This is a genomic window from Pantoea sp. GbtcB22 (assembly GCF_019091025.1).
GTDB lineage: Bacteria > Pseudomonadota > Gammaproteobacteria > Enterobacterales > Enterobacteriaceae > Pantoea > Pantoea leporis.
This window is the reverse complement of the sequence record NZ_JAGXKB010000001.1, coordinates 632567-746734: the sequence shown is the minus strand read 5'-3', so window position 1 is coordinate 746734 and position 114168 is coordinate 632567. Positions and strand designations below refer to the sequence as shown.

General features: G+C 56.9%; 112 protein-coding genes (2 of these 112 only partly in view). 59 read left to right on the top strand and 53 right to left on the bottom strand.

Features of this window, described 5'->3' with window-relative positions; genetic code table 11:
• On the bottom strand, position 1 holds a 1-nt sliver of the coding sequence (gene punC / locus KVT28_RS03470) for a purine nucleoside transporter PunC (RefSeq protein WP_217546798.1). It extends 1202 nt beyond the left edge of the window; only 1 of the gene's 1203 nt is visible here; its start codon straddles the left edge of the window (only 1 of its three bases is visible, at position 1); its stop codon lies beyond the left edge, outside the window.
• 110 nt (positions 2–111) lie between these two features.
• Here punC and punR point away from each other — a divergent pair, with 110 nt between their 5' ends.
• Complete coding sequence (punR, locus tag KVT28_RS03465) at positions 112–1023, top strand: DNA-binding transcriptional activator PunR (protein ID WP_101764625.1); 912 nt, start codon at positions 112–114, stop codon at positions 1021–1023.
• Here punR and purR read toward each other — a convergent pair.
• Entirely contained in the window at positions 1020–2045 is a 1026-nt protein-coding gene (gene purR / locus KVT28_RS03460) for an HTH-type transcriptional repressor PurR (RefSeq protein WP_101764549.1), read from the bottom strand. The genes punR and purR overlap by 4 nt on opposite strands.
• 274 nt (positions 2046–2319) lie before the next feature.
• On the opposite strand from purR, the gene KVT28_RS03455 reads away from it, so the two are divergent.
• Positions 2320–2409 (top strand): YnhF family membrane protein, encoded by a 90-nt coding sequence (locus KVT28_RS03455; protein ID WP_007892756.1) that lies wholly within the window; start codon positions 2320–2322, stop codon positions 2407–2409.
• Between the two features lie 56 nt (positions 2410–2465).
• On the opposite strand, the gene KVT28_RS03450 is transcribed toward KVT28_RS03455, so the two are convergent.
• The gene (locus KVT28_RS03450; protein WP_217546796.1) at positions 2466–3257 is read right to left on the bottom strand and encodes a C40 family peptidase; all 792 of its coding nucleotides are present in this window, start codon (positions 3255–3257) and stop codon (positions 2466–2468) included.
• 364 nt (positions 3258–3621) lie between these two features.
• Between KVT28_RS03450 and KVT28_RS03445 the strand changes: the two genes are divergently transcribed.
• Positions 3622–3957: a Grx4 family monothiol glutaredoxin gene (locus tag KVT28_RS03445; RefSeq protein ID WP_175501675.1), complete on the top strand. Its 336-nt coding sequence runs from the start codon at positions 3622–3624 to the stop codon at positions 3955–3957.
• A gap of 35 nt (positions 3958–3992) precedes the next feature.
• On the opposite strand, the gene rnt is transcribed toward KVT28_RS03445, so the two are convergent.
• From rnt to eptA, 5 genes are all read right to left on the bottom strand, one after another.
• Positions 3993–4661 carry a ribonuclease T gene (gene rnt / locus KVT28_RS03440; RefSeq protein WP_101764547.1) on the bottom strand — a complete coding sequence of 223 codons (669 nt, stop codon included), beginning with the start codon at positions 4659–4661 and terminating at the stop codon, positions 3993–3995.
• A gap of 107 nt (positions 4662–4768) precedes the next feature.
• A complete protein-coding gene (gene gloA / locus KVT28_RS03435) occupies positions 4769–5176 on the bottom strand; it encodes a lactoylglutathione lyase (protein ID WP_007892766.1) in 408 nt (135 codons plus the stop codon).
• Positions 5177–5277: 101 nt separating this feature from the next.
• Complete coding sequence (locus tag KVT28_RS03430; RefSeq protein WP_137385682.1) at positions 5278–6375, bottom strand: alkene reductase; 1098 nt, start codon at positions 6373–6375, stop codon at positions 5278–5280.
• Positions 6376–6424: 49 nt separating this feature from the next.
• Positions 6425–7021, bottom strand: coding sequence for a TetR/AcrR family transcriptional regulator (locus KVT28_RS03425; RefSeq protein WP_217546793.1), 597 nt, complete (start codon positions 7019–7021; stop codon positions 6425–6427).
• A 39-nt stretch (positions 7022–7060) separates the two neighbouring features.
• Complete coding sequence (gene eptA, locus KVT28_RS03420; protein WP_217546791.1) at positions 7061–8698, bottom strand: phosphoethanolamine transferase EptA; 1638 nt, start codon at positions 8696–8698, stop codon at positions 7061–7063.
• A 228-nt stretch (positions 8699–8926) separates the two neighbouring features.
• On the opposite strand from eptA, the gene KVT28_RS03415 reads away from it, so the two are divergent.
• From KVT28_RS03415 to KVT28_RS03400, 4 genes are all read left to right on the top strand, one after another.
• Complete coding sequence (locus tag KVT28_RS03415; protein WP_008110296.1) at positions 8927–9166, top strand: DUF1289 domain-containing protein; 240 nt, start codon at positions 8927–8929, stop codon at positions 9164–9166.
• Between the two features lie 71 nt (positions 9167–9237).
• Positions 9238–10134, top strand: a complete 897-nt coding sequence (locus KVT28_RS03410; RefSeq protein ID WP_137385685.1) for an aldo/keto reductase family oxidoreductase — start codon at positions 9238–9240, stop codon at positions 10132–10134.
• 80 nt (positions 10135–10214) lie between these two features.
• Complete coding sequence (sodC, locus tag KVT28_RS03405) at positions 10215–10733, top strand: superoxide dismutase family protein (RefSeq protein WP_217546788.1); 519 nt, start codon at positions 10215–10217, stop codon at positions 10731–10733.
• Between the two features lie 130 nt (positions 10734–10863).
• On the top strand, positions 10864–11331 hold the full coding sequence (locus KVT28_RS03400; RefSeq protein ID WP_101764541.1) for a hypothetical protein: 468 nt from the start codon (positions 10864–10866) through the stop codon (positions 11329–11331).
• On the opposite strand, the gene KVT28_RS03395 is transcribed toward KVT28_RS03400, so the two are convergent.
• From KVT28_RS03395 to KVT28_RS03385, 3 genes are read right to left on the bottom strand one after another with little or no spacing between them, the layout of a single operon-like run.
• Entirely contained in the window at positions 11332–13329 is a 1998-nt protein-coding gene (locus KVT28_RS03395; protein WP_217546785.1) for an FUSC family protein, read from the bottom strand.
• 7 nt (positions 13330–13336) lie between these two features.
• Entirely contained in the window at positions 13337–14194 is an 858-nt protein-coding gene (locus KVT28_RS03390) for an HlyD family secretion protein (RefSeq protein ID WP_101764539.1), read from the bottom strand.
• A gap of 6 nt (positions 14195–14200) precedes the next feature.
• Complete coding sequence (locus tag KVT28_RS03385) at positions 14201–14437, bottom strand: DUF1656 domain-containing protein (protein WP_008110284.1); 237 nt, start codon at positions 14435–14437, stop codon at positions 14201–14203.
• A gap of 151 nt (positions 14438–14588) precedes the next feature.
• Here KVT28_RS03385 and slyA point away from each other — a divergent pair, with 151 nt between their 5' ends.
• A complete protein-coding gene (slyA, locus tag KVT28_RS03380; RefSeq protein ID WP_007892783.1) occupies positions 14589–15026 on the top strand; it encodes a transcriptional regulator SlyA in 438 nt (145 codons plus the stop codon).
• A 40-nt stretch (positions 15027–15066) separates the two neighbouring features.
• On the opposite strand, the gene slyB is transcribed toward slyA, so the two are convergent.
• Positions 15067–15534, bottom strand: coding sequence for an outer membrane lipoprotein SlyB (gene slyB / locus KVT28_RS03375; protein WP_008110282.1), 468 nt, complete (start codon positions 15532–15534; stop codon positions 15067–15069).
• A gap of 275 nt (positions 15535–15809) precedes the next feature.
• Here slyB and anmK point away from each other — a divergent pair, with 275 nt between their 5' ends.
• The 5 genes from anmK (at position 15810) to pdxY (ending at position 20278) form a co-directional block, all read left to right on the top strand.
• Entirely contained in the window at positions 15810–16931 is a 1122-nt protein-coding gene (anmK, locus tag KVT28_RS03370; protein WP_217546782.1) for an anhydro-N-acetylmuramic acid kinase, read from the top strand.
• Between the two features lie 9 nt (positions 16932–16940).
• A complete protein-coding gene (locus tag KVT28_RS03365; RefSeq protein ID WP_110866045.1) occupies positions 16941–17270 on the top strand; it encodes an MliC family protein in 330 nt (109 codons plus the stop codon).
• Between the two features lie 20 nt (positions 17271–17290).
• Positions 17291–17947, top strand: coding sequence for a pyridoxamine 5'-phosphate oxidase (pdxH, locus tag KVT28_RS03360; protein WP_101764536.1), 657 nt, complete (start codon positions 17291–17293; stop codon positions 17945–17947).
• 139 nt (positions 17948–18086) lie between these two features.
• Positions 18087–19361: a tyrosine--tRNA ligase gene (gene tyrS, locus KVT28_RS03355; RefSeq protein WP_008110275.1), complete on the top strand. Its 1275-nt coding sequence runs from the start codon at positions 18087–18089 to the stop codon at positions 19359–19361.
• A 56-nt stretch (positions 19362–19417) separates the two neighbouring features.
• Positions 19418–20278 carry a pyridoxal kinase PdxY gene (gene pdxY / locus KVT28_RS03350; protein WP_101764534.1) on the top strand — a complete coding sequence of 287 codons (861 nt, stop codon included), beginning with the start codon at positions 19418–19420 and terminating at the stop codon, positions 20276–20278.
• Between the two features lie 113 nt (positions 20279–20391).
• On the opposite strand, the gene gstA is transcribed toward pdxY, so the two are convergent.
• The 3 genes from gstA to dtpA all read right to left on the bottom strand — a co-directional run bounded on the left by gstA (position 20392) and on the right by dtpA (position 23631).
• Positions 20392–20997 carry a glutathione transferase GstA gene (gstA, locus tag KVT28_RS03345; RefSeq protein WP_192234504.1) on the bottom strand — a complete coding sequence of 202 codons (606 nt, stop codon included), beginning with the start codon at positions 20995–20997 and terminating at the stop codon, positions 20392–20394.
• A 99-nt stretch (positions 20998–21096) separates the two neighbouring features.
• Positions 21097–21978, bottom strand: a complete 882-nt coding sequence (locus tag KVT28_RS03340) for a LysR family transcriptional regulator (RefSeq protein WP_110866047.1) — start codon at positions 21976–21978, stop codon at positions 21097–21099.
• Positions 21979–22125: 147 nt separating this feature from the next.
• The gene (gene dtpA / locus KVT28_RS03335; protein ID WP_101764531.1) at positions 22126–23631 is read right to left on the bottom strand and encodes a dipeptide/tripeptide permease DtpA; all 1506 of its coding nucleotides are present in this window, start codon (positions 23629–23631) and stop codon (positions 22126–22128) included.
• A gap of 654 nt (positions 23632–24285) precedes the next feature.
• On the opposite strand from dtpA, the gene KVT28_RS03330 reads away from it, so the two are divergent.
• On the top strand, positions 24286–24975 hold the full coding sequence (locus KVT28_RS03330; protein WP_217546780.1) for a CTP synthase: 690 nt from the start codon (positions 24286–24288) through the stop codon (positions 24973–24975).
• 142 nt (positions 24976–25117) lie between these two features.
• Here the strand turns inward: KVT28_RS03330 and nth are convergent, their stop codons facing one another.
• The 9 genes from nth to ydgT all read right to left on the bottom strand — a co-directional run bounded on the left by nth (position 25118) and on the right by ydgT (position 32384).
• Entirely contained in the window at positions 25118–25753 is a 636-nt protein-coding gene (nth, locus tag KVT28_RS03325; RefSeq protein WP_101764529.1) for an endonuclease III, read from the bottom strand.
• Positions 25750–26451, bottom strand: coding sequence for an electron transport complex subunit E (locus KVT28_RS03320; RefSeq protein ID WP_008110261.1), 702 nt, complete (start codon positions 26449–26451; stop codon positions 25750–25752). The genes nth and KVT28_RS03320 overlap by 4 nt, the downstream gene beginning before the upstream one ends.
• Positions 26444–27079, bottom strand: a complete 636-nt coding sequence (rsxG, locus tag KVT28_RS03315) for an electron transport complex subunit RsxG (RefSeq protein WP_101764528.1) — start codon at positions 27077–27079, stop codon at positions 26444–26446. Before rsxG ends, KVT28_RS03320 begins: the two co-directional genes overlap by 8 nt.
• A gap of 2 nt (positions 27080–27081) precedes the next feature.
• Positions 27082–28140, bottom strand: a complete 1059-nt coding sequence (rsxD, locus tag KVT28_RS03310; RefSeq protein ID WP_110866051.1) for an electron transport complex subunit RsxD — start codon at positions 28138–28140, stop codon at positions 27082–27084.
• Positions 28141–30339, bottom strand: a complete 2199-nt coding sequence (gene rsxC / locus KVT28_RS03305; RefSeq protein WP_217546777.1) for an electron transport complex subunit RsxC — start codon at positions 30337–30339, stop codon at positions 28141–28143.
• Positions 30332–30910: an electron transport complex subunit RsxB gene (gene rsxB, locus KVT28_RS03300; protein WP_110866053.1), complete on the bottom strand. Its 579-nt coding sequence runs from the start codon at positions 30908–30910 to the stop codon at positions 30332–30334. The genes rsxC and rsxB overlap by 8 nt, the downstream gene beginning before the upstream one ends.
• Positions 30910–31491 (bottom strand): electron transport complex subunit RsxA, encoded by a 582-nt coding sequence (gene rsxA, locus KVT28_RS03295; RefSeq protein WP_101764524.1) that lies wholly within the window; start codon positions 31489–31491, stop codon positions 30910–30912. Before rsxA ends, rsxB begins: the two co-directional genes overlap by 1 nt.
• 123 nt (positions 31492–31614) lie before the next feature.
• Positions 31615–32058 (bottom strand): DUF2569 domain-containing protein, encoded by a 444-nt coding sequence (locus tag KVT28_RS03290; RefSeq protein ID WP_101764523.1) that lies wholly within the window; start codon positions 32056–32058, stop codon positions 31615–31617.
• Positions 32059–32168: 110 nt separating this feature from the next.
• On the bottom strand, positions 32169–32384 hold the full coding sequence (gene ydgT, locus KVT28_RS03285; RefSeq protein ID WP_167391211.1) for a transcription modulator YdgT: 216 nt from the start codon (positions 32382–32384) through the stop codon (positions 32169–32171).
• A gap of 674 nt (positions 32385–33058) precedes the next feature.
• Between ydgT and ytfQ the strand changes: the two genes are divergently transcribed.
• Genes ytfQ through yjfF form a run of 4 tightly spaced genes read left to right on the top strand, consistent with a single transcriptional unit; the run spans position 33059 to position 37584 of the window.
• Complete coding sequence (gene ytfQ, locus KVT28_RS03280; protein ID WP_008110249.1) at positions 33059–34015, top strand: galactofuranose ABC transporter, galactofuranose-binding protein YtfQ; 957 nt, start codon at positions 33059–33061, stop codon at positions 34013–34015.
• A gap of 56 nt (positions 34016–34071) precedes the next feature.
• Positions 34072–35592, top strand: coding sequence for a sugar ABC transporter ATP-binding protein (locus tag KVT28_RS03275; RefSeq protein ID WP_217546775.1), 1521 nt, complete (start codon positions 34072–34074; stop codon positions 35590–35592).
• A complete protein-coding gene (ytfT, locus tag KVT28_RS03270) occupies positions 35585–36601 on the top strand; it encodes a galactofuranose ABC transporter, ATP-binding protein YtfT (RefSeq protein WP_101764519.1) in 1017 nt (338 codons plus the stop codon). The genes KVT28_RS03275 and ytfT overlap by 8 nt, the downstream gene beginning before the upstream one ends.
• Entirely contained in the window at positions 36598–37584 is a 987-nt protein-coding gene (gene yjfF / locus KVT28_RS03265) for a galactofuranose ABC transporter, permease protein YjfF (RefSeq protein WP_101764518.1), read from the top strand. The genes ytfT and yjfF overlap by 4 nt, the downstream gene beginning before the upstream one ends.
• A 303-nt stretch (positions 37585–37887) precedes the next feature.
• On the opposite strand, the gene araA is transcribed toward yjfF, so the two are convergent.
• Positions 37888–39390: an L-arabinose isomerase gene (gene araA, locus KVT28_RS03260; RefSeq protein WP_101764517.1), complete on the bottom strand. Its 1503-nt coding sequence runs from the start codon at positions 39388–39390 to the stop codon at positions 37888–37890.
• A gap of 12 nt (positions 39391–39402) precedes the next feature.
• On the bottom strand, positions 39403–41088 hold the full coding sequence (locus tag KVT28_RS03255) for a ribulokinase (RefSeq protein ID WP_110866057.1): 1686 nt from the start codon (positions 41086–41088) through the stop codon (positions 39403–39405).
• A 365-nt stretch (positions 41089–41453) separates the two neighbouring features.
• On the opposite strand from KVT28_RS03255, the gene KVT28_RS03250 reads away from it, so the two are divergent.
• The 5 genes from KVT28_RS03250 (at position 41454) to KVT28_RS03230 (ending at position 47239) form a co-directional block, all read left to right on the top strand.
• Positions 41454–42437 carry an arabinose ABC transporter substrate-binding protein gene (locus tag KVT28_RS03250; protein ID WP_101764515.1) on the top strand — a complete coding sequence of 328 codons (984 nt, stop codon included), beginning with the start codon at positions 41454–41456 and terminating at the stop codon, positions 42435–42437.
• Positions 42438–42611: 174 nt separating this feature from the next.
• Positions 42612–44132, top strand: coding sequence for an L-arabinose ABC transporter ATP-binding protein AraG (araG, locus tag KVT28_RS03245; RefSeq protein WP_101764514.1), 1521 nt, complete (start codon positions 42612–42614; stop codon positions 44130–44132).
• Positions 44133–44149: 17 nt separating this feature from the next.
• A complete protein-coding gene (gene araH / locus KVT28_RS03240) occupies positions 44150–45136 on the top strand; it encodes an L-arabinose ABC transporter permease AraH (protein WP_008110235.1) in 987 nt (328 codons plus the stop codon).
• Between the two features lie 67 nt (positions 45137–45203).
• A complete protein-coding gene (araC, locus tag KVT28_RS03235) occupies positions 45204–46121 on the top strand; it encodes an arabinose operon transcriptional regulator AraC (protein WP_101764513.1) in 918 nt (305 codons plus the stop codon).
• Between the two features lie 77 nt (positions 46122–46198).
• Positions 46199–47239: an oxidoreductase gene (locus tag KVT28_RS03230; protein WP_101764512.1), complete on the top strand. Its 1041-nt coding sequence runs from the start codon at positions 46199–46201 to the stop codon at positions 47237–47239.
• 66 nt (positions 47240–47305) lie between these two features.
• Here KVT28_RS03230 and add read toward each other — a convergent pair whose 3' ends face one another.
• The 3 genes from add to malX form a co-directional block, all read right to left on the bottom strand.
• Positions 47306–48304 carry an adenosine deaminase gene (gene add, locus KVT28_RS03225; protein ID WP_101764511.1) on the bottom strand — a complete coding sequence of 333 codons (999 nt, stop codon included), beginning with the start codon at positions 48302–48304 and terminating at the stop codon, positions 47306–47308.
• A 118-nt stretch (positions 48305–48422) separates the two neighbouring features.
• A complete protein-coding gene (locus KVT28_RS03220; RefSeq protein WP_217546772.1) occupies positions 48423–49601 on the bottom strand; it encodes a MalY/PatB family protein in 1179 nt (392 codons plus the stop codon).
• Entirely contained in the window at positions 49601–51187 is a 1587-nt protein-coding gene (malX, locus tag KVT28_RS03215; RefSeq protein ID WP_110866061.1) for a maltose/glucose-specific PTS transporter subunit IIBC, read from the bottom strand. The genes KVT28_RS03220 and malX overlap by 1 nt, the downstream gene beginning before the upstream one ends.
• Before the next feature lie 174 nt (positions 51188–51361).
• Here malX and malI point away from each other — a divergent pair, with 174 nt between their 5' ends.
• Positions 51362–52390 carry a Mal regulon transcriptional regulator MalI gene (gene malI, locus KVT28_RS03210; protein ID WP_217546770.1) on the top strand — a complete coding sequence of 343 codons (1029 nt, stop codon included), beginning with the start codon at positions 51362–51364 and terminating at the stop codon, positions 52388–52390.
• Between the two features lie 26 nt (positions 52391–52416).
• Here malI and KVT28_RS03205 read toward each other — a convergent pair whose 3' ends face one another.
• The gene (locus KVT28_RS03205; protein WP_110866063.1) at positions 52417–53916 is read right to left on the bottom strand and encodes a YdgA family protein; all 1500 of its coding nucleotides are present in this window, start codon (positions 53914–53916) and stop codon (positions 52417–52419) included.
• 132 nt (positions 53917–54048) lie between these two features.
• Positions 54049–55224, bottom strand: coding sequence for a mannose-6-phosphate isomerase (gene manA, locus KVT28_RS03200; protein WP_217546768.1), 1176 nt, complete (start codon positions 55222–55224; stop codon positions 54049–54051).
• Between the two features lie 197 nt (positions 55225–55421).
• On the opposite strand from manA, the gene fumC reads away from it, so the two are divergent.
• Positions 55422–56819 carry a class II fumarate hydratase gene (gene fumC, locus KVT28_RS03195; RefSeq protein WP_101764505.1) on the top strand — a complete coding sequence of 466 codons (1398 nt, stop codon included), beginning with the start codon at positions 55422–55424 and terminating at the stop codon, positions 56817–56819.
• Between the two features lie 89 nt (positions 56820–56908).
• Here the strand turns inward: fumC and KVT28_RS03190 are convergent, their stop codons facing one another.
• From KVT28_RS03190 to tus, 4 genes are all read right to left on the bottom strand, one after another.
• Positions 56909–57553, bottom strand: a complete 645-nt coding sequence (locus KVT28_RS03190) for an anti-sigma factor (protein WP_137385709.1) — start codon at positions 57551–57553, stop codon at positions 56909–56911.
• On the bottom strand, positions 57550–58104 hold the full coding sequence (locus tag KVT28_RS03185; protein WP_101764503.1) for a sigma-70 family RNA polymerase sigma factor: 555 nt from the start codon (positions 58102–58104) through the stop codon (positions 57550–57552). Before KVT28_RS03185 ends, KVT28_RS03190 begins: the two co-directional genes overlap by 4 nt.
• 43 nt (positions 58105–58147) lie before the next feature.
• The gene (locus KVT28_RS03180) at positions 58148–58711 is read right to left on the bottom strand and encodes a fasciclin domain-containing protein (RefSeq protein WP_101764502.1); all 564 of its coding nucleotides are present in this window, start codon (positions 58709–58711) and stop codon (positions 58148–58150) included.
• Positions 58712–58804: 93 nt separating this feature from the next.
• The gene (gene tus / locus KVT28_RS03175; RefSeq protein ID WP_192233699.1) at positions 58805–59734 is read right to left on the bottom strand and encodes a DNA replication terminus site-binding protein; all 930 of its coding nucleotides are present in this window, start codon (positions 59732–59734) and stop codon (positions 58805–58807) included.
• 155 nt (positions 59735–59889) lie between these two features.
• On the opposite strand from tus, the gene KVT28_RS03170 reads away from it, so the two are divergent.
• Together KVT28_RS03170 and KVT28_RS03165 are read left to right on the top strand one after the other, a co-directional pair.
• The gene (locus KVT28_RS03170) at positions 59890–61089 is read left to right on the top strand and encodes an MFS transporter (RefSeq protein ID WP_101764500.1); all 1200 of its coding nucleotides are present in this window, start codon (positions 59890–59892) and stop codon (positions 61087–61089) included.
• Positions 61090–61247: 158 nt separating this feature from the next.
• The gene (locus KVT28_RS03165) at positions 61248–61733 is read left to right on the top strand and encodes an Rrf2 family transcriptional regulator (protein ID WP_217546764.1); all 486 of its coding nucleotides are present in this window, start codon (positions 61248–61250) and stop codon (positions 61731–61733) included.
• Positions 61734–61845: 112 nt separating this feature from the next.
• On the opposite strand, the gene oqxB is transcribed toward KVT28_RS03165, so the two are convergent.
• Positions 61846–64998, bottom strand: coding sequence for a multidrug efflux RND transporter permease subunit OqxB (gene oqxB, locus KVT28_RS03160; RefSeq protein WP_110866070.1), 3153 nt, complete (start codon positions 64996–64998; stop codon positions 61846–61848).
• A gap of 18 nt (positions 64999–65016) precedes the next feature.
• On the bottom strand, positions 65017–66171 hold the full coding sequence (locus KVT28_RS03155) for an efflux RND transporter periplasmic adaptor subunit (protein ID WP_101764498.1): 1155 nt from the start codon (positions 66169–66171) through the stop codon (positions 65017–65019).
• Between the two features lie 293 nt (positions 66172–66464).
• On the opposite strand from KVT28_RS03155, the gene KVT28_RS03150 reads away from it, so the two are divergent.
• The 3 genes from KVT28_RS03150 (at position 66465) to KVT28_RS03140 (ending at position 67608) form a co-directional block, all read left to right on the top strand.
• Positions 66465–66812, top strand: coding sequence for a helix-turn-helix domain-containing protein (locus tag KVT28_RS03150; protein ID WP_008110158.1), 348 nt, complete (start codon positions 66465–66467; stop codon positions 66810–66812).
• An 86-nt stretch (positions 66813–66898) separates the two neighbouring features.
• The gene (locus KVT28_RS03145) at positions 66899–67333 is read left to right on the top strand and encodes a ribonuclease domain-containing protein (protein ID WP_137385713.1); all 435 of its coding nucleotides are present in this window, start codon (positions 66899–66901) and stop codon (positions 67331–67333) included.
• A 2-nt stretch (positions 67334–67335) separates the two neighbouring features.
• Positions 67336–67608, top strand: a complete 273-nt coding sequence (locus tag KVT28_RS03140) for a barstar family protein (protein ID WP_217546761.1) — start codon at positions 67336–67338, stop codon at positions 67606–67608.
• Between the two features lies 1 nt (position 67609).
• On the opposite strand, the gene KVT28_RS03135 is transcribed toward KVT28_RS03140, so the two are convergent.
• The 4 genes from KVT28_RS03135 to KVT28_RS03120 form a co-directional block, all read right to left on the bottom strand.
• Positions 67610–69982: a virulence factor SrfC family protein gene (locus tag KVT28_RS03135; RefSeq protein WP_217546759.1), complete on the bottom strand. Its 2373-nt coding sequence runs from the start codon at positions 69980–69982 to the stop codon at positions 67610–67612.
• Positions 69979–72951 carry a virulence factor SrfB gene (locus KVT28_RS03130; RefSeq protein ID WP_217546757.1) on the bottom strand — a complete coding sequence of 991 codons (2973 nt, stop codon included), beginning with the start codon at positions 72949–72951 and terminating at the stop codon, positions 69979–69981. The genes KVT28_RS03135 and KVT28_RS03130 overlap by 4 nt, the downstream gene beginning before the upstream one ends.
• Before the next feature lie 2 nt (positions 72952–72953).
• Positions 72954–74297 (bottom strand): SrfA family protein, encoded by a 1344-nt coding sequence (locus KVT28_RS03125; protein ID WP_217546754.1) that lies wholly within the window; start codon positions 74295–74297, stop codon positions 72954–72956.
• A 152-nt stretch (positions 74298–74449) separates the two neighbouring features.
• Positions 74450–75628: a benzoate/H(+) symporter BenE family transporter gene (locus KVT28_RS03120; RefSeq protein WP_217546752.1), complete on the bottom strand. Its 1179-nt coding sequence runs from the start codon at positions 75626–75628 to the stop codon at positions 74450–74452.
• A gap of 96 nt (positions 75629–75724) precedes the next feature.
• Between KVT28_RS03120 and KVT28_RS03115 the strand changes: the two genes are divergently transcribed.
• The 3 genes from KVT28_RS03115 (at position 75725) to KVT28_RS03105 (ending at position 77388) form a co-directional block, all read left to right on the top strand.
• Positions 75725–76270 (top strand): helix-turn-helix domain-containing protein, encoded by a 546-nt coding sequence (locus KVT28_RS03115; RefSeq protein ID WP_217546749.1) that lies wholly within the window; start codon positions 75725–75727, stop codon positions 76268–76270.
• Between the two features lie 120 nt (positions 76271–76390).
• Positions 76391–76816: a MarR family winged helix-turn-helix transcriptional regulator gene (locus KVT28_RS03110; protein ID WP_217546747.1), complete on the top strand. Its 426-nt coding sequence runs from the start codon at positions 76391–76393 to the stop codon at positions 76814–76816.
• A 17-nt stretch (positions 76817–76833) separates the two neighbouring features.
• Positions 76834–77388 (top strand): isochorismatase family protein, encoded by a 555-nt coding sequence (locus KVT28_RS03105; RefSeq protein ID WP_217546745.1) that lies wholly within the window; start codon positions 76834–76836, stop codon positions 77386–77388.
• Between the two features lie 61 nt (positions 77389–77449).
• On the opposite strand, the gene KVT28_RS03100 is transcribed toward KVT28_RS03105, so the two are convergent.
• The 3 genes from KVT28_RS03100 to pqqU form a co-directional block, all read right to left on the bottom strand.
• Positions 77450–77875, bottom strand: a complete 426-nt coding sequence (locus KVT28_RS03100) for a type II toxin-antitoxin system VapC family toxin (RefSeq protein ID WP_217546743.1) — start codon at positions 77873–77875, stop codon at positions 77450–77452.
• Positions 77875–78126, bottom strand: a complete 252-nt coding sequence (locus tag KVT28_RS03095; RefSeq protein ID WP_101764487.1) for a type II toxin-antitoxin system prevent-host-death family antitoxin — start codon at positions 78124–78126, stop codon at positions 77875–77877. Before KVT28_RS03095 ends, KVT28_RS03100 begins: the two co-directional genes overlap by 1 nt.
• A gap of 133 nt (positions 78127–78259) precedes the next feature.
• The gene (pqqU, locus tag KVT28_RS03090; protein ID WP_217546740.1) at positions 78260–80371 is read right to left on the bottom strand and encodes a TonB-dependent receptor PqqU; all 2112 of its coding nucleotides are present in this window, start codon (positions 80369–80371) and stop codon (positions 78260–78262) included.
• Between the two features lie 104 nt (positions 80372–80475).
• Here pqqU and KVT28_RS03085 point away from each other — a divergent pair, with 104 nt between their 5' ends.
• A complete protein-coding gene (locus KVT28_RS03085; protein ID WP_368734922.1) occupies positions 80476–81453 on the top strand; it encodes an NAD(P)-dependent oxidoreductase in 978 nt (325 codons plus the stop codon).
• Position 81454: 1 nt separating this feature from the next.
• The gene (locus KVT28_RS03080) at positions 81455–82237 is read left to right on the top strand and encodes a helix-turn-helix transcriptional regulator (RefSeq protein ID WP_101764486.1); all 783 of its coding nucleotides are present in this window, start codon (positions 81455–81457) and stop codon (positions 82235–82237) included.
• Here KVT28_RS03080 and leuA read toward each other — a convergent pair.
• Entirely contained in the window at positions 82188–83873 is a 1686-nt protein-coding gene (gene leuA, locus KVT28_RS03075) for a 2-isopropylmalate synthase (RefSeq protein ID WP_217546737.1), read from the bottom strand. The two genes, KVT28_RS03080 and leuA, sit on opposite strands and share 50 nt — an antisense overlap.
• 322 nt (positions 83874–84195) lie before the next feature.
• On the opposite strand from leuA, the gene KVT28_RS03070 reads away from it, so the two are divergent.
• The 8 genes from KVT28_RS03070 (at position 84196) to pqqF (ending at position 91913) form a co-directional block, all read left to right on the top strand.
• Entirely contained in the window at positions 84196–85128 is a 933-nt protein-coding gene (locus KVT28_RS03070) for an ABC transporter substrate-binding protein (RefSeq protein ID WP_217546735.1), read from the top strand.
• Positions 85129–85206: 78 nt separating this feature from the next.
• Positions 85207–86232: a dipeptidase gene (locus KVT28_RS03065; protein WP_217546733.1), complete on the top strand. Its 1026-nt coding sequence runs from the start codon at positions 85207–85209 to the stop codon at positions 86230–86232.
• Positions 86233–86380: 148 nt separating this feature from the next.
• Positions 86381–86452, top strand: coding sequence for a pyrroloquinoline quinone precursor peptide PqqA (gene pqqA / locus KVT28_RS03060; RefSeq protein ID WP_002905689.1), 72 nt, complete (start codon positions 86381–86383; stop codon positions 86450–86452).
• Positions 86453–86507: 55 nt separating this feature from the next.
• On the top strand, positions 86508–87434 hold the full coding sequence (pqqB, locus tag KVT28_RS03055) for a pyrroloquinoline quinone biosynthesis protein PqqB (RefSeq protein WP_061720123.1): 927 nt from the start codon (positions 86508–86510) through the stop codon (positions 87432–87434).
• On the top strand, positions 87431–88186 hold the full coding sequence (gene pqqC / locus KVT28_RS03050; RefSeq protein ID WP_101764483.1) for a pyrroloquinoline-quinone synthase PqqC: 756 nt from the start codon (positions 87431–87433) through the stop codon (positions 88184–88186). The genes pqqB and pqqC overlap by 4 nt, the downstream gene beginning before the upstream one ends.
• A gap of 4 nt (positions 88187–88190) precedes the next feature.
• On the top strand, positions 88191–88469 hold the full coding sequence (gene pqqD / locus KVT28_RS03045) for a pyrroloquinoline quinone biosynthesis peptide chaperone PqqD (RefSeq protein WP_061720121.1): 279 nt from the start codon (positions 88191–88193) through the stop codon (positions 88467–88469).
• A complete protein-coding gene (gene pqqE / locus KVT28_RS03040) occupies positions 88456–89595 on the top strand; it encodes a pyrroloquinoline quinone biosynthesis protein PqqE (RefSeq protein WP_217546731.1) in 1140 nt (379 codons plus the stop codon). The genes pqqD and pqqE overlap by 14 nt, the downstream gene beginning before the upstream one ends.
• On the top strand, positions 89595–91913 hold the full coding sequence (pqqF, locus tag KVT28_RS03035) for a pyrroloquinoline quinone biosynthesis protein PqqF (RefSeq protein ID WP_217546728.1): 2319 nt from the start codon (positions 89595–89597) through the stop codon (positions 91911–91913). The genes pqqE and pqqF overlap by 1 nt, the downstream gene beginning before the upstream one ends.
• 97 nt (positions 91914–92010) lie before the next feature.
• On the opposite strand, the gene dld is transcribed toward pqqF, so the two are convergent.
• Entirely contained in the window at positions 92011–93711 is a 1701-nt protein-coding gene (dld, locus tag KVT28_RS03030; RefSeq protein WP_217546726.1) for a D-lactate dehydrogenase, read from the bottom strand.
• A 434-nt stretch (positions 93712–94145) separates the two neighbouring features.
• Between dld and KVT28_RS03025 the strand changes: the two genes are divergently transcribed.
• The 12 genes from KVT28_RS03025 to KVT28_RS02970 all read left to right on the top strand — a co-directional run bounded on the left by KVT28_RS03025 (position 94146) and on the right by KVT28_RS02970 (position 103772).
• Positions 94146–95126, top strand: coding sequence for a 6-phosphofructokinase (locus KVT28_RS03025; protein WP_101764479.1), 981 nt, complete (start codon positions 94146–94148; stop codon positions 95124–95126).
• Between the two features lie 10 nt (positions 95127–95136).
• Complete coding sequence (locus tag KVT28_RS03020) at positions 95137–95451, top strand: PTS sugar transporter subunit IIB (protein WP_008110086.1); 315 nt, start codon at positions 95137–95139, stop codon at positions 95449–95451.
• A complete protein-coding gene (locus tag KVT28_RS03015; protein WP_008110085.1) occupies positions 95444–96817 on the top strand; it encodes a PTS sugar transporter subunit IIC in 1374 nt (457 codons plus the stop codon). The genes KVT28_RS03020 and KVT28_RS03015 overlap by 8 nt, the downstream gene beginning before the upstream one ends.
• The gene (locus KVT28_RS03010; protein WP_101764478.1) at positions 96804–97646 is read left to right on the top strand and encodes a class II fructose-bisphosphate aldolase; all 843 of its coding nucleotides are present in this window, start codon (positions 96804–96806) and stop codon (positions 97644–97646) included. The genes KVT28_RS03015 and KVT28_RS03010 overlap by 14 nt, the downstream gene beginning before the upstream one ends.
• Before the next feature lie 62 nt (positions 97647–97708).
• Entirely contained in the window at positions 97709–97978 is a 270-nt protein-coding gene (locus tag KVT28_RS03005; RefSeq protein ID WP_101764477.1) for a hypothetical protein, read from the top strand.
• Between the two features lie 9 nt (positions 97979–97987).
• Entirely contained in the window at positions 97988–98425 is a 438-nt protein-coding gene (locus tag KVT28_RS03000; RefSeq protein ID WP_101764476.1) for a PTS sugar transporter subunit IIA, read from the top strand.
• The gene (locus KVT28_RS02995) at positions 98422–99006 is read left to right on the top strand and encodes a glucokinase (protein WP_101764475.1); all 585 of its coding nucleotides are present in this window, start codon (positions 98422–98424) and stop codon (positions 99004–99006) included. The genes KVT28_RS03000 and KVT28_RS02995 overlap by 4 nt, the downstream gene beginning before the upstream one ends.
• A 124-nt stretch (positions 99007–99130) precedes the next feature.
• On the top strand, positions 99131–99925 hold the full coding sequence (locus KVT28_RS02990; protein ID WP_101764621.1) for an SDR family NAD(P)-dependent oxidoreductase: 795 nt from the start codon (positions 99131–99133) through the stop codon (positions 99923–99925).
• Positions 99926–100149: 224 nt separating this feature from the next.
• A complete protein-coding gene (locus KVT28_RS02985; RefSeq protein WP_101764474.1) occupies positions 100150–100506 on the top strand; it encodes a hypothetical protein in 357 nt (118 codons plus the stop codon).
• 49 nt (positions 100507–100555) lie between these two features.
• The gene (locus KVT28_RS02980) at positions 100556–102556 is read left to right on the top strand and encodes a protein-disulfide reductase DsbD (protein ID WP_217546723.1); all 2001 of its coding nucleotides are present in this window, start codon (positions 100556–100558) and stop codon (positions 102554–102556) included.
• Positions 102556–103278, top strand: a complete 723-nt coding sequence (locus tag KVT28_RS02975; RefSeq protein ID WP_110866094.1) for a DsbA family protein — start codon at positions 102556–102558, stop codon at positions 103276–103278. The genes KVT28_RS02980 and KVT28_RS02975 overlap by 1 nt, the downstream gene beginning before the upstream one ends.
• Positions 103275–103772: a protein disulfide oxidoreductase gene (locus KVT28_RS02970; protein ID WP_217546721.1), complete on the top strand. Its 498-nt coding sequence runs from the start codon at positions 103275–103277 to the stop codon at positions 103770–103772. The genes KVT28_RS02975 and KVT28_RS02970 overlap by 4 nt, the downstream gene beginning before the upstream one ends.
• Before the next feature lie 16 nt (positions 103773–103788).
• Here the strand turns inward: KVT28_RS02970 and KVT28_RS02965 are convergent, their stop codons facing one another.
• Positions 103789–104118 carry a cupin domain-containing protein gene (locus tag KVT28_RS02965; RefSeq protein WP_217546719.1) on the bottom strand — a complete coding sequence of 110 codons (330 nt, stop codon included), beginning with the start codon at positions 104116–104118 and terminating at the stop codon, positions 103789–103791.
• Positions 104119–104246: 128 nt separating this feature from the next.
• On the opposite strand from KVT28_RS02965, the gene KVT28_RS02960 reads away from it, so the two are divergent.
• Positions 104247–104885: an RpiB/LacA/LacB family sugar-phosphate isomerase gene (locus KVT28_RS02960; protein ID WP_008110061.1), complete on the top strand. Its 639-nt coding sequence runs from the start codon at positions 104247–104249 to the stop codon at positions 104883–104885.
• A 798-nt stretch (positions 104886–105683) separates the two neighbouring features.
• Here the strand turns inward: KVT28_RS02960 and KVT28_RS02955 are convergent.
• The 6 genes from KVT28_RS02955 to KVT28_RS02930 form a co-directional block, all read right to left on the bottom strand.
• Positions 105684–106439, bottom strand: a complete 756-nt coding sequence (locus KVT28_RS02955; protein WP_101764620.1) for an ABC transporter ATP-binding protein — start codon at positions 106437–106439, stop codon at positions 105684–105686.
• 18 nt (positions 106440–106457) lie between these two features.
• Positions 106458–107324 (bottom strand): ABC transporter ATP-binding protein, encoded by an 867-nt coding sequence (locus KVT28_RS02950; protein WP_101764468.1) that lies wholly within the window; start codon positions 107322–107324, stop codon positions 106458–106460.
• Positions 107296–108201 carry an ABC transporter permease gene (locus KVT28_RS02945; RefSeq protein ID WP_101764467.1) on the bottom strand — a complete coding sequence of 302 codons (906 nt, stop codon included), beginning with the start codon at positions 108199–108201 and terminating at the stop codon, positions 107296–107298. The genes KVT28_RS02950 and KVT28_RS02945 overlap by 29 nt, the downstream gene beginning before the upstream one ends.
• Positions 108198–109223, bottom strand: coding sequence for an ABC transporter permease (locus KVT28_RS02940; protein WP_101764466.1), 1026 nt, complete (start codon positions 109221–109223; stop codon positions 108198–108200). Before KVT28_RS02940 ends, KVT28_RS02945 begins: the two co-directional genes overlap by 4 nt.
• Positions 109220–110851, bottom strand: a complete 1632-nt coding sequence (locus KVT28_RS02935) for an ABC transporter substrate-binding protein (protein WP_217546717.1) — start codon at positions 110849–110851, stop codon at positions 109220–109222. The genes KVT28_RS02940 and KVT28_RS02935 overlap by 4 nt, the downstream gene beginning before the upstream one ends.
• A 61-nt stretch (positions 110852–110912) precedes the next feature.
• On the bottom strand, positions 110913–112067 hold the full coding sequence (locus KVT28_RS02930) for a mandelate racemase family protein (protein WP_137385741.1): 1155 nt from the start codon (positions 112065–112067) through the stop codon (positions 110913–110915).
• A 324-nt stretch (positions 112068–112391) separates the two neighbouring features.
• On the opposite strand from KVT28_RS02930, the gene KVT28_RS02925 reads away from it, so the two are divergent.
• From KVT28_RS02925 to KVT28_RS02915, 3 genes are all read left to right on the top strand, one after another.
• Complete coding sequence (locus KVT28_RS02925) at positions 112392–113507, top strand: ABC transporter substrate-binding protein (protein ID WP_217546714.1); 1116 nt, start codon at positions 112392–112394, stop codon at positions 113505–113507.
• A 130-nt stretch (positions 113508–113637) separates the two neighbouring features.
• On the top strand, positions 113638–114060 hold the full coding sequence (locus KVT28_RS02920; RefSeq protein ID WP_101764462.1) for a DUF2231 domain-containing protein: 423 nt from the start codon (positions 113638–113640) through the stop codon (positions 114058–114060).
• Positions 114057–114168: the start of a sorbosone dehydrogenase family protein gene (locus tag KVT28_RS02915; RefSeq protein ID WP_217546712.1), read on the top strand. 1181 nt of this gene lie beyond the right edge of the window; only the first 112 of its 1293 coding nucleotides appear in the window; its start codon is at positions 114057–114059; the stop codon falls past the right edge of the window. The genes KVT28_RS02920 and KVT28_RS02915 overlap by 4 nt, the downstream gene beginning before the upstream one ends.

The window sequence follows — 114168 nt, the reverse complement described above, 5'->3', positions numbered from 1 at the left end:
TGTTGATTCTCTTTTGGGCAGGGTGAACGCCGGGGAGTGTAAAAGGATGCGGCGCGCTTTGTGAAACGCTAATATTTGCATGGTGCTGTTAAAATTTTTGAAGGCAAATTTATGTGGTCAGAATATGCGCTTGAAGTGGTGGATGCAGTAGCGCGCACCGGCAGTTTTAGCGCGGCAGCGCAGGAACTGCATCGCGTGCCCTCTGCCGTCAGTTATACTGTGCGCCAGCTGGAAACCTGGCTGGCGGTGCCGCTGTTTGAGCGCCAGCATCGGGAAGTGGTGATGACAGCGGCGGGCGAGCATTTTGTGCGGGAAGGCCGATCTGTTATCAAAAAAATGCTGGCCACTCGCCGACAGTGTCAGCAACTGGCAAATGGCTGGCGCGGCGAGTTGAGCATCGCGGTTGACTGCATTGTAAAACCGCAGCGCACGCGACAGTTAGTGAAGGACTTCTATCGCCATTTTCCCGATATGGAGCTGATTATCAGCTACGAAGTGTTCAACGGCGTGTGGGATGCGTTGGCTGATGGTCGGGTGGATGTGGCGATTGGCGCAACCCAGGCCATTCCGGTGGGCGGACGTTTTGCCTTTCAGGATATGGGCGCGCTGAACTGGCGTTGTGTGGTGAGCCCTGATCATCCGCTGGTTAACAGCAAGGAGCTGGATGATGAAACCTTGCGGGCGTGGCCATCGCTGGTGCTGGAGGATACCTCGCGTGCGTTACCGCGCCGTATGACATGGACGCTGGATAATCAGCGGCGGTTGGTGGTGCCAGAGTGGGAAACCGGGATGGATTGTTTGCTGGCAGGATTGTGCGTCGGCATGGTGCCTGGCCATTTGGCGCGTCCACTGCTGGACAGCCAAAAACTGGTCGAGCTGGCGCTACCGCAGGCGTTTCCGGACAGTCCGTGCTGCGTTAGCTGGTCAGAACAGCGCGCGTCACCGGCGCTGGCGTGGTTACTGGCTTATCTCGGGGATGCGGAAACGCTGAACCACGAATGGCTCAGCGAAGTGTCGGCTTAGCGGCGGTAGTCGCGGAACGGACCGTACGCCACCGAACGGCGTTCAATCAGCGTTGGCTGGACTTCGATAGTTTGCGGATCTTCGCGCTTGCTGGTGATGCGATCCAGCAGCATTTCCAGCGCTTTTTCGCCCAGTTCAGCTTTCGGCTGGTGCACGGTGGTGAGCGCTGGTGTGAAATAGCGCGCGTTGCGCACGTTATCGTAGCCAATCACCGAGATATCCTGCGGTACGCGCAAACCCATCTCATCAGCAGCGCAAATCGCGCCCATCGCCATGATATCGCCACCGCAGAACACCGCGGTTGGACGCTGTTTCTGATTTAAGATCTGTTGCATCGCCAGATAGCCCGATTCAGGCTCAAAGTCGCCCTGAACCACCCACTCCGGACGCACTGTAATGCCCGCTTCGTTCATTGCCTGCAGGAAGCCAGCATGACGTCCACCGCCGGTGTTGCGCTCCATTTGGCCAGGAATGGCACCGATATCGCGATGGCCACGTTCAATCAGATAACGCCCGGCGAGATAGCCGCCCTGAAATGCATTGTCCTGCACAGTATCGGTGAAATCACCGCGTGACGCGCCCCAGTCCATTACCACCATGGGGATATTGCGGTTCTCTTCCAGCATCTGCAGCAAATCGTCTGGATATTCCGAACACATCACCAGCAAGCCATCGACGCGCTTTTGCGCCATCATTGACAGGTAAGCGCGCTGCTTTTGCAGATCGTTGTGCGCATTGCCGAGAATCAGCGTATAGCCGCGTTCGAAGCAGCGGTTCTCCACCGCTTCGATAATTTCAGCGAAGTAGGGCGCTTCGCTGGAGGTCGCCAGCAGACCCAAAGTTTTGGTGTGATTGACTTTAAGACTACGCGCCACGGCACTCGGCGAGTAGTGTAATTCTTTGATCGCTTCCCATACGGCGTTACGCGTCTCTTCCGCAACGAAACGCGTTTTGTTGATGACATGCGAAACCGTGGTGGTTGAGACACCCGCGCGTTTTGCGACATCTTTAATTGTTGCCATGAAAATGGTGCTCCTGGGCTTATCGCAACTTACTGATAAGTATATTGTTAAACGTTTGCGTCTGCTAATGCTTTTACAGCCTAAAAAAGCGGGCAAAACGGCATGTTCAAGCAGGTAAAATCACTTCATCACGCTGTAAATACAGCCTGCGCAAAATCTGTTGCGCAACGAAAGGCGGCGATTCTAGCAAGCTGGCGCGGATAACACGAGATTTTTGCCTATTGCTATGCGAAAATCGCCTTAACCCTAATAATTGTGTGACTAAGGAGTTGTGATGAATACCGACCTGAAGCTGGCGCTAATGACCACTGTTGGCGCACTGTTGATGATTATCGCCTTCAGCTTTACCGCGATCATGCATTAACAAAAAAGCCGGAGCTGAGAACAGCATCCGGCTTTTTTATGTCTGTTGCGCAACAACTAGCGAATGGTTTTTGGCGTCATCATACGACGCGCGCCCACATAGTGTTTCTGCCAGTAATCCTCACCCAATGCGCTAATCTGAATATCTTTGCCGGTACGCGGCGACTGAATGAATTTGCCATTGCCAAGATAAACGCCCACATGGTCGGCGGTACCGCGATTGTTGATGCGGAAGAACACCAGATCGCCTTTCTCCAGCATTTCACGCTTAATCGGTGCCGCATCACGCAGGTGATACATCTCATTGGCGGTGCGTGGCAGTTTGAATTTCACCAGATCTTTATAGGCGTACCATACCAGGCCGCTGCAATCGAAACCAGTGTGTGGCGAAGCGCCGCCCCACTGATAAGGTTTGCCGAGTTGACCCATTAATTTGGTCATCGCCGTTTCACGCGCTTTTTGATAACGCTGGCGGTGCGCTTTACTCATTTTGATGCCGGTCAGCGCTAACGCTTCATCATCGACGGCGATCTCGGGCGTTTTCTTCGCTAAACGTTGATGACCGTATTTCTTAGCAGAGAGTTTCAGTGGGGATTTTTTGCTGGTGGTTTTGTGCAGCGCGATGTCTGTTTTGCCCTGTTTTTTGAGTTTGAATTTTTGAACAGCGGTCAGACGCGATTTTTTGGTGGTGGTTTTTACCGGACGTCGTTTGCGGCGCTCGTCTTCACGTGCGCTCTTTTTCTCTGCTTTAAGCGAACTGGCGTTAACGGGCGCATGCGGAGATGCAGCGGCCACATTAAAGAACAGTTGGGCAAAAGCCAGTATGAAAAGCGTAATTAGTAGACGCATAATCCGGTTACAGGTTAAGCAGGCTGAATCAAAGCAGACTGCGTAAAAGTGAGAGAAATCTGATCAAGTGACCAGCGCCGAGGCAATTCTAATCCACTTTTTTTACAAAAGGTAAGGCCTTTTTCTATTAATCTGTTACCAGATTGATTCTGTAGCAAAAATGAGCGATTTCAGCTGGTTAACACAGCGAAATTATTGCTAATTATTAATTTATTAATGCCAATTAATGATATGAAAATGTTATTTGTCATGCGTTAACTTAACAAACATGGCGATTAGCCAGTGCAAACGCAAAATCCCGTTTTCAGTCCGGGAGCGAAATCGCTACAATAAACAAACACGAAGTAGAAGATTAAGGAAGGCAATAATGAGTACTGTTGAAAAAATTCAGCGTCAGATCGCAGAAAACCCGATTCTGCTGTACATGAAAGGTTCGCCAAAGCTGCCAAGCTGTGGTTTTTCGGCGCAAGCCGTGCAGGCGCTTTCTGCGTGTGGCGAGCGTTTCGCTTACGTGGACATTCTGCAGAACCCGGATATTCGCGCTGAAATGCCAAAATACGCTAACTGGCCAACATTCCCGCAGCTGTGGGTCGACGGTGAACTGGTCGGCGGCTGCGACATCATCGTTGAGATGTTCCAGCGCGGTGAACTTCAGCCACTGCTGAAAGAGACCGCTGAGAAGTATAAAGAAGCGGAATAATGCAGAAGGCCGACACATGTCGGCCTTTTCTTTGGTTACTCGGCAGACGCCTCGTCTGCGGATTCTTCACTAAAAGCCAGCGGCCAGCCGCCCAGGCGTTTCCAGCGGTTTACCAACTCACAGAACAGCGTCGCGGTTTGCTCGGTGTCATACAGTGCCGAATGCGCCTGCGTGCTATCAAACTCCATTCCCGCCGCTTTACAGGCTTTCGCCAACACGGTTTGCCCCAGCACTAAACCGCTCAGTGCCGCGGTATCAAAAGTGGCAAACGGGTGGAACGGATTGCGCTTCAGGCTGGCGCGCTCGGCGGCCGCCATCACGAAGTTGAGATCGAAAGTGGCATTGTGCGCCACGATAATGGCGCGATTGCAGCCGCTATCTTTGGTGCCTTTGCGCACCATTTTAAAAATCGCGTGCAGGGCTTCATATTCACTTACCGCACCGCGCAGCGGATTGGTGGGGTCGATGCCGGTAAACGCCAGCGCCGCAGGATTCAGAATGGCGCCTTCAAACGGTTCCACATGGAAGTGCAGCGTTTCATCGCGGTGCAACCAGCCGTCTTCATCCATTTTCAGCGTGGTGGCTGCAATTTCCAGCAGTGCATCGGTTTGTGCATTGAAACCCGCGGTTTCAACGTCGATCACAACAGGATAAAAACCGCGGAAGCGTTGGTGGAGAGCGTTTAAAGCGTTCGATTCAGACATCAGGATCTCATGGCAATAAATAGGGCAGCGCGCATTATGGCAAAAATCGCAGGAGGGTGCAGCAGGAGAGGGAAGTCAGCCTGCAAATAGCAGGCTGACGAGCAACCTTAGTTGCCTAAGCCGTGACCGGCATGTTTGTTTTCAATCAGCTCGATTTTGTAACCGTCTGGATCTTCAACAAACGCAATAATAGTCGAACCGCCTTTTACCGGGCCCGCTTCACGCGTCACGTTGCCGCCTGCGCTGCGAATGCGTTCGCAGGTATCAGCTACGTTGTCCACGCCCAGCGCGATATGGCCGTAAGCGTTGCCGAGATCGTATTTATCCACGCCCCAGTTGTAAGTCAGCTCAATCACCGCGCCCTCGCTCTCTTCGGTGTAGCCAACGAATGCCAGGGTGTACTTATACTCGGTGTTTTCGCTTTGACGCAGTACGCGCATGCCGAGCACGCGGGTGTAGAAATCGATAGAACGTTGCAAATCGCCAACGCGTAACATGGTGTGAAGTAAACGCATAACATCCTCTTTTTTTAAAACGTCATCAGTGCATGACAAGCAACTTAGTATACACACTGATGAAATAACGCTGCCGCCTATCCGCCGCGGCAGCCATTTTCTTACAGAGTTGGATAATCGGTATAACCTTCCGCGCCGCCACCGTAAAAACTCTCAGGACGCTGCGGATTGAGTGGCGCATCCTGCTGCAGACGGGCAACCAGATCCGGGTTGGCGATAAAGTCGCGACCAAAGGCCACGGCGTCAATCAGGCCACGCGCAATCAGATCGTCGGCTTTCTCAACGGTGTAAGCACCGGCACCGATGATTACGCCAGGGAACAGGGCGCGCACTTTTTCACGGAATGCATCGCTGTAAGGCTGTCCGCCCGCCCAGTCTGGCTCAGAAAGGTGCAGATAGGCGATGCTGCGTTTGCCCAGCTCGGCGATATACCACAGCGCCGCTTTTTCTTCTTCCGGGCCATTGTCCAGATTCTGGAAAGCACCGATTGGCGAAACGCGGATACCAATACGATCGGCAGACCAGTTGGCAATCGCCGCATCCACCACTTCCAGCGCGAAACGGCCACGCTTTTCAATCGAACCGCCGTACTCATCGGTACGCTGGTTTGAACCTGGTGCGAGGAACTGGTGCATCAGATAGCCGTGCGCGGAGTGCAGCTCCAGCAGGTCGAAATCGGCTTCGCGCGCATTGGCGGCGGCCTGACCAAAATCTTTTACGATTTGCTGAATTTCAGCCACTGACAACTCGCGTGGCACGGAGGTGTCTTCACGATAAACAGAACCATCCGCGGCGCGCAGGGACGTGCGCGTACCTGCCGCTAGTGGGGATGGGGCGACCGGCGCTTTGCCTTCGGGCTGCACGCTGTTATGAGATATGCGGCCGGTGTGCCACAGTTGTACAGCGCTGTGACCGTTGGCGGCATGAATGCCTTCGTTAATCACTTTCCACGCGGCAATTTGCTGCTGTGTGTGCAGACCCGGCGCACCGGCATAGCCTTTCGCCTGGAAAGAGATCTGGGTGGCTTCGGTGATGATCAAACCGGCACTGGCGCGCTGTTGATAATATTCTGCCATCAGCGGCGTAGGGATATCGCCCGGCTCAATGCTGCGCAGACGCGTCAACGGGGCCATGAAAATGCGGTTCGGTACGGTAATCGCGCCCACTTTAAGTGGGGAGAACAGCTGCTTACTCGCCATATTGATTGCTCCAGGAAGACCGGTCGTCTAGTAAATGGGGTTTTAAAAATCAGTGACTTATCAGCCACTGTTCGATGGTGTCGAGTGCCAGGCTAATCGGGCCCGGCTCTCGGGAAATCTTGCTCTGCAAACTGGCTCCGAGCCACAGCAAGTAGCAGCGCTGCGCCAGCTGCTGCGGCGTTTGCCCAAACGGCAGCGGCTGCTCAGCCGCCATCTCAGTCAAACAGCGCGTGTAGGCAGCGATAATGGCGTTGGCACCCTTTTGCAGTGCATCGCGCATCGGCTCGGAGAGATCGCACACTTCGGCTGACAATTTTACGCCAAGACAGCCAACAATATGACCTTGCTCGATAAACAGCCGTTCGCCATAGCGGAAATGCGCTAACAACCGCTCGGTCGGCGTTAAATCGGGCAGACTCAACTGCTGATCAATCTGCTGCTGGAAATGGCTGAAGTAGCGCTCAATCAGCGCCACGCCAAAGGCCTCTTTTGAACCGAAATAGTGGTAGAACGAGCCTTTCGTGACTTCTGCCAGCGCCAGCATCTCGATCAAACCCATGCCGGTAAAGCCGCGCTGTAAACAAACCTGCTCGCCAATAGCGAGCAGGTGTTCACGGGTATCGTTGCGTTGCAGAGTCTTATTCATGGGGGGCAGGTTATTAGACCAGTCAGTCTAACGCAACCCTCAGGCGGCAGTTTGGCACGATCTGATCATGTCCAGCTGCGGCTGATACTGCTGCGTCTGGATATTGAACATGCCTAAAACCGTATGGAAAAGATTATCTTGCGAAACCTTGGCGTCAGCCGCTTGCTGGCGTAAACAGGTATCATTGATGTGGTACGCCGCCGCGTATCCCGGTGACATCCACATCAGCAGAGGAATGTGTGTTTGCTGCGCAGGCGCAAACAGGTAAGGCGCGCCGTGCAGATACATCCCGCGCTCGCCAAGCGATTCGCCATGATCGGAGAGATAAACCAGCGCCACATTGAAGCGATCGCTTAGGCCTTTAAGCTTATCGATGGTGCGGCTCAGCATGTCGTCGCTATACAGCAGCGAATTATCGTAGGTGTTCACCAGCGCCTGATGATCGCAATCCTGAATCTGCTTGCTGTCGCAGGTGGGCGTGAAACGGCGGAACTCAGCCGGATAACGCTGATAATAGGCTGGGCCGTGGCTGCCCATCTGATGCAGCACGATAATGCCGTCGTTGTGCAGGCTGGCAACATAGTTATCAAGACGATGCAGCAACACCTCATCCTGGCAAAAACCATCGTGACAATATTGCGGCAGTTTCCACTGCGTCATATCGGTGTGCGGCACGCGGTCACAGGCGCCTTTACAGCCACCATCATTTTCTCGCCACAGTACGCTTACGCCCGCATGGGCGAGGATGTCGAGTACGCCTTCCTGGTGGTGCGCCAGATTGGCGTTGTAATGCATGCGAGGCATATTCGAGAACATACAGGGCACCGAGATGGCGGTTTCTGTGCCACAGGAACTGGCGTTGGGATAGTAAATTACCTGCTGTTTTTTCAATTCTGGATTGGTCTCTCGCGCGTAACCACCCAACGAAAAGTTCTCGGCGCGCGCCGTTTCACCCACCACTAACACCACCAGCGTTTTTTTAGTCGCTGTGGAGATTAACGGACCTTTGTGTGCATCTTCACCGATTTTCACCAGCGCCTGGCTACCTTGCAGATAGCGTTGATCGACATAGTGGCCGGTGCCGCTGACGATATTGGCCGGGGTAATCATCTTGATCAGGTTTTTATTATTGCGAATCAGCGAGGCGTAATCTTTGTAAAACAGCGCCGCCATCAGCAGTATCACCAATATTGCGCCCAGTGCGCCCGTCAGGCGTTGCAGCAGATTCCACCACCAGCGCGGTCCACGACGAATACGCACGCCACAAATCAGCGCCACCGGCACCATCCCCATCAATAACATCCAGAGTAGATAGCGGCTGCTGAACAACGCTGAGGCTTCCTGCGGGTCGGATTCAAAGACATTTTGCATCATATTGGTGTCGATCACCGTGCCAAAACTGTGCATGAAGTAATTGGCGGCGGCGCTGACGAACACCAGCACAATCAGCAACGGCTTGCGCAGATAAGGCCAGGCAGCAAGTGAGAAAATAAAATAGAAAGCCGAGGCCAGCACCAGCGGAATACTGGCGGCAAACAGATAATCGTGGGGATGATCGTAAGGAATCATTTCCCAGGCACGCAGCAAGAACAGGGCATTTAAAACTAGTGCGAAGAACAGCGCAGCAATAAGGTTAAATCCGCTGGTGCCGCACTGCAGGGTGGTCGGGAATCTCATGAAAACTCAACGGTAAGAAGTCGTGTGACAATCGTATGAAGACAAGCTGAGGAAAACCTTAACCAAGAGTAAACATAAACCATCCAAATCCGATAAATGCTGGCTATTTGGTAAACAGGCGTAACCAGACGCCGTAATGGCTTGATTATGCACAATGGGCGTCTACGCTTTGCACAATGTCATTAAGCTGTTATCAATATGATATGAGATGTTAATTGCGGAGTGGATGTGGCCGAGCAACTTGAGTTCTTCCCCGTTCCCAGCCCGTGTCGTGGTATTTGCCAGAGTGACGCGCGTGGTTATTGTCGTGGCTGTTTACGCAGCCGGGAAGAGCGCTTTAACTGGATGAAATTCAGCGATGCGCAAAAGCGCGATGTGCTGCGCTTGTGCCGGCAACGCTTTTTGCGCCTGCAGCGGCAGCAAAAAGTGGATGAAGATCATGATCCACAACAACCGGAACTGTTTTAAGAAAACGATGATTTGCCTTTCCGTTATACTCCCGCTTTCGTCATCTGGAACCGTGTTTAGGGAGTTTAACTATGTTACAAGCGCAGGCTATTGCACCGCAGGGACCCTCATTTTCACCGCTGATCGCCGGTTACTGGCGTTTAATGGAGTGGGGCATGACGCCGCAGCAAGTGGTGCAATTTATTGAGCACCATTTAGCGCTGGGCATCACCACCGTCGATCACGCCGACATCTACGGCGATTACCAATGTGAAGCCGCCTTTGGTGCCGCGCTGCGCCTCGCGCCGGGTTTGCGTGAGAAGCTGCAAATCGTCACCAAATGCGGCATTGCGACGCGCGCGAAGCCTGAACACCGTATTGGTCACTACATCACCGAAGCCAGCCACATTCTGCACAGCGCCGAAAACTCGCTGCGCCATTTCCATACCGATTACCTCGATTTGCTATTGATTCATCGCCCGGATCCGTTGATGGACGCGGATGAGATTGCCGAAGCCTTTACGGCGCTGCATCAGAGCGGCAAAGTACGCCATTTCGGCGTCTCCAACTTCACCGCCTCGCAGTTCACGCTGCTGCAATCGCGTTTGCCGTTCAGTCTGGTCACTAATCAACTGGAGATCTCTCCGCTGGAGCAAACGTCGCTGCTGGATGGCTCACTCGATCAGTGCCAGCAAAATCGCATTCGCCCAATGGCGTGGTCGTGCCTCGGCGGCGGTCGCCTGTTTAACGATCCGCACTATCAGCCGCTGCGCGATGAGCTGGAGCAGGTGAAGCAGGAGATCGGCGCCAGCAATATCGAGCAGGTGGTGTATGCATGGGTGATGAAGCTGCCAAGCCGTCCGCTGCCGATTATTGGATCAGGTAAAATCGAACGTGTAAAAGAGGCGGTTGGCGCGTGCCAATTGACGCTGGATCGCCAGCAATGGTTCCGCATCCGTAAAGCCGCCATCGGCTACGATGTGCCCTAAAGCGTAAAGCTGCGTCAAATTACGGCAGCCTGGATGAAAGCAGTCCAGGCTTAGAGGGAATCTAACCGTAAGGAGACGTTATGAAGAAAACCCTCATTGTTATGCTGGCTCTGGCCTGCGCCGCGGGTGCGCAGGCGGCGTCAGAAGAAGTCACGTTGCATGAAACCACGGCGCAAGGCATCGGGGCAGCGATTGGCACCGTCACGCTTAGCGAAACGCCATACGGTGTGCAATTTACCCCAGCGTTAAGCGGCCTGAAACCCGGCATTCATGGTTTCCACGTGCATGCTAAAGGCAGCTGTGAACCGGGCGAGTCGGACGGTAAAATGGTGGCGGCCGGTGCGGCGGGCGGACATCTCGATCCGCAAAAAACCGGCAAGCATCTTGGCCCGTATGCCGATGGTCACCTTGGTGACTTACCCGCGCTGTTTGTCACAGAAGATGGCAAGGCGACGTATCCGGTCGTTGCACCACGCATCAAATCCCTGAGTGAAATCAAAGGTAAAGCCTTGATGGTGCATGTGGGCGGCGATAATCATGCCGACCATCCGCAACCGCTTGGCGGCGGCGGGGCGCGTTTTGCCTGCGGCGTAATTTAATGCTTTGGGCGGCAGCAGCTTGTCGCCCCCCTTTCCTCACGCTGAAAAAAGTTGACCCATTTTCTTGCTACTCTCCGCGGTTTTTCCATCCTATGATATTGATTCAGGAATAAAACCTTCAGGGGCAGAAATGAAAGCGCGTGGGATGATGTTGTTATGTTTATTGCTGGTGGGATGCGATCAACCCAACGACACACAGCTGCGTTTAGATGCCAGTCGACAACTGCAACGCACCATTGATACCAATCCGCTGCGCGTCGGCTGTGAGAAAATTGCGCGTGGCCGTGAATGGCTGACCCAGCACACCCTTCATCGGCTCGAAGCCAATGGCTGCGAAAATGTCTTGCGCAGCGCCACCGAAACCAACTTCACCCACAGCGAAACTTATCGTCATGCGATGACAGTGGTGTGCGGCGGTATTCAGGGCAAAAGTTTCACCGGCACCACTTTGTATCGCCGCTTTATCTACTCTTCAGAAGAGAAGGCGCTGGTAATTGAACCGATGTCCGATCAGGATAAAACCCGCTTTGAAGGACAGAAATCGCTGCAGCAGTTGCAGGATGATTTTAATCGTCAGACCACGCAATATTGTCAGTAATCAATCCGGTACCGCCTGCGCTAACTGGGCCAGTGAGCAGCGCAGGCGCCACAAAATGCCCGCCAGCGTATTGGCTTCGCTCTCCTGTTGCTGCAGTTGCTCAATCAGGGTTTCCAGCTCATCCAGCGTGGCCTGCAGCGCGGTGTGATGCACGCCGCGCAGACTTATAATTCGTTGCAGATCCTGCAGGCTGCTATCACGCATTTGCCTAAGCGTAGCCGACGTCGGCTGCCATTGGCGCAGCTGCCAGACAATGTGGGAACAGTTCAGTAACACCACGCCCCAGCGCAGCAGCCAGACGCGCGCCTGCTCGTCACGACTGTTACTGAGCTGACTGATGTGATGATAAATCTGCGATTCAAAGTGGCTTTCACTCAGGCGCGGATGGCGGCGAAGCTGATCGAGAAACGCATGGCGCAGGGCACGAATATGCCGACGACTGCGACGCGCATCGGAACTGGGACGCAGCACCTGAAACGCCAGCCACGCTAGCATTACGCCGCATACCTTGGCGATATTATCATTGAGGAAGCTTTGATAATCCCAATCCGGCGGATTGGTGACGGCGATAAAGGATCCCATAAAAACAATGAATTGCCCCCACATCCCGGCGCGTTTCTTCTGCTGCAGTTTGAACAACTGCAAGGTGAGCAGCAGCGGGAATAGCACCAGTAAAAACTGCCACAGCGCGCTGATTTGCACCATCAAACCAAACTGCAGCACAAAGCTAAACAGCGACAGCCACAGCAAGGTTTTCAGCAACAGCGAGACGCTGCCACTGGGCGAGGGCGCGGAGGAGTATAGCACGCAGGCGATGGCGGTAAGCGTCAGGGCGGCGGCACCGGAATCCCATTGCGTGGTGATCCAAAAGGCGCTTCCCAGCATGATGACGCTGAAGGTTCGCAGCGCGCTCCAGCCGGCTTCAGCACTGTCGCTTTCGCGCGCCAGCGAGGGCGCATACGGCGGCTGAAAACGGGTATCGGCATCGGCGCGTTCAATCAGGCGAATCCAGCGATTCACATTGAGATACACCCAGCAGAAATAACGCAGTCGCTGGACGAAGGCGCGTTGACGGTAATCACCGGTTGCTGATGGCGTGATGCCACGCAGAATCAGCGCCAAACGGTATTTGTCGCACTGCGGCTGCGCCAGTTCCTGCAACAGTTTGGCCATGGCGTCGTAAAGTTCGGGTGGCGCATCGGGCCAGTTCAGCAACATGCGGCGCAGGCTGGAGAGTACACTGGTGAGACGCAGCTGCTGGTGCAGCACATAGTTCAGCACGTTATTCTGGCGGCGGAAGCGATAGTGGCTCCAGAACGCCTGAATGCGCAGCAGGTTCATGGTGAGAATCTGGCTAATGACATTCTCATGGGCGGTGCGCACGTTATCAGTGCTGCTTTGCTGCAGTAATAACACCGCATGATCCAGCAAACGCGCGTGCATCTGACGCAGTGAACTCATCAGTGCGTTGCCATCTGAGGTGCTGGGCAGAATCATCATCATCAATCCGGCACACAGGATGCCGGAGATCACTTCGCACACGCGCGCCTGGGCGATATCCCACAGCTGAGTGACATCGGTGATGTTGACGCTGCTAAAGGCGATGATGGCGGCGGTATAACCCGCCAGCGAAAACGCGTAGGCCACGTTATTTTGGTAGTGATTGGCGATCCAGGTACAGAACGCCAGCCACCCGGCCATGAAAAAGGCAAACAGCCAGGGTTCATTCAGCGTGTGTCCGGCGATCAGCAGCGCGGCGCTGGCACCGAGCAAACTGCCAACGATGCGCCCCAGACTTTTACTGATGGCGCCGCCGACGGTGGGAAAACTCACCACCGCCGCCGAGGTCATGGCCCAGTAAGGTTGATCGAGTTGCAGCGCATAGGCGATGGTCAAGGCGAGACACATCGCGATGCCATTACGCAGCGCGTAGCGCCACTCGCCCCCACTTGCTTTTATCCACGGCAGATTTTGCCACGCCAGCCACTGAAAATTCATCACAACCTCAGTGGGCGATGGAGATGGTGCAGGTGGTGCCCGCCACCAGCGGCACACCTTCCGGCAACGCGTCTAAGCGAATACGCACCGGCACGCGCTGCGCCAGGCGCACCCAAGGCACGTTAGGCTTGATATCGGGCACCAGCCCGCCATCGCTGGCGACGCTTTGGTCATAAATGGCGCGTCCGATACTTTCCACTGAACCCTGCAAGTGCGCGCCGTTGCTGTACAACACAATTTGCGCGGCTGCGCCGGGCTGAATATGGCGCAGCTTAGTCTCTTCGAAATAGCCCATCACGTAGTAAGAGTGGCTGTCGACCAGCGCAAACAGTGGCGTACCGGCGCTGGCATAGTTGCCGGTGCGCAGCGTCAGGTTGCTGATCCAGCCATCGGTGGGCGCGGTAATGGTGGTTTGCTCAAGATTCCAGCGTGCCTGATCGAGGCTAGCCTGCGCCGCTTTTGCCGTCGCTGCGGCAGCATTGGCGGTTAAGCGGGCGGCATCCATATCTTCCGCTGAAATGACGTTGCGCGGCAGGCTGGCGCGGCGATTGGCTTCATGCTGCGCTTTGGCCAGATCGGCCTGCGCTTTAGCCAGTTGGGCTTCGGCATTGGCCTGCGCAATTTGCCACGGCACCGGATCGAGCTTCAGCAGCACGTCGCCTTTATGCACAAACTGATTGTCGCGCACTTCCAGAGCGATGATGCGACCGGACACTTCCGGCGTGATATCCACCAGCTCGGCGCGCACTTTGCCGTCACGCGTCCATGGCGATTGCATGTAGTAATTCCACATCCACCATCCGGCAAGCAGGGCCAGCGCAAAAATCACCAGGGTTGAAAAATACTTAAAAGGGTTGAATTTCATAGTGATTTATCCGAGGCTCAGTAACCACAATGCGCCAGCGACGCACAGTACAAACAGGGAAAGGTCCATCAAGGTGGGATGCCAGACATCGCCGGAGTAGATCCAGCCGCGTATCAGCGGGTGAATCAACAACCAGAAAAAGAAACCGAGTAACACCGCTTTAAACAGCGGCGGAAAAAACAGCGACGCACCGAACACCAGGTCGGTAAGCGGCGCGCTGGGGGAAAAGGCGGTTAGGGACACGTGTCATCATCCTTTTTGACCGGGAATCATCTAAATAGCGCGTAGACGGCAAGCGTATATGCAGGCCTGGTATTTGTAATTTGCCAGGTAAACTCGCAGAATAGTGTAAAATCTGGCTTAATAGCTAGCAAGCTAATTATAAGGAGATGCAATGGATACGCCCTTGGGAACCGATCTGTCTCGTCTGGTGCGCATTTGGCGCGCGTTAATCGATCAGCGTTTAAAACCGCTTGAGTTGACACAAACACACTGGGTGACGCTACACAATATTCATCAACTCCCGCCAGAGCAGTCTCAAATTCAGCTGGCCAAAGCGATCGGCATTGAGCAGCCTTCATTGGTGCGCACGCTGGATCAGCTGGAAGAGAAAGGATTGATCACCCGCGCGACCTGCGCCAACGATCGTCGCGCCAAGCGCATCAAGTTGACCAAGCAGGCTGAGCCGATTATCGAGCAGGTTGAGAATGTAATTGATGCCACGCGCGATGACATTCTTTCCGGCATCAGCCTGGAGGAGATCAATCAGATGGTGACGCTGATTGCGCGGCTGGAAAAAAACATTCTTGAGTTTCATAACCGCGAGAAATAAAAAAACCGACGCCAGGCGTCGGTTTTTTTTATCTGTCCGCTTAACGAGGCGAAACGGTAACCTGGCTGCCGTTTGACGCCATCACGACGCGCTGGCCAACCGAGTAACGGGTGGCAGCTTGCTTCTGCACCACCATGATGGTGTTACCATCATCCTTGCGGATCTCCAGCTCGACACCGTCAGATTTGTTGACCGCACCCTGAACGCCCTGACCGGCTACGCCACCGAGTACCGCACCGCCGGCGGTTGCCAGACTGCGACCGCTGCCGCCGCCAATGGTGTTACCGAGGAAACCGCCCAGTACTGCACCACCAATTGCGCCAATCACGTTGTTTTCATCGCCGCCCTGGATTTTCACCGGACGAACAGAAACCAGCGTGCCATAGGAAACACTTTGTACTTGTTTAGCTTCGCTGGCGCTGTAAACGTCACCGGAGAGGGTGCTGTCGTTGGCACAACCTGCCAGAGTTAAGCCGGTCAATGCCACGGCTACAAAACGCTTAATCATCAGAACGCTCCTTAATGCAAAAAAACGCCATGTTTCTCATCCTGTACTGCACAGAGTATAAGACAGAAAACTGGCAAATGACGCTAAGTCCGTATAAAACGCGGCTGGGGCGAAGCATAGACCATCGTCCCTCAACAAAAATTCAATTACCCAACGAAAATATTTCTGAGCTGGAATGCACTGTGCAGTGACGCTGAAAAGCGGAATTTTATCATAGAATTAGACCCGGTAATTTGCCAGGCTTAAGCCAGACAATGTTAAGGGAGTGAACCGCTATGAAATCAGGACGCTATATTGGCGTGATGTCCGGCACCAGCCTTGATGGCGTGGACGTGGTACTGGCGGCCATTGATGGTCAAATGGTGGCGCAGCAGGCCAGCTATTGTCATCCCATCCCGCAGGAATTGCGCCAGCAGGTGCTGGCCATTTGTCAGGGGCAAACCTTGACGCTGTCGCAGCTCGGGCAGCTGGATACGCGGCTGGGCAAGCTGTTCGCCGAGGCGGTTTTAACACTGATGCACCAGCAATCGCTGGAGGCCAGCGACATCATGGCGATCGGCTGCCACGGACAAACGGTGTGGCATGAGCCGCAAAGTGATGCGCCGAATACGCTGCAAATTGGCGATAACAATCAGATCGCGGCGGCAACCGGCGTCACGGTGATTGGGGACTTTCGACGCCGCGACATGGCGCTCGGCGGGCAGGGCGCGCCGCTGGTGCCGGCTTTCCATCAGGCGCTGTTAATGGACAGCGTTGAGCGCCGCATGGTGCTGAACATCGGCGGCATCGCTAATCTGTCACTGCTGCTCCCCGGCCAGCCGGTACGCGGTTTTGATACCGGGCCGGGCAATATGCTGATCGATGCGTGGATTTGGCGCAATAAAGGTTTGTCGTACGACAAAGATGCCGCCTGGGCGCGCAGCGGACAGGTGGTTCCAGCGCTGCTGGAGTTGATGCTCAGCGATCCGTGGTTTGCACTGCCGCCGCCAAAAAGCACCGGGCGCGAATATTTCAATCTCAGCTGGATCGAGCAGCAGCTGCAACGTTTCCCGGCGCTGGCGCCACAGGATGTACAGGCTACGCTGACCGAGCTGACGGCGTTAACCATTGCGCAGCAGGTGCAGCTCAACGACGGTTGCGATCGTCTGTTGGTCTGCGGCGGAGGCAGCCGAAATCCACTGCTGATGGCGCGGCTGGCCACGCATCTGTCGGGAACGGAAGTCGGTACCACCGACGAAGCGGGCATCAGCGGTGATGATATGGAAGCGCTGGCCTTTGCGTGGCTGGCGTTTCGCACATTAAATGGGTTACCGGGCAACCTGCCGGCGGTAACGGGCGCGCGGGACATGAGCGTATTGGGCGCAATTTACCCCGCCAATCCCCGACTTGGTCGTTAAGAGGTAAAAATGAAAAACATAATGATGATACTGAGCAGCGTGGCGCTATTAAGTGGCTGCGGCATGATGCATAAGCAGGAAGAGGCACCGCAACAACTGCGCTATCAGTGCGGGACTTTGCCGCTGACGGTCACTCAGGATAACGCGAAGCAGCAGGTGAGCTTTATTCTGGATGGTAAGCCCCTGACGCTGGCACAAACGGTGTCGGCCTCTGGCGCGCGCTACAGCGACGGCACTTACGTCTTCTGGTCAAAAGGCAATGGCGCTTTTGTTGAACGTAATAACAAAATCGTGATTAATGATTGTGAATTGCAGAACGCGGATACCTCCGTTCAGTAAACGTGAGAAAGAGAAACAGCATGAGCGACAGTGACAGCTTGCAACATATTGCCCATCTGCGTCGTGAATACACCCGCGGCGGGCTGCGACGTAAAGATCTGCCCGATAACCCTTTGGCGCTGTTTGAGCAGTGGCTGCAGCAGGCCTGCACCGCGCAGTTGCCGGATCCGACCGCAATGACGGTCGCCACCGTTGACAGCAGCGGCCAACCTTATCAGCGCATCGTGCTGCTGAAGCATTACGATGAGCAAGGCATGGTGTTCTATACCAATCTCGGCAGCCGCAAGGCGCTGCAGCTGGCAGAGAATCCGCGTATTTCGCTGCACTTTCCATGGCACTTCCTTGAGCGTCAGGTGATGGTGCTGGGCGAAGTGGAAAAACTGTCGCCGCTGGAGGTGCTGAAGTACTTCAGCAGCCGCCCGCGTGATAGCCAGATTGGCGCATGGGTGTCGAAGCAATCAAGCCGCATCTCGGCGCGCGGCGTGCTGGAAGGCAAGTTCCTCGAACTCAAACAGAAATTCCAGCAGGGCGACGTGCCGCTGCCGAGTTTCTGGGGCGGCTACCGTGTCAGATTCCACACCGTGGAGTTCTGGCAGGGCGGCGAACATCGTCTGCACGATCGCTTCCTCTACCAGCGTAATGACAATGGCTGGTCGATTGACCGTTTAGCCCCGTAAAACTGCGTTTTATCCCCTTTCAACGCTGGCGCAGTTGGCGTCAGCGCTTTATGCTATAGCCCTCTTTTTTTTCGTCTCCGCACGTCAGCGGAAAGCTGTGTACCAGCCTAGGTGCAGTCTGATCAATTTGGAGTCAGTGATGACCAGCAGTAACCTGATACAACAATTGCAAGAAAGGGGCTTAGTCGCCCAGGTAACGGATGAAGAAGCGTTAGCAGAGCGACTGGCGCAAGGGCCAATTGCACTCTATTGCGGCTTCGATCCTACCGCTGATAGCTTGCATTTGGGCCATCTGGTGCCGCTGCTCTGCCTGAAACGTTTTCAGGATGCCGGACACAAGCCGGTCGCGCTGGTGGGTGGTGCCACCGGTCTGATTGGCGATCCCAGCTTTAAAGCAGCAGAACGTAAACTTAACACCGCTGAAACCGTTGGCGAGTGGGTGGATAAGATCCGCAACCAGGTCGCGCCTTTCCTCAGCTTCGATTGCGGCGACAACAGCGCGATTGCCGCGAACAACTACGACTGGTTTGGCGGCATGAACGTGCTGACCTTCCTGCGCGACATCGGTAAGCACTTCTCAGTGAATCAGATGATCAACCGCGAAGCGGTGAAACAGCGTCTGAACCGCGAAGATCAGGGCATCTCTTACACCGAGTTCTCCTACAACCTGCTGCAGGGTTATGACTTTGCGGAGCTGAACAAGCGTCACGATGTGGTGCTACAGATTGGCGGTTCCGATCAGTGGGGCAACATCACCTCCGGTATCGATCTGACGCGTCGTCTGCATCAGCAGCAGGCGTGGGGCTTGACCGTACCGCTGATCACCAAGTCTGACGGTACCAAGTTCGGTAAAACTGAAGGTGGCGCAGTGTGGCTGGATGCGAAGAAAACCAGTCCATACAAGTTCTACCAGTTCTGGATCAACACTGCGGATGCCGACGTATATCGTTTCCTGAAGTTTTTCACCTTCATGAGCATTGAAGAGATCAATGCGCTGGAAGAAGAAGACAAAAACAGCGGCACAGCGCCACGCGCGCAATACGTGCTGGCTGAGCAGGTGACGCGTCTGGTGCACGGCGAAAGCGGCTTAACTGCGGCAAAACGCATCACCGAGAGCCTGTTCTCCGGCAGCCTGAGCGCGATGACCGAAGCGGACTTCGAGCAACTGGCGCAGGACGGCATGCCAACCATCACGCTGACGGCAGAAGACGATTTGCAGCAGGCGCTGGTGGCGGCTGAGCTGGTGCCATCACGCGGCCAGGCGCGCACCATGATCGGTTCTAACGCGGTATCGCTGAATGGCGAAAAACAGTCAGATGCGGAGTACCGTTTCAGCGACAGCGATAAACTGTTTGGACGTTTCACGTTGTTGCGTCGCGGTAAAAAACATTACTGCCTGATTAACTGGCAGTAAGCGTTCAGGGCCGGCTTCCGGCCCTTTTTTATGGCAAGACAGCAGTACAGGGCAAAATGAAAAATATTCTCGCAATTCAATCTCACGTTGTTTACGGACACGCCGGTAACAGCGCTGCCGAATTCCCGATGCGCCGCATGGGCGCAAACGTTTGGCCGCTGAATACCGTGCAATTTTCTAATCACACCCAATATGGACACTGGACCGGCACCGTAATGCCCGCCACGCATTTGACCGACATCGTTAAAGGCATTGCGGCAGTTGACCGCCTGAAAACCTGTGATGCGGTGCTAAGTGGCTATTTGGGATCGGCGGAGCAGGGCGAACAGATTCTGGAGATCGTGCGTCTGGTGAAGGAAGCCAATCCGCATGCGTGGTTCTTCTGCGATCCGGTGATGGGCCATCCGGAGAAAGGCTGCATCGTGGCGCCGGGCGTGGCGGAGTTTCACTGTAAAATGGCGTTGCCCGCCAGTGACATCATCGCCCCAAACCTGCTGGAGCTGGAGATGCTCAGCGGCCATGAAGTGGCCAACGTCGAGCAAGCGGTGGTTGCGGCACGAGAACTGATTAGCAAAGGCCCGAAAGTGGTGCTGGTGAAACATCTGGCGCGTGCCGGACGTCGTAGCGATCGTTTTGAGATGCTGCTGGTGACCGCCGATGAGTGCTGGCACATCAGCCGTCCGCTGGTGGACTTTGGCGTGCGTCAGCCGGTTGGCGTGGGCGATCTCACCAGCGGTCTGCTGCTGGTCGATCTGCTGCACGGCAAGTCGCTGCAGGATGCGCTCGAGCACATCACCGCGGCGGTTTATGAAGTGATGCTGAAAACCCACGAAATGGGCGAGTACGAATTGCAGTTGGTGGCCGCGCAGGATGCGATTGCCAAGCCGACACAGCATTTCGCCGCTGAAAAGCTGTAAATTCCCCGTGAGGTGCGCAGTCCTGCGCACCTGCCATTCAGCTCACCATGAATGACGATCCAACGATCTGGGGCGTACGCACTGATAGCGACCCGACGAAGAATAGCGCCGGATTAAACCAAACCTTCCGCCTTCAATGCCGCCTGCACCGCTGGGCGCTCTGCAACCCGATTAAACCAGGCTTCCAGCGCATCCAGCCCCGCTAAATCCAGCTTGATGGCTTTAGCCCAGCGCGTCACCACGAACAGATACACATCGGCAACGGTAAAGCGTAATCCCAGCAGCCACTGTTTATCCTGCAACGCCTCATTCACCTGCTGATACTTTTTCTCCAGTTGCGCACGGGCAATGGTTTTGTACTCTTCCGGCGTATCCGGACGGAACAGCGGGCTAAAACTTTTGTGCAGTTCGCTGCTGACAAAACTCAACCACTCCAGCGTGTGATAGCGCGTCAGGCTGCCGGTCGGTGCCAGCAGATGGCGATCCGGCTTGAGATCCGCCAGATATTGCACAATCGCCACGCCTTCGGTCAGGATGCTGCCATCGTCAAACTGCAGCGCCGGCACTTGTCCTTTCGGGTTAATCTGCCAGTAATCTTCTCCCTGCTCGGTCACTTTCTTCTGCAGGTCCACGTTCACCTGGGTGAAGTCGAGTCCGCATTCCAGCGCGACAATATGCGGTGATAGCGAACAGGCACCGGGCTTACAATAGAGTTTCATCATGGCTTCTCCTTAAGTGTTGTGGTGATCAAAGCAGCATAAGTCTGCCAGGGATATTTACCCGTGACTGCGATCAGGAATTGCGGTCACCGTTCAGGTTTATTCAGCAAAGCATGGCAGTAACGGCAGCTTTTCGAGCGCAAAATCCCAAAATTGCCGCACTTTAGGCGTCATATTCTTCACACGCTGGGTCACTAACTGCACCGGCAGCGGCGCGGGTTCCCATTCTGGCAGTAAGCGCAGCAGTTTCCCGCTGTGGATATCGTCGAGAACCTGATACGACAGCAGCCGTCCGATGCCGTGTGCGCTGCGCAGCGCTTCCAGCTGGCTCTCCACATCATTAACCCGCAGACGCGGCGTGATGCGCACGCGCAGGTCGTGAGCGAAGCGCCACTCGCGCGTATGGCGCAAGCTCGTCACTAACGCATGTTGAGTCAGTTCAGTGGGATGAACAGGCGTGCCAGCCTGTTGCAGATAGTCGGGGCTGGCAACCAGCGTTGAACGCACAGTGCCAACCTGACGCGCCACCATCGAAGAGTCCTGCAGTGCACCAATGCGCAGCGCGATATCGAGGCCGTTTTCGATCAGGTCCTGATAGCTGTCGCTGAGCACCACTTCAATCTGCATCTCCGCATGCTGTTGCAGGAAGGCATTCACCAGGGGCATGACGTGGCGACGACCAAACTGCACCGGCGCGGTTAAACGCAGCAAGCCATGCAGGCCGCTGTGGTGAGCGCTGTCGATGGCGCGCTGATAATCGCTCAGCACGCGCTGTGCCTGCTCAAACAGCTGCCAGCCAGCTTCGGTGGGTGCCAGCTGGCGCGTGGTGCGTTCAATCAAAGTGGTGGCGAGGCGGGCTTCAAGGGTGTTGAGGGTGCGCGTGATCACCGGTGGCGATCGCTGTAACAAACGTGCGGCACCGGCCAAACTGCCTTGCTGGATAACCGCGACAAATACCTCAAGCTCATCAAACCTGTCCATGCTTATTCCACTCAGATTAACAGTGAGCCGACATCATGAAGTTAAGCGAGCAAAAAGCGAAGTGTGGGTAGCAGAAATCGTTAAAGGAAATGTGAATGGCGGCGAAATAGTCGGTAGAAAAAAGCCGGGACATGCCCGGCTTTCTGCTTACTGATTGGCGCTGGCGCGTTTCAGTTCAGTTTGACTATCATCCTGCGTCATGCGGTTCAGCAGTGGCGCGGTGATTAACATCAGCAGGGCGATCACGCCGGTGGCGATACCAATCTGCTGGAACACATGGCTGTAGACCGCCAGTGACGTGTGTGGATCGGTCACATCATTCGGCACCGCCATCAGGTTCGCGACTTTACCGGCAATCATTGCTGCACCCGCGGTGGTCAGGAACCACGAACCCATGATGAAGCCCATTAAACGCTGTGGTACCAGCTGTGCCACCATTGCCAGGCCCAGACCGGAAATCATCAGCTCACCAATGCTCTGCAGCGCATAGCTAAGGATCAGCCAGTTCACTGAGACGATACCGGCTTCGTTGGCAAATTTGGCACCAAACGGCAGCACCAGGAAGGCCGCTGAACACAGCACCATACCGAAGGCGAATTTGTGTGGCATCGGCATTTTATCGCCAAGCTTGTTGTACACCGCGGCCAGAATCGGGCTTGCCAGCATGATCCAGAACGGGTTCAACGCCTGGAACTGCTCCGGCTCAAAGGTGATGCCGAGAATCGCGTGCTCAACGTTGCGGATAGCGAAGAAGTTGAGTGAGGTCGGCATCTGCATGTAGAGCACGAAGAACACAATCGCTTCAACCATCAGCAGGAAGGCCACGATCATCTTACGACGTGCTGCCCCCTTCAGCGCGAAGGCTTCTTTAGCGAAGATCACCACGATACCTGCGGCGATGACGCCCAGCGTCATACGTGCGATGCTCTGGTGATGCAGCAGCCAGGCCGCCAGCGCAATCAGTGCTACCACGCCAATCAGCGTCATCAGCAGTTTACCCATCTGCAGCGGGGCAAAATCCGGCTTGGATCCGTAGTTTTTCACTACACGCTGGAAGAACAGAAAGTTCAGCAGCGTGATCACCAGACCGACAACCGACAGCGAGAACGCGGCGCCCCAGCCATATTTCGCGGCTAGCCACGGCGTCAGCATCATCGAGAACAGCGAACCGATGTTGATCGACATGTAGAACATAGTGAAGGCACCGTCGAGGCGCGCGTCATCTTTCTCGTAGCAGGTCGACAGCAGGGAAGACGGGTTAGCTTTAAACAAACCGCTACCTACCGCGATAGTCGCCATGCCGATATACACCATTGAGGTGTCATGGCCGGAGAAGGCAATCAGCGCATAACCCAGCGCCAGCACCATTACGCCGAGCACGATGACGCGTTTGGTACCCAGCACTTTATCGCCGAGCCAGCCGCCGATGGCGACTAAACCATACACCAGCGCGCTAAACGAGGTGAACAGCGTAATGGAGTCCGCTTCGGACATGCCCAGCTGTTTAACCAGGTAAACCGCCATGATGGCTTGCAGGCCGTAGTAACCAAAACGTTCCCACAGTTCGATGGAGAAGATCAGATAAAACGCTTTCGGTTGCTTAAAAGCGTTGAGGCTTGGCGCCCCGTCAGTGTGTTTGTTTGCAGTTGACACGTATACCTCAGTTTTAACATAGCCTGTTTTGCGACAGGAATTAAGTCTGCGTCAGGCTGGGTAATCCCGCGCAACATTGTTATTAGAAAGGAAAAACGGCGACTAATTTGGCTGAATCAGTCCAACAGGGCAAGCATTTTCTGCACGCTGAAATACTTGCAATAGGTAGGGTTAATGCCGTTATACAAAGTTGTAAATCAGTGTTAAATCTCGCTTGAGGGCATTATATCAGGATAAACAGGTGAAATGCAGATCGTGAAGATCATTTTCCTGATATAAACTGCTCATAGCGGATTTATCAGAACATAACGCTGAAGACCATAATTTATACAGAGATTATTATTGCCGTTGTGCACAATATAAGCACAACAGCTTGATTGGTGAGCGTAATAAGCAGTCAAAAGATTCCAGAACGCTAATTAGTTGATCCTGCGCACAAAACCACGAATTAATTATCAGGGTAAAAGAAGAAAACGTTTGCGTAGCTGACATCTGGCGAAGATTAGCGCGGTCTGACACCTTATTTGGCAGATAAACAGGCGTCTATAAGCGCAATGCGTGGAAACGAAAGCCGCACAAATCGGCGTTTAAAAGGCGTTTAGACAGCGGATTAACTTTGCTGTAACCTCCTTTTTTCCCTTAAAGGACGTAGTCATGATGAAGTCGATTCGTGTCGCCCTGATTGGCGATTACCGTGCTGATGCCGTTGCGCATCAGGCCATTCCTCCCGCTGTACAACTCGCTGCAAAAACCCTTTCACTCAACGTCAGCGCCGACTGGATCGCCACGCCGGAACTCAATCAGCACAACCTCAATGATTACCAGGCGATTTGGCTGGTTCCGGGCAGTCCTTATCTCAATGATGCGGGCGTGTTTGCCACCCTTCGCTGGGCGCGGGAAAGCGGTAAGCCATTTTTGGGCTCGTGCGGCGGATTTCAGTACGCCATCGTTGAGTACGCGCGCAATGTGCTGGGCTGGGAAGATGCGGTGCATGCGGAAACCGATCCCAGCGGTCGCTGGGTGATTGCGCCACTGGCCTGTTCGCTGGTGGAACAGCGTGGCAGCGTGACCTTCCAGCCGGGTTCACGTATTGCTCGGGCTTACGGTGCGTTACAGAGCGATGAGGGTTACCACTGCAACTTTGGCGTCAACGCCGAGTTCAGCGCAGCGCTGGCGACGCAGAATCTGCAGATCACGTCATGGGATTTGGAAGGCGACGTGCGCGGCATTGAATTGACCGATCACCCGTTCTTTGTCGCCACCTTGTTCCAGTCCGAGCGGGCAGCGTTACAAAACCGGCTGTCGCCGCTGGTGGTCGACTGGTTGCAGGCCGCCGCAGGTTAAATACGCAGCTTGTCTATGGCGTAATGCGTGTCAGTTAAGCCAGCAGCGAGTGCGCTGGCCGGGGCCCGCTATGAAGCTTTAGTGCGCGCAGTTGAAAAGGGCACATTTGCCGTGACGCAGCAAATGTGTCAGAGTCCGCGATTCAGAGTTCGGTTTTGGCGTCGAATTCACACAGATCTTCGATCAGACAGGATCCGCAACGCGGTTTGCGCGCCACGCAGGTATAGCGACCGTGCAGAATCAGCCAGTGATGGCAATCGACTTTAAACGCCGCCGGCACCACTTTCAGCAGCTTATCTTCCACTTCTTCCACATTCTTGCCCGGCGCAAAGCGGGTGCGATTGCTGACGCGGAAAATATGGGTATCAACGGCGATGGTCGGCCAGCCGAAAGCGGTATTCAATACCACGTTGGCGGTTTTACGCCCGACGCCCGGCAGCGCTTCCAGCGCCGCACGATCTTCCGGCACTTCGCCACCGTGCTGTTCCAGCAGAATGCGGCAGGTCTTGATGACGTTCTCCGCCTTGCTGTTAAACAGGCCGATAGTTTTGATGTACTCCTTCACGCCATCCACACCCAGCGCCAGCATCGTTGCCGGGGTATTCGCCACCGGATAGAGCTTCGCGGTAGCTTTGTTGACGCTGACGTCGGTGGCTTGCGCGGAGAGTAATACCGCAATCAACAACTCAAACGGCGTGCTGAAGTTCAGTTCTGTGGTCGGATGCGGATTCTCATCACGCAGGCGCGTCAGGATCTGCGCGCGTTTCTCTTTATTCACACCGCTTTCCCGGTTGCGCCTTGCGGCTCCGCTTCAGGCGCTGCTGCACGGGTGGCCGCACGCTGTTTCATCTTCTGATCGATCAGGTATTTTGCCGCCAGCAGCATGCCAAGGCCGATAAACGCGCCCGGTGGCAGCATCGCCAGCAGCATCGGCGAATCAAAGTGCACCACTTCAATACGCAGCGCTTTGGCCCACGGCCCCAGCAGCTGATCCGCCCCGTTGAACAGCGTGCCGCTGCCAATCAGTTCACGAATCGATCCCAGCGTCACCATCGCGCAGGTTGCGCCCATGCCGATGGCAAAACCGTCCAGCGCCGAAAGCGGAATGCTGCTCTTTGAGGCGACCGCTTCGGCGCGACCCACCACAATGCAGTTGGTGACGATCAGCGGGATAAAGATGCCGAGCGACTGATACAAACCGTACGCATAGGCGTTGATCAGCATCTGCACGCAGCTCACCACTGAAGCGATGATCATCACGTAAATCGGAATACGGATTTCGGCCGGCACCCAACGACGCGAGGCGGAAATTGCGCTGTTGGTGATGGTCAGCACCAGCGTGGTCGCCAGGCCTAAACCGAGAGCGTTGGTCGCGGTTGAGGTCACCGCCAGCAGCGGACAGAGACCGAGCAGCTGCACCAGCGCGGAGTTATTTTTCCACAGGCCGCCGACCAGTAAATTTTTGGCTTCACTCATTTGCATCTCCACATTCAGGCAGCGAAGCAAGCTTCGCTGGCAGTGTTTCAATCAGCAGCGCGGTGCGCTTGGTGGCGTTGACCACCGCGCGTGGCGTAATGGTTGCGCCGGTAAATTGGTCGAATTCACCGCCGTCTTTTTTCACCGCAAAATTTTTGTCATCCGCGCCGTGGATCACTTTGCCATTGAAGCTGTTAATCCAGTCTGAAATACGCAGTTCGATTTTATCGCCGAGGCCCGGCGTTTCATGGTGCTCAACCACGCGCACGCCCAGCACTTTGCCGTGGAAATCGGCACCGACCAGCATCTGAATCGCCCCAGAATAGCCGTCTGGCGCGGTGGTCTCAAGCGCGGCGGCCACCGGCTGATCGCCTTTACGCGCTAAATAGAGATGGTGCGGGCGATCATTGCCCAGCGCCAGCGCATCGGTCACCAGATAACACTCTTGCTGGATGTGATTGTCGTACAGATCGGTCGGTACCACCTGATCTAACAGATTTTTCTGTTGCAGCGCGGTCTGATGCTCCACCGTCGGCTTGGTGACATAGTTAACCACCGCCGTCACGCCGGTGGTGATCACCGCAAAGGCCGCCAGCGTCACCGCATTTTTACGAATAGCTTCGATCATCTTCAATCCTTGCGATGGCCGTAAACGCGCGGCTGAGTGTAGTAATCAATCAGCGGCACACAAATATTGGCCAGCAATACCGCGAAGGCGACGCCGTCCGGATAGCCGCCAAAGCTGCGAATCAGCCACACCAGCAAACCAATCAGCGCGCCATAAACCAGGCGGCCGCGATTGGTGGTGGAGGCGGTCACCGGATCGGTAGCAATAAAGAACGCGCCGAGCATGGTGGCACCGGAGAACAGGTGAATCAGCGGTGAGTTAAGCGACTCCGGCGAGAACACCCAGCCCAGCGTGGCGCAGAACGCCAGCGAGACGAGGAAACTGACCGGAATGTGCCAGCGGATAGCATTCTTTGCCAGCAGCAGCGCGCCGCCCAGCAGATAACCGAGGTTAACCCACTGCCAGCCAACACCGGCTAACACGCCACTATAAATCGGCTCCGCAAGCAGCTGTTCGGCGCTGTGCCCAGCACGCAGGCCGGTTTTAAAGGTATCGAGCGGTGTCGCCTGGCTGACGCCATCAACGCCGAGCTGCAGCTGCTGCATGGTTTCACCGGCCAGCGTATGGTGGGTGAAGATCATACTGAGCGAATCCAGCAGGCCGGGTTTGATCGCCTGCAGGCTATCGGGCGGCAGCCAGCTGGTCATCTGCACCGGGAAGGAGATCAGCAGCACCACGTAACCGACCATTGCCGGGTTAAACGGGTTTTGCCCCAAACCGCCGTACAGCTGTTTGGCGATGACGATGGCGAAAATGGTACCTAACACCACCAACCACCACGGCGCGAGCGGCGGCAGGCTGATGCCCAGCAGCAACGCGGTGAGCAGGGCAGAGTTATCGGATAAAGTCGGCAACACCGGCGTTTTACGCAGGCGCAGAATCGCCCCTTCGGTGGCCCACGCGGTGGCGGTGGCCAGCAAAACCTGAATTAAGAAACCGACGCCAAAGAAATACCATTGTGCGGCCATGCCCGGCAGCGCGGCAAACACCACCAGCAGCATGATATTGCCGGTGCTGCGGCGGTTGTGGGTATAGGGAGAACTTGCAATACGAAAAGCCATTTAATCCTCAGTCGTCGAAGGCTGCTGCTGCGCTTTACGCGCTTTGGCACGGGCGACCGCAGCGGCAATCGCCGCTTTGCGTGGGTCGGCGGAGTCAGGAGAGGCAGCAGCCTCCACTTTAGGAGATGTGGCTTCAGCCTGCTGCGCGGCAGCCGCGGCTTTCTTCGCTTTGGCGCGCGCAATCGCCGCTTCAACGGCGGCTTTGCGCGGGTCAACTTCAGCAGCAGGTGCATCAGCTGACGGCTCGGCGGGTGCCGGTGCAGCGGGTTGTGCGGAAGCGGCGGCTTTTTTGGCTTTGGCGCGCGCAATCGCCGCTTCAACGGCGGCCTTGCGCGGATCGACTTCAGCAGTAGGCGCGACGGCTGGCGGCTCAGCGGGTGCTGGTTCTGCCGCAGCGGCAGCTTTTTTCGCCTTCGCACGCGCAATCGCGGCTTCCACCGCCGCTTTACGCGGATCGACTTCTGCCGCAGGCGCATCAGCTGGCGGCTCGGCAAGCGCGACGTCAGCCGCCGGTGCGCCCGCTTTCTTCGCTTTCGCACGGGCAATTGCCGCTTCCACCGCCGCTTTACGCGGATCTCCGGACTGACGACTCAGCGCCTGCGTTTCAGCTTGCTTCTCGGCCTGCTGCGCTAAGGCTTGTGCATGACGCGCTTCGCGTTCCGCAGCATCCTGCTCCGGCGTTTTTTCCTGACGCGCTTTCACGCGTGCCACGGCGGCGTCGAGTTCACCCTGATCGCTACGCGCCACGCGCTGTTTAGCCTGTTCATGACGCGCTTCACGCGCCTGTTTTTCGCGTTCGAGACGTGCCAGACGCGCTTCAAAACGCGCTTTCGCTTCGGCGGTACGTTTCGCTTCGAGATCGATGGCGCGCAGTTCGGCTTTTTCCTGACGATAATATTGCACCAGCGGAATGTTACTCGGGCAGACGTAAGCGCAGGCGCCGCACTCAATGCAGTCATCAATATTGTGCGCGCGTGCTTTTTCGTGATCGCCGCCCTGGCTGTACCAGAACAGCTGCTGCGGCAGCAATTTCGCTGGGCAGGCATCCGCGCAGGCGCTGCAGCGGATACAGGATTGCTCTTGCTGATCGTTGCCCATTTCGCTGGCCGACGGCGCCAGAATACAGTTGGAGATTTTCACCAGCGGCACGTTCAGCGACGGCAGGGTAAAGCCCATTAGCGGACCGCCCATGATCACCATCTGGCGCGATCCCGGCGTAAAACCGGCATGCTGCAGCAGGTGGCTGATCGGCGTACCGAGCCGTCCCCAGACGTTGCGCGGGCGCGCCAGCGCTGCGCCGGTCAGCGTCACCACGCGTTCGGTGAGCGGTTCGCCGTCTACGATGGCGCGTTTTACCGCCCACGCGGTGCCGACGTTTTGCATCAGCACACCGATATCGGTGGAACGTCCGCCGTGTGGCACTTCGAGGCCGGTGAGAATCTGCGTCAGCTGTTTCGCGCCGCCAGACGGATACTTGGTCGGAATCACGCGAATCTGCAATTCACGATCGCCGCCTAATGCCTGTTTCAGCGCGGCAATGGCTTCCGGTTTGTTATCCTCTATGCCGATCAGCACGCGTTCCGCCTGCAACACCCACGCCAGAATGCGGCAGCCTTCCAACACTTCGGCAGCACAATCCTGCATTAAACGGTCATCGGCAGTGATGTACGGCTCGCACTCGGCGGCGTTGATGATCAGGGTTTTTACGCCGCGCAGGCCGCCGCGCAGTTTGGTGGCGGTCGGGAAGCCCGCGCCGCCTAATCCGGCGATGCCGGCATTGTGAATGCGTTTTACCGCTTCTTCACGCGACAGGGCGCGGTAATCGGGCTGCGGATCGAGCGTGGTCCAGCGATCTTCGCCGTCGGCACGCAGGAAAATGCAGAGCTCGGAGAGGCCAGAAGGGTGCGCCGTCATGTGTGGCGCAATCTCTTCGATGGTGCCGGACGTTGGCGCGTGCACCGGCAGCATGCGTCCGCCGCCAAAGGTCAGCGGCTGGCCGCGCAGCACTTTGTCGCCGGGCGCCACGCAAATCTCGCCTTCATGGCCGATATGCTGTTTTAACGGAATGATAAAGCGCTCAGGCAGGGGTAACTGGCTCAGCGGCGTACCGTTGGACTGTGTTTTCATCTCAGGCGGATGAATGCCGCCCTGAAAATCCCACAACTTCTCTTTGCGGAACAGGTTTAACAAATTAAGCATGGGTTTCTACCGGGATCACCCGTACAGGAATGGTGTCGAGATTCCACTTCCAGTTGGCCGTGGTGGTGGCAACCGGGCGCATCTCAATGCAGTCGGTCGGGCAAGGCGCAACGCAGAGATCGCAGCCGGTGCAGACATCGCTCAGCACGGTGTGCATGGCGCGCGTGGCACCCACGATGGCGTCCACCGGGCAAGCCTGAATACATTTGGTGCAGCCGATGCAATTCTCTTCATCGATCCAGGCCACAGTACGTATCGGCTCCAGCACGTCTGCGCCGCCGTCGAGCGGTTGCGGTTCAACGTTGAGCAGCGCGGCCAGCTTGAGCATGGTCTGCTCGCCGCCGGGCGCGCACTTATTGATCGCTTCACCGTTGTTACCCACCGCATCGGCATACGGGCGGCAGCCGGGATAGCCGCACTGACCACACTGGCTCTGCGGCAAAATCTCATCGATCTGCTCAACAATCGGATCTTCTTCCACCTCGAATCGACGTGAGGCGTAACCCAGCAGGGCACCAAACACCAGGCCCAATGCAGCCAGCGCGATAATCGCAATCCAAATCGCGGTCATTAGAATTTCACCAGCCCGGTAAAGCCCATAAAGGCCAGCGCCATCAGACCTGCGGTGATCAGCGCAATCGAGTTACCTTTAAACGGCGCGGGAACATTCGCCAGTACCAGACGCTCGCGCATGCCGGCGAACAGCACCATCACCAGCGAGAAGCCGAGTGACGCACTGAAGCCATACAGCGCCGCCTGCAGGAAGGTGTGATTGAGGTTAACGCTCAATAATGGCACGCCCAGCACCGCACAGTTGGTGGTGATCAGCGGCAGGAAGATACCCAGCAGGCGATAGAGCGACGGACTGGTTTTACGCACCACCATTTCGGTGAACTGCACCACAACAGCAATCACCAGGATATAGGCGAGGGTGCGCAGATAGACCAGATCAAGCGGCACCAGAATCAGGTGATTCACCAGCCAGGCGCAGATCGCCGCCAGCGTGATCACGAAAGTGGTGGCAAGTCCCATGCCAATGGCCGTTTCCAGTTTTTTTGACACGCCCATAAATGGGCAAAGGCCGAGGAATTTGACCAACACAAAGTTGTTCACCAGCACCGTGCCAACAAAGAGAAGTAAGTAATCGGTCATTTTTTAACCTGGGAAGCCGAAAGGCGTCTATTATCCGGAATTGAGAGGTGCATCTCAACCTTCAACGGGTTTGTGTGAGCATTGAGAGCACTCAGAATTAAATTGCTGACGAAACTCACGTCATTATGGCTGGATAAACGTCTGTTTTACGCGCTGAGAGCGTTTGAAATAGGGCACAAACACCGCAGCCGCCAGCAGCGACAGCAGTAAAGTCTGAATCGCTTTGCCATCGGCCACCGGCGTGAAGGCAAAGGTTTTTAACGCCAGCAAGATGGTCATCAGCAGCCACAGAATGTAATGGCGCGGTAAGCGACGCGAACGTTTACAGAAAATCCAGCACACCCAAATGCTATACGCCCATACCACCGCAGCAGTCAGCAGCGAGATCGACCATTGCGTCAGCAAAGTGCCGCCGTGTGAGAACAGCGTCGTGCGTAATTCGGGTTTAAACAGCGGACTCAGATACATCGCCACCACCAGCGCACTGGTCAGCATGGTCATGATCAGCCACGCCAGCGGCAGCAGTAGCCAGCCAGCAATACGTGGCGGGTTCACCAGTTGGGTCATCGACAAGATCCTGTTTGCAGAGAAGAGGGCGATGCAGAGCGTATCATGTCCAAACGGGGCACGCCCGACCTGGACAACGCAAGAGCGCAGATAGAGAGGGGATAAATCAATTAGATCACGTAACGCCAGACGGTTTTCGGCACGCGGCCCATATCGAACAGACGTCCGCCAGAGACCAGTTCAGCACGTCGATGGTCGGCGGCGCGATACATATTGATGATCTCTTTATCATCAGTCAGCGAATAATTCAGATGGTCGTAGAGTTTTTCCAGACTATCGAGATTATTCACTTTGCGGAATTTCAGCAGGTAATCTAATGCAGTCATGATTGCCATTTAAATATAAAGTACTTGGAAGTGCCCAAGTATAGGGAGCACGCGGCGAGAGTCCATACGCGACTTATAAAAAAATACAAAATTCAGACAACATGCGCTAATTCGCTCATGAAACGACACTTTTTTGCCTTTTACGCGTTTTAAACGCGCATATAAAGTACGATTTAAGGCAAATTCAGGCCGGTATTTAGCGGACTTGTGAGAAAATCTCACGCTATTAGCGCATTATTGGAAAGCCGTTATTTCTCCGTCTCTATAATAGGTATTTGCGATCGTGCTGCGAATGAATCCGCTGTTTATTCCGCTCTGGTCAGCAAATTAATGCACACGCCGTGAAACCGGCACTCACATTCTGTGCGAGCAGTCACAAAACCAATAATTGATTGTCGCGGCAGACAATAACCATTCTTTACGCGCCCGCTGTAATCGTTTCCAGAAGTGAGAAGCATAACCGATTCTGTTTATTACATTTATTTAACGCCCTCCGCAATAATTAGCAGGCATTTTGTCCATAATGCCACGATCTATAAAGCATTGCCTGTTCACGTAACTCCTTTAATTCACTCTGATTTGTGAAGTATGTCGCGCTTGTTTACGCGCTTTTCAGCCAGGCTTAATTCGCGTTTTGTACCCCTACAACACACTCCCTTCAGAGGAATGAAATTATGTGGAAACGTTTACTCTTGACCGCCATGGTGAGCTCGGCACTGAGTACGTCGGTGTTGGCTGCTGATATGACGGTGGGCTTCTCACAGGTTGGCTCGGAATCTGGCTGGCGTTCAGCAGAAACCAATGTGGCAAAAAGTGAAGCGCAAAAGCGCGGTATCACGCTGAAAATCGCCGATGGCCAGCAGAAACAAGAGAACCAAATTAAAGCGGTGCGCTCGTTCATCGCGCAGGGCGTTGATGCCATCTTCATTGCGCCGGTGGTGCAAACGGGATGGGAACCCGTGCTGGAAGAAGCCAAAGACGCCAAAATCCCGGTGTTCTTACTCGATCGCGCCATCGTGGTGAAAGACAAATCGCTGTACATGGCGGTGGTCACTGCGGACAACGTGCTGGAAGGCAAGTTGATTGGCGACTGGCTGGTGAAAACGGTCGCGGACAAAAAATGTAACGTCGTCGAGCTGCAAGGCACCGTCGGCGCCAGCGTGGCGATTGACCGTAAGAAAGGCTTCGCCGAAGCCATCGCCGGCCACGACAATATCAAAGTGATTCGCTCGCAGTCCGGTGACTTTACCCGCAGTAAAGGTAAAGAGGTGATGGAGAGCTTTATCAAGGCGGAAAACAACGGCAAGAACATCTGCATGGTTTACGCGCATAACGATGATATGGCGATCGGTGCGATTCAGGCGATTAAAGAAGCTGGCCTCAAGCCAGGCAAAGATATCCTGACCGGTTCGATTGATGGCGTGCCCGATATCTATAAAGCGATGCTGGCCGGTGAAGCCAATGCCAACGTGGAGCTGACCCCTAATATGGCCGGTCCGGCATTCGACGCGCTGGAGAAATTCAAGAAAGACGGCACGATGCCGCCGAAAATCATCAAAACAGAATCGAAACTGTATCTGCCGGACTCCGCACAGGCGCAGCTCGATACCAAAAAAGGCATGGGTTACTGATCCCCGCAACCGCCCTTCGGGGCGGTTTATGATGACGTAAGGCGAGGGAGAACCTGATGAGCACCTCCGATGAAACCGCACTGCTGACCATTAGCGGCGTCAGCAAAGGCTTTCCCGGCGTGAAGGCGCTGGATAATGTCTCGTTCAGCATCCGTAAGGGCGAGATCATGGCGTTGCTGGGCGAAAACGGCGCGGGCAAATCCACGCTGATTAAAGTTCTGACCGGCGTGTATACCCGTGATGCCGGCACGGTAACCCTGAACGGCAAGGCGATTACGCCGCATAACACCGCTGATGCACAGGAGATGGGCATTGGCACGGTTTATCAGGAAGTGAATCTGCTGCCGAATATGTCGGTGGCGGATAATTTGTACATTGGCCGCGAGCCGCGTCGCTTCGGCATGATTGATCGCAAGCGCATGGTGCGCGACGCCGATGCGCTGATGCGCAACTACGGCTTTGTACTCGACGTAACGCGTCCGCTGGGGCATTACTCGGTGGCGATGCAGCAGATCATTGCGATTTGCCGCGCGGTCGATCTCTCCGCGCAGGTGCTGATCCTTGATGAACCGACCGCCAGCCTCGATGCCAATGAAGTCGAAATGCTGTTTACCCTGATGGCGCAGCTAAAAGCCAAAGGGATGAGCCTGATTTTTGTTACCCATTTTCTCGACCAGGTTTACCGCATTACCGATCGCATCACCGTGCTGCGTAACGGCCAGTTTATTGCCACGCGCGATACCGCCACACTGCCGCAGATTGATCTGATCAAGCTGATGCTGGGACGCGAGCTGCTGGAAACCGCTTTGCAGCGTCAGGGCAGCACGCTGCGCAGCAATCAGCCGGTGGTGTCGTTTGAAAATTACGGCAAGAAGGGCACCATTGAACCGTTCAACCTGCAGGTGCGTCCGGGTGAAGTGGTGGGACTGGCCGGACTGCTCGGTTCAGGCCGTACCGAAACCGCCGAAGTGCTGTTTGGCATTCGCCGAGCCGATCGCGGCACCGCGACCATCAAGGGCAAAGTGCAGAACATCCGCACGCCCGCAAAGGCTTCGCGCCTCGGTATGGGTTTCTGTCCGGAAGATCGTAAAACCGACGGCATCATTGGTGGCGCGTCGGTGCGCGAAAATATCATTCTGGCGCTGCAGGCGCAGCGCGGCTGGCTGCGACCGATCAAGCGTCGTGAGCAGCAGGAGATCGCCGAACGCTTTATCAAGAGCCTCGGCATTCGCACGCCGCATGCCGATCAGCCGGTTGAGCTGTTGTCCGGCGGCAATCAGCAGAAGGTGCTGCTGTCGCGCTGGCTGGTGACCAAACCGCAATTTCTGATCCTCGACGAGCCAACGCGCGGCATCGATGTCGGTGCGCACGCCGAAATCATTCGCTTAATTGAAACCCTGTGCGCCGACGGATTGGCGCTACTGGTTATCTCCTCTGAACTCGAAGAACTGGTGGGCTATGCCGATCGCGTGTTGATCATGCGCGATTTGAAGCAGGTGGCCGAAATCCCGCTTGAGCAGCTGTCGGTGGCCGCGATCGTCAACGCCATCGCCGATGGAGGAGCACAACATGCTTGAATCCCCTATGACACATGACAAACCCGAACGGCGTAAGCCGAAGCTGCCGCCTGGCATGCCGCAGATTGTGGCGCTGATTCTGGTGCTGCTGGTGGATAGCCTGGTGGCGAATAACTTTTTTGCCATTCACATTCAGGATGGCCGTTTGTTCGGCAGCCCGATTGATATCCTCAATCGCGCCGCGCCGGTGGCGCTGCTGGCGATTGGCATGACGCTGGTGATTGCCACCGGCGGCATCGATCTGTCGGTGGGCGCGGTGATGGCGATTGCCGGCGCAACGGCGGCGACCTTGACGGTGGCGGGGCACAGTTTGCCGTTCATCATTCTGGCGACGCTCGGTACCGGCCTGGCCTGCGGTTTATGGAATGGCATTTTGGTGGCGCTACTAAAAATTCAGCCGTTTGTCGCCACTTTGATTTTGATGGTGGCGGGACGCGGCGTGGCGCAGCTGATTACACAGGGCCAAATCGTTACCTTCAACAGCGATAGCCTGGCGTGGTTTGGTAGCGGTTCGCTGTGGCTGCTGCCGGTGCCGGTATGGATTACGCTGCTGGTGGCGCTCGTGGTGTGGCTGCTGACGCGCAAAACCGCGCTCGGACTGTTTATCGAAGCGGTCGGTATCAACCTGCGCGCGGCGCGCAATGCCGGTGTGAATGGCTGGCTGGTGGTGATGTCGACCTATGTGATTAGCGGCATGTGCGCGGCGGTGGCGGGCATGATCGTCGCTGCGGATATTCGCGGTGCCGATGCCAATAATGCCGGTTTGTGGCTGGAGCTGGATGCCATTCTGGCGGTGGTGATTGGCGGAGCCTCGCTGATGGGCGGGCGCTTCAATCTGGTGCTGTCACTGATTGGCGCGTTGATCATTCAATCGATGAATACCGGTATTTTGCTGTCCGGCTTCCAGCCTGAACTCAATCAGGTGGTGAAAGCGGTGGTGGTGATGTGCGTATTGCTGCTGCAGTCGCCACGCTTTATTGCCATGTTGAAACGGAGACGCCCGAAATGATGAAACGTCATCTGCCCTTGATGATCACGCTGCTGGTGTTTGTGGCGGGTTATCTGTTTTGCCTGAGCCAATTTCCCGGCTTCGCTTCAACGCGCGTGATCTGCAATATCCTCACCGATAACGCTTTCCTCGGCATTATCGCCGTGGGGATGACGTTCGTGATTTTGTCCGGCGGCATTGATCTGTCGGTGGGCGCGGTGATTGCCTTCAGCGGCGTGTTCCTCGCGCGGGTGATTGGTGATTATCATCTCGATCCGCTTCTGGCGTTTGCGCTGGTGCTGGCGATGGGCGCGCTATTTGGCGCGATGATGGGCTGGCTGATCGATGCGCTGAAAATCCCGGCGTTTATCATTACGCTGGCGGGGATGTTTTTCCTGCGCGGCTGCAGCTATCTGGTGTCGGAGAACTCGATTCCTATCGATCATCCGCTCTATACCACGCTGTCGAGTCTGGCGTGGAAGATCCCCGGCGGCGGACGCCTGAGTTTGCTGGCGCTGATTATGCTGGTGGTGGTACTCGGCGGGATTATTCTGGCGCACCGAACGCGCTTTGGTAATCAGGTGTATGCGATTGGCGGCAGCCTGACTTCGGCGCAGTTGATGGGCGTGTCAACGCGCGCGACCACCATCAGGATTTATATGCTGTCGACCACGCTGGCGACATTAGCGGGCATTGTGTTCTCCATTTATACCTCGGCAGGCTATGCGCTAGCGGGATTGGGTGTGGAACTGGACGCGATTGCCTCGGTGGTGATTGGCGGCACCTTGTTGTCCGGCGGCGTGGGCACGGTGTTGGGCACGCTGTTTGGCGTGTTGATTCAGGGATTGATTCAGACGTGGATTAACTTCGACGGCACCTTGAGTTCATGGTGGACCAAGATCGCCATCGGCATTCTGCTGTTTGCATTTATCGCGCTGCAACGCCTGCTCACCGTGATGTGGGATCGCCAGCAGAACGCACCTGTTAAGCGTTTGACCTCCTAACTTCTTCACCCGCCTTTCCCTCACCCCAACCCTCTCCCGCGCGCGGGAGAGGGAGCCGCCGGTGCAGCGATAAGCAGCACTCTTCCCTGAAGCAAAAGCATACGTTGAGTTCGGAGTGACAGCGTTTATAAAAAGGTTCCTTCTCCCGCTTGCGGGAGAGGGAGCCGCCGGTGCAGCGATAAGCAGCACTCTTTCCTGAAGCAAAAGCAGACGTTGAGTTCGGAGTGACAGCGTTTATAAAACGGTTCCTTCTCCCGCTTGCGGGAGAAGGTTAGGATGAGGGGAATATCGCAGAGGACGAAATCAACGTGCCAGGCGGTAATACGCCTCATTCCAGCGCAGCGCATCTTTAAATGCCGGTAAGCGCGTCTCCTCATCAATCACCAGCACTTCAATGCCATTCAGCTCGCCGTACAGATACATATCATCCAGATCCAGCGCCTGGCTGAACACCGTGTGGTGCGCGCCGCCGGCCAGAATCCAGGCTTCTGATGCGGTGGCCAGCGACGGCTGGGCACGCCACAGCGCACGGGCCACCGGCAATTTTGGCAGCGGTTTGGGCTGTTCGATCGCATCCACCACATTCACCAGCAAACGGAAACGATCGCCCAGATCGATGACGCTGGCATTCACCGCGCGTCCGGCCGGCGTGGAGAAGATCATGCGCGCCGGATCGGCTTTGTCGCCAATGCCGAGGAACTGCACATCAATCAGCGGCTTCTCCTCTTTGGCGATGGACGGGCACACTTCCAGCATGTGCGAGCCCAGCACCAAATCATTGCCCGGTGAGAAGTGATAGGTGTAATCCTCCATAAAGGAAGTACCGCCCGCGCGTGTGCCTGCCTGGATCTTGAGAATGTGCAGCAGCGCGGCGGTTTTCCAGTCGCCTTCACCGGCAAATCCATAGCCCTGGCCCATCAAGCGCTGCACCGCCAAACCGGGCAGTTGCGTCATGCCGTGCAAAGTCTGGAAGTTGGTGGTAAAGGCTTTGCAGCCCTCGGCTTCGAGGAAACGTTTCAGACCCAGCTCAATGCGTGCCGCATCCAGTACGTTTTGACGTTTATCGCCGTTGACGGCGGCGGCATCGGTGAAGCGATATTGGCTTTCGTATTCATCGATCAGCGCGTTGACGTCGCCATCGCTGACGCTATTCACCACCTCGACCAAATCGCCCACGCCCCAGCCATTCACGGAGTAACCAAACTGAATCTGCGCCGCGACTTTATCGCCTTCGGTCACCGCCACTTCGCGCATGTTGTCGCCGAAGCGCGCCACTTTCAGCTGCTGGCTGGCCTGTTTTGCCAGCGCGGCATTGATCCAGCGTCCGATGCGCTGCTGGCTGGCTTTATCCTGCCAGTGACCGGTAACCACGCTGTGCTGCAAACCCATGCGCGCGCCGATAAAGCCGAACTCGCGACCGCCGTGCGCGGTTTGGTTAAGGTTCATAAAGTCCATATCCATGCTGTCCCACGGAATCTCCGCGTTGAACTGGGTATGGAATTGCAGCAGCGGCTTATTCAGGATGCTCAGGCCTCCAATCCACATCTTGGCCGGCGAGAAGGTGTGCAGCCAGGTAATGATGCCGACACACTGATTATCGTGGTTAGCGTCGCGGCACAATGCCAGCGCTTCGTCTGGTGATTTCACCAGCGGCTTCAGCACCAGCGACACCGGCAAGGTGCCGGCCTGATTCAATCCGTCCATCACCTGGCGGGCGTGCTGTTCCACCTGACGCAAGGTTTCCGCGCCGTAAAGGTGCTGCGTACCAATAACAAACCACACCTGTCGTGCGTTGTGCTGTTCCATTAAATCTCTCCTTTACTGAGCGGATGCGGTGCGCGCGGCGTACTGCGGTTCAGCAGCCTGGCACCAGTTTTGATAACGTTGATAAAGTTGCTGATAAACCACCACGCGCGCGGCGTTGGGTTGCAGCGTCACATCAATCGGACTGGCCATTACCTGCTGGGCGGCAGGCACATTGGCATACACGCCCGCGGCCACGGCGGCAAAAATGGCCGCACCGAGCGCACAGCATTCGTCAGAGGCGACGATATCCAGCGGACGGTTCATGACGTCGCAGCACGCCTGCATGATGGCGGGGGATTTACGGGCGATGCCGCCGAGCGTCAGGATGCTCTGCACCGGAATCTGCTGCTGTTCGAAACACTCCATAATGGCGCGTGCGCCAAACGCGGTGGCGGCGATCAGGCCACCAAACAGCGCGGGCGCATCGGTGCCGAGATTGAGATCGGTGATCACACCTTTCAAGCGCTGATTGGCGTCTGGCGTGCGGCGGCCGTTGAACCAGTCGAGCACCACCGGCAGATGATCGAGTTGCGGATTGGCCGCCCAGGCTTCGGTGAGATTGCGGATCAGATCTTTTTGCAGCGCGGCTAACTGCGGTTGCAGCTCCGGATGGTGCTGCGCCGCCTGCTGCAGTGGCCAGCCGAGCAGGCGGCTGAACCAGGCATAAATATCGCCAAACGCTGACTGACCGGCTTCGCAGCCAATCGCGCCCGGCACTACGCTGCCATCTACCTGGCCGCAGATGCCTTTGATGGCGCGGTCGCCAACGGTGTCGCTGTCGGCAATCAGAATGTCGCAGGTTGAGGTGCCAATCACTTTCACCAGCGTATAAGGCTGCGCACCGGCACCAACCGCGCCCATGTGGCAGTCAAACGCGCCGCCCGAAAGAATCACCTGTTGCGATAAGCCGAGGCGCTGCGCCCATTCGCTGCTGAGCGTGCCCACCGGCACATCGGCGGTCCAGGTGTCTGCGAACAAGGGGGAATCAAGCTGCTCGACCAGCAGAGGATCGAGCGCGCGGAAGAAGTCAGCCGGCGGCAAACCTTGCCACTCCGGATGCCACAGTGATTTGTGCCCGGCGGCACAGCGTCCACGACGCAGCTGCGCGGGTGCGGTAGTGCCGCTGAGGAGCGCGGGCACCCAATCGCACAGTTCCACCCAAGACACTGCCGCTTCACGTACCGCAGCATCGGCGCGTGACACGTGCAGTATCTTGGCCCAGAACCACTCCGACGAATAGACGCCGCCAATATAGCGAGTGTAATCGTTGAAACGACCGCTACGACACAGCTGATTGATCTCTTCGGCTTCTTCAATCGCGGTGTGATCTTTCCACAGCACGAACATCGCGTTGGGGTTGGTGGCGAATTCCGGGCGCAGCGCCAGCACGTTGCCATCACGATCGATGGGCGCAGGCGTCGAGCCGGTGGAATCCACGCCAATCCCCACTACGGCGGCGCGCTGTTCAGGCGTTAAGGCGTTAACCACGGTGACAATCGCCTGCTCTAACGCATCGATATAGTCCTGCGGATGGTGACGAAAGCGGTTGGCGTGCGCATCGCAAAATTCGCCGTTGGCCCAGCGTGCATAGTTGACCACCGCTTTTTCCAGCTCTTTACCACTGTGACAGTCCACGGCCAGCGCACGCACCGAGTCACTGCCAAAATCCAGCCCAATTGTTATGGTGCCAGCACCCATTGGGATTCTCCTGTGTGAGTTATCTGGCTCTATCCTGGAATGGGGCAGCAGAAGCGGTTAGTCATCAGTCGCTGAGAATATGCACTTTTCTGCCATCGGCGGGGATGTGTGATCCACTGCAAAAGTTAATGACCGGTTAAATTTGCTGAATATATGGAGGATTTTGTCATCGTTTTGGGATGTGATACCGCTCTACATTTTTCCTGTCCATTCCCGCTACAACTAGCCCAGCGTTTGCGCAGCCTTTGTACAACCTTTGCGCTAACGCGCTGATTTTTAGCTGTACCCCACAGAATGATTTGATTGGTAGCGTTTACACCGATTGGTTAATAACAGCCTAAAACAACATTATGCCGGAGAGCATCATGCATAAATTCACTAAAACGCTGGCGGCGCTAGGTCTCGCTGCGGTTATGTCACAATCCGCTATCGCCGAGACCATGAAACTCGGTTTCCTCGTTAAACAACCGGAGGAACCCTGGTTCCAGACCGAATGGAAATTCGCGGATAAAGCCGGCAAGGATCTCGGCTTTGAAGTGATCAAAATTGCCGTGCCCGATGGTGAGAAAACCCTTAACGCCATCGACAGCCTGGCCGCCAGCGGCGCGAAAGGCTTCGTCATCTGTACGCCAGATCCAAAACTCGGCTCCGCGATTGTCGCCAAAGCGCGCGGTTACGGTCTGAAAGTGATTGCCGTCGATGACCAGTTCGTGACCGCCAAAGGCAAGCCGATGGATACCGTGCCATTGGTGATGATGGCGGCAACCAAGATTGGCGAGCGTCAGGGGCAGGAACTGTATAAAGAGATGCAGAAACGCGGTTGGGATGTGAAAGAGACCGGCGTGATGGCCATCACCGCCAACGAACTCGACACCGCACGCCGTCGCACCAGCGGTTCGATGGACGCGCTGAAAGCCGCCGGTTTCCCGGAGAAGCAGATCTATCAGGTGCCAACCAAATCCAATGATATCCCAGGCGCCTTTGACGCCGGTAACTCGCTGCTGGTGCAGCATCCGGAAGTGAAACACTGGCTGATTCTCGGCATGAACGATAACACCGTGCTGGGCGGCGTTCGCGCCACCGAAGGTCAGGGCTTTAAAGCGCCCGATGTGATCGGTATCGGCATTAACGGTGTTGATGCGGTGAGTGAGCTGTCGAAAGGATCCGCCACCGGTTTCTACGGTTCGCTGCTGCCAAGCCCGGACGTGCACGGTTATAAGAGCAGCGAGATGCTCTACAACTGGGTGACCAAAGATCAGGAGCCGCCGAAGTTCACCGAGGTCACCGATGTGGTGCTGATTACCCGCGATAACTTCAAAGCCGAGCTGGATAAGAAAGGGCTGAAGTAATCACGTTGTTCGTTGTTTGAGCAGCACCATCTAAATGTTTAGCCAAAATGATTCGTGCTGTAACAAGGCGGCAAGTGCACTTATCCCCGGGAGCTTACTTTTGTAAGTGACCGGGGTAAGTTCACGCAGCCAACGCAGTTACAGTGCGAAGCATGAAGGCTTAGAGGAGTCACCATGAACACTGATCAAGCCTTTCTGTCGTTTCATGGCATCAGCAAAACCTTTCCCGGCGTGAAAGCGCTGCAGGACATCTCATTCAGCTGCCGTTCCGGCGAAGTGCACGCGCTGATGGGGGAGAACGGTGCCGGTAAATCGACGCTGTTGAAGATCCTCAGCGGCAGCTACCAGCCCAGCGGCGGCGAGATCCGCATTAAAGGCCAGCCGAAGAGTTTCAACACCACCGTGGATGCGCTGGATGCCGGCGTGGCGATCATTTACCAGGAACTGCATCTGGTGCCGGAAATGAGCGTGGCGGAAAATATCTATCTCGGCCAGCTGCCGCACAAGCGCGGTCTGGTGAATCGCAAACTGCTGCGCTATGAAGCCGGTTTGCAGCTGCAAAATCTTGGCATGGATATCGATCCGGACATGCCGCTGAAATACCTGTCACTCGGCCAATGGCAGATGGTGGAGATCGCCAAAGCGCTGGCGCGTAACGCGCGCATCATCGCTTTTGACGAACCGACCAGCTCGCTGTCGGCGCGCGAAATTGATCACTTGTTCCGCGTCATCCGTCAGCTACGCGAGCAGGGCCGTACCGTGTTGTACGTGTCGCATCGCATGGAGGAGATTTTTGCCCTGAGCGATGCCATCACCGTGTTTAAAGATGGCCGCTACGTGCGCACCTTCACCGACATGAAAAACACCCATCACGATGATTTGGTGCAGGCGATGGTGGGGCGCAATCTGGGGGATATTTATGGTTACGCGCCGCGTGAACTGGGCCCGGTGCGTCTGCAGCTGGACGCGGTGGAGGCAAAGGGCGTGCGCACGCCGATTTCGTTGACGGTGCGTGCCGGTGAAATCGTTGGCCTGTTTGGTTTAGTGGGCGCGGGACGCAGTGAACTGATGAAAGGGCTGTTCGGTGCCACTAAATTGCGCGGCGGCAGCGTGACGCTGGATGGTAAAAAGCTCAACATTCGCCAGCCGATCGACGCCATCCGCGCCGGCATCATGCTGTGCCCGGAAGATCGCAAATCTGAAGGCATCATTCCGGTGCATTCGGTGCGCGATAACATCAACATCAGCGCGCGTCGCCACAATCTCACCGCTGGTTGCCTGATCAAACCGAGCTGGGAAGCGAAAAACGCCGATATCCACATTCGTTCACTCAACATCAAAACGCCAGGCCCGCAGCAGCTGATCATGAATCTTTCCGGAGGCAACCAGCAGAAGGCGATTCTGGGCCGCTGGCTGTCGGAAGAGATGAACGTGATCCTGCTCGATGAGCCGACGCGCGGCATTGACGTCGGTGCCAAACACGAAATCTACAACCTGATTTATCAACTGGCGAAAAAGGGGATTGCGGTGCTGTTTGCCTCCAGCGATCTGCCGGAAGTGATGGGATTAGCTGACCGCATTCTGGTGATGCGTGAAGGTTCCATTGCCGGTGAACTGTCCCATGACACGGCCACAGAGCAGCTGACGCTGAGCCTGGCGATGCCGAAAACCACTCAAGCGGCCGCCGTGGCCTGATGTAAAGGAGAGCAATAATGGCTTCATCTACCACTTCCAACACGCCACCGGTGCAGCGCAACGGGCTGCAGCTGGGGCGGATTTGGGACAACTTCGGCATGCTGGTGGTGTTCGCACTGCTGTTTATCGTTTGTGCCATTTTCGTGCCGAACTTTGGTTCTATCATCAACATGAAAGGGCTCGGGCTGGCGATGTCGATGTCCGGCATGGTGGCGTGCGGCATGCTGTTCTGCCTGGCTTCCGGCGACTTTGACCTGTCCGTGGCGTCGGTGATCGCCTGCGCCGGTGTGGTCACCGCGGTGGTGATCAACATGACCGAAAGCCTGTGGATTGGCGTGGCAGCCGGATTGCTGCTCGGCATGGCCACCGGTTTTATCAACGGCTTCGTCATTGCGCGGCTGAAAATCAACGCCCTGATCACCACGCTGGCCACCATGCAGATTGTGCGCGGCCTGGCTTACATCTTTTCTGACGGCAAAGCGGTGGGGATTGAAGACGAGCGCTTCTTTACCCTCGGCTACGCCAACTGGCTCGGCGTGCCGGCACCGATTTGGCTCACCATCGCTACCATGGTGCTGTTCGGTTTCCTGCTGAACAAAACCACCTTTGGTCGCAACACGCTGGCGATTGGCGGCAATGAAGAAGCAGCGCGTCTGGCCGGCGTGCCGGTGGTACGCACGCGCATCATTATCTTCATTCTGTCCGGTTTAGTGTCGGCGGCGGCGGGCATCATTCTGGCGTCGCGCATGACCAGCGGCCAGCCTATGACCTCGCTCGGATACGAGCTGATTGTGATTTCAGCTTGCGTGCTGGGCGGCGTCTCGCTGAAAGGCGGCATCGGCAAAATTTCCTATGTGGTGGCGGGCGTGCTGATTCTGGGCACGGTTGAGAATGCGATGAATTTATTGAATATCTCGCCATTCTCACAGTATGTAGTGCGCGGTTTGATACTGTTAGCGGCGGTGATTTTTGACCGCTACAAACAGAAAAGTAAAGCCGCCTGATAACCCAGGCTGAGCGTGCCGGAAAGTGGGCACGCTCAGCGCCGCGAAACGGAAAAGTGAGGGCATTATGTACCATCGCGAACCCCCAAGTGAGCAGCAGAATCCCTTATTGCCGGGCTATGCGTTCAATGCCTGGCTGGTGGCAGGCTTAACGCCGATTAATGCCAATGACGCACTCGATTTCTTTATCGATCGTCCGCACGGCATGAAAGGCTACATCCTTAATCTGACCATTAAAGGTCAGGGGCGCGTGTTTGATGGCGAATCTGCCTTCGACTGCGAGCCGGGCGATCTGCTGCTGTTTCAACCGAAAACCCCGCACTATTATGGCCGCGCGCCAGACAGCCCGTGCTGGTTCCATCGCTGGGTCTATTTCCGCCCGCGCGCTTACTGGACTGATTGGTTGCAGTGGCAGGATGAGAGCCAGGGCGTGGGGCGCTTGCATTTGTCAGAAGCGCAGCGTGCCGAGTTTGATCGCCTGTTCGCCAGCATCGAGCAAACCCACAACTCCGGTCGTCGCTTCGCCGAAGAGCTGGCGATGAATCTGCTGGAGCGCTTGCTACTGCGCGCGGTGGAAGAGGATCCGCGTAGCCATCAACAGATCCGCGATCCGCGCGTGATTGAAGCTTGCCAGTACGTCACCAATCATCTGGCGGGTGAAGTGAAGATTGAAGAAGTGGCGCGCCATGTTTGCCTGTCGCCGTCACGGCTGGCGCATCTGTTCCGCGAGCAAATGGGCATTAATCTGCTGCGCTGGCGCGAAGATCAGCGGGTGATCCGCGCCAAACTGCTGCTGCAAACCACTCAGGAACCGATCGCTTCCGTCGGGCGTGAAGTGGGCTACGATGACCAACTTTACTTCTCACGCGTGTTCCGCAAACGCGTTGGCGTCAGCCCCAGCGACTTCCGCCGCCGCAGCCAGGATGCGCAGGATGCTTTGGTGGCGCACGAGAGCTGGCAATCCGCACGGAGTGCTATTTCCTGAGTTTTCAGGTGATTCCGCCTTGTTCTTATAGATTGATTCGTCTTAAATCAGTCTGGTAACGAACAAGAGGAATGAGAATGAGCGATAAATTACGTGTCGGCCTAATCGGCTACGGTTTTGCCAGCAAAACCTTTCATGCGCCCTTGATCGCCGGTACGCCGGAGGTTGAGCTGGCGGCGATCTCAAGCAGCGATGCCAGCAAAGTGCATGCTGACTGGCCGTCAGTGCAGGTGGTTTCCGATCCACAAGCGCTGCTGGACGACCCGACACTGCAACTGATTGTTATTCCGACCCCGAATGACACCCACTTCCCATTAGCCAAAGCGGCACTCAACGCCGGTAAACACGTGGTGGTCGATAAGCCGTTTACCGTGACGTTGTCACAAGCACGTGAGCTGGATGCGCTGGCCAAAGCCAAAGGTCTGCTGCTGTCGGTGTTCCATAACCGCCGTTGGGACAGCGATTTCCTGACGCTGAAATCCCTGCTGAACGACGGTACGCTGGGCGAAGTGCGTTACTTCGAATCCCACTTTGACCGTTTCCGTCCGGAAGTGCGTCAGCGCTGGCGTGAAATGAAAGGCGCGGGCAGCGGCATTTGGTTCGATCTCGGACCGCACGTGCTGGATCAGGCTTTGCAGCTGTTTGGCACGCCGGTCGCGATCAATGTCGATATGGCAGAGCTGCGTCCGGGCGCGCAAACCACCGATTACTTCCATGCGGTGTTGACCTATCCTACGCGTCGCGTGGTGCTGCATGCCAGCATGCTGGTGGCGGCGGAATCCGCGCGCTTTGTGGTGCACGGCACGCGCGGCAGCTACGTGAAATACGGGCTGGATCCGCAGGAAGATCGTCTGAAAGCGGGTGAACGTCCGCCGCAGGAAGATTGGGGCTACGACATGCGCAACGGCACGCTGACCCTGGCGGAAGGCGATGTGATGGTGGAGAAAGAGCTGTTGACCTTGCCAGGTAACTATCCGGCGTACTACGCAGGTATCCGTGATGCGATTGCGGGCACAGGTGCGAATCCGGTGCAGGCAGAAGAGGCGATTCAGGTGATGGAGTTGATCGAGCTGGGCTTGCAGTCCGCCGAGAAGCGTCAGACCCTGTCGTTGCGTTAATTCTGTTAAAAGATCGCCAGGAATGGCGACCCTACGATCTAAGGTGCGCGTTATGCGCACCTTTTTTTATCCCGCTACGCGCGCGCGCAGCGCGGCTTTCTCTGCATCACTCAGGAACGCGATGGTTACACCATTATCCTGTGCCTGACGCATCTCTTCTGCCGTCAATCCCGCTTGCGGTGCCGCCACTTCATACTCATGGGCCAGCTCAACGCCCTGAACCGCCGGGTCGTCGGTGTTAATGGTGGCGAGAATGCCGTGCTGCAGGAAGGTTTTCAGCGGATGGCTGCTCAGCGACGAAACGGTGCTGGTCTGAATATTCGAAGTGAGGCATGACTCAATCCCAATGCGCTGCTCAGCAAGGAAATCCATCAATGCACGGTCTTCAATCGCCTTCACGCCGTGACCAATACGCTCCGCGCCCAGCTCGCGAATCGCTTGCCAGATGCTTTCCGGGCCTGCGGCTTCACCGGCGTGAACGGTAATGCGGAAACCGGCGTCACGCGCACGATTAAAGTGGCTGAGGAATTCACTGCCTGGGAAGCCTAGCTCGTCACCGGCCAAATCGACGGCGGTGATGCCCTCGCGATGTGCCAGCAAAGCTTCCAGCTCACGCAGGCAAGCTTCTTCACCAAAGGTGCGGCTCATAATGCCGGTCAGGCGTACATCAACGCCGTATTGCTGAATGCCGGCGCGCACACCATCAATCACCGCCTCAACCACGCCGGCAATCGGCAGTTGATGCGTCATCGCCATGTAGCCCGGTGAGAAGCGCAGTTCCGCATAGTGAATGCCAGCGCGCGCCGCATCTTCGACGTTTTCCAGCGCGATACGACGACAGGCATCAAGATCGCCCAGCACTTTCACGCCCCAGTCGAGTTTCTGCAGGAAACTCACCAGATCCGGTTCATTAGCCGTGACCTGCACATGCGGACGCAATGCATCAAGCGTTTCAGCGGGCAGCGCAAGATTATGCTGACGACCTAAGTCGAGAATGGTTTGTGCGCGGATATTGCCATCAAGGTGGCGGTGAATGTCGGTAAGGGGGAGTTTTGGATCAATCATGGCGCACTCGCTTAAGTTTCATAAAGTGCAGAGGATTATAAAAACATCTTGCGCAACAGCGCCAGCGATTTGCGCAAACAGCAAAACGGATGCTGAATTAATCAGCATCCGTGGCATTTTAGAACGATTTTAGCCCGGCAATCAGGCGATCCAGCCCATCATCCAGTTTGCTGCGCGGGCAACCGGCGTTGAGACGCAGATAGCCGCGACTCGCCGCGCCGTAGGTCGAACCCGGCATGATCGCCACTTTGTGTTGATGAATCAGACGCTGTTGCAGCGCCTGTTCATCAATGCCAAGCGGATTGAGATCGATCCACGCCAGGTAAGTCGCGGCGGGCGGTTGCCAGTTAAGCTGCGGAAACGCCGTGTTCAGGCGCTGCGCGATATGCTGCATGTTGCCACGTAGATGGTCGCGCAGCGCATCCAGCCACGGCGCGCCCGCGCGATAAGCGGCGATGGTAGCGGCAAGCGCCATTACCGCTGGCGAGGATAAGCCATCCTCATGCTTCAGCGCATGGAACCACGCCTGACGATCGCGCTTATCAGGAATGATGCCCCACGCGCCGGTCAGCGCCGGAATGTTGAAGCTCTTGGAGGCCGAGGTGAACAGCGCCCAGGCGGACTGCGCGACCTGGCTCCAGGGCGTATGCTGCGCATCACTCAGCACCATGTCCATATGAATTTCATCGCTAATCACCTTAACGCCATGCTTTTCGCACAGCGCCGCCATCTGGCGCAGCTCATCTTCGCGCCACACTTTGCCGCTAGGATTGTGCGGACTGGACAGCAGCATCACTTTACAGCGCGGACGCGCCAGCAAACTTTCCAGCTGCGTCATGTCACACAGCCATTCGTTAGCGTGGCGCTGCAGCGGCAGCTCCAGCACGCGACGCTGATTGCCATTGATGGTGTTATAAAACGCATCGTAAGCGGGGGTGTGAATCAGCACTTCATCATCCGGCTGCGTCCAGTGGCGCAACAGCTGCGCCACCATATAAATCACCGACGGGCCATAAACCAGCGATTCTGCCGCCACTTCGGTAGCGAAACGGCTGCGCATCCAATGTTGAATGGCAGAAAGAAAATCATCATGCTGCCAGCGGCTGTAGCCAAACACACCGTGTGCGAGGCGCTGTTGCAGCGCCTCGAGGATGCATGGCGCGGTGGCGAAATCCATATCGGAGATAGTGAAGGGCAGCAAGTCCGCCACGCCGAAACGATCGGCCACGAAATCCCACTGCGTACACCAGCTACCGTGGCGATCCACCACCTGATTGAAAGCGAAATCCTGCATCATTACACCGTCGCGCTCATCAAGTGTGCCATCTCATCTTTGACCGATTGCACCTGCGGGCCCATCACCACTTGCAGATTGGTCGCATTAACATGCACCACGCCAATCGCACCGTTGGCTTTCAGTGTTGCATCATCCACCTTGCTCATGTCGACCACGGTAATGCGCAGACGCGTCAGGCAGTTATCCAGTGAGGCGATGTTTTCCACGCCGCCCAGCGCCGACAGAATCGCTGGCGTATTAAAGCCGGATTTACCCACAGCCGCGCGATTAACCTGCTGCGCTACGCTGTTGGTTTCCACTTCGCGGCCTGGCGTTTTGATGTTGAAGTGACTGATAGCAAAGCGGAAGATGGCGTAATAACCCACGAACCACACCGCAGCAATCACCGGCACCCAATACCATTTGGTGGAGAGGCCGTGCAGCACGCCGAAGACGAAGAAGTCGATCACGTTGCCGTCGGTATTACCGATAGTCACGCCCAGCATCGCCATTACGGTGAAGCCCAAGCCGGTCAACAGCGCGTGGATCAAATACAGCACCGGCGCGACGAACAGGAACAGGAACTCCAGCGGTTCAGTGGTACCGCCCACCACGCAAGCCACCACGCCGGAAATCAGCAGACCTTTAATTTTATGACGGTTTTCCGGACGGGCGCAGTGATACATCGCCAAGGCCGCACCCGGCAAACCCCCGAGGAAGGCTGGCATTTTACCCTGCGACAGGAAGCGCGTGGCGCTCTCGGCGAAGCCGTGGGTATCCGCACAGGCCAATTGCGCCTGGAAGATAGTTAACGCACCGCTAACACTTTTACCGCACACATCCATGGTGCCGCCCGCATCGGTAAAGCGGATGATTGCCACCAGAATGTGTTGCAAGCCAAAAGGTAAAAGCAGACGTTCGCCAGTACCGAAGATCATCGGACCAAATTCACCGGCGCTGTTAATCACCCAGCCGAGGCCGGTAATCGCGCGTGCAAAGAATGGCCAAATCAGCGGAACCACCAGGCCCAGCACGCCCATCGCCATCGCCGTAACGATCGGCACAAAACGCGTACCACCGAAAAACGCCAGCGCATCTGGCAGGCGAATGTTGTGGAAGCGCTCATGTAACCAGAACACCACGATACCGACGATCACCGCGCCGAGAATACCGGTGTCGATGGACTGAATGCCGAGGATGTTTTGTACGTTATTGGCTTTCAGCACCGCCGCATCAGTGGTTGGCAGAATGCCGTTGATGTTGAGCCAGAAGTTGATACTCAGGTTCAGCACCGCGTAGCCAACAAAACCGGCAAAGGCGGCGACGCCTTTATTCTCGCGCGCCATACCGAGCGGAATGGCAATGGCAAACATCACCGGCAGATAGCTAAAGGCAAAAGAGCCGATCTTCGCCAGCCAGATAAACAGGTATTGCAGGAAAGGCTGATCGAGAAGAGGAATTAGCGTCAGGACGTCATGACTGCTGAGAGAACTGCCAATTCCTAACAGAATGCCGCAGAACGAGAGCAGGGCGACGGGCAACATAAAGGTTTTACCCAGACTTTGGAAAAACTCCCAAAGTGACATTTTGGGGCGGCTGGCGGACATAGATTCTCCTGGCAATAAAAGTAAAAGGCTTCAATGTGGTCAAGGATGATAAAACGTTTTACCACTTATTTTTGTGGCTATAATCACAAAGAGTGACTAATTGCAGGCTTTATTTTTGGTGCAATCAGTGTAACGTTTTATCTCTTTGAATTTGGACGTCGGTAACGGAACACTATGTCCCAGCAGAAAACCACTATTCATGATGTGGCGTTGGTCGCCGGGGTGTCGGTCTCTACCGTGTCGTTGGTGCTCTCCGGCAAAGGGCGCATCTCGCCCGCTACGGCCACACGCGTCAATCAGGCGATTGAGCAGCTTGGCTACGTGCGTAATCGCTCAGCCTCGATTTTGCGCGGCGGCGAAAGCGGCGTGATCGGCCTGATCGTGCGCGATCTCAGCCAGCCCTTTTATGCCGCGATGACGGCCGGACTCAGTGAAGTGCTGGAGCAGCAGGGCAAAGTGCTGGTGCTGACACAAAGCGGTCAGCACGGACAACACCTTAAACGCTGTTTTGACACGCTGGTGGCGCAGGGCGCAGAAGGCATTGTGCTTGGCGGCGAGGCGGCGCAAGCAGAAACGCTAGTGCCGCAGGCGCAGGAGCAAAACATTGCGTTAGTTTGCGCCTCGCGCGCCAGCAGCCTCGACAATGTCGACTCACTGCGGCCCGATAACAGCCAGGCGGCGCGCATGGCAACGGAGTATCTGATTCGACAGGGACATCAGCGCATCGCCTGGATGGGCGGTTTGGGATCGTCACTGACGCGCGCCGAGCGGATTGGCGGCTATTGCGCCACCTTGCTGCAATACGGCTTATCGTTCCGGTCCGACTGGATTATCGAGTGCGACGATCGCCAGCAAAGCGTGTCAGCGTTAACGCTGCAGTTGTTGCGTCAACATCCCGGCATTACCGCGATTCTGGCGCATAACGGCAGCACCGCGCTCGGCTGCTATTTTGGCGCGTTACGCTGTGGGCGAACCTTTGGTGAAGGCGCGGTGGATAGCTACTACACGCAGCAGCTGGCGCTGGTGGGCTTTAATGACGATCCGCAGCGGGAGCTGCACGATCCCACCATGACCTTTGTCAGTAGTGAAGCGCGTGATGTGGGGAGAAGGGCGGCGGAGCGGATGTTGCAGCGGCTGGCGCAGCCGGAAGCGGAGATTCAGAGTTTGATTGTGCCGCCGCAGCTAATGCGCGGCGAAGTGTAAGGGCGGCCAGTTGGCCGCCCCATGAATTACTCTGGCATACCTTCGCTGGTTGGTGCGCCCAGCATATAGCGTGACAGAAACTGCTCCAGCGTCATCTTGTCGCCATTCATGGTGACCTGGCCGTTACCGTATTGCAGGCTGGTGACGATGTTGTCATCCTGCTGCTGGGTCAGGCGGAACATCTGGCCCATTGCCGCTAAACCTTTCACCTGCTGATCCGCCAGTTTCTGCGCATCGTCGCCCTGATAACCTTCCGCTAAACCGACATGACGCATGGTTTCTGTCGCCATTGGCATATTGATCGCCAGCTTGCCGTCGAGGGTTTTCAGCACGCGATCCACTGCGGCACCCAAACTCTGCGCCTCGCCGCTCACGGTGGCCGGATCGTTAAAGCCCACGTTCAGGTTAAAGGTGCTTTCACCTTTATCATTTTTCCAGCTCAGCGGCGCGATGCTCAGCGTTGGCGAGCCTTTCAACAGCGTTGGCAGGTTATTACGCAGAATGGTTTGCACGCTGGCCTGATAGCGAATCGGATCTTCCGCCACGCCCGGCTGGTTCAGCAGATCCTGCATCTGCGCGTTGTAAGTATCGGAGAAGGCTTTCACCGCCTGCGCATCAAACTGCGCAAACTTCATCGCCAGCTTAGCTTCACCAAACGGCTGCTTCTGCAGGGTAATCTTGTCAACATCGACATCTAACTGCCCACCAATCTTGCCTTCTTTATTGTCAAAGGACGAGGTGGTTTTCAGCTTCTCCAGCGACAAACCTTCCTGGCCGTTGATGCTGGCATCCAGTTTATCCAGAGAGATCGACTGATCGCCAACGCGCACGCCTTCCGGGCTGAGATGGGTATCGCCGCTCAGCTTCAGGCCATTCAGCGTAAACAGCACCGGCAGTTCAACCTGATTTTTGCTGGTGACCGCGATGCTGGAGAAGTCGCCGTCGAGGCTGACTTTGTCACCTTTGCTGTCGGCGCTGATGTTGAGCGTGCCGCCATTGGTGGCCAGACGATCGCCGGTCTGCGGATTGTTATAATCCACCGCCAGCAGGTTGAGATCGGTATTGGTCGCACCGCTGTAGCCGACGCGGGTATCGGCGTTGACCAGCGATTTGCCGTTGGTCAGTTCAAACAGCTTCTTCACCGCATCGGTGTTTTCCAGTTCGGTATGCACAGACGCCATACTTGGGATCAGGCTGCCGCGCTTCAACTGGGCGAACGGGAACGGGCCGTGATCGATCGTCTCGTTCAGCACGATACTTTGACCAGGCTTCAACAGCGGATTGTCATTGGTTTGCGAGCTGGCCTGTACCACCAATTTGGTTTTGCTGCTGAACACGCCGCGCTGATAATCTTGATAGCTCAGCGTCAAACGGCTGTTCGGCGCGTAAGCATTCAGCTGCGCGTTGGCGTTCTGCAACATCTCATCCATATGGCTTTCCAGTTGTTTACCGGTAAACCATGCAGCACCAGTCCAAATCACGCCGAGCGCCACAATCACACCTACGGCAACCTGGGTCTTTTTCATCGCTGTGTCGTCCTTATCCTTGCGTCCGCACGCCGCTGGTCGGTGCGCGACGGGTGAAGAAAAACGCCCGCAGGCGTTTTAAATTAATAGTTTAAAAGAATAGCAGTTAATGCTGGCAGCGTCAGCCGGATCTCAGTTGAGCGTATTAAATACGCGCGCCAGACGTCCGGTGCCTGCCGCGTTGACCGGCGACTCATTGGCAGCGACAAAGCAGGATTCACCTGGCTTCAGCACCAGCTGTTGCCCGGACTTCTCAATTATCGCCTGACCTTCAATGCAGAACAGCAGGGCCGCGCTGTTTTGTGCCAGCGCTTGCGGCGCAGCGGAAAGCCCATGAATGGCAAAGGCAAAGTCCTCTACCGGAATCGGGAAGTTCAGGGTTTCGCCGTCGCGCTGCGGCTGCGTCAGCAGCGTCGCGGCCGGTTTTGCCTGAAACTTCAGGTTAGCCAGCAGTTCCGGGATATCGATGAACTTCGGCGTCAGACCGGCGCGCAGCACGTTATCGGAGTTCGCCATCACTTCCAGCGCCACGCCTTTCAGATAGGCGTGCGGCGTTTCTGCAAACAGGAACATCGCTTCGCCGGGCTGCAGGGTAATAACATTGAGCAGCAGCGGCGAAAACAGACCGCTGTCATCCGGATAATCGATGGCGATAGATTTGATGGTCTGCCACGGTTCGCCTTCACGCCCATTGAGCGCCGATTTCAGTACGCCGATGGCGCGCGATTTGGCCTCGTCTTGCAGCGACAGCAGCGTGGCGAACAGTTTTGCCAGATTGGCTTCATCAGTGTTTTCGAGGAAGTGAGCGATCTGCGGATGCGCACCGGCCACCGGCTCCAGCAGCGAGACAATCTCATGCAGCTCACGGAAACCGTTCATCGCCTGGAAGGGTGTCAGCGCATACACCAGCTCGGGCTTGTGATTAGCATCTTTATAGTTACGTTCGGCGGCGCTGAGTGGAATGCCAGCAACATTTTCACGCGCAAAACCCTGTTCGGCAGCAGCTTTGCTGGGGTGCACCTGAATCGACAGCGGCTGATCGGCGCACAGCACTTTAAACAGGAACGGCAGCTCGCCGAAACGTTCAGCCACCGCTTTGCCGAGCATGGCGACTTTGTCGGCATCAATTACCTCACGCAGCGAACGCACTTCGCCGTTGACCTCAACGGTAGACGGGCTTTTCGGGTGCGCGCCCATCCACAGTTCCGCCATCGGCAAACCTTGTGGATTTTCGATGCCATAGAGTTCGGTCAGCGCAGTTTTGCTGCCCCACGCGTAATTTTGCAGCGAATTGTTCAATTTTTGCATCGTTTACCCTTAATAACCGTAAGTAAATAGGCTTATTAAAGCAGAAAGTGCCATAGAAAATACACGAACAAGTGCAATAAAGGCGATAGGCTCGCATAATGTTAAATTCTTGTATGTGACAATCTTGCTCGCTCAACGGCGTCGCGGGAAGGCGTTTAGAGCGGAAACCTCAAAATCTGAGCTAAGGAGACGTAGTCATGGCAGCCAATCGCATTGAAAAAGACTCAATGGGACCGATTGAAGTACCGGCAGATAAGTTGTGGGGCGCACAAACCCAGCGTTCGCTGGAACATTTCAAAATCTCAACCGAGAAAATGCCCGTGGCATTGGTGCATGCGCTGGCGCTGACCAAGCGCGCGGCGGCGCAGGTGAACCAGGATCTCGGCTTGCTTCCGGCCGATCGTGCCCAGGCGATTCTCAAAGCCGCCGACGAAGTGCTGGCCGATAAGCACAGCGAGGAGTTTCCGCTGGCAATTTGGCAGACCGGCTCCGGCACCCAGACCAACATGAACATGAATGAAGTGCTGGCCAACCGCGCCAGTGAAATTCTTGGCGGCGAGCGTGGCATGTCGCGTCTGGTGCACCCAAATGACGACGTGAATAAAAGCCAAAGCTCCAACGATGTGTTCCCCACCGCCATGCACGTGGCCGCGGTCATCGCCGTGCGGGAGCAGCTGATTCCGCAGATTCACGTGCTGAAAAAGACGCTGAGTGAAAAATCCGACGCCTTCAAAGATATCGTCAAGATTGGTCGTACCCACTTGCAGGATGCGACACCGCTGACGCTCGGTCAGGAGATCTCCGGCTGGGTAGCGATGCTTGAGCACAATCTCAAACACATTGAGAACAGTATTCCGCACGTAGCGGAGCTGGCGCTGGGCGGCACCGCGGTCGGGACCGGCCTGAATACCCATCCGGAATACGCGGTTCGCGTCGCTAAAGCGCTGGCCGATTTGACCAAACAGCCGTTTGTCACCGCGCCGAACAAGTTCGAGGCGCTGGCGACCTGCGATGCGCTGGTGCACGCGCACGGTGCGCTGAAAGGCCTGGCGGCTTCGCTGATGAAAATTGCCAACGACGTGCGCTGGCTGGCCTCTGGCCCGCGTTGCGGCATTGGCGAACTGGCGATCCCGGAAAATGAGCCAGGCAGCTCGATCATGCCAGGCAAAGTGAACCCCACGCAGTGCGAAGCGCTGACCATGCTGTGTTGTCAGGTGATGGGCAACGACGTGGCGGTGAATATTGGCGGCGCGTCCGGCAACTTTGAGCTCAACGTATTCCGTCCGATGGTGATCCACAACTTCCTGCAATCGGTGCGTCTGCTGGCCGACGGCATGGACAGCTTCAATCACCACTGCGCGATCGGCATTGAACCGGTACGCGAGCGCATCGATCAGCTGCTGAACGAATCGCTGATGCTGGTGACCGCGCTGAATACCCATATCGGCTACGACAAAGCGGCGGAAATTGCCAAGAAAGCCCATAAAGAAGGCCTGACGCTGAAAGGCTCAGCGCTGAAGCTGGGCTATCTGACCGAAGAGCAGTTCGATGAATGGGTGCGTCCGGAGGAGATGGTTGGCAGCATGAAGCAGTAAACCGCTGTTAAAAACTGGCAGACGTAGCACCCTCGTAGCGGCGCAATTGATTGCGCGATAAATCGCGCCGCTACGGATTGTGCGGTGATTTATAGCCGCCCGCTATACAACACCGGACCGGTTGGCTGGCCGGTTGGCGAGCCGCCGCGCGGTTCAAGGCTGATGGCAATGATGCCTGAGCGGGAAATCGTGCTATTCAACGCCACATCCGTTGCCTTCTGATTATCCAACAAACCCAATGAAATCGGCGCTTTGCCTGGCGGAATCAGCCACAGCTGCAAACTGTTGTTATCGGCGATGGTCACAGGATGTAACGGCGTCAGGCTCAGCTGCGCCAGTTTGCTGTCCGCGCTGACCACCCATTGCTGTTGATGCTGGGCGTCGTTCAGTACCGTCAACGGCGTTAACGTCGGCTGCTGCAGGAACAGTGAGGCGAGCAGGGCGAACGCCGCGACACTGGCAGCCGCCAGCCAGCCCGCATAATGGCGTTTGGGTTGAATGACGCGTTGCTCGGGCAAACTCAATGTAATCTTTTTCCACACCTTTTCCGGTGGCGTGACGGGCGCAAGCTGATTATCCAGGCCCGCCAGCAGGGCTTGCCAGCGCGCAACATTAGCCGCGAGCGCGGGCTCGTTTCGCAACCTGCGTGCAAAGCGCAAACGCGCCAGCCCACTCAAGGTGCCCAGCGCATACTCGGCTGATAAGGCCTCATCGCGTTGTAATTTATCGTTCATAGGCCCACACACTCCCGCAGATGCTCCAGCGCGCGGCGAATCCAGCTTTTTACCGAGCCAACCGGCTGTTGCAGCCAGGCGGCAATATCACTGTGGGACATCCCCTGATAATAGGCGAGCGTGATGCTTTGCTGCTGTTCGCTGCTCAGATGGCCAATGCAGTGTCGCAGGCGATCGGCTTGTGCCGGATCGTGCCAGTTATTCTGTTCGTCTTCGCTGGTGATTGGTAGCAGGTCGCTAAACTCTTCTGCCTCCAGCATCAGGCGCGCCTGTCCGCTGCGTAACCCGTCAATGCAGCGATTGCGCACAATGTGCGTCATCCACGTCATCGGCGCGCTCAGGGCAGCATCGTAAGAGGCGGCGCGGTTCCAGATGGTGAGGTAGCAATCGTGCAGCACCTCTTCCGCCCAACCTTGCTGACGCAGCATGCGCAGGGCGAGGGCGAACAGGTGCGGCGACGTAAGTCGATACAGTTGCTCAAACGCGCGGCGATCGCCTTTTGCGATCGCCGGCAATAAGTTGTCTAACCGTTCTGCAAGCCTGTTATCCATCATCTTCCCGGTTGGCTAAAATGCCCAATCCGAGTATAGGCAATTACTTAGGCATCAAGACGGTATCAATCACATCAATCACACCATTTTTCTGATTGACGTCATAAGTGCTGATATTCGCCACATTGCCTTGACCATCTTTCAGCTGAATATTGTGCGGGCCATTATTCATAATCCACAACGGTTGGCCGTTGACGGTTTTCAGCTCGGCATGTCCGCCACCTTGCTTAATTTTTTTCTCCAGCGCTTTCATGTCGTATTTACCGGCCACCACATGATAAGTCAGGATGCTGGTCAACTTCGCTTTGTTCTCCGGTTTGACCAGGCTATCAACGGTGCCCGCAGGCAACTTGGCGAAGGCCGCATTGGTTGGCGCGAAGACAGTAAACGGACCTTTACCTTCGAGGGTTTCCACCAAACCCGCCGCTTTAACAGCAGCAACCAGCGTGGTGTGATCTTTGGAGTTCAGCGCGTTTTCAACGATGTTCTTTTGCGGATACATCGCTGCGCCGCCGACCATCACGGAGTCATCATTCATGGCGGCAAATGCACCTGCGGTGAACAGTAAAGTGCTGGATACGACTGCAATGCTCATTAGCTTTTTCATCATAAATCCTCGTAGTAGGGAGCGAAGAAGTTGCTCACACTCTGATATACGAGGGCAGCCTGCGAATTGGATGCAGCGATTTAAAAATAAATTTTACGCCAGCCGATCGCTCCACAAATGCAGGCGCGGAATGATCAGATGCAGCGGCTCGGCCAGCGGTTTATGACGCCAGGCAACGTTATCGGCATCGTAGTTCAGCAGTTCTCCCAGAATCGGCACCTGCGTGCGATCGCGGCACAGCACCAGCAGCGGAGAAGGGCAGGCAAGCTGCACCTGTTTCTTCTCGCTGGCGCGCCATACGCGGGCAATCGGCTGCACCTTCACCGGACGCTTGATTTTCAGCTTCGCACCGGCTGGCAACGCGAGGATTGCTTCCAGCTCTTGCTGCACTTTCTCTGCCCACTGTTCCCGCGTCCACGGTGCCTGCGCACGATTGGCCTTCAGGCTGCGCTCCAGCTGTTCTACCACCGCATCACGCGTGACGTTTTTGATGATGTTTTTATTCGCCCAGCCAAAGCGCAAACTGTCCGGCGCGTTGAGCAGCGTGACGCTGCGGTAGGCGTTAAGCGTAATTAACCCGCGCAGATGCTGGTGGACGAACTCAAAGCGCGCCTCGCTCGGCAAGCCCGACTCCACGGTGATCAGCTGTTCCAGCCGCTGCTTCAAAGTATTAATCTCGGCAACCTGCTGCGTAATCTGCGCATGCACATCGCCGTCGGCTTCAATGCAAATCGCGCCCGGCAAGCGCACGGCGGCTTTGGTGCTGAGCTTTTCCGATTGATGCTGCATAAACAGGCGGCAGTAATGCGTCAGCGCCATGTCGCGTGCCGTTTTACCAAGATGCTGCGTCACCGCGATGCGTTCAATTTCATCATGTTCGCGGCCTTTCTCGATTTCCGGCAGACTAAACACGCGCGCAATCAACAGCGGTTGCTGCTCAATGTGTTGACGTAACGCGCCCAATCCCGCTTCCAGCGCATTAACGCATTCGTGCAGATCGGCAACCAAATCATAACGAGCCATAAAATGCCCCATAGTTACAACATACTTTTAGTGTACTGGCTTGGGCGCCGGTCTGCCAGCGTCGCGCAAGGATTTTGTTAAGCAGGGAAACGTGGGATTTTTCAAGCTGGATGAACGTGTTATAACAATGCTTTGCCTGCTAACGGAATAATGTTGTGAAGCCTCAGCCAAAGCCACCTGCCGCCGCCATAGTTACGCTTGGCGTAGTACAAATCCTGTCGTGGGGCGGATCGTTCTATCTTATGGCGGTGATGGCCAATCCGATCGTGGCGGAAACCGGCTGGTCGCAACAATGGGTGTATGGCGCGCTATCGCTCGGCATGCTGATTTCCGGTTTGCTGGCGCCGCTGAGCGGGCGACTGATTTCCCGATCCTATGGCCGCGCATTGCTGGCGGCGAGCGGGGCGGTGATGGCGATCGGTCTGGTGATCATGGGATTGAGCCACAATCTGCCGCTGTTTCTGTTTGCCTGGCTGATTATCGGCGTGGGTATGGCGATGGGCCTGTACGATGCGCTGTTTGCCACGCTCGGCACGCTCTATGGCGGCCAGGCACGCGGCGCGATAACCGGCATTACGCTGATTTCTGGCTTCTGTACCACTATCGTGTGGCCGGGCACCGCGCTGCTGATTCACTGGCTGGATTGGCGTAACGCCTGTTTTGCCATCGCCGGATTGTTATGTGTTTCAGTGTTGCCCGCTTATCTCTACGCGCTACCCGCGCCAGAAGCGAAAATCGCCGCCGCCAAAGCAAAACCGACCGCGCAAGGCAACGAACTGGCACCGACACTGTTTTGGCTGCTGTGCAGCATTTTCACGCTCGCATCGGTGATCATGACGGCGATTTCGGTGCAGCTGATCACCTTGCTGCAGGCCAGCGGCCACACGCTGGCGTCGGCGTTGGCCATCAGTGCGATTCTCGGTCCGTGTCAGGTGGCATCGCGCATCGTGGATATCGCCTTTAAGCGCGGTCACCCGATCTGGACCACCTTTTTCTCGGTGGGATTGGTGGCGCTCGGCTTGCTGCTGCTGGCGTGTTATCCGCAGTTTGCGGTGCTCAGCATGGTGCTGTACGGTGCCGGAAATGGTTTGCGTGCCATTGTGCGGGGAACTTTACCGCTGGTGATGGTCAAACCAGAGGCCTACGCGATTGTGGTGGGGCGCATGGCGCGTCCCGCCTTAATTGGCCAGGCCTTGACGCCGCTGGTTGGTGGCTATGTGTTCCAGCACCTCGGTGCCAGCGCCACGCTGTGGTTGTTATGCGTTCTGGCGTTGATTAACGTGCTGTTGGTCGCGCTTTTGCAGCAGAAATTGCCGCAGGCCAGCCCACAGTCGGAAAGGGGAGTGATAAACTAAGCAGCCTGTGCGCTTCTGCCCGATTAAATGGGGAATACGTGCCTGGATCACGGGCGTTGACTTCTAAAAAGCAACAGTGTTTGTTATATTTATTGCTCATTGATTACTCACTGTCGCGGCATAAAAACAACAAGATAACCGCAACTCAGGATATTGAAATGCTTGATTACCGCTTCCCGACAGCTTTGCAGATGGTTTTGAGCGTAGCGATGGCGGAGCAACTGGGCAAACGCTCGACCAGTGCCATATTGGCGTATGGTCTTGAAGCGAACCCCAGTTTCATTCGGAAACTTATGGTTCCGCTCACGCGTGACGGCATCATCGTCTCAACGCTTGGCCGCACCGGTTCCATTCATCTGGGTCGCCCGGCCGCCGAAATCACACTGCGCGACATTTATACTTCTGTGATTGAAGATAAAAAACTCTGGGCGTCACGTCCGGACGTGGCACCGCGTTGTCTGGTCAGTGCCAACCTGTGTTGGTATTTCAAATCGATTGCTGAAGAGGCTGAAGAAGCGTCGCTGAAAGTGCTGGAAACCCGCACCGTAGCTGACGCGCTGGCCGAACTGAAGCATAACGACACCAGCAACTGCGAAGAGTTGCCCGATCTCGAACTCACCGACCTGTGTAAAAAAGGCCGCTAAAACCACTCTCATCCGTAAGGGCGTCATTCATGACGCCCTTTTTTATTGCCTCAATCTGCACGCAAAAAAAATCCGGGCACTTGGCCCGGATTGTTCATTTCACCTAAAACCCTTACACCGTTTGCACTTCAGCCTGTGGTTGCTTGCGCGTCACCAGCTTACGCAGCGTCACATAGAACACCGGCGTCAGGAACAGCCCAAACAGCGTCACGCCCAACATGCCGGAGAACACGGTAATCCCGGTTACGCCGCGCACTTCTGCGCCTGCACCTTCACCAAGGATCAGCGGAATAGTACCGGCGATAAAGGCAATGGAGGTCATAACGATCGGACGCAGGCGCAGACGACAGGCTTCCAGCGCTGCATCGACAATGCTCTTGCCCTGCATCTCCAGCTCGCGCGCAAACTCGACGATAAGAATCGCGTTCTTACACGCCAGTCCCATCAGCACTACCAGCCCAACCTGCACAAACACGTTGTTATCGCCACCGGTCAGCCACACGCCGACCAGCGCCGAGAGCATGGTTACCGGCACAATCAGGATCACCGCTAGCGGTAGCGTCCAGCTTTCATACAGCGCCGCCAGCACCAGGAATGCGAGTAGGACCGCGACCGGGAAGACGATCAGCGCGGTATTGCCCTGCGTTGATTGCTGATAGCTCAGGTCGGTCCATTCAATGTTCATGCCGTTCGGCAGCACCTGCGTCGACATCTCCTCCAGCTTCTGCATCGCCTGTGCCGAAGAGAGCACGCGCGGATCGGCATCACCAATCAGGTCAGCCGCCGGATAGCCGTTATAGCGAATCACCGGATCCGGGCCGTATGTAGTGGTGATATTCACCATGCTGCCAATCGGCACCATTTCGCCGCGATCGTTGCGGGTACGCAGGTTACCGATATCCTGCACGCTATCGCGGAAATCGCCATCCGCCTGCGCCATCACGCGCCAGGTGCGACCAAACTTATTGAAATCGTTGACGTACGACGATCCCAGATAAGTTTGCAGCGTGCTGAACAGTTCGGTCAGCGACACGCCTTGCGCTTTGGCTTTATCCCGATCCACCTGCACATCCAGCTGCGGCACGTTGGCCTGGTAGGATGAAATCGGGAACATCATGCCCGGCGTCTGCAACACCGCACCGGTCATGGTGTTGATGGCGGTTTGCAGCGCACCGTAACCGAGCCCCGCGCGATCCTGCACATACAGCGAATAACCCGAACCTTGTCCCAGACCTAAAATCGGCGGGGGCATAATCGAGAAGCCAAAACCTTGCTGGATTTTCGAGATCTTAGCGTTGATCTCAGCATTAATTTCCGCGGCGGTGCGCGTACGTTCACTGAACGGCTTCAGACCGAAGAACACCGTGCCGGTATTCGGCGTATTGGTGAACTGCAACGCGTTCAAACCGGGGAAGGCGACCGAATAAGCCACGCCTTCGGTGTTCATGCCGATTTCGCTCATCTTGCGAATCACTTCATCGGTACGCGCCAGCGACGAACCTTCCGGCATCTTCACGCCGCCAATCAGGTAGAGCTTGTCCTGCGTCGGAATAAAGCCGCCCGGCACGGTATGGAACATAAAGCCCGCACCGGCCAGCAGCAGCACGTAGACGCCGAACACCGCGCCACGACGACGCAAGGTTTTACCCACCAGCGATTCATAGCCATCCGAACTGCGCTGGAAGAAGCGGTTGAACGGACGGAACAGCCAGCCGAGCAGGCGATCGATAATGCGCGTCGGCATATCCTTTGCGGCATCATGTGGCTTCAGCAGCAGCGCCGCCAGCGCCGGTGACAGCGTCAGCGAATTGATGGCGGAGATCACCGTTGAAATGGCAATCGTCACCGCAAACTGCTTATAGAACTGACCGGTCACGCCGGACAGGAACGCCATCGGCACGAACACCGCACACAGCACCAGCGCGATGGCGATAATCGGCCCGGACACTTCCCGCATCGCCTGATGCGCAGCCGCCGTCGGCGACAAGCCTTGCTCGATATTACGTTCGACGTTCTCCACCACGACAATGGCGTCATCCACCACGATACCGATCGCCAACACCAGCCCAAACAAACTTAAGGTATTGAGCGAGAAGCCGAGCAGATAAAGGATGCTGAAGGTACCGACCACCGATACCGGCACCGCCAGCAGCGGGATAATCGAGGCGCGCCAGGTTTGCAGGAACAGAATCACCACCAGCACCACCAGCACAATCGCTTCGAACAGCGTTTGTACCACGGCACGGATCGAGTCACGCACGAATACCGTTGGGTCGTACGGCGCGGCCCACTGCACATCGTCCGGGAAACGGGTGGCCAGTTCGGCCATTTTGTCGCGCACCGCATTTGACAGATCGATGGCGTTGGCGCCTGGCGCCTGGAAGATACCGATACCCACCGCATCTTTGTTGTTAAGCTGTGAACGCAGCGCGTAGCTGCCGGAACCCATCTCGATGCGCGCCACGTCACGCAGGCGCACCAGCGTGCCGTCGTCGGCGGTTTTCAGGATGATATTGCCGAACTGCTCTTCGCTCTCAAGACGACCCTGGGTGTTGATCGACAGCAGAAAATCGCTCTGTTTCTTCAGCGGCTCCGCGCCAAGCTGGCCGGCAGACACCTGCACGTTCTGCTCCTGCATCGCGCTGACCACATCGGAGGCGGTCAAGCCACGTGCCGCCACCTTATTGGGATCGAGCCAGACGCGCATCGCGTATTCACCGGCACCGAAGATCTGAATCTGACCGACGCCTGGCAGGCGCGCCAGTTCATCCTTCACCTTCAGGGTGGCGTAGTTACGCAGATAGAGGGAATCGTACTTGCCGTGCGGCGAGAACATGTGCACCACCAGCGTCAGCGTCGGCGACATCTTCTGCGTGGTGAGGCCGAGTTGGCGCACCTCTTCCGGCAGACGCGCTTCAGCCTGCGCCACGCGGTTCTGCACCTGAACCTGCGCCTGATCCGGATCGGTGCCCGGACGGAAGGTCACGGTGGTGACCAGCACGCCATCGGAACCCGCCACGGATTTCATGTACATCATGTTTTCTACCCCGTTGATGGCTTCTTCCAGTGGCGTCGCCACAGAATCTGCAATCACTTTGGGGTTGGCACCGGGATATTCCGCGCGCACCTGCACGCTCGGTGGCACCACGTTGGGATATTCACTGATCGGCAGCAGCGGAATGGCGATCAGTCCGGTGGTAAAGATCAAAATCGACAGCACCGCGGCGAAAATCGGTCGGTCGATAAAAAAGCGGGAGAAATCCATAAAAGGCAGTCTCGAAGGTTATTGAGCGGAGCGCATCGCCACCGGTTGGGCGTTCACCGGCATGCCAGGCATAAAGACTTTCTGCAAGCCGTTAACGATCACCTTGTCGCCGGGCTTCAGGCCTTGCTGCACAATACGCAGACCATCGGCTAACTCGCCGGCCTGAATATCGCGGCGCTGGGCTTTACCTTGCGCATCGACCACGTAAACGTACTTACGATCCTGATCGGTGAGCACGGCTTTATCATCAATCAACAGGGCGGTGAAGTCGGCGCGGCCCGGCAAGCGCACGCGCGCAAACAGGCCCGGTGTGAACTGACGCTGCTGATTATCCAGCGATGCGCGCATGCGGATGGTGCCGGTGCTGGCGGTCAGCTGGTTATCGAGGAAATCCACGGTGCCGCGATGCGGAAAACCCTCTTCGCCGGTCAGCGCTACTTCTACCGGCAGCGACCCGCGATTTTCGCCTTTACGCGCCATCGCCTGATAATGCAGATAGGTGGCTTCATCGACGTCGAAGTAGACGTACATACGATCCTGCGATACCAACGTGGTCAGCACGCTGGCGCTGTCACCGGCGGTCACTAAGTTGCCGGTGGTGATCATCGCGCGGCTGGCGCGACCTTCAATCGGCGCGGTAACGCGGGTGAAATCAAGATTCAGCTGCGCCATATCCACCGCCGCCTGTGCTGACAGCACGCTGGCCTGCGCCTGATTAGCCGCAGAGCGACGCTGTTCCCACTCTTCCCGTGACACGACATTGGTGCCGATCAGTTTATCGGTACGCGCCGATTCACTGCGGGCCAGCGTAGCCTGGCTGCGCGCGTTGGCGAGTTCGGCCTGCGCCTGCTCGAGCGTGGCGCGGTAGGTGCGATCGTCAATGGTGAACAGCACCTGACCTTTTTTCACCTCATCGCCTTCGCGATAATTAACCTGATCGATATAGCCCGAAACGCGCGGCCGCAGCTGCACGCTCTGCACCGCTTCGAAACGGCCATTGAAGCTATCCCATTGGCTGACTTTCTGCTCTACCACCTGCGCGACACTTACTTCGGGCGGTGGCGGCGGGGCGTTTTGCGCCACACCGCGATCGCAACCGGCCAGCAGGCTTCCCAGCAACATCACTCCTGACAGGCTTACCGCCCATTGAACCCTGTACGTTTGCAGATGCATTGTTGTTATTCCGCTTTGGTGAAAATGAAAGGAGACGTACGAAAAATCTGCAACTTTTATGATTGCATTAAAACGCCACGAGTGTAGGCTTGCTCAAACTGCATCTGCAAGAATATCTGATACACTTTATGTGCGGTTTTGATCATTACGTTGCAGAAGGATCAAAGCCCCTACGCGCAGTGCGGCATTTAATGCAATAATAAAACTTGCATTAACTGGCATAGTCGTTCAACCTTAAAGTGTAATTGCAACTGATACTGATACTGTTCGCAACGGCGACCGGAGAAAACGAGATGATGACCACCGCATTTATTCACGATTTGATCGACTGGATTGACAACAATATTGAAACGCGTCTGGATCTGGATACCGTAGCGGGGCGCGCCGGTTATTCGAAATGGCACCTGCAGCGTATGTTCAAAGAGCACACGGGTTTGCCTCTGGGCGAATACATTCGTGAGAAGAAGCTGAAGAAGTCAGCGGATCGCTTGACCACCAGCAATGAACCTATTCTTAACGTGGCGATTTCACTCGGTTTCGACTCGCAGCAGTCGTTTAACCGCAGCTTTAAACGCCAGTATGGCGTAGCGCCGGGAGCATGGCGTCGTCACGCCGCGCCATCCGCCAGCGCGATGCAGTAAACCCCGCCAGGGCCAGCTTTGCTGGCCCGCGTTTTTACCTGCCCTAAATCTGTTATTATCGTCGTCCTGTTTTTCAGGATGCCACCATGTCAAAAAAACTCTGGATTGCCTTAATTCTGATCCTGGCCGCGTTGTGGCTCGGGCTAAAACCGCGTTTGTCCGATAAATGGGCCACCAGCCACCCCGATATTTCGCAGCTCACCGATGCCAACACCGTGGCGCGTTGGCTGCAGCAGCATCACACATTACCCGATCTCTATCTCACCAAAAATGAAGCGCGTCGTCAGGGCTGGAATCCCAGCAAGGGCAACTTGTGTGAAGTGTTGCCGGGCCGCGCGATTGGTGGCGATCGCTTTAGCAACCGCGAAAGAAGGCTGCCGATGCAGGCGGGCAGGCAATGGTATGAAGCTGACGTGAATTACGATTGCGGCCACCGCGATGCCGATCGTCTGCTTTACTCAAATGATGGATTGATTTTCCTCACCACCGATCACTATCGCAGCTTCAAACAGGTGCCTTAACCATGTTGACGCTCCATTTTGACTTTGAAAACTTGTCAGATCGCCAGGCGTTTTACCGCGCGCTGGTGCAGCAGAGTGCCTGCCCAGTGGATTTCGGTAACAATCTTGATGCGCTGTGGGATTGGCTGACCGGCGGCATGGCGCTGCCGGCCACCTTCTATTTAGCGCATGCCGATGACGCCAGCGAGAGTGCCGAATTCGCGCCGGTGCTGGCGTTACTGAAAGAGGCGCAGCAGCAGTTAGAAGGCGAGCTGCGCCTGGTGCGTGGAGAATAAATTACGCGTGCAGCGGTAACAGCAAAATCGCCAGCATCTGGCGGGCATTCGCGGGCAAATCGCCGCCGCCGGTGTAGCCATTGTTCTCAACGATCACCGAATTCAACCCCACCAGCCAGTCATAAATGTAGTAAGCGGTATGATTGGCGGGCGCGGCAGACAAGCGCGTCAAACGTTGTCCCGGCGAGAAGCTGACGCTCGGTGCAGGCGGACGGGCGAAAATCGTCTGACCGCGATTGACGCGGCTTTCAGGACGTTCGCTCTCCGGGCGCTGTAAAAAGCCCAGCCACGCCACAAAATCCCCCAGCACCGTCATGGCGCGTGAAACCTGACGATCGGTACGCGCTTCATGGGCGCTGGCCTGCGCATCCGGCTCGTTAAGCGCGCTTTGCAGTTTGCTCAGCACCTTGAGACGGAAGCTAGCGGTTATTAACTCTTCCACCAGCATCTCCAGCGTCGGCTTATCGACGTTGAGCAGCGCCAGCAGGCTGCGGCTCTCCGGCAACTGACGCAAGTGCTCCAGCCACAGCGCAAACACCTGCTGCGGGAACTGCTGATCGCGTTGCCCGCCCGAACTGCGCGGCTCAGCGGCAGCTACCGGCTCATCTTTAAACAGATCGAACTCGAAGCCGATGCCGAAATAGCTCTGCTCAGCGGCCGCCGTTTTGGCGCTGTGCTGAATGTGATGGCTGCTGCTCTGGCTCAGCCACAGCTGACGCACCGCTTCACGCGACGGCTGCAAACGCTCCAATAGTTCGCCGTGCAAACCGGTGCGATGTTGCAAGCATTTCAGCAGCGTATCGGAAATCGCCTGCTTGCGAGCTGCCTGTTCTGGCGTGGCGCTGGATTCGGTCCACGGCTGCAAACGTTCCACCAGCTTGTGCTGTAGCGCGCTGAGCTGCAACGCTAAACGCTCACGGCGCGCTTCCGGCTGCATCTCATCCTGCAACCAACTGCCCATGCGATCGACGCCCGCGCGATCCAGCGCCAGCATCGATCCCCAACTCTGTCCCGGCTGACCAATCTGGCGTTGTACCGCTTCGTCAACATTAATCTGCTGCTGCTGATAGCGCGCGTCATGCGGCGTGATCGCCCAAATCAGACGCGGCTTCTCACCGCTGGCAGCGATGGTTTGGTGTATGTGCCACTCGCGCAGCGCGCTGGCGGCGACATCGGTGTCGTGACGCTGGCTGGCAGCGGTACAGATCAGCATGAGATCAATGCCCTGACGCGCGGCGTACAGGCCCGGCAGCAGTGCGCGTTTCTGTTCCAGCAGTGTGGCGCGCAGCGGATCGCGTTTGCGCAGCTGGGCCAGTTCATCCTGTTGCGCGCGATCGGCTGGCGTGCCCGGTGCAGGTAGCTCCAGCATATCTGCATCATCGTACAGCGCCTGACGCGGCGTGGAGCTGAGCGGCAAGGTGATCTCCATCGTCAGCAGCGACAGCAATCCCAGCGGTACATGCTGCGCTTTCCCCACGCGATTGGCGACGATCGGACACACTTCGATCATCTCCTGCCAGTCGGCATCATTGCCAATCAGTTTTTCTGCTGGCAGCGCGGCATCGTCCACCAGCACGCTGAGCGGCGCTAACACGCGCGGTGCATGGCGCAGCTGGTGGCGCAAATGCATCAGGCTGCGCAGGCTTTCGTTCAGGGCGTTCTGTCCCGGCCACAGCAGGGCAAACAGCTGCACGCGGTCGTCCACGTTGAGCCACGGCGCCAGCGCTACCGCCTGCGGCCAGAAGTGACGATCGAGAATCTCGGCATGACGATGGTGACGACGGCTCCACGCCCATAGCGTGATCAGCGCATCGCTGTCGAGGCCAGGCTGTGCTTCATCCTGACGGTGGCGCTGCAAACGCTGCAACGCGGCATCGATCTGCGCCGTGTCCGGCTGCAGCTCGGTGTTGGCACAGGCCAGCATCAAACGAATCAGTTCCACTTCGCTTAGCAGCGTCATCTCCAGCGGCCAGGCGTTGGATTGCGTTTCACGCTGGTGGCTGAAGCGGGTGGCGATGGCGAAATCGAGATTGCCGGGATTGATGTTCTGGAAATAATTCAGGGTTTTATCGCCAAGGCGCGCGATTAACTGGCCCTGGGCATCACCGACCATCTCACTCAGCAGCCAGGCTTTGCCCGCCTGCGACTGGCCAAACAGCGCCAGCGTCACCGGACGCGCCAGCTGGCGCGCCAATGCATGGCTCTCCACGCGCGCGCGGCGCAGCTGCAGCGTCAGCGTTTCAGCTTCCATCGCCAGACGCGGCGCGTGCGGCTGATGGGTTTCCACCCAGTTCAGCGCGCCATCCAGCGTTTCCTGCATCAGGCTAAGACGTTTCGCGGGCGTAACCGGCGAGGCTTTTTTGGCAGTTCTCATCGTTTGCAGACGCTCCCGCTGTCGATCCAATATTGCGCATTCGCGTTGCCGGTGGCAGAAAGCGTGTTCAGTTTCAGACTCAGCTGCTCCAGCGGCACGCGCGTGCCGTCATCCATGCGCGCATCGCTCAGCACCAAACGCTCCGGGCCGAGATTATACGGGCCGGGCTGCACCGCCAGCTTAATGCGCAGTACGCTTTCGCCGGCAACCTGACGCGCCAGCGTCGGGTCCACAATGCTCAGGCTATACAGCGGCGAGGCCGGCCAGCGATCGTTCTCCAACTGGCGGAAGCCGAGGCAAACGTTGCCGCGAATGCGGAAGCTGCTTTTGCGATCCAGCGCGAAGCTGCTGCTGTCGAGATCGATCTCGCTGTAACACAGATTATCGTCGCTGAGCGCCGAGGTCTCATCCAGCACGCCGAGATAGCGAATGGTGGAGTACGGTTCGAAATCACCGGCGCGGAACCAGAAGCTGCTGAGGCGCAGATCGAGCGCCAGCAGGCACAGCATCGCGCCGACTGCGGCGGTGGATTTCGGGTTATCAATGCGGCCCTGCTTGTTGAACGGATACCAGTCGCTGGTGTGATAGCCTTCCAGCGACAAAATACGGCTGCCCGGCAGCGGTTGCAGATGGCGCACCAGCGCCTGAATGCCGGGGAAGCGTGATGGACGACCGGTGAGCAGCAGCACATCACACTGATACAGCGACACCACTTCACACATCGCGCGCAGCGCCGGAATTATCGCCATACGGTGTTGCAGGAACTCGCCGTGCAACTGCGCCATGCTGACCACCAGCGGCACTTCGAGCAGATCGAATCGGCTGTCGCCGCCGAGCGTGCGCTGAATTTCGCCATTCACAAACGCCAGCACGCTGCTGGCCGGTTTTTGCGGCACCAGCTCGCCGAACAGCGCGTTGATCTCGCTATGGCTGTCGAGCGGATCCCAATTTTCATACTGCTCCAGCACCGCCTGCGCCAGCGGAATAAACAGCTGCAGCGTCACTTGCTGACGCAGCGTGGCTTGTCCGTCCATGCGGCTGTCGTGACCAAACAGCTTGTTCATCAACGGTTCGGCCAGCTGCAAACCGGCTTTCTGCAAGCTCTGCTGCAACGCTGGCAGAATCCACAGCTGAATCACGTCCAGCAGAATATCGTCACCGGCGACTTTGAAGCCTTCGCGGAACAGTAAGCGCGGGGTGATTTTGACATTGTTGCCCTGGCCGTCATCGAGGCGATATTGGGTAATGGCTAAATCGGTGGTGCCGCCGCCGATATCAATCGAAGCGATGCGCAGGCTTTTACCCGGCAGCTCGTCAACTTCACGCGGACGATCCGGGCGCGCCATGCTGCTGAAGAAATCTTCTGCGCGGCCGGCAAAGTTGACCTGGGTTTCGTTGAATAGCCACACCATTTGACCACAGGTGGCTTCGTCCCACTCCATCTGCACATCCGGTACCGGACGCAGACTGTTTGCCTGGCTGGCGGCGGTAAATTCCTCTTCGGCCGGATGCCAGCCCTCGGCTTTCCATACCAGCGCGATGGCTTCCTGCATGCGGCGACGGAAAATCTCACGCTCCGGCTTCGGCATCGCTGACGGTAGCGTCAGGATCACATGACGCAGCTGGCGCGGCGCCTGGCTTTGCGGCATGCGCTGGCGCTGCGCCACGCTGTTCATCTGCATCATCGCCTGCGCCAGCAGTTCGCACAGCATAAAGGTCATCAGCGAACTGCGGCTGTAGCTGGCGGAGAACACCGGCAGACGATCGTCTTCCGCCAGCGCGTGCAGCGGCTGGCCTTCGTCATTGATCAGTAAAGTGAACGGCAGCGCAGTCGCCTGTGGCTCATCGCTGCTGCCGTTGGCGTTGAAGCGCCAGCCTGGCTGATAGCGCGCTTCATCCCACAAGTAGCGGCGCGGGCTGGATAACCCGGTGCTGCCTTCGGTGCCGGCACGCAGCAACGCCAGACGGCTGGCTTCCCGGCCTACGCGCGTCAGCGACGGCCACATAAAAGCGTTTTCCCGGCCGCTCTCCAGCGAGAAGTTGGCCTTGCCGAAACGGGTTTCAGCAAACTCCAGACGGCTGTCGAACAGCTCGTTGTAAACCTGATGCGGCTCGGAGAGATCGCGCAGCTGCAGCTCGTAGGTTTGACGCAGGCCGCTGCTCTCTTCGGCGTGATCTTCCACCAGAATGCCGCAGGTATGCGAGTTGCCGACGTCGAGAATGATATCGACGTTGACCGCCGGGGTTTGCAGCGAAGTTGCCTGAATATAGATTTCCGCCAGATCGAGCTGCTCGCCTAGCAGTTCCAGCAAGTTAAGATAGTGCGCCTGATATTCGAATTCACGCAGCGCCTGGTTCAGCTCCTGCTCACGGCGTGATTCCAGCGCATGCACCTGCTGACTAAAGGTTTCACGCAGCCAGCCATCAACCCATGTATGGTCGAGGAATTCACCCAGCTCGTAGTTGTGCCAGGCGAGGGCGAAACTGACGCCGTTCTGCGCATCGGCTTTGCTTAAACCGTGCTGCTCGCCGCCATCCTGCTCAGACACAATGCGCGTATCAAAGGCGAGGGTGATGCGATGGGTGTTGCCTGCCGCGTCGGGTTGCGTCAGCGGCGCCAGATGCAGACGTGCCCAGTTGTCCGGGCCGCCGATAAAACGACGTCCGCTGGTGCAGCGCAGCACCGGCAGCGGCAGCCATTGATGGGCCAGCAGCTTCAGAGAATCGGCCAGCGCGATATCCGTTTCCGGACGCACCACTTCCGCCGCGCCGCCATCTTCCGGATAGAGCAGGAACTTGCCGCTGTTACCGTCGACGTTGAGACGCAGCAGCGGGCCGTTGGCGGTTTGCCGCACGAACTGGCGACGTGCCTGCAACGCAGGTAAACGCAAACCAAAATCAAGAAACTGCACACCGCTATCTTCAATCAGCGTGATTTTCTGTTTGTCATCGATGAGGGGAGCCAACATGTTTACTTACTCTCACGCTTAATCGTCAACGGGAAGACCTGATCTGCGCCGTATTGCGCAGTACAGCTGGCGATGCCATCACCGGCTTTACACACCAGTTCCGGCATGCGGTAACGCGATTTATCGCTGCAGGTCGCAGTATAGCGGCTGCGCACTTCCATGCTGCCGGCGCTGGTCATCGCGGCGGTGACATCGGCTTTACAGCGGATGTTGTCGCCCTGGGTAATGGTGGCGGTGCCTTTGCCGTTGCGGATTTGATAGCGCAGGCTTGGCGGTTTGCCGGTCGGCAGATTGGTTTGACGCAACGTGACGCGCCAGGTGCCGTTAATAAATTTCACCGATCCAACGCGCGCATCTTCGGTGGTCATCACCAAATCATCGGCTTTGGCCGGTTCGGTGTGTTCAGCCACCACCTCAGGCGGCGCGACAGGTGTGGCAACCGGCGCGGCGGCAACGACGGTGGCGGCGGTTTGTGGCAGCGTGGTGGCGAGTTTTTCCGCTTTAACCATCACGGCAGGCGGCTTACTCACCGGCACCGGCACATCCGCAACGCTAATCGCAGCCGGTTGCGGCGCGCTGTGCAGCCAGTAGGCGACGCCCGCAGCCACCAGCGCCGCAACCGGCAACAGCAGCATCAGCGGACGCACGGTAAAGGCGCGACGTGGCGGCGCGACAGGTTCGGGGAGCGATTCAGGCGCGGGCTCAGCAATGTCCTCAACCGCCGGTTCTTCGGCTTCAGGTTCCGGCTCGATCAGCGGTTGAGCAGCAGCAGGCGGCACCTCGATCAGCGGCGCAATTACCGGCGCAACCATCAGCGGAGCAGGTGCTGGCGGTTCTGGCAGCAGCGGCGGCAGCGCATCTTCCAGCGAATCGCGCAGGCAGGCCAGCGCGTCATCACGCGAACGCGCCTGCGGATCAACAAAGCCCCAGAAGGTGATCACCGGTTTGCCATCCACCAGATAAACGTACTGCTGATCCGGGAACTGCAACGTTTTGCTCAGCAACGCACCAAACAAGCGCATCGCCGGATTCTCCGCATCGCGTGCACGCAGGCTCAGCGCCTGCAGATCCTGCTGGTTTAGCGTCAGCAGTTCCAGCGCCTGACGGCGCTCGTGATCGCTGGCACCCAGCCAGGATTTTACTTTGCCAGTAAACGGGGCGTACCAATCGAGGCGGTCACCGCGCTCGTTGACCTGCGGGATCGCGAGGCAATTGGCCAGTGTGGTTTGGCGGCGCAGGCGCAGGGTTTCACGGATTTGCAGCGCGGACGTCCAGACCGGCTGGCCGTTTTCACCCAGTGCCAGTACCGTGTCCAGATTGCCGCTGCGCAGAAAAGTTTTTGCCACTCGTTGGGCCCTTATCGGTGGTTGTCTGAGGCAGAACAGTGTGTGTTTTTGGCGATGATAGTGATCTTAAGCCAAATGCAGCGAAATCAAACGGCTGATAAAGGGGGAAAAACAGGGCGTTTTTCCCGCGTGCGGAGAAGATTGCTGAAATTTTAAGCGCGGCTGCGCGGGGAAAGGATCACATAGGTCAGCATGCCGCCGAGCAAACCCCAAAAGGCGGAGCCGATGCCGAGCAGCGAAACACCGCTGGCGGTGATCAGAAACGCCACGATGGCGCTGTCGCGCTGATCCGGTTCGGCTAAGGCGCGCTGCAAACTGCCGGACAGCGTAGCCAGCAGCGCGAGGCCCGCCAGCGTGGCAATCAACACCGGCGGCAAGGCGCTCAGCATGATGGCAATCAATCCGCCGGTAAATCCGGTCAGCAGATAGAACACGCCCGCCAATGCCGATGCCATCCAGCGGCGCGCCGGATTCGGATCGACATCGTCGCCCATACAGATAGCAGCGGTAATCGCAGCGATACACACCGAAAACCCGCCAAATGGCGACAGCACTAAAGCGATAAAGCCGGTCCAGCCGGTGAGCGCAGATACCGGCGGCTGATAGCCGTGCGCCTGCAAGGTGGCGATGCCGGGCGCATTTTGCGACGCCATGGTGACGAGAAAATAGGGCAAACCCACGCCAATCAGCGCCGCCAGAGTAAACTGCGGCATGATGAATTCCGGCCGACTGATCGCCAGCGCATGCGGCGGAAAGTGGATCGATTGCTGGCCGAGCGCCACCAGCACGCCCGCGATCAACGCCAGAATGATGGCGTAGCGCGGCAGCCAGCGGCGGCTCAACAACCACACCAGACACATGCTGCCGCACAGCGCGAAATTGCTCTGCAAACCGCTAAAGGTGCCGATGCCAAATTTCAGCAGAATCCCGGCCAACATCGCGGCCGCCAGCGATTGCGGAATGTGATTCATCAGGCGGGCGAACAGACCGGTGACGCCGCACAACACAATTAACAGGTTGGTGGCGACAAACACGCCCACCACTTCATTCAGCGTCAAACCCTGCACGCTGGTGGCGAGCAGCGCCGCGCCAGGCGTCGACCAGGCCGCGAGGATCGGCATGCGTGTCCATAGCGATAAGCCGAGCGAGGCCAACCCCATACCTACGCCGAGCATCGACAGCCAGCCGCCAATCTGCGCCGGCGAAGCGCCCGCCGCCTGCGCCGCCTGGAAAATCAGCGCTGCCGTGCTGCTGTAGCCCACCAGTACGGCGATAAAACCCGAAATCAGCATCGGAAAAGAGAAGGCACTGCGTGTGGTGGCGGTGGTCATCAGGTCACATCCGATTGTGCGTTATAACGCACATTGTGGCATGGAGCGTTATAGCGCACAAGTGCTACACTGCGCGCGAGCTTTTCGGGAGAACACATGGAAAATTTGCATCAACATTTGAGTCTGGCGCTGAAACAGCTGCGTCAGGCCAACGGCTGGAGCCTGACGCTGGCAGCGGATCGCACCGGCGTGAGCAAAGCGATGCTCGGCCAAATCGAGCGCGGTGAATCGAGCCCCACGGTGGCGACGCTGTGGAAAATTGCCACTGGCTTTAACGTGCCGTTTTCCTTCTTTGTGCAGGGCAGCGATCAACCGCCGGGCAGCGTGGCGACCTTCAGCGAGCCCAACGCGCAGATGCAGGTCAAGCCGCTGCTGCCGTACGATGCCAGACTGCATTTTGATCTGCTGGAAGTGACGCTGGCGGGTGGCGCGCAGAGTGATTCATCAGCGCATGAAAGCGGGGTGATTGAGCAGGTTGTGGTGCTGGAAGGCGAATTGTTGCTGGGCGTGGAAGGCACATGGCGTCGCTTGCTTTCGGGCCAGGCCAGCCAGTTCGCCGCCGACACGCCGCACAGCTACCGCAATCCTCTCAGCACGCCGCTGCGTTTACACAGTTTGATTCATTATCTGCAGCGCGCCTAGGATCGCCATGCATGGCGACTACCTAACAATCCGGCACAATTACAAATTGATACGAAGGTAAACTACCCAGTTTGCCTTCGTATTTATATACTCGCGGCTCATCAGTAAGGAGAAGGTGCCATGAGCGACCTCAACTGCGCGGCGGCGTTACTGCGCAGCATCAATGGCAAACTGGCGCGTCGCCTGCGTGAATCGGCGCCGCCGGGCGATCTTACCTGGCCGCAGGTGTCGGTACTTGGCTATCTGGTGCGCGATGGCGCGATGACGGTAACAGAATTGGCTACGCTGGAAGGGGTGCGCACGCAGTCGATGGGTGCCACCGTGGCGAGCCTGCAGACGCTGGGTATGGTGCAGGGCGCAGCCGATCCGCTGGATGGCCGCAAAACCCGCTATCAACCCACCGATGCCTGCCTGAAACTGATTGCTGCCAACCGCGCACAACGTGATGACTGGCTGCTCAACAGCATCGCAACGCAACTGAGCCCGCAGGAACAGCACACGCTGCTGGCCGCGCTTCCCTTACTGCAACGACTTGCCGACCAATAATCCTGAGAGGACTCAACATGGCTTTAACTACCCTTGACGACAACACCGCGCTGATTGTGATTGACCTGCAAAACGGCATTGTTGCGCTGCCGGTCGCACCGTTAGAGGCGCATGAAGTGATTGAGCGCTCAGCGCGTCTGGCCGATGCATTCCGCGGGCAAAAGCGCCCGGTGGTGCTGGTCAACGTTGCGGGCGGCGCGCCTGGCCGTAATGAGCAGCCGAAACACGCTGGCGATTTGCCAGCCGATTGGGCGACGTTGGTGCCGGACCTGGCGCAGCAGCGCGGCGACATCATCGTTACCAAAAAAACCTGGGGCGCTTTCCATAATACGGATCTGCACGAGCAGCTGCAGCAGCGTGGCATCACACAAGTGGTGATTTGCGGCATCGCCACCAGCATCGGCGTGGAATCCACGGCGCGTCAGGCGTATGAGCTGGGTTACAACGTCACCTTGGCAACCGACGCCATGACCTGCCTGAATGCCGAAACGCATAAAAACAGCGTCGAGCGCATTTTCCCGCGCCTGGGCGAAACCGGCACCACCGATGAAGTGCTGGCGTTGTTGAAGTAAGGATCATCATAGGGTGCGCATTCATGCGCACCTGGCTTGCAGGTCGCCATGAATGGCGAGCCTACAGTTCCTGCCACGGATTCAGCAACATCACGCCAGTGGTATCAAAATCCCGTACGTTACGCGTGACCAGAATCAGCTCGTGATGAATCGCTGTCGCCGCGATCAGCGCATCGGTATGTGGGCGTTCATCAGGAATATGCAGCTGAGCGCAAAGGCGGGCCACGCTGCTATCAATTGAAAGTGTGCGCCAAACAAATTCTGTCAGAACCTGCTCTTGATACCAGCGCTGTAAATGATGGGCTTGCTGAGGGTCTTTACGGGCGAACTTAAGGATACCTTTTTCAATTTCCATCAGCGTCAATGCTGAAATAAACATCTCTTCAGCATCAATGCTTTTAGCCCAGGCAATCACCTGAGGATTGGCTTTAGGCGTCCCTGCCTTACGTAATTCTGAAATAACATTGGTATCCAGCAAATAGCGCATTAGAACTCCACATCCCTGTTGATTATGGTCGCACGTTCTGGCTCAAAATCGATATCTACGCCGTCCGGCATGGCGAGTGAATCTACGATGCTTCGGTTTGAACCCGTGAGTTTTTTATACGCTTCAAATGTCAGTAAAACATGTGCAGGATTGCCACGGTCAGTAATATAAACCGGGCCTTCCTCGGCGGCTTTCTTGGCCCGGGATACCTCCTGATTAAAAGCTCGACTGCTGATTCTCGTCACTGTCATCACGACCTCCATGATATGTAGAGATGTTGCTACATAACTATAAAGTAAGATGCCGTGCTGGACAATATTTAACCAATAAAAAGCCCCGCAAGCGGCTTGCAGGGCTTTTACATAATCTATCCAACGCGTTTATTTACTGAAACGCATAACTCACCGTCAGGCCCACGCTGTAATTGCGGCCCGGCGCCGGTTCGTAATAGCGACCGTTGCTTTCATTCACGATCACCGAACCGATGTAGTTGCGATCAAACAGGTTATCGACGCGGCCAAACAGATCCAACGTCCAGTTGTGCACCAGCCACTTATAACCGCTGTTCACGCCGACCACGGTGTAAGACGGCGCTTTCACATCGTTTTCATCATCCGCCGCGATATCGCTCAGGTAGCGCACATCGGTTCCGGCATACCAGCCTTGATCGGGCGCGTAAGCCAGTCCGGCGTAAGCCATGTTACGCGCAATGCCGGGAATGCGGTTGCCGTCGCAGCTTTCGGTGCCGCAGGCGTTAGAGCGGTAGCGGGCATCCAGCAAGGTCCATGCGGCTTTGAAGCGCCAGCTCTCGCCGAATTGCTGGTCGAGGCCCAGCTCCAATCCACGACGGCGGGTTTCACCGGCGTTTTTGTATGTTGTTCGTCCTTCAAAACTGCCATTTGAAACAATTTCGTTTTTAGTATCGGTCTGAAATACCGCAGCAGTTAGCAGGCCATTGCCGATACGTTTTTTGCTGCCCAACTCAACCGTCTCGCTAGTTGCAGGTTGCAGGCCTAAATTGAGACCAGCCTGGCCTTTAGCGCGATACGACAACTCATTCAATGTCGGTGTTTCGAAGCCGCGACCTGCAGAAACGTAGGTGTTCCAACTGTTATCAATCGCGTAATTCAACGCAGCGGCAGGCAACCAGCGATGGTAGCGGCGATTGCCACTATCATCCAAATCGGTAGAAGTAACGTAATAGTCATTGGAGTCGAAATTCACCGTACTAAAACGCACGCCGGCATCCAGCGACAGTTTATCGGTCAGCTGCCACGCGGTTTGCAGATAAGGATCGAGGTTCCACATCAGATTGCGTTCATTACGACGCATCTCGCCCTGTACACCCAATTCCTCGCCGCTATAGTTCTGATAACCTTTGCGTTTCTCGGTCATGGTTTCGTAGTCGAGCCCGCCGGTGAATGTCACTGGAATGGTAAATAGTGCGTCACGGTGCGTCCAGCGAGTGTCAATACCTTGATAATGACGTGATAGCGCTATCACGCCGCCAGCATTTCCAAGACCTTGCTGTGCGCTTTTAGGAATGGATTGATACTGCGTGGTTTCACGTTCACCCGCGTACATCATCACGCTCAGGTCATCGTTCTCACTCATCTGGCGCTGATAGTGCAGGCCTGCTTGCGTCTGATCGACGGTTTTACGCGCGTCGTACAAGCTCACGTTGCTGGCGACCTGGCGTGGATTATTTTTCCACTGCTCAGCGGTCAAACCGCCCGGGTCCTGCGCTTCAACGTGCACGCTGTTGAACAGCAGCGTCAGGGTGCTGACATCGTCGATGCGGACGCCGAGTTTGGCGTTGCCGAGGTTTTTCTGCGCCGAGCTGTGATCGCGGAAGCCGTGCGTGGTAAAACGCGAGGCGGAAACCGTGTAGTTGACGTCGCCGGCTTGCGTACCGTCGCCGGTTGCACCGCTGGCTTTAACGCTGTTGCGCCAGCTGCCGTAACTGCCGTACCAGCTGCTGGCTTCCAGCGTGGTGGGTTGCTGTCCGGTTTCGGTTTCAACGTTAATCACGCCGCCCGACGAGTTGCCGTACAGCGCCGAGAAGGGGCCGCGCAGCACGTCGATGTGATCGATGGAGCCGATATCGATGTTGGAAGTTTGTCCCTGGCCATCGGGCATGGTGGCGGGGATCCCGTCGACGTACATACGAATGCCGCGCAGGCCAAAGGTGGAACGCGAACCAAAACCGCGCACCGAAATCTGCAGATCCTGGGCATAATTTTGACGATTTTGTATCTGTAAACCCGGCACGCTGCTGAGGTTTTCTGACAAATTGACGCGCGGTGCCGCGTGGCGCATATCGTCGCCGGACACCACACTAACTGCCGCTGGCGTATCCAGTTCAGACAGTCCGGATGCGGACGGCGCCGCGCTCACCACCATGGTGTTGCTGGCCGCGTTTGCCGCCAGCGCCGAGACCGGTAACATCGCAGGCAGCATCAGCAGCGAAGCCTGTCGCAGTAAAGCTATTTTCATTATGAAAGACCGTAAAAAGGGCGTGGAATGTACCGAATGGAACATTAATGGCGCGTATGTTAATCGTTTTATCATTTGTTTGAAAAGCGTGAATAGTATGACGGATTATTCATCATTGCGGTGTTGAAAATGTTTTTTCATCGCATCTCTGGCTGGCTGCGACAGGGAAATTCTGTCAGTCTGGCGGTTTTGTCTTTAGGCACAAAAGAGAGGGAATGATGAGTCAACAACCTGTGGTCGCGGTACTGGGATTGGGCGCGATGGGGCATGCGTTTGCCGCTAACCTGTTGAAAAAAGGCTTCACGGTGCGCGGCTGGAACCGCACGCGTGCCAAAGGCGAAGATCTGCTGGATGCAGGTATCACGCTGGCCGACAGCGCTGCGCAAGCGGTGAGTGGCGCGGATGTGGTGATCGCCATGCTGGCCGACGGCGATACCACGCGTCAGGCGCTGAACGACGCCAGCTCCGCGCTCAAGCAGGGTGCGACAATTTGCCAGATGGGCACCATCGGCGTGGCCGCCACCGATCAACTGATCGCGGAATTCAAAAGCACGCGTCCGGACGTGGTGTTTATCGATGCACCGGTTTCCGGCACTAAAGCGCCAGCAGAGAATGCGCAAATCCTGGTGATGGCCAGCGGCGATCAGAGCAACGCGCAGGCCGCCGAGCAGGTGTTCGCCGCGATCGGTAAAGGCACGCAATGGCTGGGCGAGGCGGGCGCCAGTTCGCGCATGAAGCTGGTGGTGAATAGCTGGCTGATTGGTCTGATGCAGAGCCTGGCGGAAAGCACGCGTCTGGCGGAAGAGTTTGGTTTCAGCACCGACGATCTGTGGAAAGTGCTGGATGGCGGTCCGCTGGCGGCACCGTACGCCAAAATGAAACTTGGCATGATTGCCAGCGGCGATTTCACGCCGCAGATGCATCTGGTGTGGGCGCTGAAAGACGCCAAACTGGCGCTGGATGCGGCGGGCGATAGCAAACTGCCGGCGCTGGAAAACATTGTGGATGTCTGGCAGCAAGCGGTAGATGCCGGTTACGGCGAGCAGGATCTGGCGGCGGTTTATCAATATCTGAAACGCTAACATGAGTGCGCGGCTCAACTTCGACTTCGCCTATCGTCCGCTGGTGCCCTATGCGCACGATTATGCGCATGGCGACGCGGAGCCGTGGCATCACCACGCTTGCGCCCAGCTGATCCACACGCTGAGCGGCGTGGTGAAAGTGGAAACGCAGCACGGCAGCTGGATTGTGCCGCCGAGTCGCGGCGTCTGGCTGCCGGCGGGGACGCGTCACGCACTGCACATTGTTGGCGCGGTGGCCGCACGCACGCTGTTTGTGGATCCGCTGGCGCGCGCCGATCTGCCCGCCAGTTGTCAGGTGGTGCAGATTTCGCCGCTGCTGCGTGAGTTGATTGTCAGCGCGCTGGCGCTGCCGGAGCAGTACGTTCCCGGCAGCCGCGCCGAGCGGATTTACGAGCTGATCCTCGATGAGATCCGCGTGATGGACGTGCTGCCGTTTGGTCTGCCGCTGCCGGAAAGCGAGCGGCTGCTGAGTTTGTGCCAGCAGATCCAGCAAGCGCCCGGCGAAAACTGGACGCTGGCCCGCGCGGCTACGCAACTCTGCGTGGCCGAACGCACGCTGGCGCGCCATTTCAGTCGCGAAACCGGGTTACAATTCAGCGACTGGGTGCGCCGCGCGCGACTGAGCGTGGCGTTAACCCGCTTAGCGCAGGGCGATAGCGTGCTGACGGTGGCGCTCGATCTCGGTTATGACAGCCCGAGCGCCTTCAGCGCGATGTTTCGCCGCGTGCTCGGCGTCACGCCAGCGAACTACTTTCCTGCGGCAGAAAAGCGTGCGCTGCGTTGAGCAGCGCCTGCAGTGAAGCGCGCGCCACATCATTATCAATGCCTACGCCCCATGCGCGTTCCCCGCGTGCATTAATGCAACTGATGTAGGTCACCGAACGACTGTCGCTGCGTTTGCCCAGCGTGTGTTCGTGATAATCCTCAATGGTGATGATTACGTCATAGCGCTGACGCAGCGCGGCAACGGCGGCTGAGAGCAAGCCGTTGCCTTTACCTTCCAGCATCAACTGCTGCGCGCCCTGTTGCAGCCGCGCCTTGAGGCGCGTTTCGCCTTTATCGTCGCTGTGACTTTCCGCTTCCAGCAAACAACGCACGGGCTGCGTTAAGCCGTAATGCTGACAAAACAACTGCCACAGCGCGTGATGGGTCATCTCCTGACCGTGCTGGTCGGTTTGCTGTTGCACCAGACGGCTGAAATCCTGCTGCAAGCCGCGCGGCAGTTGCAGACCGTGATTCTGCTCCAGCAGCCAGGCGGCGCCGCCTTTACCCGATTGACTGTTAACGCGAATCACCGCTTCGTAGCTGCAGCCGATATCCAGCGGATCGAGCGGCAGATACGGCATCTGCCAGATTGCTTCTTCACGCTCAGCACGGGCGGCAAAGCCTTTACGAATCGCATCCTGATGCGAACCGGAGAAGGCGGTAAACACCAGTTCACCGGCATACGGATGACGCGGATGCACTGGCAGCTGGTTGCAGCGCGTCACCACTTCCAGCACCTGCTGGATATCGCTGAAATCGAGCTGCGGCGCGATGCCCTGAGTGTAGAGATTGAGCGCCAGCGTGACGATATCGACGTTGCCGGTGCGCTCGCCGTTGCCAAACAAACAGCCTTCCACGCGATCGGCACCCGCCAGCAGCGCAAGCTCGGCGCAGGCGATGCCGGTACCGCGATCGTTATGCGGATGCACGCTGATCGCGACCTGCGATCGCTGGCTGAAGTGGCGACAGAAAACCTCAATCTGATCGGCATAGACGTTCGGCGTGTTCACTTCGACGGTCGCGGGCAGGTTGATGATCATCGGACGCGCCGGGCCCGGCTGCCAAATCGCCGCCACCGCTTCGCAAATCTCCAGCGCAAACTCCGGTTCGGTAAAGCAGAAGGTTTCTGGCGAATACTCGAAGGTCCACGCGGTATCCTTTTGCGCTTCGCAACGGGCGCGAATTTGACGCGCACCGGCGCAGGCCAGTTCGATAATTTCGGCTTTGCTCTGGCGGAATACGCGCTCGCGGAACAGCGGCGCGGTGGCGTTGTAGAGATGAATAATGGCGTTCGGCGCGCCACGCAGCGCGTCGAAAGTGCGATCAATCAGATCGCTGCGCGCCTGGGTCAACACCTGAATCGCCACATCGTCTGGAATGTGCTTCTGCTCAATCAGCAAACGGACAAAATCAAAATCGGTCTGCGATGCCGCCGGAAACGCCACCTCAATCTCCTTAAAGCCACAGCGCAGCAGCAGTTGCCAGAACTCCAGCTTGCGCGCGCTGTCCATCGGTGTCGCCAGCGCCTGATTGCCGTCGCGTAAGTCGGTAGAGACCCAGCGCGGTGCCTGCGTCAGCTGGCACGAGGGCCACTGACGATCGGGTAAGTCGATAACCGGAAACGGGCGGTATTTTGTAGCGGGTTGCGTGAGCATAACGATCTCCTTGTAATGTGGCGTTCAGTCTCGCCCAGCATCGCGCGGTGCGGCTCGCGCATTGCTGACAACCACTCGCGCAAAAGTGACAACCGGGTTCAGACTCTTGCGCGCACACTCTGTAGCGGCGCGATTAATCGCGCATTTTTCATGCGACACCGCGCGCCTCACGACATTGCGCAATAAATTGCGCGGCTACGATAATTGCGGTGATTGCATGCACAGTCTTTATGCGCCACGCGGCATATCTCATGCGAAATCGGCATCGGTCATTTGGCGCGCGTGGGTTAGGCTGGGGTTTTGCGCGATGGGATAAAACACAATGAAAAGAGCAGCTTTGGCACTATTAATCGTGACAGCCAGCGGCGCGGCGACGGCAGAAACCGTGACGCTGCGCATTGCCGATCAAAAGGGAAATATGCACGCCGAAATGGAAGCGGCGCAGCAGTTGAACAACCTCAATTATAAAATCGAATGGGCCGAGTTCCCGGCGGCGGCACCGCTGGCGGAAGCGCTAAATGCCGGTGCGGTGGATGCCGGTATTATCGGCGATGCGCCGCTGCTGTTCTCGCTGGCGGCCGGTTCGCAGGTGAAAGCGGTGGCGGTGAGCAAATCGGTGCCCGAAGGATTGGCGGTGCTGGTCAGCCCGGATTCACCCATCAAAACCGTTGCTGAGTTAAAGGGCAAAAGCATCGCTACCGGACGCGGATCGATTGGTCACTTTGAGGCGCTCAAAGCGCTGGAGCAAGCGGGCGTCAGCGATAAAGAGGTTAACTGGCGCTTCTTAACGCCGGCGGATGCGCGCATCGCGCTGGCAAATGGCTCGGTGGATGCCTGGTCAACGTGGGATCCTTATACCGCGCTGGCGGAAGTGACCCACACCGGACGCGTGCTGGTGAACGGCGTTGGCCTGTCCAGCGGCAACAGCTTCCTCGCCGCCACCGACGCCGCGCTAAACGATGAAGCCAAACGCGCGGCGCTGCAGGATTACGTCAATCGCTTAGCCGCCGCCGATCGCTGGGCTAACAGCCATGTCGATGAGTACTCGACCACGCTGGCAAAAATCATCGGCTTCCCGAAAGAGGCGGCGGCGAAATCCTTCTCACGTCGCAAATCGCACTGGCAGAGCATTGATGATGCTACCATCGGCCAGCAGCAGGAGACCGCCGATTTCTACCAGAAATACGGTTTGATCCAGCAGCATCTTGATGTGAAACCGACTTTTTATCACGGCTTAAAGGTTGCGCAGAACTAACCCTTTGTGCGCCCGCATTTGGCGAAACAGCAGCGCGCGCGTAGCATGGCGCCATGTTGTTTCGTCAAAGAACCCCTCATGTTGCTAAAAACCTTCGACGGTCATAACGACCTGCTTCTCAATCTGTGGCTGCATCATCGCGATGATCCGGCGCAGGCCTTTTTTCACGGCATCGAAAAGGGCCACCTCGATTTTCCGCGCATGCAGCAGGGCGGTTTTGCCGGTGGGCTGTTCGCGATGTTTGTGCCGCCAGCGCGCTATGTCAAAGAGGTCGCGCCGCAGCGAGCGGAGGAAAATCTCGATCCACTGTCGATTCTCTGGCAGCAACTCGACATCCTGAAAACGCTGGCGGCGCAATCTGATGGGCGGGCGCGGTTATGCCTTAACAGCGCTGATATTGCCGCCTGTCGCGCTGACGGCGTGCTGGCGCTGGTGGCGCATATTGAGGGCGCAGACGGGTTTGATGGCGAGGGTGAAGCGCTTGATGCGTTTTACCAGGCGGGCGTGCGCAGCATCGGGCCGTTCTGGAATCTGCCCAATCGCTTTGGCGAAGGCGTCAGCGGATCATTCCCCAACTCACCGGACAGCGGGCCAGGCTTGACCGAACAAGGTGAGCAGCTGATCGCCGCTGCCAATCGCCATCGCATGCTGATCGATATGTCGCACATGAACGAGAAAGCCTTCTGGGACACCGCGCGCCTGTCAACCGCGCCGCTGGTGGCGACGCACTCCAATGCGCACGCGCTCTGCGCGCAGCCGCGTAATCTCACCGACGATCAGCTGCGCGCCATCCGCGACAGCGGCGGCGTGGTGGGCGTGAATTTTGGCAACGCTTTTCTGCGCAGCGACGGAAAACGCGACAGCGACACCGCATTGATCGAAATTGTTAAACATGTTGAGCACCTGATCGCGATAATGGGCCGCGATCATGTGGCGCTGGGCTCCGATTTTGATGGCATCAGCGTGCCTGAGGCGCTGAAAGACGTGAGCGGATTACCGCATCTTTATGCGTTGTTGCGTTCGTTCGACTACGATCAAACAGCACTTGAGCAGCTCGCATGGGGCAACTGGCAGCGCGTGTTGCAACAAATTTGGCAGGATTAGCACCATTCCCTTACCGAATCAGGGTTGATCTGCTCGCTACATTGGCGCAACATCTGCGCGCGTACGGATTGCGATGTGATCTAAGTCACAGCCGCAATCCTCTTCAGCAGAGATCTCTCTGCGTTTTTGTTTTATGAGGAAGACCATTATGTGGAAAAAACCTGCGTTTATTGACCTGCGTCTGGGCCTGGAAGTGACTCTGTACATCTCCAACCGCTAAGACTTCTGCCCGCCGTTCGTGCGGGCATTTTGTTTTCTCTCTTTGGTCAACGTTCATGTTTATTAAAGTCCTCGGTTCAGCGGCGGGCGGCGGCTTCCCGCAGTGGAACTGTAACTGCGCCAATTGCAGCGGCCTGCGCAACGGCAGCATTCAGGCGCAGGCGCGCACCCAATCTTCGATCATTGTCAGCGACAACGGTGAAGATTGGGTGCTGTGCAACGCCTCGCCGGACATCAGCCAGCAAATTGCCCACACGCCAGAACTGATCAAAAAGGGTGTGCTGCGCGGCACGGCGATTGGCAGCATCATTCTCACCGACAGCCAAATCGATCACACCACTGGCTTGTTGAGCCTGCGCGAAGGCTGTCCGCATCAGGTGTGGTGCACGCCGGAAGTGCATGGCGATCTCACCAGCGGTTTCCCAATTTTCACCATGTTGCAGCACTGGAATGGCGGCTTGCAGCATCATGCGTTAACGCCGCTGGAGCCGTTCCGCGTCGATGTCTGCCACAGTTTGCAGTTCACCGCGATTCCGATTCTCAGCAATGCGCCGCCGTATTCGCCGTATCGCGATCGCCCGCTGCCGGGCCACAACGTGGCGCTGTTCATTGAAAACACCGCCAACGGCCAAACGCTGCTCTACGCGCCGGGACTCGGCGAGCCGGATGCGGTGATCATGCCGTGGCTGCAAAAAGCCGATTGCCTGTTGATTGATGGCACGGTGTGGCAGGACGACGAGCTGCTCGCCACCGGCGTTGGCAAAAATACCGGCAAAGCCATGGGCCACTTAGCGCTGGCCGAAGAACAAGGTTTAATGGCGTTGCTGGCTGCGCTGCCGGCCAAACGCAAGATTTTGATTCACATTAACAACACCAATCCGATCCTTAATGAGCAATCGCCGCAGCGCGCCTATTTGACGCAGCAGGGCATTGAAGTGAGTTGGGATGGCATGGCGATTCATCTGCAGGAGTTTGCATCGTGATCATCACTGAAGCATTGTCGCCCGCCGCGTTTGAGCAGGCGCTGCGCGATAAAGGCGCGTTCTACCACATTCATCACCCGTATCACATTGCCATGCACAATGGCGAGGCGACGCGCGAGCAGATTCAGGGCTGGGTGGCGAACCGCTTCTATTATCAGACCAACATTCCGCTGAAAGATGCGGCGATCATGGCGAATTGTCCGGACGCGGCGACGCGGCGTAAATGGGTACAGCGCATCCTCGATCACGACGGCAGCAACGGTCACGAAGGTGGGATTGAAGCCTGGCTGCAGTTGGGTGAGGCGGTGGGGCTGGAACGTGACGTGTTGCTGTCAGAGAAGCTGGTGCTGCCGGGCGTGCGTTTTGCGGTGGACGCCTACGTGAACTTCGCGCGCCGTGCTAACTGGCAGGAAGCGGCCTGTAGCTCGCTCACCGAGCTGTTTGCGCCGCAGATTCATCAGTCGCGTCTCGACAGCTGGCCGCAGCACTATCCGTGGATCAAAGAGGAAGGCTATTTCTACTTCCGCAGCCGTTTGAGCCAGGCGAACCGCGATGTGGAGCATGGGCTGGCGCTGGCGCTTGAGGTGTTTACCCGCGCCGAACAGCAGAACCGCATGCTGGAGATCCTGCAGTTTAAACTCGATATTCTCTGGACCATGCTCGATGCCATGACCATGGCGTATGCGCTGCAACGTCCGCCTTATCATACGGTCACCGATCAGGTGTCCTGGCACAGCACAAGACTGGTATAACAACATGAAAGATAATGTGATTCCGGCTTTCCGTCGCGGCTACCGCATGCAGTGGGAAGCGGCGCAGGATAGCCATGTGGTGCTCTATCCGGAAGGCATGGCCAAATTGAACGAGACCGCCGTGGCGATCCTCGAACTGGTGGATGGCAAACAGGATGTGGCGGCGATCGTTGCCACGCTGGATGCGCGTTTCCCGGACGCGGGCGGTGTCGGCGACGACGTCAAAGAGTTCCTGCAATCCGCCATCGAACAAAAATGGATACAGTGTCGTGAACCCGAGTAAAAGCGTGACGCCACCGCTGTGGCTGCTGGCAGAACTGACCTATCGCTGCCCGCTGCAGTGTCCGTATTGCTCCAATCCGCTGGATTTTTCCCAGCAGGAGAAAGAGCTGACCACCGAACAGTGGATTGAGGTGTTTCGTCAGGCGCGCGCCATGGGCAGTGTGCAGCTCGGTTTTTCCGGCGGCGAACCGCTAACCCGTAAAGACCTGCCGGAGCTGATTCGCGCCGCGCGCGATCTCGGTTTCTACACCAACCTGATCACCTCCGGCATCGGCCTGACGGCGAAAAAACTCGATGCCTTTGCCGGCGCCGGACTCGATCATATCCAGATCAGCTTCCAGGCCAGCGATGAAACGCTGAACGCGGCGCTGGCCGGGTCAAAAAAGGCCTTCCAGCAGAAGCTGGAGATGGCGAAAGCGGTGAAAGCGCACGGCTATCCGATGGTGCTGAATTTCGTGCTGCATCGCCACAATATCGACCAGATCGACAAAATCATCGATCTCTGTATCGAACTGGACGCCGACGATGTCGAGCTGGCGACTTGCCAATTCTATGGCTGGGCGCAGCTCAATCGTGAAGCATTGCTGCCGACGCGCGAGCAGATCGCCAACGCCGAAGCGGTGGTGGCCGATTATCGTCAGCGCATGGGCGCCAGCGGCAATCTCACCAATCTGCTGTTCGTGACGCCGGATTACTACGAAGAGCGGCCGAAACCTTGCATGGGCGGATGGGGATCGATCTTCCTCAGCGTCACGCCTGACGGCACCGCGTTGCCGTGCCACAGCGCGCGTCAGCTGCCGGTTGAGTTCCCGTCGGTGCTGGAGCGCACGCTGGACGATATCTGGTACAACTCGTTTGGTTTTAACCGCTATCGCGGCTTTGACTGGATGCCGGAACCCTGTCGCTCCTGCGATGAAAAAGAGAAAGACTTTGGCGGCTGTCGCTGTCAGGCCTTTATGCTGACCGGCGATGCCGATAACACCGATCCGGTGTGCAGCAAATCGCCGCATCACGGCAAGATCCTCGAAGCACGACGTGAAGCCAACTGCAGCGACATCAAAATCCAGCAGCTGCAGTTCCGCAATCGCAGCAACTCCGAACTGATCTTTAAGCAGCGCGTCACCTGATGCACGCGCGCCAGCTCACGCTCGCCAACGGCCTGCGCTGCTATCTTTATCATCAGCCCGACGCGCGTGAGGCGGCGGCGCTGATGCGCGTGCAGGCCGGCAGTCTGGATGAAGCGGATCGCTGGCCGGGTTTGGCACATCTGCTGGAACATCTGCTGTTTTGCGGCAGCGAAGTTTTTCACGGCGACGACCGCCTGATGCCGTGGCTGCAGCAGCAGGGCGGCCAGGTGAACGCCACCACGCAGTTGAGCCGCAGCGCCTATTTCTTTCAGCTCCCAGCTGCAGCGTTGTCAGCAGGGGTGCTGCGGCTGTGCGATATGTTGGCGTCACCGTTGCTGACGGCGCAGGCCATTCAGCAGGAAACGGCGGTGATTGAGGCTGAGTATCAACTGCTGCAAAACCATGCCGACACGCTGAGTGAAGCTGCCGTGCTGGATAAGTTGCCGGGACGTTTCCAGCGCTTCCGAGTCGGCAGTCGGCAGGCTTTTGGTGACAATGTCACGGAGTTGCAGTCCGCATTACGCGACTTCCATAGCCACCTGTATTGCGCTGAAAACATGGAACTTTGGCTGCAAGGCCCGCAATCACTGGATGAGCTCGAACAGCTGGCGGCACGCTTCGGCGGCAGTTTGCTGGCGGGTGGAGAACGCGCTGCGGCTATTGAAGCTACGCTGTTGCAAGGCGATCGTTTACTGCAATCAGGCGGTGAAGAAAATTTCTGGCTGACGATGTTGGTGGCGGGCGATGAGCAGACTGTGCGTGACAATGTCACATTATTAAAAGCATTCTGGCAGGACGAAGCGCCCGGCAGCTTGCTGGCGCAGTTGCGCGTTGAGGCGTTATGCGAAACCTTTGACGCGCATTGGTTATGGCAAGATGAGCAACAAGCGTTACTGGCGCTGCGCTTTAGCGCCAGGCGCATTTCCCCGGCGCAGGCGCAACAGATTGAGCAACGCGTTTGGCAGCATCTGGCTGCGTTAACTGAATGTAATGCGCTTCAGCTGCAGCACTACGCACAGCTCGCGCAGCAGGATTTCGCGACCTTGTCGCCGCTGGAACAGTTGCGCGGCCGGGCGTTGGGATTCGCGCCGGGTTGCGCGCTGCCAGACAACTTCCCCGATTTTGCCGCAGCGTTGCCAGATTGTCCGTGCACGCGTCTGCTCACGCAGCAACAGATTGACGGCGCACCGCATCACACGCAGGGCTTCACCTTGCAGCTGGCCGAGTGGCTGCCGCCGTCGTTGGCTGCGACCAAACCCGCAGCGTTTCACTTCTATCCTGCTTCAGCCGCTGTTCCGCTCCCTCGTCTCCCGCCCGTGGCGCAGTCGTTGCCGCTGATTGCACCGGTAAAACAGGTTGAAACGCTGCTGCTGCGTCCGGCGTTTTATCACACCTTGAGTGACGAAGACGCGCAGTCGCGGCAGCGCCAGTTACGCCCGTTGCTGGCGGAATTGCGCCACGCGGGTGGCAACGGCAGCTGGCAACAGACGCATGCAAGCTGGCAGCTGCTGCTCAATCTGCCCGCATCCGCCGATCGCGCGTTGTTTAGCGTGCATCAGGCAATACAGGCGCTGAACACGCAGGTGCTGGCGCAACCCGCAGCGAATACCCCTTCGATTGTGATTCATCAATTGCTTGCCGCTTTGCCCACTTGCTTGATCAAGCCGTTACCCGCGCCACAATGGCTGGCGGCATGGTGCGGCACCAATACCGCATTAAGCCAGCGCGTGGCGCATCTGCTCAGCGATTTTACGCCGGATCTGGCGCGCGACACGCCGCCGGCACGACTGCAACACGGCATCGTGCCCATCGCCTGCGACGGGCGCGATCAGGCGCTGCTGCTGTTTATGCCGTTACCGCAGGCCGATGATGCCAGCCTGGCCGCTTTACGCGTGCTGGCGCTAATGCTGGAAACGCGCTTCTTCCAGCGGTTGCGCGTGGATCAGCAAATTGGCTATGTGGTGTCGGCGCGCTATCAGCGGGTGGCGGATGTGGATGGCTTGATGCTGGCGCTGCAATCACCGGATATCTCCTGGCGTGCGCTGCTGGGTCACTGCAAACGCTTTATGCGTGAGATGGTAGCCGAGATCGCGGCAATTTCGCCGCAAAAGCTGGCGGCATGGCAGGCGAGCTTAATGACGCAATGCGCAAGCAAAGACAATGGCGATGCCGCACTCGAAACCCTGCGCCAGCAGCACGGCCTGGCCACTCTCAAGCGCGCGGCTATTCAGGCACTGACGCTGCAGCAGCTCCAGCAACTGCATCAGCGTCTGCTGCGCGAACGGCATCGCTGGTTGATTTTGGTCAATCAAAGCTGAAAGATTCAACCGAAACGTACGTGAAATCATTCGTCATTACGTAGGGTCGCTATTTATGGTGACCGAGTGCGCATGAATGCGCACCCTAAGTGCGATGCTACATCTCCCGCCAAAACTTCTTCTTACTGGTTTTACCAATCCCTGGATTACAGCTGTTGGTGGGATCAAGCTGTTTCCAGTGCGCGACATGCTCACACGACGCCTGATAAAGGTGCCCAACATTGTGCTCGGCGGGATACTTCGCGCCGCGCTGTTCCAGATACCGTTTCACCTCTTCCTTAAACACTTTCGCGTCGTAGCCGGGTTTCAGCACGTAATCCTGATGATTGACGAAGCAGAAGAAGTGCCCGCAGCACGAATCAACCTGCACCTGCGCCGCCAGATGATCGGGCAGCGTCAAACGCCATGCATCGTCATTACGGCGCAGCGCCACGTCGAAGGCTACCAGCCGCTCGTTGGGGTTGTAACCCAGCGCGTCGCAGTAGGAAATGGTGCAGCCGCCCACGCCGAAACGCACCAAAAACGCATCTGCCGCTTCACGCGCATTGCAGCGGAAAAAGCCGCCTTGCTGCTCAGCAAAGAATTGCTGCAGTAAACTCTGCAACTCGGCGGTTTGCGGCGACTCTACTTTGATCATCAGATGATGTTGATACTCGCTGCGGTAATCCATGATGCGCGGCGCGATAAAGCTCGGCGTCAATTGGTTGAAGAATTGCAGCACCCGATCAACAAAATTGCGCGGCAGGAATTTAAGATGGCTGACGCGCACATCCCATTTGGCTTTATTGGCCATCATCTGCGGAATGGCCTGCGGGCCCAGTTTGCGGATCGCCAGATACATATGCTTGGCATAGCGCACGGTTAAATCGAAGGCGTTGCGATGGATATATTCCGCCTGCAGCGGCAGTTCGCTCATTTCGGTTAGCAGGAAACGGCGCAGCGCCACCAGCACGCTCTCATCGTTAGTGCCGATGTAGAAGGTGTCGCTGCCGGCGCTGGCTTCGAAGGTGGGCAAGCGTACAGCGAAAACCACCACTTTACCGGCGCTGCCCGAGCTGTCGTGCAGGTAGCGCAGATCGCCATTGAAGCGTGCTGGGGAATCCGCGGTCACATCTCGTAAGCGGTCGGCGTAGTCATCGGCCCAGATTTTACCCTGCCAGTCGGCTTGCTCGCCGGTTTGATACTGCTGCTGCGTGAGATTTGCCAGCATCACTTCTGGCGTGTCGCCCAACTCGATGCCGAGGTGATTAACCATCTCTAAGCGACCATCCTCATGAATACGGGCGAACAAGGATTTTTCGGTAAACGCGGGGCCGCGCCGAATCAGCGAGCCACCGGAATTATTACAGATCCCGCCGACCACCGACGCGCCGATGCAGGATGATCCAATCACCGAGTGCGGCTCTCGACCGAGCGGCTGTAAGGTGTGCTCCAGTTCGGTCAAGGTGGTGCCGGGGAAGGCGATCACCTGGCGCGCCTGATCGATCACCTGCACGCCTTTGAGCTGGCGGGTGCTGATGATCACGATATCGCGGTCGTAATCATTGCCGTCGGGCGTTGAGCCGCCGGTGACGCCGGTATTTGACGCCTGCATCAACACAATCACATCGTGCGCCACGCACACCTGCAGTGTTTGCCACAGCTGCAACAAGGTTTGCGGTAACGTCACCGCCAGCGCGTCACCGCGCCCGACGCGGAACCCCTTTATGTACCACGCTTTATCATCCGCATGGGTTAATAACTGTTTGTCACCCACCACCGCGGCCAACTTAAGCAAAATATCCTTCTGCATGCTCATTTTTCTCTTCTTTATTCTTTATCTGCCACGGTATTGGACAAGCACAGTTGCACTGAGTCAATCATTCACTGGCCCTGACGCGTAAATAACGCACGGAATCATTATCCCTTTTTACTTTACGGAATAACCGGCAGGAACCGATAAAAATGCGCGGGAAATCACAAAATAGATCGAAATAAAATTCGCGAAGGGCGCATTTATTTGGCTTGCTGATTTTACTGCGCAAAATAAATATAAACCTATGATTTTATTTGTTATTAAGGTTTTAAGGTGAAAAATGCCATGTGATTGATATCACAAAAATAAGCCTTTGTTGGATGCTGTCAATTATCTCACTCGGGAAATTCATCGCAAAAGTGTGACATTCGTTGCAAATAACAATGCGGTTAATCGGAAGAATGAATTCCAGACGCACAGCATAAAGGATGATGACAATGAGAATTGGCATGGTGATCAGCGGTGGCGATGTCACCGGGATTAATAACTTTGTGTATCAAATATCGCGCTTAACTCAAGCGGAAATGGTGTTATTTAATGGTGGTATTCCAGGCTTACTGGAAAACAATCATCAGGAAATATCCCAACGTGATTTAGTGGATTACGCCATCGCCGCTATTCCGGTGATGCAATCGGGACGAACCAGCAGGAAATTAATTCGCCCGGAATATGAGATGATCGCCAAACACCTTAAATCGCTGCGCATCGATGTATTAATTATGGCGGGCGGAGATGGTTCATTACAATTCCTGCATACGCTGAGCGAATTTGGTGTCAACTGTTTTGGCGTCGGCATGACCATCGATAACGATGTCTTTGGCAGTGATTACAGCATCGGTTTCTCCACCGCCTGTGAGCAGGTGTTAAAAGAGGTGGCGAAGTTACGTAATACCGGCCGCGCCTTAACCGGTCGTGTATTTATGGTGGAGCTGCTGGGCGGTTATTGCGGTGAATTAACCTTGCAGTCAGCGATCAAATCCAATGCCGATTTCGCGCTGATACCGGAATGCCAGATTGCACCGCAGGAGCTGGCGGAGCGCATCACTCAGCGGCTGGCGGCGCAGAACAGCGTGATAATTTTGTGCTCGGAAGGCTATACCCGTGAATATTCGCCGGGCTTTCAGGGCGCTATCGATACCTTAATTAAACAAATTGAACCGTTAATTGGTGTGCGTATTCGTAAAACGATTATCGGTTATGGCCTGCGTAATGGCGATCCTACCTGTGAAGAGATTTATCAGGGCACCATTATGGCCAGTGAAGTCGCGCGTTGTATTCAGTCGGGAATGCGCAATAAAGCGGTGATTATTAATGGCAGTAATCGACCGATTCCGATTGATTTAATAAGCATGAAAAAACGCCTGGTCGATACGGAAGGGCATCATTATAAACTCGCTAAACAACTGCAAATTCTGTGAGGAAATAGCCATGCTGAAAATATTATGTGTCTGTGGATGTGGTTTGGGTTCAAGCTTTGCGATTGAAATGAGCGCCAAGTCAGTATTAAAGAAACTCGAAATTGATGCTGATATTGATCACACCACCATTTCTGAAGCCAACGCCTTTAAATCCGACATGATTTTAACTCAGAAAGCCTTTGCTGATGTGTTAAATGCCGATGCCAGCCCGGAACAGATCAAACGGGTGATTATTCTCAATAAGCTGACCGACAAAGCAGAAATTGAAGAGAAAATCGTGGCGTTTATGAAAGAACGTAACTTAAAGGTTGCTAATCATGAATAGTGTCATCGACTTCCTGGTAAAAGACTTATTGGGGCAGGCATCGATACTGATCGCCTTTATTGCCCTGATTGGTCTGCTACTGCAAAAAAAATCGGCGGGCAAGGTGGTGGAAGGCACCTTTAAAACCCTGCTCGGTTTCTTAATTATGATGGCCGGTATCAACATTATTGTCGGTACGCTGACCTTCCTGAACACCATTTTCACCCACGGCTTTGGCATGCAGGGTTATATCACCGACGTTGCCGCCATTGCCGGGTTAGCAAACCGCGAGCTGGGTTCAGAAGTGGCGCTGACGCTGTTGGTGATCTTTATCGTCAACATCATCATTGCGCGTCTGACACCGTTCAAATACATCTTCCTTACCGGACAGGCGCTGCTGTGGATGGCGACCATCGGTGCGGTGATTGGCTATAAAGCGGGGCTGACAGGTTTACCTCTGATCCTTACCGGCGGCATTTTTGGCGGCATTATGGCGGTGGTGATGCCTGCACTGGCCCAACCGGTGGTGCGCCGCATCACCGATTCTGACGACGTGGCGCTCGGGCACTTCTGCACTATTGGCTATCTGCTGACGGCGGCGGTGGCAAAGGTGGTGGGCAAAGGGTCGCGCTCCACCGAAGATCTCAAACTGCCCGACAACTTTAAATTCCTGCAGGACACCTATCTGTCGATGGCGGTGGTGATGGTGCCGATGTACCTGATCCCTGCGGTCGCCGCCGGTCCGGAATTTATCGGCCAGTACAGCAACGGCATGAACTACCTGATGTACGCCTTTATGCAGTCGATTCAGTTCGTGTGCGGTGTGTTCGTGCTGTATAGCGGCGTGCGTCTGTTGCTGAATGAACTGGTGCCGGCTTTCCGTGGTATCGCCATGCGTCTGGTGCCGGATGCAAAACCGGCGCTCGACTGCCCGGTGATGTTCCCGTACGCCCCGAACGCGGTGATCGTCGGCTTCCTCGCCACCACGCTGGGTTCGGTGGTTGGCATGCTGGTGTTCCCGATGTTCGGTCTGGCGATGATTCTGCCAGGATTGCTGACTAACTTCTTTGCCGGTGGCACCGCAGGCGTGTTCGGTAATGCGCTCGGTGGGCGTCGCGGCGCAATGATTGGCGGTTTCGTGCACGGTCTGTTCATTACCTTCCTGCCGGCGATTCTGGTGCCGATGCTGGAAAGCTACGGTTTTACCGGCGTCACCTTCAGTGATTCGGATGTCATCAGTACCGGCCTGGTGCTCGGCCATGCATTCCAGAATAACTGGCTGTTCGTCGCGCTGTTTATCGCCTTTATTACTCTCATCGCCTGGTTTGTTAACGGAAAATCCACCAAGTCTAAATCCCATGAGGAAAAGCTCCATGAAACTTTATAACTTTACCGATCTGTTACAGGTGGCTAAAGAACGTGAATTTAAAGCGCTCGGTTCCTTTAATTTGCACTGCCTGGAAATGTTGCCCGCCTTTTTTAAAGCAGCGGAGAAAACGAATAGCCCATTAATGATTCAGATCTCAACCGGAACCGCCAAATATCTCGGACATAAATTATTGGTAGATGCGATTCGCTCATTGTCGGAAAGCCGTAACGTGCCGACCTGTTTGCACCTCGATCACTGTTCGGATTTAGACGCTATCCAAACCGCGCTGGATGCGGGCTTCAGTTCAATTATGTATGACGGTTCACATTTGCCGATTGAAGAGAACATCGCCAATACGCGCCGTGTTATTGATATGGCGCGCCCGCTGGCGGTTTCGGTTGAGGCGGAACTGGGCGCGATTGGCGGTTCGGAAGATGGTAAAGAGGTGGAAATGAACGATGCGGCTTTTACCACCGTCGATGAAGCCAAACGCTTTGTCGATGAAACCGGCGTCGATATGCTGGCGATCTCCATCGGCACGGTGCACGGCTTGTACACCGGTAAAGCCCATATTCAACATCAGCGCCTCGCGGAAATTACCGATGCTACGAAAACGCCGCTGGTGCTGCACGGTGGTACCGGCGTCAGCGATGAGGATATGCGTCTTGCGGTGCGCAGCGGGATTGAGAAAGTCAACGTTGGCACCGAGATGAATGTGCAGTGGGTTGCAAACTGCAAGCAGACGTTTGAAAAGGGCAAGGTCAACGACAGCGTGCGTAATTTCCTTGTGCCGGCCAACGATGCCGTGACCAATGTGCTGGTAGAAAAGATTCAACTGTTCCGCTAATTCCGACTTACTCATGACGTAATAACCTGAGGTGCCCGGCGCCATTCGGGGCAGGAGATGCTATGTTTGGATTCTTGAAAAAGGGCTCTGATAATAAGAGCCAGGATTCACAGGAAATAGATCTTCAGGCTGAAACCATCAGCCGGAAAATAAGCGAACTGGAACAACAGTTGGCTAGTAATCCGCAGGCGGCAGACACGCAAAAACAATTAATGCTGGAATATAATCGTGCATTAAATATCTTTGCCAAAAGTCGACACTATCGTCAGGAAATTGATCCGTTGTTTGTCAAAATTGATGAACTGCGTAACACCATTCGCAAATCGTTTTAAGGAGGCAGTATGAGTATTAAACAGCTGCTGCAGGAGGCAAGTGCGATTCAGGTGGGGATCAGCGCCAGGGATTGGCGCGAAGTGATCGCGCTGGCGGCGCTGCCGCTGGTGAACGGCGGTTACATCAAAGCCAGTTACCCGGAAGCGGTGATCGCTAACACGCTGGAGCATGGCGCCTATTACGTGTTTGAGGAGGGCATCGCCATTCCCCATGCGCGGCCGGAGGCCGGCGTGCTGAAAGATTGTTTCAGCATGATTGTGCTGGATGAGCCGATCTCATTCGACGGCAGTGACAAAGCCGACATCGTGATTATGTTCGGTGCGCGTGACAGTAACGCCCACATTGAAGAGGGCATCCGCGCGATTGTTACGCTGCTGGAGGATGAGGAGACGCTGGTGCGACTGCGAAAGGCCAGCAGTGCCGCGGAGGTGATAGAAATCCTATGACAACCGACACTGAAGAGAAAATTGTCGTGCTGGTGAACGGCATTCCGGCTTCCGGCAAAAGCACGCTAACGCGCGCGCTGGCCGAGCATTTCGGCTTTCCGGTGCTGACGCTGGATAGCCTGAAAGAGCCGTTTATGGCCAGCTTTGCGCCGGTGGATCGCCTGCGCAATCGCCAGTTAGGTTGTGCGGCGTATCAGGCGATCTGGCAAGTGGTGGCGCAAGCGCCGACGCGTTGTATCTATGTCATCGATGCCTGGTTTGGCTTCCAGCCGAAAGAGGTGCTGCAGCAGGGATTGCAGCAGGCGGGCGTGACGCGGGTGCTGGAGCTGTGGCTGGCGATCACGCCGGATGAGGCGGTAGCGCGTTATCAGGCTCGTTTAACCGATCGCATGCCGGGACATCCGGGCGCGGAGTATCTGCCAGAACTGCGCAAGTTAGCAGAAACCGCCCAACCGATGGCGCTGGGTCCGGTGTTGCAGCTTAACGCACGCAATCCGGATCAGGCGGCAGCCTGCGCCTGGTTGCAGCGTCAACTGCGGCTGCCGATCAGCGCTCAACCGGCTTTATCGGCCTCGGGCTAAATAATGTCGGCAGCAGGCTGAACGTACATTAGCCCTGCAGCCGACAGCGCCATCGCATGATTCGTCAATGCATCTTCTCCTGCCTGAACCAGGCTTTGTGATTACGCTCACAGAGGAAAGCATGATGAATATCGATTTACACGGAAAAACAGCCTTAGTTACCGCATCAACTGGCGGTATCGGTTTTGCCATTGCACAAGGTCTGGCAGCCAGCGGGGCGGAAGTGGTGCTGAACGGGCGCAGTGAAGCCTCGGTGAGTCGTGCGCGCGAGAAGCTCAACGGATTAGTGGCGGGCGCCAAAATTCACACCTTTATCGCCGATCTCGGCAGTGCCCAGGGCGTTAAGCAACTGCTTAACGGCTTGCCGCCAATCGATATTCTGGTGAATAACGCCGGGATTTACGGTCCGCAGGATTTTTATGAAGTGGATGACGACACCTGGGACGCCTATTGGCAAACCAACGTGATGTCCGGCGTGCGCCTGTCGCGGGCTTTATTGCCGGAGATGGTGAAGCGTGGTTGGGGCCGCGTGGTGTTTATCTCCTCTGAATCAGCCTTGAACATTCCCGCCGATATGCTGCATTACGGCGTGAGCAAAACGGCGCAGCTGTCGCTGGCGCGCGGTCTGGCGAAAGTGGTGGCGGGCAGCGGCGTGACGGTAAACAGCGTGTTGCCCGGCCCAACGCTCTCTAATGGCTTTGCCGCGATGATGGAAGATGAGGTGAAGCGCACCGGTAAGCCGCTGGAAGAGCTGGCGAAAGAGTTTGTGATGGTGCAGCGGCCAAGTTCGGTGATCCAGCGCGCCGCCACGGTGGAAGAGGTGGCGAATATGGTGGTGTATGTTTGCTCGAAACAGGCGTCGGCGACGTCCGGTGCCGCGCTGCGCGTCGATGGTGGCGTGGTGGATGATATTGTTTAACGCCGTGTAACGATAAAATATTGATGGCCGCAATCATCGTAGCGGCGCCATTTATTGCGTCGTGTTTAGGTGGGTAATATGCCTTCGTTGAGATGCGCGATAAATCGCGCCGCTACGATGCTGGATCTGGGTTGAGCACCACAAAGACAAAAGTTTACACAGCAAAGCTTGGTGTTTCTGCTGCAGATGCTTAAAATGTCCGCACTTTTCTCTGAGGCTGCGGCATGACGATATCGCTATCACGCGCAAAATGGATTCTGGCACTGGTTTGTCTGGTGCTGGCGTTTTGTCTCGTCCAGCGCAGCTTCAATTTGCCTTCCGCACCTTTAGCGCAGGTCAGCGCGTCCGCGCACACCAACAGCAGTGATGATGCCAGCGGCAGCGAAAAACCCTGTGCGCTAAGCGCCAAATCGCTGAGTGCCGCCGCGCCAATCCTTGATACCGCATTGCCTTTCCTGCTGTTGCTGCTGGCACTGATCGCCACTTTCACACAAACTACCACTTGCGTCGGCTATCGCCGCGCACCGCTGTTTCCGCCTCTGCGACGGCGGCATCTGACCTTTTGCGTCTTCCGGGAATAACACCTGCGCGTTACATCGCGTAAACCCTGTTATTCATTGGAGAATTCACATGACTGTATTGATCAGGAGCCTGCTGCTCCTGCTGGCGAGCTGCGCAATCACTGCGCAGGCGGCAGACACCGGCTGGCTGCGCAATGCGCAAAACAGCCACGCCGAAGTGCGCTTGCGCAGCGCCAGCCACAACGATAATCAGCAACTGCTGCTGGATGTTCGCCTGCAACCCGGCTGGAAAACCTACTGGCGTACGCCAGGCGAAGGCGGCGTTGCGCCGGAAATCCGCTGGCAAACGCCGGCGGTCAAGGCGCAATGGTTCTGGCCCGCGCCCGAGCGTTTTGACGTCAGCGGCTTGACCACGCAAGGCTATAAAGGCGATATCACGCTGCCGATCGAGCTGGCGAAACTGTCGAGCCAGCAACTTGTGGGAACGCTGACGCTCTCAACCTGTAGCGATGTTTGCATCCTCACCGACTTCCCGTTCAGCCTCGATCTGACCCAGCCCGCAGACGCCGATTTTGCCCGCGATTTCGCCGAGGCGATGGGGCGCATCCCGGCGGCTAGCGGCTTAACCGATCAACTCCACGCCAGCTTTGTAAATGGCGAATTGCAGATCCGCGCACAGCGTCAGGGCGGCTGGCAACAGCCTGAACTGTTCTTCGATTATCCGCCGGGCAGCATGCTGGCGGCACCGACGATCCGTGTGAATGGCGACACGCTCAGCGCGCGCGTAGCGGTCACCGATGAATGGGGCGAAGCGGCACCGGATCTGCGCGGCAAAACGCTGTCGCTGGTAGTTGCGGATGCTGGCATTGCGCAGCAAAGCGCGATAAATATCGGCACGGAAACGCTGGTGTCCGGCGATGCGGCGCAAACCTTATGGTCGGTGTTGCTGCTGGCGCTGCTCGGCGGCTTGATCCTCAACCTGATGCCGTGTGTGTTGCCAGTGCTGGCGATCAAGCTCAGCAGCCTGGTGCAGCAGCAAGGGCAAACGCAGCGTCAGACGCGCCAGCAGTTTCTCGCCTCCAGCGCTGGAATCATTTTCTCCTTCCTGCTATTGGCGCTGCTGATGACGGGACTGCGACTCAGCGGTCAGGCGCTGGGCTGGGGCATTCAGTTCCAGAGCAGCGGCTTCCTGCTGGTGATGGTGCTGGTGATGTTCCTGTTTAGCGCCAGCCTGTTTGATCTGCTGCATTTCCGCTTGCCGTCGGGTTTGAATACCAAACTGGCGACGCAGGGCGGCGACGGCTTGCTCGGCCACTTCGGCCAGGGCGCGTTTGCCACCTTGCTGGCCACGCCGTGCAGCGCGCCGTTTCTCGGTACGGCGGTGGCTTATGCGCTGACGGCACCGCTGCCGCAGCTATGGCTGCTGTTTGTCGCGCTCGGCGTTGGCATGAGTTTGCCGTGGCTGCTGGTGGCGGCGTTACCGGGCATGGCGCGCTGCCTGCCGCGTCCGGGGCGCTGGATGCTGCATCTGCGCAGCGTGCTCGGCCTGTTGATGCTGCTCGCCACCTTCTGGCTGGTGACGTTGCTGGTGCCGCATTGGGGCAGCACCTTCGCGCTGGTGCTGGCGGGCGTGTTACTCGTGGTGTTGTGTGGCTGGCTGGTGAAACGTCGCGCGCTGCAGCAGGCGGGCGTGGTGTTTATCACCCTGACGCTGGCCGGAGCGCTGTTCCTAATGACGCGTATCTCGCCGGAAGAGGAGACGCTGCACTGGCAGCCATTGACCGAAGCGGCGATCCATCAGGCACTTGAGCAGGATAAACGGGTGTTTGTCGATGTCACCGCCGACTGGTGCATCACCTGTAAAGTGAATAAATCTCGCGTCCTGAATCAGCCCGATGTGCGTGCTGCGCTCAAAGCCGATGATGTGGTACTGCTGCGCGGCGACTGGACGCAGCCCGATCCCGCCATTGGTGAATTCCTGCGCCGCCGCGACCGCGTGGCGATCCCTTTTAACCAAATCTATGGCCCGGCACTGCCGCAAGGCCAGATTTTGTCACCGCTGCTGAGTCGTGAAGCGGTGATCTCCACTCTCTCTGAGGCGAAAAAATAATGAAGAAATCCCTGTTACTGCCACTGATGTTCCTTGCCATGCCTGCACTGGCGGCCGCGCCTTTTACGCCTGAGCAGGAAGCGCGCATCAAAGAACTGATCCGTGAAACCCTGGTGCAGAATCCGTCGATTCTGGCGGAAGCCGCTGATGCCTTTGATAAAGAAGCAGCGCAACAGCAGCAAAACGTAGTGGCGCAGATGGTGAAGAAAAACCACGATGCGCTGTTTAACGACGCCGGTTCACCGCGTATTGGCGCTGAAAAACCGGCGCTGACGCTGGTCTATTTCACCGATTACAACTGCGTGTTCTGCAAGAAGTTTGAAGCCGATATCGAAAAACTGATTAAGGCTTATCCGCAGGTAGCGGTGGTGATCAAACCGCTGCCGTACCGTGCTGAAACCTCTCTCACCTCGGCGCGTCTGGCGCTCACCGTGTGGGAGCAGCAGCCGAAAAACTTCCTAAAGCTGCATGAGCGTTTGATGGCGAAAAAGGGCAATCACGATAACGCCAGCATCGACGCGGCGCTGGAGAAAACCGGCATCAAGCTGAAAGAGCCAAGCAAAGTGAGCCTCGATACCATCAACAGCAACCTGACGCTGGCGCAGCAGCTCGGCGTTCAGGGCACGCCAGCCACGCTGGTGGGCGACCAGATGATCAGCGGCGCGGTGCCGTATGAGCAGCTGGAAGCGGCAGTGAAAGGCGCGCTGCAGGCGAAGCAATGAGTCGATTAAAGCGCTGGTTGCGTGAGGCGCTGCTGCTGGTGCTGATTGTCGCGGCTGCGCTGTGGGGCATGGATTGGCTGCGGGCACCGCAGCTGCCTGCCGACCTGGCGCAACAACCGCTGACCTCGCTGCAAGGTGAGGTGAATCTGGCGGAACTTAGTCAGGATCGGCCACTGCTGGTGTACGTCTGGGCAACCTGGTGCGGCGTGTGCAAACTCACCACGCCAACCGTAGCGGCGATGAGTCAGGAAGGTGACAAGGTGGTGAGCGTGGCGCTGCGTTCCGGCATTGACGCGCGCGTGGCAACCTGGCTGGAGAAGAAAGGGCTGCAAGGCGTGGCGATCAATGATGAGAGCGGGGCGATCGCCCAGCGCTGGGATATCAACGCCACGCCGACCTTTATCGTGCTGCATCAGGGCAAAGTCATCAGCACCAGCAGCGGCTGGACCAGCGGTTGGGGGCTGAAACTGCGACTTTGGTGGGCTTCCCGCTAATCGTTCTGGCGGCACGTTACGGTGCCGCCAGAAAATCCTCGCGTTGCGGCGTAAAGGTATCCAGCAGTACGCCCGCTTCCAGACACACGCAGCCGTGCACAATATTCGGCGCTTTATACAGCGTATCGCCGGCGCTGACTTCTTTCGTCACGCCATCAATGGTGAAGGCAAAACGTCCGGATAGCACATAGGTGAGCTGCTCATGCGGATGGTGATGCAGCGGACCGACAGCACCCTGCTCAAAGGTGACTTCTACCGCCATCAGGGTGCCGCCGTGCGCCAGTATTCGGCGCGTCACGCCGTTGCCTAAATCGTCCAGTCGGGTTGCGCTTTTAAAGATAAACATGATTTCTCCTTGCAGGTTGCATCGTCAATATGTGACTTAACTCACAGTCAAAAAGGCATTTAAAGGCTGCATTTTAACGTTCTTTGATTAAAATGAAACGGTGTTTCAATTTAATCTGAGGATGGATCATGAAAATCGCTTTGATGATGGAAAACAGCCAGGCTGCGAAGAACGCAACGGTGTTGAAAGAGCTTCAGTCTGTGGCGCAACCGCTCGGGCATCAGGTGTTTAACGTCGGTATGAGCGACGAACAGGATCACCATCTTACCTATATTCACCTCGGCATCATGGCCAACGTACTGCTTAACAGCAAAGCGGTGGACTTCGTGGTGGCCGGTTGCGGTACCGGCCAAGGCGCGTTGATGTCGCTGAACCTGCATCCCGGCGTGGTGTGCGGCTACTGCATCGATCCGGCGGATGCTTACCTGTTTGCGCAAATCAACAACGGCAATGCGCTGTCGCTGCCGTTCGCCAAAGGCTTCGGCTGGGGCGCGGAACTAAACCTGCGCTTTATTTTCGAAAAAGCCTTTACCGGTGAAAAAGGGCACGGCTATCCGCCAGAGCGCAAAGAGCCGCAGGTGCGTAATGCCGGCATTCTGAACGAAGTGAAAGCGGCGCTGCTGAAAGAGAATTACCTTGATTCACTGCGCGCCATCGATCCTGAGCTGGTGAAAACCGCAGTGAGCGGCCCGCGCCTGCAGCATTGCCTGTTTGAACATGGGCAGAATCAGGAGATCGTGGGTTTTGTGCGTGAACTGACGCAGTAATCAATATTGGTTAAGCAAAGCCAGGGAAACCTGGCTTTGCTGTTTATGTCCTTCTTCATTTGCACTCCGGCATCAAAATGTTGGAGGAAATGTCGGAAAAAATGTCGGAGAAGACGTTAAGAGTTAGGCAGCTTCAGAGTCAGGGAAGCACTCGATTTTGTTATCCCTTCGATTCAACAGTCACGCGTATTTATCCTACCGACCAACCGTTGCAGACGTCTCAATTGTTCATTCAAGTCACCACAGACGACGTAATGCATGTCAGTTAAGCCAGTGACGAGTACGCAGGCCGGTGCCACTTTTGGTCCTGCGGTCCTCGCGCCGCTATCGCGGTACCTTCACTTCGCTCGTCTGCCTGACGGACCGGCGTAGACGGGACATCCTTGTCCCGACTCCGCCTTTCGCCCGCGTCCTGCGGGCTCTCCTGGCTTCCTCGCTTCGTTCAGCGCTGCGGATTGCCGGCCCAAAAGCGGCCCCGGCCTGCTTAAACTTCAGTGCGTGTTGTTGAAAAGGGCTCATAGGTTAGAGGCGCTGGTGCGTCTGCTGCGGCAAAAGGGCTATTCGCAGCGCTGAGGCTTTTACGTTGGGCCAGGAGCCTCGCGCAAGGATGCGCGAGGCAGTTCGGGGTCGGCCAGGGATGGCCGATCCGCGAACGGTCCGTCGGCACAACGTGGAAGCCGAAGGCACCGCGCTAGCGGCGCGAGGACGGCCCGTGACGCAGCAGATGTGTCAGAGCCCGCAACAGGTTTAAAGCAAAATGCTTTCTTATCAGTAAGGATTACGCCATAAATGGCGACCCTACGCTAAAACCCCGTTATCCTGCCGGCTCGCATCCACCAGCATCTGCGTATACGCCACCTGCGCGCGATTGTGCACCAGCGCATCGACATCCAGCGTCTCCAGCACTTTGCCGTGTTGCATCACCGCCACGCGATGGCACAGATGCGCCACCACGCCGAGATCGTGCGTCACTATCAAGTAGGTCAGCTTCTCCTGCTGCTGCAGATCACTAAGCAGATTGAGGATCTCCGCTTGCACCGAGACATCCAGCGCCGAGGTCGGTTCATCCAGTAGCAATACGCGCGGTTCGAGAATCAGCGCCCGGGCGATGGCAACGCGCTGGCGCTGACCGCCAGAAAGTTGGTGCGGATAGCGGGTTTGCCACGCGCGATTGAGGCCAACTTTCTCCAGCATGGCGATAACGCGCTGCTGACGCTGGCCGATGCCGTGAATCTGCAGTGGCTCCTCGAGAATATCGCCGATGGTGTGGCGTGGATGCAGCGATCCGTACGGATCCTGAAACACCATCTGCACGCTGCGGCAGCGCTCGCGCGCGATGCGATGCGCCAGCGGCACGCCATCAATCGCCAGCTCGCCGTGCCAGTGGGTGAACAGCCCGGCGAGGCACTTCAGCACCGTGGTTTTGCCCGATCCGGATTCGCCAACCAGGCCAAAGATTTCACCCTGATGAATCGACAAATTGACGTCGAACAGCACCTGATTACGTCGCTCCTCCTCACCAAAACTGAGGTTGAGATTACTTACGCGGATCATCTCGTTCATCATTGCTCCTTAGGGTTGCAGCCAGCTGGCCTGACGTTGCAGCACCGGCAGACGCGCTCGACGCTGATCCATATCGGGCAGTGCAGCGAGGAGGCCTTGCGTATAGGGATGCTGCGCCTGAGCGAGTTCGCTGGCCGCCAGCGACTCCACCACGCGCCCGGCATACATCACCAGCACGCGGTCACAGAAACGCCGCACCAGATTGATGTCGTGACTGATAAAAATCAGCCCCAGACCGCGCTGTTTCACTAAATCATCCAGCAGCGCCAGCACCTGCAAACGCACCGAAACATCCAGCGCCGAAGTGGGTTCGTCGGCAATCAGCAGCTCAGGCTCGGTAATCAGCATCATGGCGATCATCACGCGCTGGCCCTGACCACCGGAAATTTCGTGCGGATAACATTGATAGATGCGGCCCGGATCGCGCACCTGCACCACATCGAGCATCTCCATCGCCCGCTGCCGCGCAACCTCGCGCTGGCCGGGATGATGACTGCGCCAGGCTTCAGCAATCTGCTCACCCACGCGTACCACCGGATTCAGCGAATATTTCGGATCCTGCATAATCATGGAGATGCGCTTGCCGCGAATGGCGCGCATCTGCGCCGGCGTGGCACACAGCAGGTCCACGTCACCAAACTGCATGCGCTGCGCCGTGACCTGCGCGCTGCGCGGATGCAGCTGTAACAGCGCGCGGCCAACGGTGGATTTGCCGGAACCGGATTCACCCACAATCGCCAGTTTCTCCTTGCCCAACTGGAAGGAGATGCCGCGCACGGCGGGCGTCACCAGCCGGCCATTGACGAAATTGACCTGTAAATCCTGCACGTCGAGCAACGGTGCAGCGCTATTCGCTGCGGGGATCGAGGATGTCACGTAAGCCATCTCCTAAGAAGTTGAACGCTAAGCTGTTGATCAGAATCGCCAGACCTGGCACCGTCACCACCCACCAACACTCCAGCATGTATGTGCGGCCGCTGGCGATCATCGCGCCCCATTCCGGATCCGGCGGCTGCGCGCCCAAACCGAGAAAACCGAGTCCGGCAGCGGTGAGAATGATGCCCGCCATATTCATGGTGATGCGGATAATCACCGAAGGCAGGCACAGCGGCACAATGTGTTTCCACAAAATGCGCAGTGACGAGGCGCCCTGTAAGCGCACCGCGGAGACAAAGTCGGCCTGACGCAGCGACAGTGCTTCAGCGCGCGCCAGGCGGGCAATCGGCGGCCAGGCGGTGAGCGTAATGGCGATCACCACATGCTCCAGCCCCGGACCGAGCGCGGCGACAAACGCCAGCGCCAGCACCAGGCTAGGAAAGGAGATGAAGATGTCGGTGACGCGCATCAACACGCTATCCACTTTGCCGCCGAAGTAACCGGCGGTGACGCCGAGCAGCAAGCCCAGCGGACCCACGGTGATCGAGACCAGCAGCACGATATACAGCGTGATGCGCGCGCCCCATACCAGACGGCTGAAGATGTCGCGGCCAAATTCATCGGTGCCAAACCAGTGCTGCGCGTTGGGCGGCGTCAGCGCGTTGTTGAGATCCTGAATCAGCGGATGGTAGGGCGCAATCCAGGGTGCGAACAGCGCCACCACCAGCAGCAGCAAAATGATGCCGCCGCCAATCGCGGTTAGCGGGTTGCGCGCCATTTGCCCGAGAAAATGGCCGATGCGCGCGCCGGTGCGGCGACAGCGCGCCAGCCGTTCGCGCGTCTGGCTGGCTAACGGCGTATCGAGAGAAATCGTCATACTTTGGTCCTCGGATCGAACACCTGATAGAGCAGGTCAGAGAGAAGATTGAGCAGCACGAATATCAGGCCAACCACCAGCACGCAGCCCATCACCGCATTCATATCGCCGAGCATCAAACTGCCGGTGAGATAGGACCCAAAACCGGGCCATGAGAACACGGTTTCAATCAGCACCGCGCCTTCCAGCAGCGAGCCGTACGCCAGCGCCACCACCGTGAGCAGCTGCACCAGAATATTGCGGAACGCGTGCTGCCAAATCACCTGCCATTCGCTGAGTCCTTTCACCCGCGCCGTCAAAATGAACTCCTGCGACAGTTGCGCCAGCATAAAGCTGCGCGTCATGCGGCTGATGTAAGCCAGCGAGTGAAAGCCGAGCAGGGACGCAGGCAGAATCAGGTGATTGAGCGCATTGCTAAACACCGTGAAGTCGCCCACCAGCAAGGCATCGATCAGCAGAAAACCGGTGCGACGCGGCACAATGCCATCGAGACTGAAATCAACACGGCCCGCGCCGCCGACCCAGCCGAGATGGGCATAAAACAGCAGCAGACCCACCATGCCCACCCAGAAGATCGGCGTGGAGTAACCCGCCAGGCTGATGATGCGCACCAGATAGTCAATCACGCTGTTGCGGCGTGCGGCGGCCCACACGCCCAGCGGGACGCCGAGGCCGGTACCAATCACAATCGCCAGCGTCGCCAGTTCCACCGTGGCCGGGAAGACGCGCAGGATATCGTTGATCACCGGCTGCCCGGTCAGTAGCGCCAGCCCAAGGTTGCCGTGCAGCAGGCCTTGCAGATAGATACCAAACTGCACCCACAGCGGTTTATCGAAGCCGAGTTGGTGATAAACCTGCTGATACGTATTGTGATCGGCATCCGGCCCGACAATCGCCAGCACCGGATCGAGCGGCATCACGCGACCAATAAAGAAGGTCAGCAACAGCAGGCCAAACAGCGTGATCGCCACCTGAACGGTGCGGCTACGCAGGCGCCGCCAGTGGCTTTTTGTCAGCTTCATTGCGCACCTCCCGCCAGGCTGTCTGGCGTTTTCCATACGTCACGCAGGAAAGTGGTGGCCGATGGATGTGGCACGTAATCCTGCACCCGATTATTCACCACCACCGAATCGGTCATTTGCGAGATCGGCATTAGCGCTGGAATCAGCTGGTCGTAGCGCTGCTGGATAGCGAAGTAATCCTGCTGCTGCTGTTTTACATCTCGCTCCAGCAGCGCTTTATCGATCATGCTGTTCAGCTGCGCGTCATAAAAACCGGTGCGCCAGCCCTGAAAATTGGTGAGGCGCGCGCTGTCGGCGTTGTTGGGGTTGTACACCAGCGCGCGCAGGCTGGAGTGCGGATGCGGCTCCACGCCGCTGCCGCCGCGCCCGACCAGCAGATTGAACTGACGATCGCGCATCGCACCGTAAATCTGGTTACCGGTGCCGGTAATGATTTTGGCGCGAATGCCGCCCTGCATCAGCGTGGACTGAATCGCGATGGCGACATTGAGGAACGGCTGATCGGCCAGCACGCGCAGCGTGGTATCAAACCCGTTGGGATAACCGGCGGCGGCCAGCAAGGCTTTGGCGCGCGGCACATCCAGCTTGTAGCCAGGATCGGGCAGCGTTGCCGGCATGCCGGCTTGAATTGGCCGCTGATGCAGCGTGCCGTAACCGGCCATCAGCGTTTTGTTAATCCCCTGATAATCCACCAGATAACGCAGCGCTTCGCGTACCTGCGGATGGGCGAAGTGATCGTCCTTCATGCTCATCGCCAGGTAATAAATCGTGCCTTTTTGTACCGCGTCGATGGTGAGATCGGGATCGTGGCGCAGCGCTTTTACATCGGGGATCGCCATGTTGCTGGCAACATCGAGATCGCCTTTCTCCATCATCAGGCGCAAGGTTTGCGACTCCTGCAGATGACGGAACACCACACGCGTCAGCTTCGGCGCACCGCGCCAGTAGTGGGCATCGCGGCTGATGCGCAGCACATCTTTGGCCTGCCACACATCCAGGCGGAACGGTCCGGAACCCGCTTCGTGGGTGGTGAGCCAGCGATTGCCCCAGTCGTTATTCACCGCCTGCGCCTGCACGGTTTTGCTGTCGAGTACCACCATGCTGCCGAGCGCCGCCAGCGAATAGAGCACCAGCTTGGGATCGTTAGGCTTGGGCAGGCGAATCACTACCGTGTGCGCATCCGGCGCGCTGATCATCTGATCCACGTTCTCTTTGCTGAAGCCGTAAGATTTCCATACCGAGGCCTGTGCCAGATTCAGGTGCAGCACGCGGCGCATCGACCAGATCACATCGGCGCTGCTCAGCGGATTGCCGGAGTGGAAGGTGACATTGTCACGCAGGTGAAAGGTGAGTTGACGATTGTCGGGGCTGATCTCCCAGCGCTCAGCCAGCGCCGGGCGCACGTTGGTGAGCTGTTGCGGATCTAACTCGACCAAACCGTCATAGAGATTGACGACAATGCCGACCACTTCGTTGCCGGTCATGGCGGCGGGATCGAGCGTGAGCAGGTTATTCATGTTCATGCCCACAATCAGCTGGTCGTCTGGCGTGGCCGCCAGCAACGATGGGCTACAGGTGAGCAGCAGCAGCGCGGCGCACCACGCTCTGCAGGGGTTCATCAGGTTCATAAGCAAAGTCCAGCAGGTCAGAGGTTTATCGTTTTTATGCCGTACTGCTTGTGTTGGGCGCTTACCAGCGATTTAGCGTGTGTGTCTCAATCCACGCGAAATTGATGTCCTCCCCAAGTCCGGGACGCGTTGGCAGATGGACAAAACCCTCTGCGTCCATGGGATCGACCAGCGCGTTGAGATAGGCCGGCGGCTGTTCGTAATCAAGGAACGGATGCAGCAGACCGCGTTCGTACCAGCGGCAGTTGCGGATAGCGCCGACCACCGCGATGCTGGCGGCGCCGTTGCCGTGTACTTCGCAATCCATACCAAAGGCTTCGGCCAGGCTGGCGACCTTCATGGTGGCGGAGATGCCGCCGACGCCGTTAGCGCCAGCGCGTAGAATGTCGCAGGCACCAGCGCGGACCCAATCGGCGCGGCTGTGGTGTTTGCCGCCGAGACTTTCCGGGCCGAGCACGTCAATGCTGAGGTTTTCCGCCAGCCACGCGTATGACGCCATGCTTTCCTCTTCCATCGGCTCTTCGAACCAGGCGAAATTGAGTTTTTCCAGCGCTTTGCCAATGGTGAGCGCCTCGCTGCGGCTGTACCAGTGATAGCCGTCGAGCATCAGGGCGATGTCCGGGCCGACCGCTTCGCGCACCGCGGCGCAGGCTTTGATGTCCATTTGGGTGCTGGGCGCGAACGAAACCGGCGGCATCCAGGTGTGCAGTTTGATGGCCTGATAACCGCGCGCGACCAGTTTTTCGGCAAACTGCGCGTATTCATCGGGCGTGGATAAACCGCCTTCCAGCTCATCGCCGCACATGGTGCTGCCGTAAGCGGGAATTTTCTCGCGATAACCGCCAAGCAGTTTGTGGACCGGTTGTTTGAGCTTGCGACCAATCAAATCCCACAGCGCCTGTTCCACCGCCGATAACGCACGTTCGGTGAGCTGATGGGCGCTACCGCGCTGCCAGTGCACCAGATCCTGCCACAGACGCTCGCGATCAAAGGCATTTTGCCCAATCAGCACTTTGCGGAAGAAGGCGTTCACCACATGCGGCCGAATCACTTCGGCGGGGGCAAACGCGTAGCCGCAATCGCCATCTTCGCTGGCGATCGTTAGCAGCGCCATTTGGGCATCGGTCTCTGCGCCGGGATGCGAATGTCCGGCGCTGTCAGAGACGCGTCGCGTGGGGTAGCTAAACAGGGTGACATCAATGGCACTGATCTTCACGGTAACTCCTCCTTCAACTCAGTGGCTTGCCTAAATCAGGCATTAACATAAAAAATAAAACATCGTTTCATTTTGTAATTTAGCGTTCACATTTTGTTTACGCATTAGCCAAAGCGCGGGATAGCGCGGCGATTAATTGGGCATTTGCCCGGTAAGCTGTGAGGTTTTTCACGAATGAAGGGCATTTTGTGAGCGATTGCACAGTGGGAAAAAGCGCGGGGAATGTAAAAAAATGTGTATCCAGGGCTTTTCATTTCCTGTCTGCCAGGTAATAGTGACGCCGCGAAATTTAAATAATAATCATTATCATTCTAGGTGTATTAAATGAAATCATGGCTGATAGCACTGGGATTACTGGCGGTGACGGGTCACGCTGCGGCGAAAACCATTACCGATGTGGCTGGACGACAGGTCGAGGTCAAGGAGGAGTCTAAACGCATCATTCTCGGCGAAGGGCGTCAGATGTACTTGCTGGCGGCGTTTGATACCGCTGCGCCGTTCCAGCGCGTGGTGGGCTGGCGTGACGATTTTCATAAAGCCGATTACGACGGCTATCTGGCGTATGAAAAGAAATATCCGCAGATCCAAAAGCTGCCGACCTTTGGTGGCGCGAAAGATGGCACCTTTAACGTCGAACAGGCGCTGACGCTGAAGCCCGATTTGGTGCTGATGAACCTCGAATCCAAAGCCGCGACCGACGAAGGCAAGCTGATCGAGAAGCTACAAGCGGTGGGCGTGCCGGTGGTGTTTATCGACTTCCGCGAGAAGCCGATGGAACATGCTGAGCAAAGCATCCGCATCATGGGCGAGCTGGTTAACAATCCACAGCGCGCCGAAGAGATCGTGGCGTTCCGCCGTGCGCAAATCGAAAAGGTGACCGATCGCCTGAAAAACTTTAACGGCACGCGCCCGAAAGTGATGATTGATCGTGCTGGCGGCTACAGCGACGAGTGCTGCATGTCGTTTGGTAACGAGAACTTTGGTCAGATGGTAGAACTGGCGGGCGGCAGCAATATCGCCAAAGCGTTGATTCCAGGCACGTTCGGCACACTCAATCCCGAGCAGATCATCGCCAGCCGTCCCGATGTGGTGGTGGTGACAGGCGCGAACTGGAAAAACTACAACACCGTGGGTAAATGGGTTGGCGTGGGGCCCGGTGCGGATGTGAAAGAAGCGACGGCGCGTTTACGTCTGCTAATGATGCGTGATGCCTTCAAAACACTGCCGGTGGCGCACAACGGTAACGCGCATGCCATCTGGCATCAGTTCTACGACAGCCCGTATCAGTTTGTCGCGATTCAGGCGCTGGCGAAGTGGCTACATCCAGAACTGTTTGCCGATCTCGATCCGGACGCCACGTTCCGTGAGTTCCACGAAAAGTTTCTGCCTTTGCCGTATCAACCGGGTTATTGGGTAAGCCTGCCGGCAGATAAGTCTTAAGTTAGAGTGTGTTAGATAAGTGTTAAACGTTACTGTTTATCTTTACTAATATTTCACAGGTGGCTGCACGTTGTTTTATAAAAGCGAAACGCGTGCACCATCTGACAATAATACGGTAAGGGAGAGAGTAATGTTTCATACCTCAGGAAGATCGGTGTTCGGTGTGACGTTGTATACGCTGCTGGAACCGTTGCCGCTGGGCTTTTTTGTCGCCGCCTGGTTTTTCGATATCCTCTATTTGCAAACCTTCGTCATCATGTGGACCAAATCCGCCAGTTGGCTGATCACTATCGGTCTGGTGCTGGCCATCCTGCCACGTTTAATCAGTTTGGTTTATTTATTCCGTGGCGCGCGGCCGACCGAGAAAACCCATTTCTGGCTGTCGCTGCTGGCGATCGTGCTGGCGGTGGTGAACGCCTTTATTCACAGTCGTGATGCTTACGCGGTGGTGCCACTGGGCATCACGCTGTCGACGCTGGTGGTGGCGCTGCTGCTCATTGCCAACGTGCAACTGGTGTTGCGCGAACGTCGCACGCAAGGAGGTCGCGTATGAAACACTTACTCAGTGCGGTAGCCATCGCGATGCTGCTCAGTGCCTGTGACGACGGGGCGCTGATCGATCCTCAAAAGCAAATCGGTGCGAATCCTGAACTGCCGCAGG

Excerpts from the sequence above, each read along its gene's own strand:
- KVT28_RS03290 (WP_101764523.1), bottom strand. The coding sequence starts at position 32,058 with ATGACCCAACTGGTGAACCCGCCACGTATTGCTGGCTGGCTACTGCTG.
- yjfF (WP_101764518.1), top strand. The coding sequence starts at position 36,598 with ATGATGAAACGTCATCTGCCCTTGATGATCACGCTGCTGGTGTTTGTG.
- KVT28_RS03230 (WP_101764512.1), top strand. The coding sequence starts at position 46,199 with ATGAGCGATAAATTACGTGTCGGCCTAATCGGCTACGGTTTTGCCAGC.
- KVT28_RS03130 (WP_217546757.1), bottom strand. The coding sequence starts at position 72,951 with ATGTTGGCTCCCCTCATCGATGACAAACAGAAAATCACGCTGATTGAA.
- KVT28_RS03430 (WP_137385682.1), bottom strand. The coding sequence starts at position 6,375 with ATGGCGAGTAAGCAGCTGTTCTCCCCACTTAAAGTGGGCGCGATTACC.
- KVT28_RS03155 (WP_101764498.1), bottom strand. The coding sequence starts at position 66,171 with ATGCATCTGCAAACGTACAGGGTTCAATGGGCGGTAAGCCTGTCAGGA.
- KVT28_RS03410 (WP_137385685.1), top strand. The coding sequence starts at position 9,238 with ATGTTACAAGCGCAGGCTATTGCACCGCAGGGACCCTCATTTTCACCG.
- KVT28_RS02935 (WP_217546717.1), bottom strand. The coding sequence starts at position 110,851 with ATGAACCTGATGAACCCCTGCAGAGCGTGGTGCGCCGCGCTGCTGCTG.
- KVT28_RS03255 (WP_110866057.1), bottom strand. The coding sequence starts at position 41,088 with ATGGGTGCTGGCACCATAACAATTGGGCTGGATTTTGGCAGTGACTCG.
- KVT28_RS03005 (WP_101764477.1), top strand. The coding sequence starts at position 97,709 with ATGTTTGGATTCTTGAAAAAGGGCTCTGATAATAAGAGCCAGGATTCA.
- pqqB (WP_061720123.1), top strand. The coding sequence starts at position 86,508 with ATGTTTATTAAAGTCCTCGGTTCAGCGGCGGGCGGCGGCTTCCCGCAG.
- gloA (WP_007892766.1), bottom strand. The coding sequence starts at position 5,176 with ATGCGTTTACTTCACACCATGTTACGCGTTGGCGATTTGCAACGTTCT.
- purR (WP_101764549.1), bottom strand. The coding sequence starts at position 2,045 with ATGGCAACAATTAAAGATGTCGCAAAACGCGCGGGTGTCTCAACCACC.
- malI (WP_217546770.1), top strand. The coding sequence starts at position 51,362 with ATGTCCCAGCAGAAAACCACTATTCATGATGTGGCGTTGGTCGCCGGG.
- ytfQ (WP_008110249.1), top strand. The coding sequence starts at position 33,059 with ATGTGGAAACGTTTACTCTTGACCGCCATGGTGAGCTCGGCACTGAGT.
- KVT28_RS02970 (WP_217546721.1), top strand. The coding sequence starts at position 103,275 with ATGAGTCGATTAAAGCGCTGGTTGCGTGAGGCGCTGCTGCTGGTGCTG.
- anmK (WP_217546782.1), top strand. The coding sequence starts at position 15,810 with ATGAAATCAGGACGCTATATTGGCGTGATGTCCGGCACCAGCCTTGAT.
- KVT28_RS02940 (WP_101764466.1), bottom strand. The coding sequence starts at position 109,223 with ATGAAGCTGACAAAAAGCCACTGGCGGCGCCTGCGTAGCCGCACCGTT.
- fumC (WP_101764505.1), top strand. The coding sequence starts at position 55,422 with ATGGCAGCCAATCGCATTGAAAAAGACTCAATGGGACCGATTGAAGTA.
- KVT28_RS02920 (WP_101764462.1), top strand. The coding sequence starts at position 113,638 with ATGTTTCATACCTCAGGAAGATCGGTGTTCGGTGTGACGTTGTATACG.
- KVT28_RS02925 (WP_217546714.1), top strand. The coding sequence starts at position 112,392 with ATGAAATCATGGCTGATAGCACTGGGATTACTGGCGGTGACGGGTCAC.
- KVT28_RS03145 (WP_137385713.1), top strand. The coding sequence starts at position 66,899 with ATGTCAAAAAAACTCTGGATTGCCTTAATTCTGATCCTGGCCGCGTTG.
- araG (WP_101764514.1), top strand. The coding sequence starts at position 42,612 with ATGAACACTGATCAAGCCTTTCTGTCGTTTCATGGCATCAGCAAAACC.
- KVT28_RS03105 (WP_217546745.1), top strand. The coding sequence starts at position 76,834 with ATGGCTTTAACTACCCTTGACGACAACACCGCGCTGATTGTGATTGAC.
- slyB (WP_008110282.1), bottom strand. The coding sequence starts at position 15,534 with ATGATTAAGCGTTTTGTAGCCGTGGCATTGACCGGCTTAACTCTGGCA.
- KVT28_RS03190 (WP_137385709.1), bottom strand. The coding sequence starts at position 57,553 with ATGAACGATAAATTACAACGCGATGAGGCCTTATCAGCCGAGTATGCG.
- KVT28_RS03340 (WP_110866047.1), bottom strand. The coding sequence starts at position 21,978 with ATGGACAGGTTTGATGAGCTTGAGGTATTTGTCGCGGTTATCCAGCAA.
- KVT28_RS03115 (WP_217546749.1), top strand. The coding sequence starts at position 75,725 with ATGGAAAATTTGCATCAACATTTGAGTCTGGCGCTGAAACAGCTGCGT.
- oqxB (WP_110866070.1), bottom strand. The coding sequence starts at position 64,998 with ATGGATTTCTCCCGCTTTTTTATCGACCGACCGATTTTCGCCGCGGTG.
- KVT28_RS03185 (WP_101764503.1), bottom strand. The coding sequence starts at position 58,104 with ATGGATAACAGGCTTGCAGAACGGTTAGACAACTTATTGCCGGCGATC.
- KVT28_RS03275 (WP_217546775.1), top strand. The coding sequence starts at position 34,072 with ATGAGCACCTCCGATGAAACCGCACTGCTGACCATTAGCGGCGTCAGC.
- gstA (WP_192234504.1), bottom strand. The coding sequence starts at position 20,997 with ATGAAACTCTATTGTAAGCCCGGTGCCTGTTCGCTATCACCGCATATT.
- KVT28_RS03330 (WP_217546780.1), top strand. The coding sequence starts at position 24,286 with ATGATGAAGTCGATTCGTGTCGCCCTGATTGGCGATTACCGTGCTGAT.
- KVT28_RS02945 (WP_101764467.1), bottom strand. The coding sequence starts at position 108,201 with ATGACGATTTCTCTCGATACGCCGTTAGCCAGCCAGACGCGCGAACGG.
- KVT28_RS02985 (WP_101764474.1), top strand. The coding sequence starts at position 100,150 with ATGACGATATCGCTATCACGCGCAAAATGGATTCTGGCACTGGTTTGT.
- araH (WP_008110235.1), top strand. The coding sequence starts at position 44,150 with ATGGCTTCATCTACCACTTCCAACACGCCACCGGTGCAGCGCAACGGG.
- pqqD (WP_061720121.1), top strand. The coding sequence starts at position 88,191 with ATGAAAGATAATGTGATTCCGGCTTTCCGTCGCGGCTACCGCATGCAG.
- KVT28_RS02960 (WP_008110061.1), top strand. The coding sequence starts at position 104,247 with ATGAAAATCGCTTTGATGATGGAAAACAGCCAGGCTGCGAAGAACGCA.
- KVT28_RS03070 (WP_217546735.1), top strand. The coding sequence starts at position 84,196 with ATGAAAAGAGCAGCTTTGGCACTATTAATCGTGACAGCCAGCGGCGCG.
- KVT28_RS03000 (WP_101764476.1), top strand. The coding sequence starts at position 97,988 with ATGAGTATTAAACAGCTGCTGCAGGAGGCAAGTGCGATTCAGGTGGGG.
- rsxG (WP_101764528.1), bottom strand. The coding sequence starts at position 27,079 with ATGATCGAAGCTATTCGTAAAAATGCGGTGACGCTGGCGGCCTTTGCG.
- leuA (WP_217546737.1), bottom strand. The coding sequence starts at position 83,873 with ATGCTCACGCAACCCGCTACAAAATACCGCCCGTTTCCGGTTATCGAC.
- KVT28_RS03065 (WP_217546733.1), top strand. The coding sequence starts at position 85,207 with ATGTTGCTAAAAACCTTCGACGGTCATAACGACCTGCTTCTCAATCTG.
- KVT28_RS03180 (WP_101764502.1), bottom strand. The coding sequence starts at position 58,711 with ATGAAAAAGCTAATGAGCATTGCAGTCGTATCCAGCACTTTACTGTTC.
- ytfT (WP_101764519.1), top strand. The coding sequence starts at position 35,585 with ATGCTTGAATCCCCTATGACACATGACAAACCCGAACGGCGTAAGCCG.
- KVT28_RS02975 (WP_110866094.1), top strand. The coding sequence starts at position 102,556 with ATGAAGAAATCCCTGTTACTGCCACTGATGTTCCTTGCCATGCCTGCA.
- KVT28_RS03450 (WP_217546796.1), bottom strand. The coding sequence starts at position 3,257 with ATGCGTCTACTAATTACGCTTTTCATACTGGCTTTTGCCCAACTGTTC.
- KVT28_RS03135 (WP_217546759.1), bottom strand. The coding sequence starts at position 69,982 with ATGAGAACTGCCAAAAAAGCCTCGCCGGTTACGCCCGCGAAACGTCTT.
- pdxH (WP_101764536.1), top strand. The coding sequence starts at position 17,291 with ATGAGCGACAGTGACAGCTTGCAACATATTGCCCATCTGCGTCGTGAA.
- sodC (WP_217546788.1), top strand. The coding sequence starts at position 10,215 with ATGAAGAAAACCCTCATTGTTATGCTGGCTCTGGCCTGCGCCGCGGGT.
- araC (WP_101764513.1), top strand. The coding sequence starts at position 45,204 with ATGTACCATCGCGAACCCCCAAGTGAGCAGCAGAATCCCTTATTGCCG.
- rsxC (WP_217546777.1), bottom strand. The coding sequence starts at position 30,339 with ATGCTTAATTTGTTAAACCTGTTCCGCAAAGAGAAGTTGTGGGATTTT.
- KVT28_RS03020 (WP_008110086.1), top strand. The coding sequence starts at position 95,137 with ATGCTGAAAATATTATGTGTCTGTGGATGTGGTTTGGGTTCAAGCTTT.
- KVT28_RS03455 (WP_007892756.1), top strand. The coding sequence starts at position 2,320 with ATGAATACCGACCTGAAGCTGGCGCTAATGACCACTGTTGGCGCACTG.
- KVT28_RS03140 (WP_217546761.1), top strand. The coding sequence starts at position 67,336 with ATGTTGACGCTCCATTTTGACTTTGAAAACTTGTCAGATCGCCAGGCG.
- KVT28_RS02965 (WP_217546719.1), bottom strand. The coding sequence starts at position 104,118 with ATGTTTATCTTTAAAAGCGCAACCCGACTGGACGATTTAGGCAACGGC.
- KVT28_RS03095 (WP_101764487.1), bottom strand. The coding sequence starts at position 78,126 with ATGACAGTGACGAGAATCAGCAGTCGAGCTTTTAATCAGGAGGTATCC.
- rsxD (WP_110866051.1), bottom strand. The coding sequence starts at position 28,140 with ATGGCTTTTCGTATTGCAAGTTCTCCCTATACCCACAACCGCCGCAGC.
- rsxA (WP_101764524.1), bottom strand. The coding sequence starts at position 31,491 with ATGACCGATTACTTACTTCTCTTTGTTGGCACGGTGCTGGTGAACAAC.
- KVT28_RS03150 (WP_008110158.1), top strand. The coding sequence starts at position 66,465 with ATGATGACCACCGCATTTATTCACGATTTGATCGACTGGATTGACAAC.
- rnt (WP_101764547.1), bottom strand. The coding sequence starts at position 4,661 with ATGTCTGAATCGAACGCTTTAAACGCTCTCCACCAACGCTTCCGCGGT.
- KVT28_RS03080 (WP_101764486.1), top strand. The coding sequence starts at position 81,455 with ATGAGTGCGCGGCTCAACTTCGACTTCGCCTATCGTCCGCTGGTGCCC.
- KVT28_RS02990 (WP_101764621.1), top strand. The coding sequence starts at position 99,131 with ATGAATATCGATTTACACGGAAAAACAGCCTTAGTTACCGCATCAACT.
- malX (WP_110866061.1), bottom strand. The coding sequence starts at position 51,187 with ATGTCCGCCAGCCGCCCCAAAATGTCACTTTGGGAGTTTTTCCAAAGT.
- KVT28_RS03425 (WP_217546793.1), bottom strand. The coding sequence starts at position 7,021 with ATGAATAAGACTCTGCAACGCAACGATACCCGTGAACACCTGCTCGCT.
- KVT28_RS03015 (WP_008110085.1), top strand. The coding sequence starts at position 95,444 with ATGAATAGTGTCATCGACTTCCTGGTAAAAGACTTATTGGGGCAGGCA.
- KVT28_RS03390 (WP_101764539.1), bottom strand. The coding sequence starts at position 14,194 with ATGAAATTCAACCCTTTTAAGTATTTTTCAACCCTGGTGATTTTTGCG.
- KVT28_RS03250 (WP_101764515.1), top strand. The coding sequence starts at position 41,454 with ATGCATAAATTCACTAAAACGCTGGCGGCGCTAGGTCTCGCTGCGGTT.
- manA (WP_217546768.1), bottom strand. The coding sequence starts at position 55,224 with ATGCAAAAATTGAACAATTCGCTGCAAAATTACGCGTGGGGCAGCAAA.
- KVT28_RS02995 (WP_101764475.1), top strand. The coding sequence starts at position 98,422 with ATGACAACCGACACTGAAGAGAAAATTGTCGTGCTGGTGAACGGCATT.
- KVT28_RS03165 (WP_217546764.1), top strand. The coding sequence starts at position 61,248 with ATGCTTGATTACCGCTTCCCGACAGCTTTGCAGATGGTTTTGAGCGTA.
- KVT28_RS03395 (WP_217546785.1), bottom strand. The coding sequence starts at position 13,329 with ATGAATTTTCAGTGGCTGGCGTGGCAAAATCTGCCGTGGATAAAAGCA.
- KVT28_RS03400 (WP_101764541.1), top strand. The coding sequence starts at position 10,864 with ATGAAAGCGCGTGGGATGATGTTGTTATGTTTATTGCTGGTGGGATGC.
- KVT28_RS03100 (WP_217546743.1), bottom strand. The coding sequence starts at position 77,875 with ATGCGCTATTTGCTGGATACCAATGTTATTTCAGAATTACGTAAGGCA.
- ydgT (WP_167391211.1), bottom strand. The coding sequence starts at position 32,384 with ATGACTGCATTAGATTACCTGCTGAAATTCCGCAAAGTGAATAATCTC.
- KVT28_RS03205 (WP_110866063.1), bottom strand. The coding sequence starts at position 53,916 with ATGAAAAAGACCCAGGTTGCCGTAGGTGTGATTGTGGCGCTCGGCGTG.
- tyrS (WP_008110275.1), top strand. The coding sequence starts at position 18,087 with ATGACCAGCAGTAACCTGATACAACAATTGCAAGAAAGGGGCTTAGTC.
- KVT28_RS03010 (WP_101764478.1), top strand. The coding sequence starts at position 96,804 with ATGAAACTTTATAACTTTACCGATCTGTTACAGGTGGCTAAAGAACGT.
- KVT28_RS03365 (WP_110866045.1), top strand. The coding sequence starts at position 16,941 with ATGAAAAACATAATGATGATACTGAGCAGCGTGGCGCTATTAAGTGGC.
- slyA (WP_007892783.1), top strand. The coding sequence starts at position 14,589 with ATGGATACGCCCTTGGGAACCGATCTGTCTCGTCTGGTGCGCATTTGG.
- punR (WP_101764625.1), top strand. The coding sequence starts at position 112 with ATGTGGTCAGAATATGCGCTTGAAGTGGTGGATGCAGTAGCGCGCACC.
- KVT28_RS03110 (WP_217546747.1), top strand. The coding sequence starts at position 76,391 with ATGAGCGACCTCAACTGCGCGGCGGCGTTACTGCGCAGCATCAATGGC.
- KVT28_RS03320 (WP_008110261.1), bottom strand. The coding sequence starts at position 26,451 with ATGAGTGAAGCCAAAAATTTACTGGTCGGCGGCCTGTGGAAAAATAAC.
- pqqU (WP_217546740.1), bottom strand. The coding sequence starts at position 80,371 with ATGAAAATAGCTTTACTGCGACAGGCTTCGCTGCTGATGCTGCCTGCG.
- araA (WP_101764517.1), bottom strand. The coding sequence starts at position 39,390 with ATGGAACAGCACAACGCACGACAGGTGTGGTTTGTTATTGGTACGCAG.
- KVT28_RS02980 (WP_217546723.1), top strand. The coding sequence starts at position 100,556 with ATGACTGTATTGATCAGGAGCCTGCTGCTCCTGCTGGCGAGCTGCGCA.
- KVT28_RS02955 (WP_101764620.1), bottom strand. The coding sequence starts at position 106,439 with ATGATCCGCGTAAGTAATCTCAACCTCAGTTTTGGTGAGGAGGAGCGA.
- KVT28_RS03120 (WP_217546752.1), bottom strand. The coding sequence starts at position 75,628 with ATGACCACCGCCACCACACGCAGTGCCTTCTCTTTTCCGATGCTGATT.
- add (WP_101764511.1), bottom strand. The coding sequence starts at position 48,304 with ATGATTGATCCAAAACTCCCCCTTACCGACATTCACCGCCACCTTGAT.
- pqqF (WP_217546728.1), top strand. The coding sequence starts at position 89,595 with ATGCACGCGCGCCAGCTCACGCTCGCCAACGGCCTGCGCTGCTATCTT.
- KVT28_RS03025 (WP_101764479.1), top strand. The coding sequence starts at position 94,146 with ATGAGAATTGGCATGGTGATCAGCGGTGGCGATGTCACCGGGATTAAT.
- pdxY (WP_101764534.1), top strand. The coding sequence starts at position 19,418 with ATGAAAAATATTCTCGCAATTCAATCTCACGTTGTTTACGGACACGCC.
- eptA (WP_217546791.1), bottom strand. The coding sequence starts at position 8,698 with ATGAGATTCCCGACCACCCTGCAGTGCGGCACCAGCGGATTTAACCTT.
- KVT28_RS03220 (WP_217546772.1), bottom strand. The coding sequence starts at position 49,601 with ATGATGCAGGATTTCGCTTTCAATCAGGTGGTGGATCGCCACGGTAGC.
- dld (WP_217546726.1), bottom strand. The coding sequence starts at position 93,711 with ATGAGCATGCAGAAGGATATTTTGCTTAAGTTGGCCGCGGTGGTGGGT.
- tus (WP_192233699.1), bottom strand. The coding sequence starts at position 59,734 with ATGGCTCGTTATGATTTGGTTGCCGATCTGCACGAATGCGTTAATGCG.
- rsxB (WP_110866053.1), bottom strand. The coding sequence starts at position 30,910 with ATGACCGCGATTTGGATTGCGATTATCGCGCTGGCTGCATTGGGCCTG.